Annotated in this window: 72 protein-coding genes and 2 pseudogenes; 13 read left to right on the top strand and 61 right to left on the bottom strand. The window is 36.9% G+C overall.

What is annotated here, in order from left to right; all coding sequences use genetic code 11:
* Positions 1-601 precede the first annotated feature (601 nt).
* Positions 602-1,078: pseudogene (fucI, locus tag ACIFOT_RS01035) on the bottom strand (L-fucose isomerase); the annotation flags it as partial.
* A 344-nt stretch (positions 1,079-1,422) separates the two neighbouring features.
* Here fucI and ACIFOT_RS01040 point away from each other — a divergent pair.
* The 3 genes from ACIFOT_RS01040 to ACIFOT_RS01050 all read left to right on the top strand — a co-directional run bounded on the left by ACIFOT_RS01040 (position 1,423) and on the right by ACIFOT_RS01050 (position 5,417).
* Positions 1,423-2,970, top strand: coding sequence for a spore germination protein (locus ACIFOT_RS01040; protein WP_430060824.1), 1,548 nt, complete (start codon positions 1,423-1,425; stop codon positions 2,968-2,970).
* Between the two features lie 61 nt (positions 2,971-3,031).
* Positions 3,032-4,243, top strand: a complete 1,212-nt coding sequence (locus ACIFOT_RS01045; protein ID WP_430060825.1) for a Ger(x)C family spore germination protein — start codon at positions 3,032-3,034, stop codon at positions 4,241-4,243.
* 73 nt (positions 4,244-4,316) lie between these two features.
* Positions 4,317-5,417 (top strand): GerAB/ArcD/ProY family transporter, encoded by a 1,101-nt coding sequence (locus ACIFOT_RS01050; RefSeq protein ID WP_430060827.1) that lies wholly within the window; start codon positions 4,317-4,319, stop codon positions 5,415-5,417.
* A 120-nt stretch (positions 5,418-5,537) separates the two neighbouring features.
* Here ACIFOT_RS01050 and ACIFOT_RS01055 read toward each other — a convergent pair whose 3' ends face one another.
* The 4 genes from ACIFOT_RS01055 to ACIFOT_RS01070 all read right to left on the bottom strand — a co-directional run bounded on the left by ACIFOT_RS01055 (position 5,538) and on the right by ACIFOT_RS01070 (position 13,802).
* Positions 5,538-9,827, bottom strand: coding sequence for a S8 family serine peptidase (locus ACIFOT_RS01055; RefSeq protein WP_430060828.1), 4,290 nt, complete (start codon positions 9,825-9,827; stop codon positions 5,538-5,540).
* 205 nt (positions 9,828-10,032) lie between these two features.
* Positions 10,033-11,277: a helix-turn-helix domain-containing protein gene (locus ACIFOT_RS01060; RefSeq protein WP_430060830.1), complete on the bottom strand. Its 1,245-nt coding sequence runs from the start codon at positions 11,275-11,277 to the stop codon at positions 10,033-10,035.
* Between the two features lie 169 nt (positions 11,278-11,446).
* On the bottom strand, positions 11,447-12,691 hold the full coding sequence (locus ACIFOT_RS01065) for a helix-turn-helix domain-containing protein (RefSeq protein ID WP_430060832.1): 1,245 nt from the start codon (positions 12,689-12,691) through the stop codon (positions 11,447-11,449).
* A 175-nt stretch (positions 12,692-12,866) separates the two neighbouring features.
* Positions 12,867-13,802 (bottom strand): LysR family transcriptional regulator, encoded by a 936-nt coding sequence (locus tag ACIFOT_RS01070; RefSeq protein WP_430060833.1) that lies wholly within the window; start codon positions 13,800-13,802, stop codon positions 12,867-12,869.
* A 143-nt stretch (positions 13,803-13,945) separates the two neighbouring features.
* Here ACIFOT_RS01070 and ACIFOT_RS01075 point away from each other — a divergent pair, with 143 nt between their 5' ends.
* A complete protein-coding gene (locus ACIFOT_RS01075; RefSeq protein WP_430060835.1) occupies positions 13,946-15,421 on the top strand; it encodes a DUF1254 domain-containing protein in 1,476 nt (491 codons plus the stop codon).
* Positions 15,422-15,836: 415 nt separating this feature from the next.
* On the opposite strand, the pseudogene ACIFOT_RS01080 reads toward ACIFOT_RS01075, so the two are convergent.
* From ACIFOT_RS01080 to ACIFOT_RS01115, 8 genes and pseudogenes are all read right to left on the bottom strand, one after another.
* Positions 15,837-15,962: pseudogene (locus ACIFOT_RS01080) on the bottom strand (3-hydroxyacyl-CoA dehydrogenase family protein); the annotation flags it as partial.
* On the bottom strand, positions 15,958-17,091 hold the full coding sequence (locus ACIFOT_RS01085) for an acyl-CoA dehydrogenase family protein (protein WP_430060837.1): 1,134 nt from the start codon (positions 17,089-17,091) through the stop codon (positions 15,958-15,960). The gene ACIFOT_RS01085 and the pseudogene ACIFOT_RS01080, both read right to left, overlap by 5 nt.
* A 415-nt stretch (positions 17,092-17,506) precedes the next feature.
* Positions 17,507-19,129 carry an ATP-binding protein gene (locus ACIFOT_RS01090; protein ID WP_430060839.1) on the bottom strand — a complete coding sequence of 541 codons (1,623 nt, stop codon included), beginning with the start codon at positions 19,127-19,129 and terminating at the stop codon, positions 17,507-17,509.
* Positions 19,130-19,232: 103 nt separating this feature from the next.
* Positions 19,233-20,198, bottom strand: a complete 966-nt coding sequence (locus tag ACIFOT_RS01095; protein ID WP_430060841.1) for an electron transfer flavoprotein subunit alpha/FixB family protein — start codon at positions 20,196-20,198, stop codon at positions 19,233-19,235.
* A gap of 22 nt (positions 20,199-20,220) precedes the next feature.
* Positions 20,221-20,985, bottom strand: a complete 765-nt coding sequence (locus ACIFOT_RS01100) for an electron transfer flavoprotein subunit beta/FixA family protein (protein ID WP_430060843.1) — start codon at positions 20,983-20,985, stop codon at positions 20,221-20,223.
* A 28-nt stretch (positions 20,986-21,013) separates the two neighbouring features.
* Positions 21,014-21,685: an enoyl-CoA hydratase/isomerase family protein gene (locus ACIFOT_RS01105; RefSeq protein ID WP_430060845.1), complete on the bottom strand. Its 672-nt coding sequence runs from the start codon at positions 21,683-21,685 to the stop codon at positions 21,014-21,016.
* Positions 21,686-21,990: 305 nt separating this feature from the next.
* Positions 21,991-22,737 carry an SDR family NAD(P)-dependent oxidoreductase gene (locus ACIFOT_RS01110; protein ID WP_430060846.1) on the bottom strand — a complete coding sequence of 249 codons (747 nt, stop codon included), beginning with the start codon at positions 22,735-22,737 and terminating at the stop codon, positions 21,991-21,993.
* A gap of 60 nt (positions 22,738-22,797) precedes the next feature.
* On the bottom strand, positions 22,798-23,550 hold the full coding sequence (locus ACIFOT_RS01115; RefSeq protein WP_430060847.1) for an SDR family NAD(P)-dependent oxidoreductase: 753 nt from the start codon (positions 23,548-23,550) through the stop codon (positions 22,798-22,800).
* 129 nt (positions 23,551-23,679) lie between these two features.
* On the opposite strand from ACIFOT_RS01115, the gene ACIFOT_RS01120 reads away from it, so the two are divergent.
* Entirely contained in the window at positions 23,680-24,585 is a 906-nt protein-coding gene (locus ACIFOT_RS01120) for a LysR family transcriptional regulator (protein WP_430060848.1), read from the top strand.
* A gap of 124 nt (positions 24,586-24,709) precedes the next feature.
* Here ACIFOT_RS01120 and ACIFOT_RS01125 read toward each other — a convergent pair whose 3' ends face one another.
* The 20 genes from ACIFOT_RS01125 to ACIFOT_RS01220 all read right to left on the bottom strand — a co-directional run bounded on the left by ACIFOT_RS01125 (position 24,710) and on the right by ACIFOT_RS01220 (position 44,320).
* The gene (locus ACIFOT_RS01125; protein ID WP_430060850.1) at positions 24,710-25,498 is read right to left on the bottom strand and encodes an alpha/beta fold hydrolase; all 789 of its coding nucleotides are present in this window, start codon (positions 25,496-25,498) and stop codon (positions 24,710-24,712) included.
* Positions 25,499-25,640: 142 nt separating this feature from the next.
* On the bottom strand, positions 25,641-26,402 hold the full coding sequence (locus tag ACIFOT_RS01130) for an SDR family NAD(P)-dependent oxidoreductase (RefSeq protein WP_430060852.1): 762 nt from the start codon (positions 26,400-26,402) through the stop codon (positions 25,641-25,643).
* A gap of 134 nt (positions 26,403-26,536) precedes the next feature.
* Complete coding sequence (locus ACIFOT_RS01135) at positions 26,537-28,069, bottom strand: class I adenylate-forming enzyme family protein (RefSeq protein ID WP_430060854.1); 1,533 nt, start codon at positions 28,067-28,069, stop codon at positions 26,537-26,539.
* A 44-nt stretch (positions 28,070-28,113) separates the two neighbouring features.
* Positions 28,114-29,709, bottom strand: a complete 1,596-nt coding sequence (locus ACIFOT_RS01140) for a long-chain-fatty-acid--CoA ligase (protein WP_430060856.1) — start codon at positions 29,707-29,709, stop codon at positions 28,114-28,116.
* Positions 29,710-29,818: 109 nt separating this feature from the next.
* Entirely contained in the window at positions 29,819-31,003 is a 1,185-nt protein-coding gene (locus ACIFOT_RS01145; RefSeq protein ID WP_430060858.1) for an acyl-CoA dehydrogenase family protein, read from the bottom strand.
* 130 nt (positions 31,004-31,133) lie between these two features.
* Positions 31,134-31,547, bottom strand: a complete 414-nt coding sequence (locus ACIFOT_RS01150) for a MaoC/PaaZ C-terminal domain-containing protein (protein ID WP_430060860.1) — start codon at positions 31,545-31,547, stop codon at positions 31,134-31,136.
* Between the two features lie 28 nt (positions 31,548-31,575).
* Complete coding sequence (locus tag ACIFOT_RS01155) at positions 31,576-32,004, bottom strand: FAS1-like dehydratase domain-containing protein (RefSeq protein ID WP_430060862.1); 429 nt, start codon at positions 32,002-32,004, stop codon at positions 31,576-31,578.
* Between the two features lie 257 nt (positions 32,005-32,261).
* Complete coding sequence (locus ACIFOT_RS01160; RefSeq protein ID WP_430060946.1) at positions 32,262-33,263, bottom strand: sigma-54 interaction domain-containing protein; 1,002 nt, start codon at positions 33,261-33,263, stop codon at positions 32,262-32,264.
* 85 nt (positions 33,264-33,348) lie between these two features.
* Positions 33,349-34,407: an alpha/beta fold hydrolase gene (locus ACIFOT_RS01165; RefSeq protein ID WP_430060864.1), complete on the bottom strand. Its 1,059-nt coding sequence runs from the start codon at positions 34,405-34,407 to the stop codon at positions 33,349-33,351.
* Between the two features lie 23 nt (positions 34,408-34,430).
* Positions 34,431-35,018 carry a polyhydroxyalkanoate biosynthesis repressor PhaR gene (locus ACIFOT_RS01170; protein WP_430060866.1) on the bottom strand — a complete coding sequence of 196 codons (588 nt, stop codon included), beginning with the start codon at positions 35,016-35,018 and terminating at the stop codon, positions 34,431-34,433.
* A gap of 19 nt (positions 35,019-35,037) precedes the next feature.
* Complete coding sequence (locus ACIFOT_RS01175) at positions 35,038-35,616, bottom strand: hypothetical protein (protein WP_430060868.1); 579 nt, start codon at positions 35,614-35,616, stop codon at positions 35,038-35,040.
* A gap of 43 nt (positions 35,617-35,659) precedes the next feature.
* Positions 35,660-36,037, bottom strand: coding sequence for a hypothetical protein (locus ACIFOT_RS01180; RefSeq protein WP_430060870.1), 378 nt, complete (start codon positions 36,035-36,037; stop codon positions 35,660-35,662).
* A 12-nt stretch (positions 36,038-36,049) separates the two neighbouring features.
* Positions 36,050-36,823, bottom strand: a complete 774-nt coding sequence (locus ACIFOT_RS01185; RefSeq protein ID WP_430060872.1) for an SDR family oxidoreductase — start codon at positions 36,821-36,823, stop codon at positions 36,050-36,052.
* Between the two features lie 62 nt (positions 36,824-36,885).
* Complete coding sequence (locus tag ACIFOT_RS01190) at positions 36,886-38,481, bottom strand: long-chain-fatty-acid--CoA ligase (protein WP_430060874.1); 1,596 nt, start codon at positions 38,479-38,481, stop codon at positions 36,886-36,888.
* A 122-nt stretch (positions 38,482-38,603) separates the two neighbouring features.
* Positions 38,604-39,380, bottom strand: coding sequence for an enoyl-CoA hydratase/isomerase family protein (locus ACIFOT_RS01195; RefSeq protein ID WP_430060876.1), 777 nt, complete (start codon positions 39,378-39,380; stop codon positions 38,604-38,606).
* Positions 39,381-39,407: 27 nt separating this feature from the next.
* Positions 39,408-40,586 (bottom strand): lipid-transfer protein, encoded by a 1,179-nt coding sequence (locus tag ACIFOT_RS01200; RefSeq protein ID WP_430060878.1) that lies wholly within the window; start codon positions 40,584-40,586, stop codon positions 39,408-39,410.
* Between the two features lie 105 nt (positions 40,587-40,691).
* On the bottom strand, positions 40,692-41,873 hold the full coding sequence (locus ACIFOT_RS01205; protein ID WP_430060880.1) for a CaiB/BaiF CoA transferase family protein: 1,182 nt from the start codon (positions 41,871-41,873) through the stop codon (positions 40,692-40,694).
* 33 nt (positions 41,874-41,906) lie between these two features.
* Positions 41,907-43,082, bottom strand: a complete 1,176-nt coding sequence (locus tag ACIFOT_RS01210; protein WP_430060881.1) for an acyl-CoA dehydrogenase family protein — start codon at positions 43,080-43,082, stop codon at positions 41,907-41,909.
* A gap of 37 nt (positions 43,083-43,119) precedes the next feature.
* The gene (locus tag ACIFOT_RS01215; RefSeq protein WP_430060883.1) at positions 43,120-43,524 is read right to left on the bottom strand and encodes a PaaI family thioesterase; all 405 of its coding nucleotides are present in this window, start codon (positions 43,522-43,524) and stop codon (positions 43,120-43,122) included.
* Positions 43,525-43,549: 25 nt separating this feature from the next.
* Complete coding sequence (locus tag ACIFOT_RS01220) at positions 43,550-44,320, bottom strand: 3-hydroxyacyl-CoA dehydrogenase (RefSeq protein WP_430060885.1); 771 nt, start codon at positions 44,318-44,320, stop codon at positions 43,550-43,552.
* A gap of 318 nt (positions 44,321-44,638) precedes the next feature.
* Here ACIFOT_RS01220 and ACIFOT_RS01225 point away from each other — a divergent pair, with 318 nt between their 5' ends.
* Together ACIFOT_RS01225 and ACIFOT_RS01230 are read left to right on the top strand one after the other, a co-directional pair.
* Positions 44,639-45,577 (top strand): LysR family transcriptional regulator, encoded by a 939-nt coding sequence (locus ACIFOT_RS01225; protein WP_430060887.1) that lies wholly within the window; start codon positions 44,639-44,641, stop codon positions 45,575-45,577.
* 206 nt (positions 45,578-45,783) lie between these two features.
* Entirely contained in the window at positions 45,784-47,220 is a 1,437-nt protein-coding gene (locus ACIFOT_RS01230) for a DUF1254 domain-containing protein (protein WP_430060888.1), read from the top strand.
* 352 nt (positions 47,221-47,572) lie between these two features.
* Here the strand turns inward: ACIFOT_RS01230 and ACIFOT_RS01235 are convergent, their stop codons facing one another.
* Positions 47,573-48,514 (bottom strand): SMI1/KNR4 family protein, encoded by a 942-nt coding sequence (locus ACIFOT_RS01235; protein WP_430060890.1) that lies wholly within the window; start codon positions 48,512-48,514, stop codon positions 47,573-47,575.
* Between the two features lie 404 nt (positions 48,515-48,918).
* Here ACIFOT_RS01235 and ACIFOT_RS01240 point away from each other — a divergent pair, with 404 nt between their 5' ends.
* On the top strand, positions 48,919-49,758 hold the full coding sequence (locus tag ACIFOT_RS01240; protein ID WP_430060891.1) for an IS110 family transposase: 840 nt from the start codon (positions 48,919-48,921) through the stop codon (positions 49,756-49,758).
* A gap of 1,386 nt (positions 49,759-51,144) precedes the next feature.
* On the opposite strand, the gene ACIFOT_RS01245 is transcribed toward ACIFOT_RS01240, so the two are convergent.
* From ACIFOT_RS01245 to ACIFOT_RS01310, 14 genes are all read right to left on the bottom strand, one after another.
* On the bottom strand, positions 51,145-51,474 hold the full coding sequence (locus ACIFOT_RS01245) for a hypothetical protein (protein WP_430060893.1): 330 nt from the start codon (positions 51,472-51,474) through the stop codon (positions 51,145-51,147).
* Between the two features lie 301 nt (positions 51,475-51,775).
* Entirely contained in the window at positions 51,776-52,060 is a 285-nt protein-coding gene (locus ACIFOT_RS01250) for a hypothetical protein (RefSeq protein ID WP_430060895.1), read from the bottom strand.
* Between the two features lie 245 nt (positions 52,061-52,305).
* The gene (locus tag ACIFOT_RS01255) at positions 52,306-53,496 is read right to left on the bottom strand and encodes an acyl-CoA dehydrogenase family protein (RefSeq protein WP_430060897.1); all 1,191 of its coding nucleotides are present in this window, start codon (positions 53,494-53,496) and stop codon (positions 52,306-52,308) included.
* A gap of 124 nt (positions 53,497-53,620) precedes the next feature.
* Positions 53,621-54,799, bottom strand: coding sequence for a lipid-transfer protein (locus ACIFOT_RS01260; RefSeq protein ID WP_430060899.1), 1,179 nt, complete (start codon positions 54,797-54,799; stop codon positions 53,621-53,623).
* A 123-nt stretch (positions 54,800-54,922) separates the two neighbouring features.
* A complete protein-coding gene (locus tag ACIFOT_RS01265; protein ID WP_430060901.1) occupies positions 54,923-56,947 on the bottom strand; it encodes an alkyl/aryl-sulfatase in 2,025 nt (674 codons plus the stop codon).
* A gap of 570 nt (positions 56,948-57,517) precedes the next feature.
* Positions 57,518-58,303 (bottom strand): alpha/beta fold hydrolase, encoded by a 786-nt coding sequence (locus ACIFOT_RS01270; RefSeq protein ID WP_430060902.1) that lies wholly within the window; start codon positions 58,301-58,303, stop codon positions 57,518-57,520.
* A gap of 443 nt (positions 58,304-58,746) precedes the next feature.
* Positions 58,747-59,790 carry a zinc-binding dehydrogenase gene (locus ACIFOT_RS01275; RefSeq protein WP_430060904.1) on the bottom strand — a complete coding sequence of 348 codons (1,044 nt, stop codon included), beginning with the start codon at positions 59,788-59,790 and terminating at the stop codon, positions 58,747-58,749.
* A 21-nt stretch (positions 59,791-59,811) separates the two neighbouring features.
* A complete protein-coding gene (locus ACIFOT_RS01280) occupies positions 59,812-61,209 on the bottom strand; it encodes an aldehyde dehydrogenase family protein (protein ID WP_430060905.1) in 1,398 nt (465 codons plus the stop codon).
* A 398-nt stretch (positions 61,210-61,607) separates the two neighbouring features.
* Positions 61,608-62,816 carry a CaiB/BaiF CoA transferase family protein gene (locus ACIFOT_RS01285; RefSeq protein ID WP_430060907.1) on the bottom strand — a complete coding sequence of 403 codons (1,209 nt, stop codon included), beginning with the start codon at positions 62,814-62,816 and terminating at the stop codon, positions 61,608-61,610.
* Between the two features lie 32 nt (positions 62,817-62,848).
* Entirely contained in the window at positions 62,849-63,619 is a 771-nt protein-coding gene (locus tag ACIFOT_RS01290; protein ID WP_430060908.1) for a 3-hydroxyacyl-CoA dehydrogenase, read from the bottom strand.
* Between the two features lie 137 nt (positions 63,620-63,756).
* Positions 63,757-64,533 (bottom strand): enoyl-CoA hydratase/isomerase family protein, encoded by a 777-nt coding sequence (locus tag ACIFOT_RS01295; protein WP_430060910.1) that lies wholly within the window; start codon positions 64,531-64,533, stop codon positions 63,757-63,759.
* A gap of 182 nt (positions 64,534-64,715) precedes the next feature.
* A complete protein-coding gene (locus ACIFOT_RS01300; RefSeq protein ID WP_430060911.1) occupies positions 64,716-66,251 on the bottom strand; it encodes a class I adenylate-forming enzyme family protein in 1,536 nt (511 codons plus the stop codon).
* A 219-nt stretch (positions 66,252-66,470) separates the two neighbouring features.
* Complete coding sequence (locus ACIFOT_RS01305; RefSeq protein WP_430060912.1) at positions 66,471-67,661, bottom strand: acyl-CoA dehydrogenase family protein; 1,191 nt, start codon at positions 67,659-67,661, stop codon at positions 66,471-66,473.
* 84 nt (positions 67,662-67,745) lie between these two features.
* Positions 67,746-68,924 carry a lipid-transfer protein gene (locus ACIFOT_RS01310; RefSeq protein WP_430060914.1) on the bottom strand — a complete coding sequence of 393 codons (1,179 nt, stop codon included), beginning with the start codon at positions 68,922-68,924 and terminating at the stop codon, positions 67,746-67,748.
* A gap of 347 nt (positions 68,925-69,271) precedes the next feature.
* Here ACIFOT_RS01310 and ACIFOT_RS01315 point away from each other — a divergent pair, with 347 nt between their 5' ends.
* Positions 69,272-69,907: a LysR family transcriptional regulator gene (locus tag ACIFOT_RS01315; RefSeq protein WP_430060915.1), complete on the top strand. Its 636-nt coding sequence runs from the start codon at positions 69,272-69,274 to the stop codon at positions 69,905-69,907.
* A 58-nt stretch (positions 69,908-69,965) separates the two neighbouring features.
* On the opposite strand, the gene ACIFOT_RS01320 is transcribed toward ACIFOT_RS01315, so the two are convergent.
* The 9 genes from ACIFOT_RS01320 to ACIFOT_RS01360 form a co-directional block, all read right to left on the bottom strand.
* The gene (locus ACIFOT_RS01320; RefSeq protein ID WP_430060916.1) at positions 69,966-70,358 is read right to left on the bottom strand and encodes a PaaI family thioesterase; all 393 of its coding nucleotides are present in this window, start codon (positions 70,356-70,358) and stop codon (positions 69,966-69,968) included.
* Between the two features lie 79 nt (positions 70,359-70,437).
* Positions 70,438-72,051, bottom strand: a complete 1,614-nt coding sequence (locus ACIFOT_RS01325) for a long-chain-fatty-acid--CoA ligase (protein WP_430060918.1) — start codon at positions 72,049-72,051, stop codon at positions 70,438-70,440.
* A gap of 104 nt (positions 72,052-72,155) precedes the next feature.
* Complete coding sequence (locus ACIFOT_RS01330) at positions 72,156-72,536, bottom strand: MaoC/PaaZ C-terminal domain-containing protein (protein ID WP_430060920.1); 381 nt, start codon at positions 72,534-72,536, stop codon at positions 72,156-72,158.
* 12 nt (positions 72,537-72,548) lie between these two features.
* Complete coding sequence (locus ACIFOT_RS01335) at positions 72,549-72,959, bottom strand: FAS1-like dehydratase domain-containing protein (RefSeq protein WP_430060922.1); 411 nt, start codon at positions 72,957-72,959, stop codon at positions 72,549-72,551.
* Between the two features lie 131 nt (positions 72,960-73,090).
* A complete protein-coding gene (locus ACIFOT_RS01340) occupies positions 73,091-74,263 on the bottom strand; it encodes an acyl-CoA dehydrogenase family protein (RefSeq protein WP_430060924.1) in 1,173 nt (390 codons plus the stop codon).
* A 53-nt stretch (positions 74,264-74,316) separates the two neighbouring features.
* Positions 74,317-75,285 carry an electron transfer flavoprotein subunit alpha/FixB family protein gene (locus ACIFOT_RS01345; protein ID WP_430060925.1) on the bottom strand — a complete coding sequence of 323 codons (969 nt, stop codon included), beginning with the start codon at positions 75,283-75,285 and terminating at the stop codon, positions 74,317-74,319.
* Positions 75,286-75,308: 23 nt separating this feature from the next.
* On the bottom strand, positions 75,309-76,073 hold the full coding sequence (locus tag ACIFOT_RS01350) for an electron transfer flavoprotein subunit beta/FixA family protein (protein ID WP_430060927.1): 765 nt from the start codon (positions 76,071-76,073) through the stop codon (positions 75,309-75,311).
* 60 nt (positions 76,074-76,133) lie between these two features.
* On the bottom strand, positions 76,134-76,919 hold the full coding sequence (locus ACIFOT_RS01355) for a citryl-CoA lyase (RefSeq protein ID WP_430060929.1): 786 nt from the start codon (positions 76,917-76,919) through the stop codon (positions 76,134-76,136).
* Positions 76,920-77,035: 116 nt separating this feature from the next.
* Positions 77,036-77,950 carry an SDR family NAD(P)-dependent oxidoreductase gene (locus ACIFOT_RS01360; protein WP_430060931.1) on the bottom strand — a complete coding sequence of 305 codons (915 nt, stop codon included), beginning with the start codon at positions 77,948-77,950 and terminating at the stop codon, positions 77,036-77,038.
* A 230-nt stretch (positions 77,951-78,180) separates the two neighbouring features.
* Between ACIFOT_RS01360 and ACIFOT_RS01365 the strand changes: the two genes are divergently transcribed.
* Positions 78,181-79,083, top strand: coding sequence for a LysR family transcriptional regulator (locus tag ACIFOT_RS01365; protein WP_430060932.1), 903 nt, complete (start codon positions 78,181-78,183; stop codon positions 79,081-79,083).
* Positions 79,084-79,230: 147 nt separating this feature from the next.
* On the opposite strand, the gene ACIFOT_RS01370 is transcribed toward ACIFOT_RS01365, so the two are convergent.
* Both ACIFOT_RS01370 and ACIFOT_RS01375 read right to left on the bottom strand, forming a co-directional pair.
* Positions 79,231-80,592 carry an IS1182 family transposase gene (locus tag ACIFOT_RS01370; protein WP_430060934.1) on the bottom strand — a complete coding sequence of 454 codons (1,362 nt, stop codon included), beginning with the start codon at positions 80,590-80,592 and terminating at the stop codon, positions 79,231-79,233.
* A 116-nt stretch (positions 80,593-80,708) separates the two neighbouring features.
* Positions 80,709-81,581: an SDR family oxidoreductase gene (locus tag ACIFOT_RS01375; protein ID WP_430060936.1), complete on the bottom strand. Its 873-nt coding sequence runs from the start codon at positions 81,579-81,581 to the stop codon at positions 80,709-80,711.
* A gap of 193 nt (positions 81,582-81,774) precedes the next feature.
* Between ACIFOT_RS01375 and ACIFOT_RS01380 the strand changes: the two genes are divergently transcribed.
* Positions 81,775-82,209 (top strand): Rrf2 family transcriptional regulator, encoded by a 435-nt coding sequence (locus ACIFOT_RS01380; RefSeq protein WP_430060948.1) that lies wholly within the window; start codon positions 81,775-81,777, stop codon positions 82,207-82,209.
* A 386-nt stretch (positions 82,210-82,595) separates the two neighbouring features.
* On the opposite strand, the gene ACIFOT_RS01385 is transcribed toward ACIFOT_RS01380, so the two are convergent.
* Positions 82,596-83,474: a LysR family transcriptional regulator gene (locus ACIFOT_RS01385; RefSeq protein ID WP_430060938.1), complete on the bottom strand. Its 879-nt coding sequence runs from the start codon at positions 83,472-83,474 to the stop codon at positions 82,596-82,598.
* Between the two features lie 152 nt (positions 83,475-83,626).
* On the opposite strand from ACIFOT_RS01385, the gene ACIFOT_RS01390 reads away from it, so the two are divergent.
* On the top strand, positions 83,627-84,412 hold the full coding sequence (locus ACIFOT_RS01390; RefSeq protein WP_430060940.1) for an enoyl-CoA hydratase/isomerase family protein: 786 nt from the start codon (positions 83,627-83,629) through the stop codon (positions 84,410-84,412).
* 117 nt (positions 84,413-84,529) lie between these two features.
* Entirely contained in the window at positions 84,530-85,513 is a 984-nt protein-coding gene (locus ACIFOT_RS01395; protein WP_430060942.1) for an NAD(P)H-dependent flavin oxidoreductase, read from the top strand.
* Positions 85,514-86,052: 539 nt separating this feature from the next.
* Here ACIFOT_RS01395 and ACIFOT_RS01400 read toward each other — a convergent pair.
* Positions 86,053-86,832 (bottom strand): enoyl-CoA hydratase/isomerase family protein, encoded by a 780-nt coding sequence (locus ACIFOT_RS01400; protein WP_430060944.1) that lies wholly within the window; start codon positions 86,830-86,832, stop codon positions 86,053-86,055.
* Positions 86,833-87,028 lie beyond the last annotated feature (196 nt).

Consider the following 87,028-nt stretch of genomic DNA (forward strand, 5'->3'; position numbering starts at 1 on the left):
ACATTATCTTCTCCAATAAGGACAGCTTTAATTCGGGTTGATCCTAGTTCAATACCAAGTACTGTTTCGCCACTTTTAATAGCATTCTTGATATAACTACTCATGTTAATCTCTCCCAATACAAATTATATAAATGATTAAAGATAATTAATGCAACTATTCCCAAGAAAAGCGCAGGAGCCTCACTCGACGAGACAAGCACTAGAGGGCCAGCAATAAGTGCCCCGCTTTTGGGACACATTTGACGGACCGAAGTGACCTCGAGCGGCTAGGCGCCGGAGCTAGACACTTATCCACAGGTTAATAATTTTAAGGTTTCCTAGAAAAAAACAACTTTGCTTGTTAAATGTAAAAGGCATTATCATTTTTTCTAATAAAACATTAATAGAATTCCTTAGATTCATCAGATTTTGTTATTGTTACCTTTCTTACCTATAGAGGCGGTGACAAATTCAACTAATAACAAAGTGCTTTGACAAATGAACCCGCTTTACTAAAAAACAAGAGGACGGTACTTATTTCACTCCTAATAAATGAAACACTACAATTGACCCCGCGTTTCAAAAAAAGAGGATAAGAACCGACTCTGCTTAGTCTTCACTTATCGATATAATGGACCGTAGTTTTTGCATGCACGGTAGTCTGCACCGATTGGATCGGATGCTCCAAACGCTGACCATGCACTTGGTCTAAATAATTTTTCTTCTGAAACATTATGCATTGAAACGGGAATTCTAAGCATTGAAGCCATTGTTATTAAATCGCTGCCAATATGTCCGTAGCTTAATGAACAGTGGTTTGACCCCCAATTATTCATAACAGAGTAGACATCTTTAAATGGTGCTTCACCCGTTAACTTTGGTACAAAACAAGTTGTTGGCCATGTTTGGTTTGTTCTCTCATCTAACACCCGATGAACATCTTCTTCTAACTCAACAGTATAGCCCTCTGCTATTTGCAAGACAGGTCCAAGACCATCTATTAAATTAATTCTTGCCATTGTTACAGGCATGTTGCCACGGGTTACATATTTTGAGGAGAATCCTCCGCCTCTAAAGAAGTCTACTGCAGGACACCATTTGTATTTAACCAGCCCTTGTATTGTTGATCAAAGAATATAAAGGCACCACTAATAGAATGGAGTTTTTTTTGTTTTTTTTCTGAATACATTTCTTTATTACTTTCATAGCTGGAATTAGGATCGAACCTACGGGTTGATAATATCTCGAAATATAATGGATAACAATTATTAATCTATTTCATTTTATTATGTATAATTTGGTCTCCTTACATTATCCTTTATCTTACATTTTATTTTTCAGTACTATGAGCTATAACATACGGACTTAATACATATTTACTCAGCTAAATACAAATACTTTTTATACAATCTAATTATGGAAAGATCTTTGAGGAATACCAATGAATAAAATTAAAGAGATGTACCAGACCCTTTTTACTCAAAACCATTCTAATAATTTAGCATCTCATCATTCTGAGAAACCAAAGTATCTCTATAGAAGTTTGAATCAAAATATAAAAACTATAAAAGATGATCTAGGAGAAAGTACTGATGTAATTGTTAGAAATATTAAAATTGGAAAAAACGAAGACATAGAATTAGCCATTCTTTTTATCGAGGGATTAGTTGACACAAAGTCTGTACACAACTTTGTTTTGGAATCTTTAATGTTAGAAAGCAAAGGGACGGACCTAGAATCGCAAATTTCCGCTAACGGTATTTTAGAAAGAATAAAAAATTCGATTCTAACCGTATCAGATATAAAGGAAATTATCGATTTTGATCTGTTATACGATAGAATTCTGTCTGCCCATATTATTATTTTGGTAAACGGATTTACACAAGGATTTGCTATTGGGCTTCAAGGATTTGAAAAAAGAAGTATTACAGAGCCAGAAACAGAAGGAACTGTACGGGGTCCAAAAGAGGGATTTACAGAATCTTTACGAACCAATACAGCCATGATTCGCCGCAAAATCAAGCATCCACAGCTTAGGGTGGAAAGCAAGAAAATCGGTGAATTAACAAAAACGGATATTGCGATCATGTACATTTCGGGAATTGTTAATGAGGATATATTAAAGGAATTAAGATTACGGTTAGATCAAATTAAGACAGATAGTATTTTGGAAAGTGGATATATTGAAGAATTTATTCAAGATGAATCCTATACACCCTTTCCAACCGTACATCATACAGAACGCCCAGATGTAGCAGCAGCAGCGCTGTTAGAAGGCAGAGTAGCTGTCATTGTAGACGGAACTCCATTTGTCTTAGTGGTTCCAGCCCTATTCAGTCAGTTCTATCAAACAGCTGAAGACTATTATCAACGTGCCGATTTCGCAACTTTTACACGCTTTCTTCGAATTCTTTGCCTGTTCATTGCTTTACTGGCTCCTTCTCTTTATATCGCTGTAACAACCTACCATCAAGAAATGCTTCCAACTGCCCTTCTCTATAGTTTGGCAGCACAGCGTGAAGGAGTTCCTTTTCCTGCTTTCATAGAAGCTTTATTGATGGAAACTACATTGGAAATATTACGGGAAGCAGGAATACGTCTTCCGAAATCAGTCGGTGCGGCCGTATCTATTGTGGGTGCATTAGTAATTGGACAAGCGGCAGTAGAAGCAGGTATTGTGTCGGCAGCCATGGTTATTGTCGTTTCCATGACTGCTATTTCTAGCTTTGCCTTTCCTTCATTCCATATGGCTCTTCCCATCCGAATGCTGCGTTTTGTCTTTATGCTGATTGCTGCTTCATTGGGGTTATTCGGAATTACTGCAGGCATAATTGCACTTGTTCTGCATCTGTGCCGTTTACGTTCATTTGGAGTGCCTTATATGAGTCCATTCGCTCCATTGCTGCTGTCTGACCAGAAAGATATGCTAGTAAGAATGCCTAAAAATAGGTTGGTTTCACGGCCAGAATCTCCCGTTAGCAAGAAATAGAGTACGCCAAAAAACGACAGATACAGCTCAACAAGAATAGAATATACAGGTGTGGATCATAATGAGACGAATAACAGCGGTATTGGTAACAATGTTTTTTCTCCTCAATTTGACAACAGGGTGTGGAAGTAAAAGAGAGCTCAATGAATTAGCCATTATCTCAGCTATTGGAATCGATGAACAAAATGGCGAATTTCTTGTATCTTTTCAGGTTGTCGATCCGGGAGAAGTGTCTGCTCAAAAAAGCGGGGCATCACCTGTAACCCTTTTTAAAGAAAAAGGTAAAACGGTAGCTGAAGCAATTAGAAGAGTTACTGTGAAGGCTCCACGGTTAGCCTATGCGGCACACTTGCAAATGTTGGTCATTAGTGAAAAGGTGGCGTCGAAAGGTATCAGTAGAGTATTGGATGTATTTTTCAGACCACCAGATTTTCGTTCCGATTTTTTAATTGTAGTGACCAAAGGGATTAAGGCACAACAATTGTTAAAGCTCACAACTCCTATCGATAAAATTCCTTCAGGCAATATGTTCAAGTCATTGACATCTTCAGAAAGAGTATGGGGGCCTTTAACAACGGTTAAAATACAACAGCTCATTTCTGAATTAGTTAGCGAGGGAAAGAATCCGATCTTAACAGGGATTACAGTTACAAATAAAACAAAAAAAGAAAAATTAGAAAAGGCCAATGAATTAGCAAATATTCAGCAAATCGACAGATCTTCCAGATTTAGATATGTTGGATTAGCAGTATTCAAAAAGGATAAGCTGATAGGCTGGCTCAATGAGGAAGAAAGCAGCGGGTATAATTATGTGATTGGGAAGGTATTTCAGACCGGAGAAGTAATTACGTGTCCTAACAAAAAAGGCAATATCCTGATCACCATAACAAAGACGAAATCAAAAATAAAAAGTTTTATAGAAAAAGGTAAACCTAAAATGCAAATCCAGATTCGTGCAAAAGCAAGAATATCAGAAATTGCATGTACCGGCATTGATCTTTCTAAACCTAAAATGATTTCTATGCTTGAAAAACAAACCAATCATAAAATCAAACACCATGTAGAAAGAGCTATACAAACCGTCCAAAGAAAATACAAATCAGATATCTTCGGATTTGGAGCAAATATTAACGGACACCATCCTAAGGCTTGGCATACTTTAAAAAAAGATTGGGATCAAACATTCGCGCAACTTCCAGTGAATGTCAATGTCCAGGTAACCATTCAACGATCTGGTAAATATGGAAAATCTTTTATAGACGATATTAAATAATCCTGGTGACTTTCAACAAACTAATAATATTCCCAATAGGAAATTTGTTCCTTTATTTAGGGGTTGAGGAAAAATGAAGAAACAAATCGTAAATACATTTCAGCTATTTACACTAATTTTTTTGTTTGAATTGGGTACAGCGGTTGTGGTTGGGGTTGGAATGACTGCAAAACAAGATGCGTGGTGGATTATTCTCTTGAGCACAGGAATAGGTATTATACTGTATTTAATGTATACAGCCATATTCCGTGGAAACAACAACATCCCGCTAACCAAGTACATACCGCAGATTTTGGGACCCCTTATTGGTTATCCTCTGTCCATTCTGTATATATTATTTTTTATTGATATAGCTGCTCGGGATGTTCGGGATCTAGTAGAGTTGATCATTATTTCCATTATGCCATTTAGCTTCAATCTAGTGATTGGGGCAGTTATTGTCCTTTTGGTTGCATACGCAGTTTATGGGGGAATTGAACCTTTGGCAAGAGCGGGAGAAATTTTCTTTTTTATTATTTTGATAATAGGGATCTTTGGAACTCTTTTTATCATCATAACCCCAGAAGCAATCAATATAGACCGTTTCCTCCCATTATTTCAGATTAAAAGGAAGGATTTATTAAACACTCTTCCCACAACTATTACTGTTCCATTCGGAGAAGGCACTGTGTTTATGATGCTATTTCATCATTTAAAAGAATCAAAATCTATCCGAAAAGCAGGTGTAATGGCCATCATTTTAGCTGGCCTATCACTTAGTTTAGCAACCATTTTAGAAATTGCTACCTTAGGGCCATACATTGCTTCAACAAGTGAATTTCCACTATTATCTCTAACGCAACAAATAAATGTGCTGAACTTTTTGCAGCGATTGGATGCGATTGCGATTTGCGTAATGATTATTTGTGTATTTTTCAAAATCACAATATTCTTTTATGCAGCTGTAACAGGTGTTACGGATATGTTCAAAATCAAGAAAACAGGATATGTGATTGGGATTATTAGTTTAATTGTTTTAGTGTATTCTCTTCTAATGGCGAAAAATACCGTTCAACATCTTTATATTGGGCTGAAAATATTTCCTTTATATATCCATACTCCAATGCTAATTATCATTCCACTCTTATTACTTATCGTTTCGAGGATAAGAAAGAAAAAACAAACTATGTCATAATACAAATGCGATGCAGCAATAGAGAAGTTCAAAAAAATCCCCTTCCAAAATGACTTTTTAGGTGACATTCTAGAAGGGGATAAAGCTATTTTTGATTTTCCTTATTACTATTTGTTAAATTTACATTCCTACTTCTTTCAGTAAATCTTCTAAAGTTTTTCCTTTGTATTTCTTTTCTCCTTTTGGAGCATTTTCCATCCACGGATTTTGCATTAGGTAGTTATCAATTACATACTGCATATCTTTCTCATCAACCACACCATCATAGTTGATATCCGCTTCACGCTTGTTTGTACCCCAATTTGTTTGGATGTATAGAGCATCTTTCACGTCAATTACACTATTTTTATCCACGTCACCACCAGGGATATAGCTATAATCTACTGGTTTTGATCCTGCGGTAACCTTATCGTCCTCTTTCAAACCAACAGTAAAATCCTTCTTGAATGTGAAATGTCCTGGTACATCAATCGATAATGTAAACGGCTTATCTGTAATAGGTAATCTAGTTGTAAAACCATTTGGAGCAGTAGCACTATATCCTAAAGGATCAGCTACTCCATATTCTTTCTCATCAGAATCTTTCACACTAATTTTTGTACCAGCTTTATTATAGTCAAGATTCTTCATAAAAGGACTACCTACATTGTCAAATCCTGAAGCTAATCCTTCCGGCTGAACAGAACCCCTCATTAGAGAATAAGTAGGAGTAATATAGAAATAAGGTTGAATGCCTTGAGTTGATACCTTACTTTCATCCACATTCGTATAAACAGCACTAAAGAATCTAGATGTACCATTTGGATCTTCAAACTGCATTGGACCCTTGTAGTATTGATTTTTTGCTTTAAACGTCAAGTCTACCAAAGAAGTATCTCCAGTAATTCCTGTAGTCGCAAGGTCACCAAGTGCTGTTGCTGTAATCGTCATTTTGTTGTAAGTATTGTTAAAAGGTGTAGATGTATATTGAACATCTAGGTTTTCATTATATGTTCCATGTGGCTTGACACTCACCACATCAAGGAACTTAGTTGGATATAAGAATGAGTATACAGCTTTCTTCACTTTAGTTGCTACATTTTTTGTTGAGAACGTTACTGTTGTTGAATCTCCCATGTTGATTCTTTGTTTATCGGCAATTGCAGTAGAATAAGCAGTTCCTTTTTTCACAAAGTAAACGTCTCTAAAACTCCCATAATTTTCTACAGTTGATTTATTTCGGTCATAGAACTCATACTGTGTAATTGGCAATGTTATAGGTCCGGCTGTAGCCAATGGTATTGTGGAATTGAAGTTCCCATTTTCGTCTACCGGAATGTTTTTTTCATTCGAATTATTTGGATTATAATAATACATTTTATTTTCGCCCTGTGATGCACTAATACCTGCTGCTTGCATTTCAGCTATATCTTTATCAAATGCAGCACCTATTACTGTAACAGTTTTGTCGGTAGGATTAGCTGTTTCAACGATTTGACCTGCTTCATAATTCATTGTAACTTTTGGCTCTTTTTCTCCATAAAAAACAGGAGCGTCACTAGAGAAGGTTTCACCTTTATCATTTGTACCAACCATTCTAATTTTCCATAATCCTGGGTCAACTTCCTTATAATCAAATGTAATTGGACTATCAGGGTTTCCTGTTAATGGATAGTATTGACCATTGTTCAAAACACCGCGGAAATAATACTCAATACCCTCATCTGCACCCATTCCATCCGCTGTACCAAGGTATCCGATTTCTTCGTTTGTCTTTGGATCTACAAGGAAGAAATCAAACGTACGCATGTGAGATTTCAGTTTGAAGTCCACGCCAATTGACCATTTTGTTGCATTGCTACCTGCTTCATATGGAAGAGTAAAAGCAGCTGGATCTCCTTTTACATAATCAATTCCTTCATCAACTGTATGAATGGCAAACGGAATTTTATATGTTTCTTCAGGGTTATTTTGGTTTGTATAGACAACATAACCTTCATAAGTTCCAAGTTTTGCAGTTTTAGGAACATTGATGGTGGCATTCATATTAGCACTGCTGTATCGCTCCACTTTTACAGTTGATTTAACATCTAATGTAACTCCATTAGCAGCAGCATCTTGGTCTGCTCTAGCGTCATTTGTGAATCGTCCATCCAATGTCTGGAATTGAACCTTTACATCAAATGTTTTATCTTCAGAGCTTTTATTAAATAAAGTGATTGAACGTTGATCTGTAAGATCCTTACCATTAATAGCCTGTTCACCAAAGCTTAAAGCTCCAGTTATGTTTTTTATTGTTTTAATACCTTTACTTGCGAGAGTAGTCGTATCACCGGAATCCTTAGCATTACTGCTTAATGTTTTCGTCTTGTCTTTCACTTGAATTTCCGTCTGTGCATGAACAGCTTTGTACGGATTAACAAGGCCTGCGCCTACTTCATATACACTATATTTATCATTTAGCGGTTCAGCAGTATTCATTAGTGTTGACTTAATATCTGCTGGCGTCATGTCTGGGTGAGCTTGTTTTAACAATGCTGCAACCCCTGAAACGTTCGGTGTAGCCATCGATGTACCAGATAAGCGCTCATACGCATTTTGATAATCAGTTAATGCATTCCCATTATCATCCTTATGCATATAAGAAGGTACAGTTGAGAATACAGAAACACCTGGTGCTGTTACTTCTGGTTTAATATCATACAACACACGTGATGGACCGCGGGAACTAAAGTCTGCTAATTTATTACCTTGTGTTGCAGTTTGACTCATATTACCGAATGTAAAGTCGATCGAAGCATCTAACTTTGCTGTTGTTAGCGGTAAATCATTAATAATAGCATAACCTTGTTTGCTGTTTATTAAAAAGGTTGGGATGTATCCAAATGTGTTTCCTAAAAATACATCCTGTAATGTATCTTGATCTGTATTTCTTAAAATAACAGCCTTTGCTCCATGCTTTTTAGCTGTATTGACGATATCTGCTATACCAAAGCTGCCACGTGTTGCAACAACAATTTTTCCATTCACATCTCTTGGTATTATATTGCCATTTGAATCACGTTTATAGTATGAAGTATCTGCACCAAATCCTACATTTACCAATTTAAATGTTTGACCTTGTAAATCTGCTACATTATCAGAATATCCTTGTGCAGCTAGTTTCATTTCAACTGGTGTATCACCTGTTGATGGATGAGCAGTTGCTGAAAATTTTGGAATCGTAACAGACGTATCACTTGCTCCAACTGTTATTGCCAAAGGAGCATTTCCTGGAGTGCCTAGTGTATACATCCGATTTCCAGAATTTCCTGCTGCCACAACTGCTGTTACCCCTGAAAGTACGGCATTATTAACTGCAATTGCCGTAGGGAATAACGGGTCATTGTAGTTTGCTCCAAGTGACATACTAATGATATCCATTCCGTCTGTAACTGCTTTGTCAATACCGGCCAATATTGCTGAAGTTGAACCAGATCCATATGCACCTAAAACACGATAAGAATAAATATCAGCATCAGGTGCAACACCTGTTACAGAATAGTCAGCATTGTTTTTACCTTGTCCGGCAATAATTCCAGCTACATGAGTTCCGTGCTCAGTATAATAGGCTTCACCACCATTCGTTTCAGGTTTACCAGATTTCTTCCAATCCTCAAATGATGTCTCCATCGGATCATTGTCATTATCTACGAAATCATAACCGCCCTTATAAGCACCTTTTAAATCTGGATGATTATAGTCGATACCTGTATCAATAACACCAACCTTTACCCCTTTTCCTGTAAAGCCTTCTTCATGAAGTTTTTCAATACCAGGGAACGTTACCATAGGATGAGTTGCACCTTGTTGTTCAGACACTTGTTCTTTAACAGTTGGATCATCAAGCTGAACTTGCAAATCACTCCATACCCTCTGAACGGCACTAGATTTAAGCAATGCTTTTACTTTGTTAGCAGGGAGTGTCATAGCAACTCCATTAAATGCTTTTTTGTAAGAACGCTTAATCTTGTATGGATCTTTCTTTTCTTTTAACTCTTTACTAAAAATCGTTTTTAAATCTTGTTGGAATGAGTCATGTGAAGCATCCACTTTTGCTTGTGCGTCTGTTACTGATAGAGTTGTTCCTTCTGTTTCTGCTACCATTACTGCAGTTTGCGCCGGCTTGTCCTTAAATTCGACAATAACAGAAGTTGGAGCGTCGCTTGTTTGATCTACTTCAGGAGATACCTGAAGTCCCTCTTGGTCACTGATTTTCAATTGCTTAATGGCTTGACGCTGTTCTGGCGTTAAATTTGCTAACACTTGTTCAATCCTTGAAGATTGTTGCGCATGAACATTGTGTGTAAATGAATATGGAGTAAATGTGTTACTTATAAGACCTGTTGTCAATGCCAATGTCGTAACATTTTTGATTAATTTCTTTTTCATCTGCCTGTTCCCTTCTTCCTCTCTTTTGATAGTTTCATTGTATTGAAAATTGATGGGATTTTATTTTTTAAAAATTCAATCAAGTCCAAATATTTTTTAAAAATAAATTAAAAATCTTTTAATTTTGTGAAATTTTCAGCAAATTTATTTTTTATAAAAAAAATAGAGCTACTTTGAGCTCATTTTCCATTTTTCATACATCCTGTTAATTTTCAGAAAGGAGTTGTTTATATACCACTTCCTGTTTATCCGTCACATGGCTTCTAAATGTCCAAAATAACAACATACACCGTTTTAACATCTCGATATTTCCGATTAAATTCGCAGAATACGCCACATCTAAAAGCTTATTCAATCCCTCTTGAAATTGGTTGCGCTTAAACAAGTACAAAGAGAGTGCATATCGAAATCGCAAATTAGCCTGTTGAATGATGGATCCTTCATTCAAAGAAATTTCTTCGATCACCGGTTCAAATCTTTTCAATAATGATTTAACATCATCTAATCTATTTAATTCTACATATGCTTCTAGCAATCTTGGCAGACCGATATGAATATCTGCTCTATTTTCCAACCAGGTCAGATATTCATCTGCATACTCTAAATACCCATAATCCAATAAGGCAACTAATCTATTTCCGACTGCAATATCAGCAAAAAACTCGTTTATCTGGGCGTAGCGGGCCGTTAGGTTTAATACTTCTTCCAATGATCCCCCAAGTCGTCTCAATACAAGACTCTTATACTGCAATGCTCTGCCGTAATATTCGCCCTCATATACCATAGCCTCCAGCCTCTCAGAATAATACAACACTTCCTGCCACTGCTCACGTCTAAAGTAATACGCCATAATCCACAAATAAGCATCCCTTTTTACATCATTGGGAAGGTACGCTAATTGCTCCAAAACATAGGATAAAGCTTGTTGACCGTCCTCAGTCATTTTTACAATAAAAAACCGCCGATAATAACTAATCGCTAATGGCTCAGAAACACGGTTAGGCATTGTTTCAATGATAATTTCATATAAAGAGTATGCTTCCTTTTCTTTTCCATCTTTGAATAGCAGCTCTGCTACAGCAAAGATATACATGAGGTTCTTACTTCTAATTGTTTTAGATTTTTCTTCTAAAATAGCATTAATAATCGAGTGAGTAAGTTGTTGGTAACCTTCCTTTGCACACTTATATAAGAACTGAATCGTTCTCCTTTTATCTAAATGATGATTCTCGTTATAGCATTCTTCCATATACTCTGCATAGAAAAATGCTTCGTCTAATCCAAGAGCTTTTGTGATGGCATCGAGATTGTGCAATGACAGAGGCTGCTTGTGCTTAAATATTCGACTTATATCACTTGGATGTACGCCGGAATGCTTTGCTAGTTGGGTTTTATTCCAATTTTTATCCATCAAACACTGCTCTATTCTAAAACATAACGCATAATTCATTTATTCACCTTCTTTACTCTAGTCTTCTACCACTTTATCTAAGTTGCCGATAGGTTCATTGTATGAATATTTGATGTAATTATTAAATTGATATATTCCAGCAAATTTATTATTTTAATAAAAAAGAGAGCTCTATTTCGCTCTCCTACCAAACAGTGATTTACGGATATTATCCTTCATTCAACAGTTGTTTATATTTTATTTCCTGTTCAACATTGACATGATTTCTATAGCTCCAAAAAAGCAAAAGACAACGTTTAAGCATTTCCATATTTCCGATACTTCTTGCTGAATTAGCTACTTCTAGTAATTCATCCAATCCCTCTTTTGTTTGATTGTTTTTGCACAGAAACAAAGACCGTGCAAATCGAAAGCGCAAATAAGCTTGTTGCTTGAAGGAGTCATCACTCACGGATATTTCATCCATCACTGGTTTGTATCTGTTCAATAATATTTCGGCATCGTCTAATCGATTTAATTCTATATATGCCTCCAGTACCCTTGATAAACCAATATATAGATCCTCCCTATTTTCTAACCATAATAAATAATCATCTGCATACTCCAAATGATTATGATCCAATAAGGCAACTAACCTGTTTCCGCCTGCGATATCAGCAAAAAATTCGTTTACCTGTGCGTATTGTTCAGTAAGGCATAATACTTCCTCCAATGAACCACCGAGTCGTCTGAGAGCTAAACTCTTATATTGCAAAGCTCTTCCATAATATTCACCCTCTGTAACTATTCGCTCCAGCCTCTCGGCATAATACAACACTTCTCTCCATTGCTCACGTCGATAATGAAATGCGGTTATCCATAAATAGGCTTCCATTTTCACTTCCATAGGCATATATGCCAACTGTTCCAAAACATAGGATAAAGCTTTCTGTCCATCCTCCGACATTCTTAGAATATAAAACCGTCTAAAATAACTGATGGCCAGAGGCTCGGAAAAACGGTTAGGCATGGTTTCAATGAAAATTTCATAAAGGGGTAAAGCTTCCTGTTCATTTCCAGCTTTCAAAAGCATCTCCGCTGCCGAAAAGATATACATTAAGTTCTTATTTCGAATTGTTTTTGATGTTTCTTCTAATATGGTGTTTAAGATGGAATGGGTATGCTCCGCGTAACCTTTCTTTGCACAGTTATATAAGAATTGTATGGTTCTCCTTTTATCTAAATGCTGATTTTCGTTAAAGCATTCTTCTATATAATCTCCGTAAAAGAAAGCTTCTTCTAATCCAAGTGCTATCGTGATAGCATCAAGATTTTGTAAGGAAAGAGGTTGTTTGTGATTGAAAATCCTACTAATATCACTAAGATGAATGCCAGAATGTTTTGCTATATCTGTTTTCGTCAACTTTTTCTCTTCCATGTATTGATCAATTCTAAAAAATAAAGCTTGATTCATCTTTTTTACCCTCTTTTAACTAGAATACACTTTAGTAATATAGCTTTCGTATTTCAGCATTAAATTCTGTTCCTTTTTTATCTGCCTTTAAACAAATTTTTTATAAAAAAGGAAGGGATTCATTTCAATATGAATCCCTTCTTTTATAATTTCACTTGACATCATTTGGTTCTAGTTAGTGGTTATTTGGGTTAATATGCAAGCGTGAATTTAAAATCGAAATCTGAAATGTAAGGTAATTTAAAAACTCCTTTGCAACATGTGAATACTTACGTTTTCGAGAACGTATCCACCAAAACGTTTGTACCAGTGGATAATGCATTACAAACGGCTTGACTGTAACAAGACCTTGTGAAATATAAGGGTCGTCTAGTATAGAAATTTCAGGAATGAATGTGATTGTCAACCCTTCGGCTACACTTCTCCTCGTCATATCCAAATTATTCACCGTTATCAAAATATCCAAGGGTCCATACATTTCCATAAATTCATGAAGAAACTGGTTTGCACCATAATACCATGACACAGGATGGTTCAGAAGATCCTGAGGTGAAAGTTCTTTTTTATTCGCAAGTGGAGAGTTTTTGTTAACCATAACCATTAATGAAGAACTTAAGAGTTTTTCATTAATAAGTTCTGCATGACTCAATAGGTACTCGGATGTGGTACGAGTAGAAGTGATTCCGATATCAGTACTCCCCTCAAGAGTAGCATTGATAACATCTTGCTGAAGTCCTTCTATTATTTTGATCTTCACGTTTGGATAATCTTTTTTAAAAGCAGCTATCGTTTTAAGAATGATAGGTGACATATTGGGTACTACTGTAATATGAAGTTCTTCATTTTTCAAGGAAGCATGCATCCGGGCAGATTCTTTGAATTCTAGCAGTTTAATGATCGCCTCTTCCGCTTTTTCGATGATTTTATAACCTTCATCCGTCGGTACAGTTGCTGTCTTGGTTCTAGTAAATATTTTAATGCCTAGTTCATTTTCTAATTGGTTAATGGACTGGCTGATTCCAGATGGAGAAACATGAAGGTTTTTCGAAGCAATAGAAATTGATTTCGTTTTGGCGACCTCAACAATATAGGTAAGTTGTTCTAGATACATCAATATTCTCCTTTTGTTTTAAGCTCAACTTAAAAGATGCTTAATAATATTAATTTTACAGTAGTGGTACTTAAAAGTAAAATTTAATTGTTAATCGGAAACATGTCATAGTTAATAACCAAAATAAAAGGGGGAATCATTTTATGATGAAAAAAAGAAGTAAAAAGAAAAAGGCTGTTATTGCTGCATTTACTGTGATGGCGACGGCTGCAGTTTTAACAAGTGGAGGAATACCAAGTATCAATCATAACAATAGTTTTGCAAATGTTTTACATGCATCAGCTGAGACGTCGATCTTGACAGAAGATAAGTATAAAGAAGATTTGGCTTATAGCATTGGAATTCAGGCCTATGCCTATGGTATTCCACTTGTAGATTGGAAAGCAACATATCAAAAACAAACCAATTCAATAAATGGACCAACAACATTTAATCAGATTTATCATTTGAGAACTCTCGCAGATGATAAGAATAAACGGATTGTCAGTCCAAACAATGATACACTATATTCACCTGCTCCAATGGATTTTAGTAAAGGAAAAGGTGCCTACTATTTAGAGGTTCCAGATATGGGTGGCAGGTATTTTGTTGTTCAATTTATCGACATTTATGATAATACGTTTAAAAACATAACGATGGAAGAAGCAAAACATGGCGGAAAATACATGGTTGTTGGCCCTAACTGGAAAGGAAAAAAACCAAATGGAGTTCATTTGATTAAGGCACCGACGAACAATATTGTTATTGGCACCAGAATTTTAGTTAAAAATAATGAAGATCTTCCAGCCATTCATGCCCTTCAAGATCAGATAAAAATTTATCCAGTTGATCCAAAAGACAATAATGAAGTTTATTACCATGACGATTCTCCTAAAATCACCAATGACGATTATCAAGATGCAACGAAATATTTTACTTGGATGACAAAACTGATGCAGCAAAACTTACCACCTAAAGCGGATTCTGCAATATTACTATCCATGGAAAACATTGGAATCGACTTAAAACATGGCTTTCATCCCGAAAAATTAGATCCAGCTATACTGAGAGGTTTACAACGTGCAGTAAATGATGCACATGATATTGTTGTGAACTATCAATTTGATCATGGAATTAATACCAATGGATGGAATTACAGCTTACAAGGAGGGCAATTTGGACAAGATTATTTAATTCGCGCAGGTTTGTCTAAAAATTTCCTAGGATTAAACTTGCCAACAGAAACCATATATCCTACCACGATGGTAGATAGTGATGGCAACAAATTAGATTCCACAAATAAATATGTTTTGCATTTTGATAAAAACAATATACCTTCTATTATTAACAATGAAATAACAAAAGGATTCTGGTCACTTTCTATGTACGACAAAGACAGGTTCTTTACTACTAATGCTATCAATCGATTTTCAATTGGTGATCGAACAGAAGGATTGAAATTTAATCCTGATGGATCACTGGACATTTATATCCAAAAGGATGCTCCTATCGGGCATGAATCGAACTGGCTGCCAACACCACAGGATGGACCTTTCTCACTTCTTTTGAGATTATATAAACCGACTGAACTTGTTCAAGAAGGCAAATATGTAATTCCAGGAGTTAAAAAAGTACAGTAATTAATTTTGTGTATATAAACAAAAAGATCACTTTTACACCAATACTCGCAACATCTATTCCTATATTCAGCCATTAATACAAGCTAAACAACCTTCCAAATTCTCATTTCTGGAAGGCTTGTTTAGTATTAGGCTTCTTAGGAAAAATACATAATCTATATTCTAAATGTCTAAATGCTTTTTTTATTATTTTGCTCCAATTTTCTGTGGGAGCAGTCCCTAAACGTGAACGATCAAAAATTTGAACACCCAATTCTTGCTCTATATTACTAATTAACTTGCTTATCGCTGATTAGGAAACATATAGATTAATAGCCGCATCATTTATCGAGCCTGTTTTAGTCACTTCGAGGGCATATTCTAGCTGCTCAATATTCATGGTAAACTTCCCTTATTGTTTAATTATGGTAGATTATTAGTTATAATCGTAAAATCCTTTACCTGATTTTTTGCCCAACATCCCTGCTTCAACCATCCTCTTAAGTAGCGGGCACGGACGATATTTTGAATCTTTGAACCCCTCATATAAATTTTGTTTAATCATTTAAGATATGGTTTCCGATAATAATCCGCTGTATTTGGTTCGTTCCTTCGTAAATTTGAGTAATTTTTGCATCGCGCATCATTCTCTCAACAGGAAAATCTTTTAAATATCCATAGCCCCCCAATAACTGTACTGCATCAGTTGTTACCTTCATAGCTGTATCCGATGCAAAGCATTTTGCCATCGAGGAATAAGGAGCAACTCCCTTTTCGTTTCGATCAATCATGCTGGCGGCTTTATACACTAGTAATCTGGAGGATTCAATTTGCATTCTCATATCCGCTAACATGGCTTGTATCATTTGAAAGTTTGCAATCGGCTTACCAAATTGTTTACGATCTTTGACATAATCCACAGCGTAATCATAAGCTCCTCTTGCAATTCCTACCGCTTGTGACCCCACTACTGGTCTCGTTTCATTAAACACATTCATTAAAATTTTAAATCCTTCACCTTCAGAACCAAGCATGTTATGTTTAGAAACCCTTACATCCTCCAAAAATACCTCTCTTGTTGTAGAGCCGCGAATGCCCATTTTATCTTCTTTCTTCCCAAATGTAAGACCGGGCGTCCCTTTTTCTACGAGAAACAATGAAATTCCTTTCGTTCTATCTTCAGAGGTTCGTGTCACAAACACATAAATCTCAGAATCTCCTGCATTGGTAATAAAGACTTTTTGACCATTCAAGATATAATCATCACCATACTTTTTCGCAGTAGTTGCCGCACTGGCTACATCTGATCCTGCACTTGGTTCCGTAATACCGAATGATCCTAATACATCCCCTTTGGCAAGTGGTGTTACATATCGTTTCTTTTGCTCCTCTGTTCCTGCAAGTAAAAATGGGGCTATCGCTAATGCTTGTGTGGACAAGGCAACAGATGTAGATGCACAGGCAGCTGCGATTTCCTCGATTACGGCTACATGGCTGATCATATCCCCTCCGGCACCGCCATATTCCTCCGGTACATGTACGCCAAACAAGCCGTTTTGTGCCATTAAGCGAATATTACTCCATGGCATTTCACCCAACTGATCCACTTCAGCAGCTTTTGGCTCAATCTGTTCTTTTGCTATTTTTCTAGCCACCTGCTGCATCATTTGCTGCTCTTCCAATAGATTCATAATATCCTCTCCTTTGATACGATTAATGAAACATTGTCCTCTCAAGCTAGATCAACTAGTCCGTGATTAAACAGCTTCTACCATTATTAAGACCCCTTTTCCCCTGCCGATACATTCATGTGACTCTTTTTGAAGACGAGCTTGCAATGACTTAGCTTTGGATAGGTCCAATGTTACAATGGCAATATGGTCTCCTTTTAATAATGATTATGCAAGTTGCGTGCCAAATAGAAATCTACAAATAATTTATGATTTTTCATTGCAGAAAAAAAAAACGGTGCAATTATGCACCATTTTCCACCTTTTTCAAACAAGATTTATTCCGGATTATATTTTTCATTTTTGCATAGAGCCACGGTCTACTAATTCGGGATTTTCCTTAGAGATGAATCCCTTTTTTGTTTATTTTCATAATTTAACTTGCTATGGGAAGGGTAATCTCTATTAGAGTTCCTTCGTTTACTTTACTATGATAGGTAATTTTGCCATTGTGCTGCTTTATTATTTTATGACAGACCATTAACCCTAGTCCTGTTCCTTTTTCTTTTAAGGTGTAAAAAGGCTCTCCTAAACGTGGAATCAATTCTTCAGGTATCCCGCATCCTCGATCTTGAAACGAAATAATACACTTACTATTAGAAGAATTTCTAAGGGATATATCTATCTCGCCACCCTCATCCATTGCTTCTATTGCGTTCTTTAGAATATTTAGAAATACTTGACGTAATTGGTTCTTTTCACAAGTAATATAAATAGAAGATTGTTCTACCACAAATTTAAATCGAATATCATTCATACGGAATTGTGGGGCAAATAATTCGAGCGTATTTTCAATTAATTCTTTTACATTTATACGGTGGAATTGGATTGCTTGGGGTTTCCCCAAAGATAGAAGTTCACTTGTAATGGATTCAATTCGTTCAAGCTCAGATAGGAGCAAATCACTATAATCTACAGAATAGTTTTCTAACTTATATAGTTGAACAAACCCCTTTATAGTCGTGAGAGGATTTCTGATTTCATGTGCTACGCCTGCAGCTAATTCACCAACAATCGATAATTTTTCCGATTGCAAAAGCATTTCTTCTGATTTTTTACGTTCCGATATATCTCGGCTAATTACGACTATGTGTTTGATTAAACCATTTTCTCTCCTGACAGGCATACAACGGGACTCCATTTCCATCCAATTCCCTTTTTTGTGTTTGATACGAAACTCAAATGATAGCGATTTTTCATTTTGAAACATCTCAATCACCGCAAATTGAATCATTCCATAATCGTCAGGATGAATGATTGCAGAAAAGGCTATCCCTTCGAGTTCAAAATCTTTATAGCCTAAAACAACCTGATGCGAAGGCGAGAAATACCGGATAGAAGACTCTTTATCAATCACCACTATTAGGTCTAATGTATTCTCGGCTATTAATCGGTATTTTGCTTCACTTTCCTCTACCCTTTTATACATGCATGCCAGCTTATTATTGATTCTATACATCTTGACATATGACTCAATTAGAAATGTAGCAATGACAACTGCTAACACGACAAATAGTAAATACTCAAGTTCGAACAAAGGATGATCAATTAACTTGTATAAAATGGAACAAAATAAAAGATAGAGATACACATAAGTAACGGATAGAAGCAAAGCTCTCTTAACTGAAGTAAGTCGTGAAAAATAAAAATGCAAAATTGAAAAACATATCATAACGACGGTCCAACCTAAAATGGCCCCTTGCCATTCGCTCATAAAATACAGTCTTCCCAGCAAAGCAAGTCCCCCTGTAATTAAACCCGCTACAGGACCAAGATACGCAAAAACCAGAATGACAGATGCAAAAAGTAAATCGAAGGAATACCCAAGTTGGTTTATCGATAATACAACAAGGACCCCAGTAAAAATTCCTGCATATAAACCAACCCAGAGGCGGACCTTTTTAACTGGTTTATAATTGAAAAAAGAATGGATAACTAAGGGAATAATAACAAATATTGAAAAAACTGAGAGATTAACGATGGATTTTAATATGATCAACCTAAATCCCGCCTATACAGTTACGATTATTATTCATTACGTAAATTATTTGAAGGCATTCCTCTTATGATGGGGAGGAATGCCTTACTGATGAATTCATTATTTAAGAGTTTACTAGTTTTTTGAACTCTTCTGTTAGTAGTGGAACTACCTCGAATAAATCACCCACAATGCCATAATCAGCAATCTGGAAGATTGGGGCTTCAGGGTCTTTGTTAATCGCTACGACAATCTTTGAGTTTGACATCCCAGCTAAATGCTGAATCGCACCCGAAATTCCACATGCAATATACAAATCAGGTGTGACAACCTTTCCCGTTTGTCCGATTTGTAAAGAGTAATCACAATACTCCGCATCACATGCACCGCGCGATGCACCAACTGCACCACCCAGAACCTCTGCAAGTTCCTGCAGCGGCTTAAAACCATCTGCCGATTTGACTCCACGTCCGCCTGAGATAACAATTTTTGCTTCTGAAAGATCCACTCCGCCCACAGCTTTTCGAACCACTTCTCTTACAACCGTACGAATGTCATTGATTTCAACATTAAACCGCACAATTTCAATGGTACTGAATGCTTCCTCAACAGGAATATTATTCGGTCGTACCGTCGCGAAAGGAATTCCAGAAACTGTTTTCTTTTTCTCAAACGCTTTTCCTGAATAGATTGGCCGGGTAAAAATAACGTCGTTATTTTCAACCTCAACATCCACGACATCGGAAACAAGGCCAAGCCCAAAACGGGCGGCAATGCGTGGTGCAAGATCTTTCCCGATTACCGTATGAGGAAATAGGATTGCTTCTGGATCGACATGTTCAATAACTTGGCGCATTGCTTGAGAGTACGCATCCGTTGTGTATACATCCAATTTTTCGTTGCCAATGATATATACTTTATTTGCACCATGTTTTCCTAAAATATTGGCATAATGAGTGGCATCGCTGCCAATCGCAACCGCTATAATTTCCCCACCTTCTGCGATGAGCTTTGCTGCAGTCAATGCTTCAAGGGAAACACCTCTTAAATTTCCAGCTTTAGCTTCTGTCAATACAAGTACTTTTCTCATATTCCTTCGTCCTCCTAGATTGTTAGATTACCCTTGCTTCACTGCGAAGAAATGATGCCAGTTCCGATACTTGATCTTTGATATCCCCGTTCAAGATACGGCCTGCTTCCTTTTTCTTAGGAAAAAACGTTGCAGTGACCGTTGTTTTTGTTTCTGCTTCATCTTCAAGATCTAAATCATCTAACTCTAAACGCTCGATTGGCTTTTTCTTCGCTTTCATAATCCCAGGCAGGGAAGGGTAACGCGGTTCATTCAATCCCTGTTGTGCAGTTATCAAAACTGGAAGGGAAACTTGGATTACCTCTTTATCCCCTTCAACATCACGTTCGATTATCGCTTCATTGCCATCAATGTCCAGCTTAGTAATCGTCGTTACTTGTGCAATGTCTAGTTCCTCAGCAAGACGTGGCCCAATTTGCCCAGAACCATAATCTACTGCTACATTTCCGCCTAGGATGATGTCAAATTCCCGCCCTTTTATAACCGCAGCTAGAATTTTAGCTGTAATATATTCATCAAGGTTCAAATCTTCACTGTCAACAATCACCGCATTATCTGCCCCCATAGCAAGCGCCGTACGCAGCGCATTTTCCGCGCGTTCCGGTCCGACTGTGATAACGGTTACATTTCCATCATGGACATCCCGCAATTTAATCGCCTCTTCAATCGCATATTCATCATAAGGATTGATGATGAAGTTTACCCCCTCTTCACTAATTGCATTGTTCTGTAACACAATTTTCTCTTCCGTATCGAAAGTTTGTTTCATCAAGACTAAAATGTTCATATTACGATCCCCTTTTCCCTTTTTCATTTCAATCGTACAGCTTTGCCATACTCTCTGGTTCTTCCAACAAAGTATTATGAAAAAAACGTTTCCCTGATTTCAAGGCTTTACCTAACTGGGAAAATATTAAATTTTCTATTTCCAATCCATCACTCATTATTATAGAACCTCGAATCGTACGGTCAACTAGTCCAATTTTTTTAGCATCGTTTCCTGCTATAATTTGGCCAATTTGTGATACTTCTTGTGATTTTGCCGTTCCAATCAAATTAATCAAAGCGGCTTTCGTAAAATTTGTCGGTTTCGTTCTATTCGTAAATCCGAACCTGGCAGACTTTGTTGCAATACGATAATCACAAGCAAGTGCTAGCTCGAAACCTGCTCCAGTTGCATATCCAGATACAATCGCAATTGTTGGATATGTTTGTGAAGTCAATTTTTCAATAACATCTGATAATAGTTTATTACTAGTTCTAACTTCATCCTTGTCTTCTGCTGTTCTTCCCACAGTACTTGTAGAAAATACGATCTCTAGAGAGCTCATAACTACCAATACTTTAATATTTTTTTCCTCGTCAATCTCGTTAAGACAGTGAAGGAAATCGCTGAGAAAGTATAGACTTACGTCGTTTGTAGGAGGATTACAAAATCGTATAATAGCAATATTCCCTTGTAATTCCCAATTTACTGTACGCTCCATTGTAATACTCCAAACTCTTTTCAAATTTCTCATAAGCTCATTAAAAATATTTTGATATTATTAATCTTAGCTTCTCATAATACTCTAGTAAATTAACCGTTTTTTAATGTATGTTTACTATTTTTTAATTTGCTCTTTAAAGAAAAAACACCATCCTTATCTAGATGGTGTCTCCACTGAAGTTGCAACTTCTAAAAGCCAGTTGCAATAGAATCCCTAAATTAATAGGAAATACTTTTTACAACTGGCTTATATTCTTATTCTGCTCTAATCTTTTGTTCATGTTGTTTCATAATAATCCCACGTTATTGTGCTGTATAACCACCATCTACAACAAGATTGGCGCCAACCATAAAGGATGAATCTTCACTTGCCAAGAACAATATGGTACTGGCAATTTCTTCTGCACGTCCTAACCGTCCGATTGGATGGGCTGATATCAACAATGACCGTTTTTCCTCATCAGCACTGCTTAAGATAGGAGTGTCAACAAAACCTGGGCATACCGCATTAACACGAATCCCTTCTTTCGCGTAAGTAACTCCCAGCGATCGGGTTAAGTTCGTTACACCAGCTTTAGCTGCAGTGTAAGGAAACAGATTTGTCTTGCCAACGTGTCCCATAATGGAAGAAACATTTACGATCGTACCGCCTGTACCTTGATTCTGCATTTGGGTAATGCCATATTTGTTGCTCAGGAAAACTCCTGTTAGGTTTATATCGAGCATTTGCTGCCAACGGTCAATGGTGACTTCATGAATAAGTGCAGCAGGATGGCCAATTCCAGCATTTGCTACCATAATATCGAGCTTGCCAAAATGTTTCACTGTTTCTTCGACCAAGTTTTTTATTTCCACTTCTTTTGAAACATCCGTTTTTACGAAGATTACTTCTCCACCTATTTTTGTCAATTCTTGAGCAGTATTCTCAGCTTGATTTGAAACATCTGCAATGACAACTTTAGCCCCATTTTCTATGAAAAGCTGTGCAGTTGCTTTTCCTATACCTGTTGCACCGCCTGTAATGACTGCGACTTTTCCAGAAAGTTTCATATTTTTTTACTCCTTTTTACCTGCTTACTCATTATGTTTGGATCTTTTAACCATTAAGTGTTAACGTGCTGAGGAACCACCATCGATAATCATTTCAGTACCTGTAATAAAACTTGATTCATCCGAGCCTAGGAAAACAACTAGATTGGCGATATCTTCTGGCGTACCCACCCTTTTTAATGGGATTGTATTAGCAATTTTCTGTGTAGAAACATTAAGACCTGAAGCTACTTCATTTCCCATAGACGTCTCAATGACACCAGGATGGATGGAATTTACCCGAACTTGGTCTTGTGCCACTTCCATAGCCAAGTCTTTAGTCAACATTCGGACTGCACCTTTACTTGCACCGTAAAGGGTATGATTTGCGCTCGCTTTTATTCCAGCTAAAGAGGAAGCATTAATAATCGATCCACAATTTTGCCCGCGCATCACTGGAACCACATGTTTCATCCCAAGGAATACCCCCGTAACATTGACACCCATAACCAGATTCCACTCTTCGATTGAATAGTCCACAACTGGTTTTGTGCTATAAATTCCGGCATTGTTGAACAAAATATCAATACGGTCGAAATGTTCCTTCGTTTGATTGACTACTTGAATCCAATCCTCTTCAAGTTGAACATTTTGTTTAATGAATACAACATTTACGCTTATTTCTTTCATTTCAATTAATGTCTTTTCCCCAGCTTCTGTATTTAAATCTGTAAATACGACATTTGCACCTTGTTCCAAAAGTTTCTTTACTGTAGCCTTACCGATTCCATTCGCTCCACCAGTAACAATCGCAGTTTTTCCAAGAAGTCTCACTCTCAACAGCTCCTTCATCAGTATGATTCCATTGCAACCGAATTCATTTTACCATTGACTTTCATATAAGTATAATTAATATAAATTAATGTAAGTTAAGCAATACTAATATAAAGAAAGTGGTGTAATATGAACATCGAACAACTGCAATATATTGTTGAAGTTGCAAGAACTAAATCTCTGTCTGCAGCTTCTGAAAATCTTCACGTTACCCAATCGGCGATCAGCCAGGCTATTTCCAATATGGAAACGGAATTGAATATTAAATTATTTAGTCGTTCCCGGCATGGGACTTTGCCTACGGCTGAAGGAAAGAAAATAATTAAAAAGGCGATGGAAATTGTCATTAAGCTTCAGGAAATCAAGGAAGAAGCACAAGACCAATGGGAAATACAGAATAGTGAATTACGAATAGTGACCATCCCAGTTGGAATGATCACTTTAGTGAAAACAGTATCTAGCTTAAAAAAAGACTCTGTGAAAACAAACTTTCAACTATCTGAAAAACGATCCAAGGATATTTTGAAGGAAATTAAAGAAAATAAAGCAGATCTTGGTTTAATTGCGATAAATAAAAATATTAAAATTGATGATGAATTAGTATTTGAACCCATTTGGAGGGGAAAGATTGTCGTAGGAGTTGGCAAGGATTCTCCTTTGGCACCCAAGAAAAATATTTTACCAACTGAATTAGTAAATTACCCAATTGTATTGTATAACGAAGACTATGTACACGAATTCATCGATCACTTCACGGAAAAGTTCGGTCCTATAAACAAGATGTTTACGAGTAATAATGCTACTGCAGTTCTAGGTGCTTTATTGGAGGGGTTAGCAATAACCGTAGGATATGATTTTTCATTTATAAATAACCCCTTCGTTTCAAATGGTACCCTGGTAATGCTGGAAATTAATCAGTTCGAGCAAGACCCATTATTGCTTGGCTGGGTACGATCTAAGGATAATAAGGTCTCTGGAATCTCCAAACAATTTATCAACCGGTTTAACCAAGCATTTCAAGTTGGTAATCTGTAACCTCCCTGGTATCAAGGAAAAAATAAACGATTTTCCATTTATGGAATTAATAAAAAGCTGCACAATCACTGTGCAGCTTCATTTAGTCAATCCACTCAGTATTCTGATAAATGGGATATTATTATCAACTAATCTTTGCTTCCATAGGGTGCTTTTTTAAAAAATTAATCAATGCTTGATTAAATTCTTTAGCCACTTCAACTTTAGCCAGATGACCCGCTCTTTTTAATATAACCAATTCGGAGTTTGGAATTTGCCGATGCATATAAATCGGGATCATTAATGGAATGATGGAATCATAGCGAGCGCATAACACCAGAGTAGGGACATTTATTTTTGCTAATAAAGAACGGTTATCCACTTCTACAATAGTATCAATTGCTTTAGCCGTTCCCTCAGGATTTGGTTTTAAACATTTTTCAATATTCTCGAAATTCTCCTGGCTCCAAGAATAAAAACAGCGTCTGGCATTGTAGGTTTGTCTTAGTTTAGGTGACAGGATGCGTGATCGCATTTTTGTAAATTCACCAATTAATTTGCCTAGTCCATTAAAAAAATAAGGCGTGGAACATGCAAATACAATGGATCTACATTTTTCTGGAGCCTGTCGATAAATTTCTTGTGCGACAATTCCTCCCATGGAATATCCACAAAAATGTGCGCTTTCAATATTAAGCGTGTCTAATAAGGTAATAACATCCCTTGCAAAATTTTCAATTGAAATTCCTTCCAATGTGGAATTTTCACCATGTCCTCTTTGATCGGGAATAATCAAATCATACTGTTTAGACAATTCAAATTGTTTGAACCATCCTTCTTTGCATTCGGATAATCCGTGAAGAAGTACTAATGGTTCACCACTACCCATACGTAAAAATGGCATTTTCTTACTTACAGCCTTTGCTTTTTTCATCTTTTTGCCTCCTTTTATGAATAGGTTGTGTTCTCCTACTTAGGATTTAAGTTATTACACTGAACTTCTATGTGTAAAATACATATAAAAGAAATAACGAATTGATCAAATGAAATTTAATAACCACTATCACAAAATATTTTTATATAGTAGGTTTACCTGCTACATATAATATTTGACCAGTTACATAGGAAGCTTCGTCTGAACATAAAAATGCAGCTGCGTTCGCAATATCTTCAGGTCTGCCAACCCGCTTAATTGCAAAATCTTTCATCGATATTTCAATTAATTGCTCTAATGTCATACCTATTCTTTCGGCAGTAGCTTTGGTCATTTCTGTTTCAATAAATCCGGGTGCAATCGCATTTACATTTATTCCGAATGGTCCAAGCTCTATTGACATTGTCCTTGTCATCCCCTGTAAACCAGCTTTTGCAGTAGAATAATTGACTTGACCTCTATTTCCGAGAGCAGAAGTAGAAGATACGTTAATAATTTTTCCATATGTTTGTGGAACCATATATTTTTGAGCTTCCCGTGAGCATAGAAATGCTCCTTTTAAATGAATATCAATAACCGTATCCCAATCATTTTCTGTCATTTTAAACAATAAATTATCACGAATGACACCCGCATTATTAACCAAAATATCCACTTTCCCAAAATGTTCAATCACATTTTGGAAAGCTGTTTCAACTTCTTTCGGATTGGAAACATCACATGTTAAAGCAACAGCGGAACCGCCATTTTGATTGATTTGATAGGCTAGATCTTGAGCTCCAGAAATATTTACATCAAATAGCGCAACCTTTGCTCCTTCACATACAAACTTGCTGGCAATGGCAGCCCCAATCCCACGCGCAGCTCCAGTCACAATAGCTACTTTATTATCTAAATGACCCATTCTATTACCACCTTTTTCATTTTCGAGTTTTGTAGTTTAATAATTTACATCGGCGTAAATAAACATTAACTTTTCTATGTTTATTTACGCCTTTCTTTTTCTGAAAAGAATTTTACTTAATAAAAGTGTAAAGTTTATTCTTTGAATGTAATGGTTTTAATTTCATCTCGTAACTTATACTTCAACACTTTGCCTGATGCATTTCTAGGTATTTCTTTGTATTCAAAAATCAGACGCGGCACTTTATATCCTGCTAATTCACTCCGAAGAAATGAAATCAGTTCTTCATGATCCAGCTTTGTACTGTTCTTTGGAACGACAACGGCAGCGACTTTTTCTCCCCAAACTTCATCTGGTACCCCAATGACAGCAGCCTCTAAAATAGATGGATGTTTATAGAGTGCATGTTCAACCTCCGTTGAATAGACATTCTCGCCGCCACTTATGATCATATCCTTTTTACGGTCAACCAGAGTGATATATCCATCTTCATCAATGGTTGCAAGATCTCCAGTATATAACCATCCGTTTCTTAGTGTCTTAAATGTCTCTTCAGGCTTTTTATAATACTCTTTCATAATTGATTCACAACGGAGAATTAATTCACCAATTTCTCCAGGCTTAATCTGTTCTCCAAAATCATTAACGACAAGTGCCTCATCATTTTGATGAGCCTTACCACTCGTTCCAAGCTTTTCTTTATGATCCGATGGCAAGAGAGCTATCCCGCCTGGCCCCCCTTCCGTTAAGCCACAAAGATTATAAAACTGATCTGTACCGAACATATCTATAGCCTTATCGATTAGAGCAACTGGCATTGGAGCCGCTCCATAGCAGCAGCGTGTTACTGAAGTTAAATCATTTTTCTCTCGCTCACTAACCTGTAAGAGAAAGTTGTACATGGTTGGAACACCAAAAAAAAGACTAATTTTGTATTTATCAATTGCTTTTAACACTTCCACAGGCTCAAATGTTTCATGTACAACTTGTGTACATCCCATAAATGTACTAGGAATCATAAACACATTTAATTGTCCCGAATGAAAGAGTGGCGCAAGATGCAAGAGGTTATCCCCAGATTGGAGTTTATACATAATTATCTGCCTAAATGCCACATGCAGGACACGATGATGGTCTAACAACACTCCTTTTGGAAGCCCTGTTGTTCCGGAAGTATATAAGATTTCTGCATCGTCCCATTCATCGACCTGAACAGATGGATTGGATTCGTTGTCTGTGATTATTTCATCCAATCTCTTTTGACCTGGTGCTGTCCGAATTCCAACGGAAATGGCAGCCGTAATTTTCTTATTTCCTTCCGTCGCTTTATAAATCGTCTCGTCATATTCTTCATCAAAAAATACCATCGATGAATCGGAATCATCTAATATATATCCGATTTCTTTAGATGTCAGGCGAAAATTAACCGGTACAGCGACTGCGCCTACTTTCAAGATGGCATAAAAGACGAAAATATACATATCGGAATTCTTCATCATTAACGCGACTTTATCGCCTTTTTTCACACCTTCATAAAGTAAGCCATTTGCTATACGATTCACTTCACAATTAAAACGATCATACGAATAACTTTTGTCTCTAAAGTAAATGGCTATTTTATCAGGAATACAACGTGCATGTCTTGCTAATGTCGACCCGATATCCATACAAACAGAATCCTCCTATTCACACCATTTATTCTTTTTAAAATTTACTTTTGTTCTATCTTCTGAAGATCTTCATCTTTTAATTGCCTGCGCAAAATTTTTCCGACTGGTGTTTTTGGAAGTGAGTCCCGGAATTCAATGATGCGTGGAATTTTATATTTAGTCAGACGCTCTCTGCACCAGGATTGGATTTCCTCTGCCGTAAGAGTGCTTCCTTTTTTTAGAACGATGGCCGCTTTTATGGTTTCGATCCGGTACGGGTCCGGAATTCCATAAACACAAGCCTCCAATACTGAGGGATGCTGATAAATGACTTCCTCCACTTCCACGGGGTAAACATTAAAACCACCGGTAATGATCATGTCTTTTTTTCTGCCGACAATATAGAAGTAGCCCTCATTGTCCATGTTTCCGATATCACCTGTAAATAGCCAACCATCACGAATAGTATTTTCTGTCTCCTCTTGGTTTTTCCAGTATCCTTTCATTACTTGAGGACCTTTAACGATAATCTCACCTGGTTCACCAATTGGCATTTCCACCGTACCCGTAGCTATATCAACAATTTTCATGTCTGTATTTGACAAAGGAATTCCTATACTTCCAGCTTTTCTTTTGCCATTTACCGGATTTCTGGTAACTCCAATTGTTGCTTCTGATAATCCATACCCTTCTATTATTGGTACTCCCGTTTTTTCTTCAAACTTTTTCAGCATTTCAACTGGTACAGGAGCTGCACCGCAAATACATAATTTAAAGCAGGTTAAGTCATTTTCATTTAAATCTGGATGATTAAGTAAAGCTATATACATGGTTGGTGAGCCCATAAAAAGAGTCGGACGATGTGTACGGATCATTTCTAAAATGTAATCTAACTCAAATTTTTCAACCGTAACAAAACGCGCTCCAATAAAAATCGATTGTACTAATGTAAACAGCCCTAGGCCATGATAGAGTGGGGCGATACCTAACTGGCAGTGATCACTATCCTTAAATACAGGTTTACTTGTTTCACTTGCTTGATAAAGGGCAGCTGCCATATTGGATTGTGTTATCATAACTCCTTTTGGAAAGCCAGTGGTTCCACCTGTGAACGTGATAATGGCAACATCATCAGATTGGATGTCTGCCTTTAATGGTATAGTAGTCTCATTGGCTAACCAATAATGTAAATTGTCTTCCTCTTTTACCTCAACATTTGCAGAAATAAATGTCACTTGATCCACTAATCCGATTTTCTCAAGCTTTTCCTTTTCCTCTCGGAAACTAATTAATCCGACTGCTTCCGAATTTCGGAGGATATGATCTAATTCAGCAGGCTGAAAATAAGGATTAACTTGAACAACCACTCCGCCTAACCGTTGAATGGCAAAAAAAGATAGAACATATTCCATACAATTGGGTAACATGATCGCAATTCGATCACCTTTTCGAAAGCCTCTTTTATTAAGCGCTGCTGCTATACGCTCACAAGCATTCTTCAAATTCAAATTGGAAAGTTTTCTTTCTCCATCAATGATAGCAATTTTAGAAGGATTCTTTAGTGCTGCCTGTTCCAGTATTTCTACTATCGTTAATGATGGTATTTCAATTTGATATGAAACCTCGTTTGGATAACTTGCAAGCCAAGGCTGATTCAAAGTACCACTCCTATTCGTAATAAAGTTCATCTAACTGATTATCTAAAGGAAGGAAATATCTACAAGGAATTTTGATGTGGGGTTCATTGATGATTAATAATAGTAACGATTACAATCCAAGATTTTTTGCGATGATGTTTTTCATTATTTCATTGGAACCAGCATATATCGGCATCACTGCGACGTCACGATATTGACGTGCAATGTCATACTCTTCCATATATCCGTAACCTCCATGAAGCTGCAGGCAGCGAACAGACATTTTTCTAGCCATATCTGTGACCCACCATTTTGCCATGGAAGCTTGATTGACGACTTCCTCTCCCCTCATATGCCGATTGGCGAGATCATCCAAAAAAGTCTGTGCTAACGACAATTCAGTTGCCATTTCTGCAATTTCAAATTGAGTATTTTGGAAAGAACTCACTGGCTTTCCGAATGCATGTCTTTCCTTAACATAGGCAATCGTCGACTTTAACATTTCTTCAGATATCGTTAAGGCTGCAAAAGCACACATGACTCTCTCCTGTTGCAATTTATCCATTAGGATGTAGAAACCATTGCCTTCTTCACCCAGTAGATTGAAAACAGGTACACGAGCATCCTCAAATATAAGTTCAGTGGTGTCAGAAGAATGGCTGCCTAATTTTTTCAATTTACGGCCACGTGAAAAACCTGGAGTATCCCCATCGACCATAATAATGCTAATTCCTTTACGTGCTGGAATTGCCTTTGGATCAGTTTTGACCACAACGAATATTAAATCCGCATTAATACCATTCGTGATAAACGTTTTTTGACCATTAATAATATAATGGTCCCCCTCACGTCTCGCTGTGGTGCTAATACTGGACAAATCAGAACCCGTTCCCGGCTCCGTCATGGCAACAGCTGTAAAAATATCTCCATTGACACACCCTGGTAAATATTTTTTCTTTTGTTCTTCTGTTCCGTATTTTTCAAGATAAGGAACAGTAATCGAGCTGTGAAGACTTGCACCGCCAGGACCAGCTCCGACGCGGTGAAGCTCATCTGAAAGGATTAGATTAAAGGCAAAATCAAGCCCCAGCCCTCCGTATTCAGGATCTACTTGTGGACAGAGAAAGCCTTTTTCACCCAGTTTCTTGAAGAAATCCCGAGGTGTGAAACTATTTTCTTCCCATTCCTTAAAATAAGGGATAGCCTCCTTTTCCATAAATTTGCGAAGAGAAGTACGAAACATTTCATGTTCAATAGAATAGTAAGGTTTTTCCTTTTTAAATAAGTCAAATGAGGCTGCTTTTGTAAGGGTCATTACCTATTTCCTCCTTCATAAATGAATAGAATATTAGAAAATATAGTTAAATGAATACTATTGTTTCAAAAAAGACTATTCAAAAGAAAATGTTTGAAAAAAACATAGACAGTTAAATATTTTTTCATATTCATTTTTTATGCCTTGAAGGAAGTGTTGCCTCAAAGGAACCTGCAACTTTTACCTCTCCTGTATTATTCATTGCAAGGACTTCACCAACGACTTTATTACCTTCTTTTTTCTCAATGATTTTCCCAGTTATTTGCACTTCTTCTCCTGGTAATGTCATTTTCCGGAAACGAACGGAAACTTTATTTACGTATTTCCTTGGTATCCACGTAGTTATTCCTTGTGACGCCATCCCCATTATCAGCATACCGTGAGCGATTATACCTGTTCCCGCCTGTTCTGCAGCCGCCTCTACCGTATGTAGTGGATTAAAATCCCCAGATGCTCCTGAGAATTTAACAAGCTGAACTCGCGTTATAGGGGATTTATTAATGGTTTCAAATGAATATCCTTCATGTACATCTTCAAAAAACAAAATTTGATTCCCCCTCTCGAATGGATTGTTAATGACGGTGAATGATTGTAGATCTTGATATAGCTACCAAATGACTATCTTGATTGGTAAAATGGTTTTCTTGTGTTATGAGGTCCATCCCACCTGTAGCACCACTCTTAGTTTCAACATGAGTAATTTTCCCTGTGACAGTTAGTTGGTCGCCAGCATAAATGCCACCCAGGTATTCATACTCTTGTTCACCATGTAAAATTTTCACCGGATTTAACTTTAATTTTTCAAATTTTTCTTCAAAACCAGTTTCGCTGCCAATTAATTCGATCACTTGCAAAAAGGTTAAAGGTACTGGAATTCCTTTATATCCGGCATTTTGTGCTGATTCAAGGCTGCGATAAATAGGATTTTCATCCCCAATAGCCTTTGCCAATTCAATAATCTTTCCTTTTTCAACTCCAAAACTAAATAGTTTAAATTCCATTCCAATTAATTCCTTGACGTTTGACAAAGCCTCACCTCTTTATTTGTAATCAACTAGAGTAAGAGATATTGAATTGTGTTTCTATTACCTCCTTCAAAATTCTATATGCAAGTTGAATGCCAATTTAATTAATCCGTAAATTTCCTTATTTAATAGTCTTTTCGATAGTATTTATTGATTTCCACATAGAAAATGGTGTTGAATTGCACCAAATTCGGTGCAAATTTTCACAAAAAAACGGGGCAGCAATTGCACCGTTAATAATCCTTACCTTCTTTCGGAATTTGAATTCCGAGTTTATTCATTTTTCGCAGCAATGTTGTATGATCAATTTCCAATTGCTTCGCAGCCTGTCGAATACTTTTGGATTTTGAAAGTGAGAACGTAATGATTTGTCTTTCAGCCTCTTCTACTTGCTTTTTAAGTGGAACAATCATTTCGATTGAAATTTGAGTAGAACTTTTATATATTTCTTTGGGGAGCATATCCGCTTCGATATAATCTCCGTCTGACATTATTACCATACGTTCAATGATATTTTCTAACTGACGAACATTTCCTGGCCAGGTATATTGTTTAAGAGTTTTACATGTTTCCTCTGTGAAACATATCAGCCTATTATATTTTTGATTAAACGCCTTAAGAAAATGACGTGCCAAAGGAAGAATATCCTCTTTTCGTTCTCGAAGAGGAGGGATTGTTAGGGGAACAACATTAATTCGATAAAATAAATCTTCTCGAAATTGACCTGCTGAAACCATTTCTTCCAGGTTTCTGTTAGTTGCAGCAATGAATCGGATGTCTAATTTTTTTGATGACGTTCCCCCAACCCGTCGTATTTCTTTTGTTTGAATAACTCGTAATAATTTGACTTGTAAATGAAGTGGTAACTCCCCAATTTCATCCAGTAAAATAGTACCTTTATCCGCAAGCTCTAAGAGCCCTGCTTTTTTAGTTTCTGCTCCTGTAAACGCTCCTTTCTCATATCCAAACAATTCTGCTTCCATAAGACTTTCTGGTATCGCACCACAGTTAATTTGGATAAAAGCATGTTGGGACCGTGTACTTAAATTATGTATATGATTGGCAATTACTTCTTTACCGGTCCCGGACTCCCCCGTAATAAGTACACAAGCCTCCGTAATGGCGATTTTCCTGACTACTTCTTGAATATTTTTCATTTTAGCACTCGAAGCTATCCAAACATCCAGCTTTTTCCACCACCTTTTACGCTTGCCGTTATTCCATATTTCGATAATCTACTAAATTTTTAATAAAAAAAGCTGACCCAAAAATTTATAGGGATCAACTTTTCCAATACTTCTTAATCTAAAGGGCTTAAAACTATGAGCGTTCACATAGCCATTTATCAGCTAAACTGGCTAGCTTGCCAGATAAAGCCAAACTGACGTGTCCAGCTTCAACAACTTGGAATGTTTTATCTTCACTTGAAACTAGGTCCATTATCGGCCGGCTTTGTTCTTCCAAAACTAGGGTGTCATTTTTTGAGGAAATCGCTAATAAGTTTGCTTTAATATTTCCTAAATCGGCTTTTTTACCACGAACTGTAAACTCACCTTTGACAACCTTATTTTCTTTTAAAATATCATTAAATATTTGTCGTAACGTTTCACCTGTAAATGGCACTTGATCTTTCAACCATTGATCCATACGACCCCATTTCTCTACAAAACGGTTATCATACGAACGGGTTAATAAGTTAACATAGGGACTCAAGTTAACTGGTGCATTTAAAGCTCGGAACGCAGCTTGAATGTATTGTGAAGGAACTAGACCGTAAACATCTAAAAAGCGATCCATATTAAATTCACCATTTTTCAGTCCTTCCATCCACTTGTCAGGAAGAATATTTACGCTCCAATCAATTGGAATGGTAGCAACTACAAGATTTTTAATCGGTTCTTCAGCTATAGCAGTATAAATAGCTGCTAAGACACCTCCAAGACAATAACCTATTAGAGAAATTTCCTTCGCAGCTGAATGTCTAAGAGCCCGCCTGACACCCTTTTTAATATAATCGTCTATATAATCTTCTAAATTCATCTCTTTATCTTCGTACCCTTGGATACCCCAGTCTAATAAATAGACATCATAGCCAGATTTCACTAGACCCTCTACGACACTGGAGCCAGATGCAAAATCTAAAATATATGGTCGATTAAGCAGCGAATAAATTAAAAGGATTGGAACAGCGTATTTTTTTTCAACTGCTGGAAAATACCATAATGTCGCTTTGTTTTTTTTCCAAACTGCCTGTTTTGGAGTAACATAAAGATTTGATTTAGGCTTATTTATGACGTCTAGAAATTCATTCCAACGTTTCATCTCTTGATCAAAATCAAAGCTTGGTATTGTTTTTTTGGTATTCATCTCAGTTGCCAAGACTGGTCCCCCTAATTGTCTATTTACTTAGATATGGTTTCTGCTGGTTCATGATTCTGTTCAGCTGTTGTTTCCATCGTTCTAACATTCATAAATTGTAATAGAGTGGTTAACTCGGTTAGCTCTTCTTTTAAACTCTGTAAGCCAGCTAATTCATTTTTCATTAATTGCAGCTCAGAATTCAGTTTTTTTGTTTCATATAATTCAGACTTTGTTTTCGTTAATTCAGTTTTTAGTTGTTTTGTTAGTTTCATAATGTCACTAGAAACTTGTGCGACACCTTCAATTTCTTTGTTTGTAGAGGATACATTGTCTTGTAAATTCCAAATTTGTTCCTCTAGGGAATCAAGTTTTTCTTCTGTTTGAATCGATAATTTTGCTATATTAGCCACGTCTTCCTTAGTAGGTAAATTCAACTGATTTCCAACCAACTCTTGACCTTTATTAATCACATCTTTATAAAAAGAAGATGTATCGGTACACGTTCTTGATAATCTTACAAATTCACGATTATTTGTCCATAGGTGAATCAAATCATTCATTTGATTTTCCCATTGGCCATAAACTTTATTAACCATATTAAATGGATCGATTGTTTTTCTATTTGTCATGATATCCCACCCCTAATTTTCACTTAATGTCTGAACGTTCCATAAATCTGCCAAAAGGTAAAAATACGTTTTTTACTTGGTTCGTAAAAATAGAAAGGAATGTATTTTGATTCATCTGGATAATGGAAGCTACTTCTTTTACGCTTTTCACGTAAAGTATTCTATTATTTCTTCTCAATTCAATATATTTTGCTAGAGCGGATACATATTGATCTACAATTTGAATATTTACTAGATTCTCTAAAGAGTTTAAGATGGACTCTGATGATTGATTCTTAATATGATCAAGCTGATCGTTGATATCTTCATATGATTTAATTGGAAATAAACTCTGCAAGCTTATGGTTGCTGTTAATAGTTCCTCTCTTGATGTTTTTTCCCAATTCTTAACTTCTTTAGAAAATTGATTGACAAGGTCCATTACATTCGCTTGATTTCGTTTTACATTTTCTGCAAAAAGGTTTGCCGCTTGTAGAAGAGTATTCTCACGAAAACTCTCCCTTACAGTCCAAGAATCTAAATTTTGAAACAATTGATTCCATAGCATTTCAATAGTTGAACTATTTTTATTTATTTCCTTTGTTGTTTTGTTTGCCATAACCAATTTCTCCTTTTTTTAAAAACTAGTATTTTACATAAGTTCAATTTTCTATATTTTCTTCATTCATAAATTTATTCAACTCATGAAGGTTTTCATTTAATACGGTCAGTAATTTTTTTTTTTTATTCCACTCTTGAACTATTCGAAAAATTTTTTCTTCTAAGTCATCTACTTTAGCTTCTATTAATATATGTTTTTTTGCGACGTGAGCGATCTCGTCTTTAATGGCATATCCATTCGAATCCAGCCAATCATTTACCATCATTCTTTGGAATTGGACACGATCTAAATGTAAATCTAATCCCTTATCCACTATAGCAACGACTCGATAGCTATTTGCCATGCGTTTCATTTTCCTATTTATCTTTTTTTCAAGCTTTATGTAGCTATCATATGAGTCGTTGTCCATAGCTGGCATAATTTTCACCCGTTAAACAACTTGGGCAACTAAACCTCCATCAACTAACAATACATGTCCAGTTACATAATCAGAGGCACTAGATGCTAAGAATAAAGCCGGCCCCTTCATATCAAATTCAGAACCATAACGGCCCATTGGAGTTCTATCAAGAATTTTGTCATTATCCTCCATTCCTTTTGTCATCTTAGTAGGGAAGAATCCTGGTGCAATCGCATTGACATGGACATTGGATGGAGCAAGTTTTACAGCTAAATCCTTTGTAAAGTTGATTAAAGCTCCTTTACTAGTCGAGTAACAAATAGTATCCATAATCTTTGGATCTTGACCTCCAAAACCTGTAACCGATGCAATATTTATAATTTTTCCTGAACCTTGTTCAACCATTACCTTTCCAACTGCCTGGCAAAATAGGAATATACTTTTTAAGTTGACATCCATAACAAAATCCCATTTATCTGGTTTCATTTCTAATGCAGGTGCAACCCACCCAGTTCCGCTATTATTAACCAAAATATCGATTGACCCAAACTCTTCAAGAGTTTTTTGGACTACAAAATTGATTTCATCCAGATTTTGAACATCGCACGCAAGAGCCATTGAACGTACTCCAAGATTTACTAATCGATCACTTACTTCTTGGCAGGCTTCTAATTTTCTAGAACAAACGACCACATTTGCTCCGGCTTCGGCAAGGGCTAAAGCCATTTGCTCGCCAAGTCCGCGGCCCCCGCCTGTAACGATAGCTGTTTTTCCTTTGATGTTAAATAATTCTTGAATGTTCATTTTCATATCTCCTTTAAGTTAATTGTTAGACTTAGCTGCTGTGATTTACCTAAAGATAAGAGTTATTTTAATTCAAGTTGCAAATTCTCTTCCTCTTTTAACTGCCTTCGCAGAATTTTTCCGACTGTTGTTTTTGGAAGAGATTCTCTAAATTCAATGATCCGTGGGATTTTATATTTTGTTAGACGTTCTCTGCACCAGGCTTGAATTTCTTCTGCAGTTAGCGTGGCTCCGTTTTTAAGGACGATGGCTGCTTTAATCGTTTCGATGCGATATGGATCTGGAATACCGTAAACACAGGCTTCCAATACGGCCGGATGCTGATAGATGACATCTTCTATTTCCACAGGATAGACATTAAAACCACCGGTAATGATCATCTCTTTCTTTCTGCCAACGATATAGAAATAGCCATCCTCGTCCATTTTTCCAAGGTCACCTGTAAATAGCCATCCATCACGAAGGGTATTTTCCGTTTCTTCTTGGTTCTTCCAGTATCCTTTCATTACTTGAGGACCTTTAACAATAATCTCTCCTGCTTCACCCACATGCATTTCCATCGTTCCTGTTGCGATATCGACTATTTTCATATCTGTATTTGGAAGTGGAATCCCAATACTTCCAACTTTTCTTATGCCACTTCCAGGGTTTCTACTTGCTCCAATGGTCGCTTCCGACAATCCATATCCTTCCAGTATCGGAACACCTGTTTTTTCCTCAAACTTATTCAACATTTCAACAGGTACAGGAGCAGCGCCACAAATACATAATTTAAAGCAAGTTAAGTCTTCTTCCAATAAATCCGGATGATTTAGTAAAGCGATATACATGGTAGGTGAACCCATAAATATTGTCGGTCTATAGATACGAATCAGTTCTAAAATGTGATCCAGCTCAAATTTTTTAACAGCTACATAACTTGCACCAATATAAACAGATTGTACTAAGGTGAATAGTCCAAGGCCATGATATAGCGGGGCAACCCCTAACTGGCAGTGAGGGCCTTCCTCAAATATTAGCTTAGTAGTTTCAAAATTTTGATATTGAGCTGCTGCCATATTGGCCTGTGTAATCATGACTCCCTTTGGGAATCCTGTCGTTCCACCCGTATACAAGATGATCGCAACATCTTCAGACTTAAGGTCTATATTTTGTAGTTTAGAGGTCTCATTGTCGATCCAATCATGTAAATTATCTTCCTCTTCGACCTCTTCATTTGCTGAGATAAATTTCACTTGATCAACCAATCCTTTTTTCTCTAACTTCTCCTTTTGTTCTCTGAAGGCAATCAAACCTACTGCTTCCGAATTTCGAAGGATATGATCCAATTCTCCAGGCTGATAAAAAGGATTAACTTGAACCACCACAGCACCAATTCGTTGAATGGCGAAAAATGAAAGAGCATACTCAAGACAATTAGGTAACATGATTGCGATTCGATCACCTTTTCGAATACCGCTATTATGGAGTGCTGATGCGATTCGTTCACAAGCATTCTTGAGCTGCAAATATGTTATTTTTCTCTCACCATCGATAATAGCAATTTTTGATGGATGCTTATGAGCTGCTTGATCTAGTATTTCTACTATCGTTAATGATGGAATCTCAATATGATATGAAACATCTTTTGGATAATTTGCAAGCCAAGGTTGATTCAAGTAAACTCTCTCCTATTCTTTGAAGTGATTTTTTTATTAAACGATTAACTTATTTTTTTCTTCGGAGTTAATGCGAGTCTCTTGTTGCTATTTTAATAAGTAATCAACTATTTTTTTCATGTTTATTTCCCTTGAAACTGTGGACGCCTTTTCTCTAAAAATGCTTGTACGCCTTCTTTAACATCTTCCTTTAGGAAAAGCTCTTGGAACAGTTCTGCTTCTCTTTCAAGCGCCAAATTAAATGGTAATTCAAGACCTTCGTCTACTGCTTTTTTTATATTCATTAAGGCTGAAGGAGAGTTTTTGCAGATTTTCTCCGCTAATTCAAGAGCTGCTTTCAAGCCTTCTCCAGTTGGTACCACTTTATTAACTAATCCAATTCTCATGGCTTCTACAGCCGAAACTGGTTCACCTGTAAACAATAATTCTTTTGCTTTTGCCTTACCGATCAGTCGAGGTAAACGCTGGGTTCCACCTGCACCTGGGAGTAAGCCAAGCTTTACTTCTGGCACGCCGATAAACGCATGCTCTTCCGCAATTCGCAGATCACAAGTTAATGCGAGTTCACAACCGCCGCCAAGGGCAAAACCGTTTATTGCAGCAATGGTTGTTTTGGTTGAAAAGTCAATACTGTCAAAAAACTCATGATTCTCCATAAACTCAGGAAATAAATGAGGATTACCTATTTTTTTCGGTAACTCTTTAATGTCGGCACCAGCCATAAATGCTTTTTGTCCGGCACCAGTTAAAATAATCGCCAATATTTCCTGATCTGAGTTAAGATCTGTGAACACTTCGCATAATTCGTCTTTAACTGCTGAACTTAGCGGATTCATTGGTTGATTATCAATGGTCACGATAGCAATCTTATTTTGCTTTTCAACTTTTACAAAAGCCATCTTATTTCACCTCAAAGTTTATTTTCCTTAGCTTTTCTTATACATCGTGACTACAACGGCCCCGCCAAGACCTAGGTTATGCTGGAGAGCAATTCTTGCGTCATCTACTTGACGCTTTTCAGCCTGACCACGCAATTGCCATACAAGTTCAGTACATTGTGCCAAACCTGTTGCACCTAGTGGATGACCTTTTGACATAAGTCCACCTGATGGATTGACAACATATTTTCCTCCATAGGTATTGTCACCATTATTAATCAAGCCTTCCGCTTCACCTTCTCCGCATAATCCTAAACCTTCATAGGTAATGACCTCATTAGGAGTGAAGCAATCATGCAGTTCGACAACATCCACATCTTCAGGACCAATTCCAGCTTTTTCATAGAGTTCTTTTGCAGCTCTGCTGGTCATTTCAGCTCCTACCAGATTCATCACGTCTTTGTATGATGCTTCTGTATCAGTCGCCAAAACCTGTGAAACAATCTCTACAGCATTCTGTATCCCATGTTTTCTAGCAAACTCTTCTGTACAAACAATGGCAGCTGCAGCTCCACAGGACGGTGGGCATGCCATTAATCTTGTTAAATAAGACGGATAAATAATGGGAGCTTTTAACACTTCTTCAACTGTCAAAGGTTTTTCAAAAATGGAATAGGGATTATTTAGTGCATGATTTCTGGTTTTAACGGCAACTTTGGCGAAAATATCCGGATTTGCACCGTATTTATTGATATATGCTGTAGCTGCTTCACCAAAGAATTTAATCGCCGATACTTTTCCGCTGCTTTGTGATAATTCATCTAAACGATCATCAAACGTCTTAAGTGGGGAAGTTCGGTCTGTCCATTTCTCTGATAACGCACCTGGTTGCATCTCTTCAAATCCAAAGGCAAGTGCACAGTCAATTGCACCCGATTCTACCGCTTGACGAGCAAGATAAAGGGCAGAAGAACCAGAAGAACAATTATTATTTACATTGATGACCGGAATGCCTGTCATGCCTACTTTGTAAAGGGCTGCTTGACCGCAAGTACTGTCCCCATATACATAACCAGCAAATGCCTGTTTAATTTCTTTAAAATCTATTCCCGCATCTTTTACAGCATTTTGAATTGCCTTAGAAGCCATTATTTCATATGGTTCGTTTGCTCCTGGCTTCATAAACTTGACCATGCCAACACCAATAATTTTTGCATTCTTTTTCATCTAATCTTCAATCTCCCTTCGATTTAAAATACCCTGTTCAAGCAGGAAACGTTTTCATTTGAATGTAAATTACGAATTTTCAATCAATTAAATAAAGGTCGAATTCTATTTAATTACACCTTTATTTTTCCATTCATCAATCCGCTGTATGGAATAGCCCATTTCAGCTAGAATTTCAGCTGTATGTTGACCGGATTTCGGTGCTAATTCCCGGATCGTTCCTGGCGTTTCTGACAATTTGATTGGTGGAGCAATAAGTTTTACTTCACCAGCTTCTGTGTCATGGTAGGTTTGTATCATTTCTCTTTGGATGAATTGCGGGTCACTCTCTAAATTTGCAAGTCTATTAACGGGCGAAACACATGCCTCGACTCCTAAAAAGATTTCGACCCATTCCTGTTGTGTTTTTGTTGAAATAACTGCTTGAATTTCGTCTTTTATTCTGTCTTGCTCTTGAATGGGAGCATACTGTTGTTTGATCAGATCATCTCTTTCAATAACCCTGCAAAATTCCTTCCAAAACTTTGCTTCGACCGCTCCCACTGAAAGATAACGTCCATCCTTTGTTTCATAGACTTCGTAAAAGGCATGTCTGCCGGACAAAGGTAACTCGCCTCGTTTTGGCTCAATATTTGAGGCTAAATAATCGGGCAAGGTCAACTGCAGCCAAGAAAGTGCTCCATCCATCATCGATATATCGACAAACTGACCGTTGCCTGAACGGTTTCTTTCAAACAGTGCCATTAAGATTCCAACAGTGGCTAATAGCGCCCCTCCACCAATATCGGCGATTGGTACTGGAGGAACGGTTGGTTTTCGATTACGCTCTCCAAAAAACTCTAGTAAACCTGCATAACTGATATAGTTCAAATCGTGGCCGGGTTGGGTTGAATATGGACCTGTTTGTCCATAGCCAGTTAAGGAACAATAGATTAGACCAGAATTCTTTTCTTTAAGCACCTTATAGCCTACACCAAGCCGGTCCATAACCCCTGGACGAAAAGATTCCACGATAACATCCGCTTTTTCAGCCATGTTTAAAAAGATTTCTTTACCTTGTTCGGTTTTTAAATCTAAACAAACGCTTTTTTTGTTACGGTTAAGAGAATGGAAAAACGTACTATCCTCCCCCCATTTCGGGGTACCCACTCTTGCATAATCACCAGGTCCAGTGTCTTCGACTTTAATTACTTCCGCGCCAAAATCAGCGAGAAGCATCGTACAATAAGGGCCAGGCAATAAGCGTGTTAAATCTAAAACACGCAGGTTTTCTAATGCTGATGGCATAATTGCTCCCCCATTTTTTTAATAGACTACATTTTATAATCCTAAATTCTTAGAAATAATGACCTTCATAATCTCATTAGATCCCGCATAGATTGAGCCGACCGCTGCATCTCGGTACCTTCTTGCTATCTCGTATTCTTCCATGTAGCCATAACCGCCATGTAATTGCAGACATTCTGAAGCAACTTTCTTCGCTAAATCTGTCAACCACCATTTTGCCATCGAAACTTCAGTTGTAATATCTGTACCATCCATATGTTTTTGAATCAGATTATCGATAAATGTACGGCCGATTTGTATCTCCGTAGCAAGTTCTGCTAATTTAAATTGGGTATTTTGAAACTTGCTTAACGGGCTGCCAAATACAGTACGTTCCTTTACATAATTCATGGTAATTTCAAGCATTCTTTCCGCGCTCGTAAGGGCTCCAATCGATACGACTAACCGTTCCTGCTGAAGCTTTTCCATTAAATAGTAAAAGCCTTTATTCTCTTCTCCAAGAAGATTTTCAACTGGCACTGCTACATCTTCAAAAATTAGTTCAGTAGTGTCTGAACCATGCTGGCCTAATTTTTTTAACTGCTTTCCTCTGGAAAAGCCCGGCATTCCATCTTCCACAACTAACAAGCTGATTCCTTTATGAGCCGGTACAGCATCTGGATTGGTTTTACAAACAACGATAAAGAGGTTCCCATTTAAGCCGTTGGTAATAAATGTTTTTGAACCATTAATAATATAATGGTCTCCTTTTCTAACTGCCGTTGTTTTTACCCCAGCCAGGTTAGAACCAGTCCCCGGCTCTGTCATCGCAATAGCAGTAATGATTTCACCGCTGACAGCACCAGGGAACCAACGTTTTTTCTGTTCTTCCGTTCCATACCTTTCAATGTAAGGCACGATAATATCACTATGAACACCGAATCCCCCAAAGCTTGATCCAACTTTAGTCATTTCTTCCAAGACCACTACTGAATAGCCAAAATCAGCATTGAAACCGCCATATTGTTCATCTACCCAAGGACAGAGAAATCCATTTTCGCCCATTTTCTTCCAAAACGAAGATGGAACTCGTTTATTCTCTTCCCATTGTTCGTAATAAGGAACCGCCTCTCTTTCTAAAAATTTACGTACAGAATTTCTAAAAATATGATGTTCCTCTTTTAAGTAAGATCGCTCAGAAGTATTCTTTAATGCAGTGATCGTTGACATAAGAACTCCTCCTTTTTAGTTGGTCCATATTCTTAATTTATCTAGGTCGAATCATTTTGAAAGTTCCTATTGCTTTTGCCAGTATATTTCCGGAAATGTCCCTTACTTCCCCTTCTCCCGTCAAGATACTATTACCGAGATTAAGTATTTTTGCGGTAGCTACTATTTTCTCTCCTTCCTTTATGGGAGCCAAATAGTTAATATTTAAATTTACTGTGACCAATGGATGTTCGCTTCGTGCACGCAAGGTCATGCCAATAACCGTATCTAGAATTACAGCATAGACTCCTCCGTGAAGAGTATTATTATAATTCAGCAAAACCGGAGTAATGGGTAGTTCTAAAACGATATTATCTTCCTCCATTTGTTTAATCTGAGTTCCGATATATTGTTCAAACCCACCTTTTTTTTGTAAGAGCCTTTTTAAATCAGCAATGGACACTATAATCTCCACCTTTAAAGCAAAATTACTTAGGCTGCATGCGAAGAGCACCATCTAGACGAATGACTTCTCCGTTTAACATTGGATTTTCAATAATAGCTTGAACGAGCTGAGCATATTCGCTTGGCTGACCTAATCGTTGCGGGAATGGTACCATGGCACCAAGAGCTGCCTTTACATTTTCAGGTGCTCCTCCAAGAAGCGGGGTCTCAAATAGACCTGGTGCAATTGTCAAAACACGGATTCCATATTCTGCTAAGTCCCTGGCGATCGGAAGCGTCATCCCAACAATTCCGCCTTTAGAAGCACTGTATGCTGCTTGACCCATTTGACCTTCAAAAGCTGCTACAGAGGCAGTGTTAATGATTACACCTCTTTCACCGGTATCGTTCGGTTGATTTGCTGTCATTTTTTCAGCTGTTAAACGAATAACATTGAAAGTCCCAATCAAATTTACGTCAATGACTTTTTTGAATGCTTTTAACTCGAATGGGCCTTTTTTGCTTACTGTTTTATGGGCATTCCCGATTCCAGCACAGTTAACATTTGCTGTGATTTTTCCAAACTTCTCAACCGCTAGAGTTAGGACTGCTTGTACCTCAGCTTCATCTACCACATTCGTTTTTACGAAAAGAACATTGTCTTCTCCGAGAGATTCAACAAGCTTATTACCTAATTCTTCGTTTAAGTCAATAATGACCGCTTTACCACCATTTGCGACAACATTTCGTACAGTTGCCTCTCCAAGACCTGAAGCTCCTCCTGTCACGACAACAACACTATTCATTAGATCCAATTTTCTTCTCCCCTTCTTTCATTTCTATGGAATCAGGTTTAACCGTTTCAAGATTCAGGATCAACTTATGGCTTATACGCCTTAGCCGTTTTCTTTCACTTTTGCTCGGTAAACCCGGTCGCTAACACAACTAGCAAATATATGATACAAGCAATATTCAAAATTTATTGAATATACCATTCATGATAACTTTGCTGTATACTGTAGTAAAATAACGGTTTTGAAAAGTAGTTTAAGTACCGGTTAATTTGTTTTTTGACACGGGAATTTGTAAGCGTTTACGAATATCCCAAACAATAGATACTTGAAGGTGAAACTATGAGAATCGAACAGCTTTTATATATCGTAGAGATTGCAAAAACTGGCTCCATTACAACTGCATCTGAACATCTTCATGTTTCTTCACCTGGGATTAGTCAAGCGATTAAAGGCTTAGAGGAAGAATTAGGTGTAAAGGTATTTGACCGCTCCAGAAACGGATTACAGCCTACAGAAGCAGGAAAGGAAATCATCACATTAGCACAAGAGATTTTAAATAAAATGGGGGAAATCAAAGAGGTTGCAGGTGTTTATTCTTCAACAATTGAAGGGAACTTATCTATTGCTGCCATTAACAATTTGTGCCGAAGTATTATCCCTCAAACTTTAGCCATTTTCAAAACTAAATTTCCGGGGATAAATATTGAAATAAAAGAGTTTTCAGCCAATGATCAAGTTCAGAAAAGCGTGTTAAATGGCGAAGCAGATTTAGGATTATTTATTATTCCTCCTTCATTTCGTAAAGAAAATAATCCGCTGATTGCCACTCATTTTTTAGATAGCCCAGTTATGGTGTGTTTCAACAAGGATTCAAAACTGGCCAATAAAAAAATGGTTACGGGCAAAGAACTAACTAATTATCCAATTGCTGCATATATTAGAGATTCTATTTCAAAAGAATATTACGATTCACTTTCAAAATATGGGAAGCTAAATATTCTTTTTCAATCTAATAGTCCTGAAACAAGAAAGTTTTTTATTTCACAGGGATTAGCAATTGGGCTGGATTGTGCCTTAGCAACGAAATTTGACCCGAGTATATTGGGTGGAGAAGTGATAGCATTGCCATTAGAAGAGGTGGACTCGAATGCATCGAAGTTATCCTATTATTGTATTCGTTTAAAAAACCAGCATCTATCATTTGCTGGTAAGGAATTTATAAAAGAACTTCACATCCAAGCTAAAATCATTGAAGATAATATGAATATTAAAATTTAAAATGAACACTATTAACTAGAGATATTTATGTACAAAGGAGCTTATAGACTATGCTCCTTTTTTATTATTTACACAATGAAAAGGCAACTTAAAATCAGTAAATTAACTCATACTTAAAGTACCATCCAAATTTCTTAATTCTCTACTTCCTGCAATATTGCTAATATTATGATTGTTCTTATTTATCAAACATTGGGGGAATGGTTATGAAAAAAAAATTTTTAGTACCAGCAATTGGCGTAATGACATCAATGGCAATCCTGACAAGTGGAGTTTTTGCTGATACGTCAACGCAGAACCAAAATAACAGCAGTTCAACACAAGTAAGTGCACCATCAGCTCTACCCCAACTTCAATTCCGTTCAAATTTAGCGTACAGTACTGGAGTGAGCGCATATATTTATGGTTATACTCTTGTAGAGATGGCAAGAACTATGCAAAAATTTGAGCAAACAAATGAACTAAACACATTTAAACATTACAGAAATTTAGCAGATGATAAGTTTAGGGATTATGTAAAGCCGAACAATGACACACTATATTCACAATCTTGGTTGGATTTATCAAAAGGGCCTCAAGTATTGAGTTTCCCTAAGATAAATAGGTACTTTACATTCCAATTTATGGATGCGTATTCTAACTCATTCAAATATATTGGTGGCTCAAACAAAAAAGACTATAATGGCGGCAAATATATCATTGTTGGACCAGACTGGGAAGGTAAGTTTCCAGAAGGGACTAATGTAATTAAATCACCTACAAATATGACTTGGGTTTTAGGAAGAACATTAGTAGATGGCGAGAAAGATTTGCCTGCAGTACATAAAATTCAAGATTCATACAAATTAGCACCTTTAAATAATAACCAAGCAAAGGGTTCAATCGATATTCCAACCATCCAAACAAGTGATTATGATGATCCAATTAAGTTTTATTCATTAATGGCTCAATTAATGAAATTAAATCCTGCACCTCAAAAGGATGAAGCATTATTAAGTCAGCTTGAATTAATTGATATAGATCCTGCGACAGGATCATTTACTGGAGGAGCAGACCCTGTTGTTTTAGATGGCTTAACGAGAGCAGTTAGAGATGGAAAAGACGCTATTCAAAAGTCACTTCTTGTCCTTCAAATGCCAAATAACGGCAATTGGAGAGTAAATTATGAACGTGTAGGTACTTATGGAGACTACTATTTAAACAGAGCCATGATTGCTATGTATGGTATCGGGGCGAATACGCCAAAGGAAGCAGTATATGCGATAACACGAAAAGATAGTGATGGAAATACGTTAAGTGGACAGAATAAATATGTTATTCACTTCGATAAAAATAATTTACCGCCTGTCAATGATTTCTGGTCAATCTGTATTTATGATTCTACGAATTTCTTTGTAGCAAATCCGATTAACCGTTTCTCAATTGGGGACCGAACAGAAGGACTAAAATATAATGATGATGGTTCATTAGATATTTATGTTCAAAGCACAGCACCAGCAGGGCATGAATCAAACTGGTTACCATCACCTTCTTCTACAACAAATCCTGTTTTTGGATTATTTTTAAGAATGTACACTCCTAAAGAATCTGTACAAAATAATTCGTATATAATTCCATCAGTAAAAATAGTAAAGGAACAATAGTTTAATTAAATTAGGAACTTTTCATAGAGAAATCACTATGCAGTTGACAAAAGACATTTCGAATAAGTTATTCGGATGACTTTTGTCTTTTTTATATTCTTTATTTATTTTGCTGATACCCCTTATCACTGTTGAATTTTTTTAATACCCCCTTTCATATTAAATAGAACTTCCTTATGTATCGGTTCTAGAAATTGCATCTTTATTGAGCCTGTATCATGTAATTATAAATATAGAATATTACGAAAACTGGTGTCCTCTTCGAACTCTTTGCTTTTTGCCATTTCATTTCCATCCTGTCAACAATATTGAAGAAGAACATGTGTATTTCACTTTCCATTTCTGAAAAGTATTACTCCTCTTCAGCTCCAAAGTCAATCATCACTCCAATAACCTCTTTAGAAATGTTATATTTTACTTTCACCTCGTACTCACCGTCACCATATCCAGACATTGAAACCGCACCACCTGGAACAACTCCCCCTTGTACATCTGAAGCAACAATATCACAACATGCAACATAATATTTTAATCCATCTTCATCTATCTCTATATCATAAACATTTTTCACTTCATATTGGATAGCTTCATCTCTACCGAATACTGCAAGATCAAAGATTCCAGCTTGTGCAGAATCAACTGCAATTGTTTTATCGCAATCATGCCATTTTCCACTTGGTTTCTTTTCTCCATGAAATACAATTAGACTTTCCACCACTTCTTCATCAGTGTAAGTGATGGATGCCTTCCAATTCCCATTTTTTACATTTGAAAGTATAATTTGCAGATCTTCTTCATCCACCTGATAACATGGATCAGTAACAATTAACTTTCCACTATCAACTGTAAAAGTACCAACTGTTAAAGGCTTATTAGTATTCACTTTCGGCACATACCAATCAATAAACTGGCTTAAAGTTGATGCCTTACAATCGCTTATTCCAGTTTTTTCATTCCAAAGAAAGATTAGTTCCTGCATAAATCTTTTTCTTATACGATAGCAAAGTTTATCACCATTGATATTTTCACCAATGCAAATCATATCACTCGGTACATTTTTCGGTCTGTTCTCACGATTTTGTTTTACAATATCAATTGTTAATGCTGATCGTTCTTTCGTTTGAATAGGGAACAAAGTCCAATCACCAAATTTAGCTCCATTCGTTTCTAAAAAGATTTCTTTGTACTCCTCTGGAAAAGTAGCACCAAGTGCTTTTTCTGCTTTTTTCAATTCAAGTAACGATACACCAGCCACTTTGGAACTCGGATTAATCATGTTTATTACTTTCTTCATTTCTTCCTCCATGAAACTTTCGGATAATTAACTATGAGTGTTTTCGATATTTTTTATTAAAAACCCTCTATATATTCAATAAATTTTTGTCATTTCTGCTTCGTTACTTCAATAAAAAAGCCACCAAAAATGGCAGCTGGATCTTCAACTCTTGCACCCGTTACTTTAAGTTATCATGAACGAAACTAGCTCCTTACTCGTAACACCGTAGGTTAATTTGGTTACACTGTTTACTGGAAAAAACAAACCAAATCAGAGCTACATTACGTTTCAAAAGAAAAAATTGTATACTCCAAATCATCGGATTCATTTGCTAGATATAACAATACCGTGAAGAATATTTTAACTCAACTGAGTCTAAAAAAAGCACTTTAATCTCGGTTGCAATTGAAAGTGTATGTGAGTTGGGAGATGAAACTGATCGTAGGGATTCGATTAAACTAGCAAAGTTATTTCGTGCAGGCGAATTAACCTCTGTTTATGTGCCAACAGAAGATGACGAAGCACTTCGGGATTTAGTTCGAGCCCGTGAAGATGCAAAAGAAGATGAATTAAGAGCCAAACATCAATTAACCAAATTCCTTTTACGCAATGATATTCACTCTCCTTTCAAGGGAAAGAAATGGACTAGTAGATATCGAGAATGGTTAAATACGTTAAAGTTTGAACGTTCTGCATCTAAAATTGTTTTTCAAGAGTATTTACATCATCTACAAGAAATTGAGCAAAGGGTAAAACGATTAGAGGAAGAAATTAAATTACAATCAACGGAAGGATATCATGCGCCAATGATTCAAGCACTCCAATCGTTAAGAGGAATAGCCACTATAACAGCTACTAGCCTTGTAGCTGAGATTGGATCATTTGAAAGATTTCCCTCTCCCAAAAAATTAATGTCTTACGTTGGGTTAATTCCAAGTGAAAGTTCAAGTGGTGAAACCAGGAGGCAAGGTAATATTACCAAAACGGGTAACCGTCATGTTCGGCGTCTGCTTGTGGAAGCAGCCTGGAGTTATCGGCATAAGCCTGCATTAAAGGGAGATTTAAAGAAACGTCAAGAAGGACAGTCGCCTAGTGTTCAAATGATCTCATGGAAAGCACAAAATCGACTGCATAAAAAATATTTTCGTTTATTATCACGCGGAAAAACTGCTGGAAAGGCATTAACTGCCGTTGCAAGAGAATTAGCGGGATTTATCTGGGCAGTAACTCAAGAAATTGAAAATAACTCCATGGCAAAGTAATAGTTTCGAATAAAATAAATATCAAATTTTGTTTAGAAGTCGGAGCTTAGGGCTCGGAGGCAAAGGTAAAAACCGGTAAGGAGAAACCACGAATTGTACTTGTGATATGCCTAGGTAGGCTAACTCACGTTTTAAGTTAGTGGAAGCTCCTTTATACGGAAAGATAAAATGTGAAAACCCACGAATATCAGAGTGCTAACCGCAGTTGAGATTTTTGCCTTCGTGCCGTGTGCTTAACTTTTTATATCAATATGAAAGGAGAAATTTATTCATTCTCAGCTTTAAAAAGTATCTCAATCTCCAAATTGCCTGTCAAGGAAAGCACTTGACAGCCAATTTGGAGATTGAGGAGCCGTCAGTAAGCTGAGAAGGAGATCCCCTAGCCTTGAAAAAGGCTGAATCCCAACTAATAAGCAAAGAAGCCGAAAAATGCTTCTCTTCTTAGAGTTGCCCAAAAACCGAAACCAAAATCAATATGGGTAGGGAGCATTGACAGTTTCGTTCATATCAGTACAATTATTCACAATCTTTCATAATAAATCCAATGCTCGATTAAGATTTTTCTAGAATCGTGCGCCTGCTATAAACAAAATAAGGTCATGTAGCCCCTTCAAAGTTTTTTTGTATATACCTTACAATTGGATCTCCTTCTAATATAGTAGCAGCTTCAATACTTACCATTTCAAATCCAGGACCCGGTGGGCTCCGAAAGTTTTCTAGTGTATTTGATATTAGATAGCATTCGTCTTGAAAAATATAAATAAAAATAGCCCCAATTAGGGCTTCGAGTTAGGAGGCAAAGGTTCTTGCCTGCTTATATTAGTCACCTGATAATTCAATAGGTGGTGATTTGTCTTTGTTTATCGGTATCTTTTTTACAACGAAAAAATAATTGCTACGAAAAAAGACCAAGCATTTTTGATGGGCTATTTTCAAATCAATTGTTTTCTTGTTTGATCCATTAGTGGTTTCTTGCCTCTCATGATTCCAATTGTTACTTCATTTATTCTTCACCATTCCATTTATTATGTTGCTTTAATAATTTCTTAAATATGTTGTATAAGTGTGCATGTCTACGACTATTGGCATTATATAGCTCCTTGTTATGCACAGTAGAGATAAAAGTTTTGCCATCAGATGATGCCAACTTTATTACCTTCTCATCTTCATCGTACCAAATGTCTACCTCCATCCTTACATACTTGCTTATATAAATGGCCCCCCTTCTCGAAATTACTCCTTGCTTCCAGCTTCATATACCTTATATTTTATTAAGTAGGTAACGCTGTCTTGCCTACAAACAAAGTATTATTGGAATAAAAAATAGCCGCCAATAATGGCAGCTAAATCTTCAACTAATTTTATATTGTTCTTATCGAGACATTTTTAATACTTGTCAATTATCTCAAAAGATTTAACCAGATATTCATTGTTTTTATTTATTTCTTCTAATATTGGTTTATCTAAGTAAATAAAATTATAATCGTTTTCTTGATTTAAATATTTAACATTTTCATTTATTATTGAAAAGAAAATCTGGCCATTTATAGATAAATAATATTTGGATAAAAAACTAAACATTTGCTCTTTTAATTCATCAGCGGTTTCATTTTTAATGAAAGAGTCCATAGCAAATGGCACATTAGTACTCGAATATTCGTTAACTAGATTAGCATAGGCAGTATATAGAGCTAACATTTTTTTATTAGCATCCATACCACTTCCTGTAACCTCCGTAAAATCATAAAATTTAACATCGTCTAACTTAATATCTTTAAAATGCCTGTAAGATAATTGTTAACTATTTCTAGATTAACTCTATCTTCTATATAGGTGTCCAACTCTTCATATTTCTTATTATTTTTTATTGTATTTTCTGTTTCAAATATCTTTTTTAGTAAACTATCTTTTTCTACTGTTTTTTCTTTTATTTTATTTTCAAATTCTTCAATTAATCTTTTACTTTTTTCTATCTGTTCTGCAATTTCATATTGATTATTTCTAATTTTAAGTCTTGTTAACGACTGTCATGGGTCAGCTTAGAATTACAATGAATTATACTGTATCCCAAGCAATAGTAAATAGATTTCATTAGACTTGATTTTCCAACTGTATTTAATCCGCTTACAAATCGTTCACCTAGCTTTCTGCTAAGCTCAGGTGAGTAGCCGCTCAGCCATGAATCACAAATTGGTTCGAAGTTTTTTTTCTTTTTCTCCTCTTGAATAAATGCCCGAACTTCCCTTCTTAGTTTGACAGCTTGTTCAGGGAGTTGAACAACAGGTAATTGTAAATTCTTCATATAAATCTCCCAATTACATATAAATTTAATTACAATTCTGATATTCAGTAATAAATTCAAAGAATAACTAGTTTATTAGTTTTACAAAAAGAGCTTGAAAATCATTTCAAGCTCTTTTAAAGTTTTTTAAAAATATTGAGTTAATAACTTCAAATATATCTCAAGCAACTGAAACTATTTAGCCTCCTATAAATCTGCTTCACAACTTTAAAAGTTAGTGAGCAATTTTTGTTGAAACTATTTATTTATAATCCGAGATTTTTTGCAATAATATTTTTCATAATTTCATTGGTTCCTGCGTAGATCGGCATGACAGCAACATCACGATATCGGCGTGCTATGTCGTACTCTTCCATATATCCGTAACCGCCATGCAGCTGTAAACAACGACTTGACATTCTTCGAGCCATATCTGTAACCCACCACTTTGCCATCGATGCCTGGGTTGTAATTTCTTCACCCTCCATATGTTGAATTGCCAGATCATTTAAGAAGGAGCGCGCCAAAGACAATTCCGTTGCCATTTCAGCAATTTCAAACTGTGTGTTTTGGAATGAACAAATTGGCTTTCCGAACGCTTGTCTTTCTTTTACATACGATATGGTAGACTTTAACATCTCTACAGCTAAAGCGTAGGCATTATTCGCAACTATAATTCTCTCTTGCTGTAACTTATTCATCAAAATGTAGAAACCTCCACCCTCTACGCCAAGCAGATTGGCAACAGGTACCCTTGCATCTTCAAAAATAAGTTCGCATGTATCCTGGGAATGTTGACCTAATTTTTTTAACTTTCGCCCTCGAGAAAATCCTGGTGTATCACCGTCAACCATAATGATGCTGACACCTTTACGTGCAGGTATCGCTTTAGGGTCTGTTTTTACGACGACGAAGAATAAGTCAGCATTAATTCCATTTGTAATAAAGGTTTTTTGTCCATTTATAAGGTAGTAATCTCCGTCTCTTACAGCGGTGGTACTAATATTTGCTAAGTCTGAACCTGTACCTGGTTCCGTCATGGCAACAGCTGAAAGAATCTCGCCGTTTACACATTTTGGCAAATATTTTTTCTTTTGTTCTTCTGTACCATAGCTTTCCAGATACGGTACGATTATTGAACTATGAGTGCCAGCGCCATTTGAGCCTCCACCAATACGATTTAATTCTTCTGCTAGGACTAAATTAAAGCCAAAATCAAGTCCTAATCCACCGTAAGCAGGTTCAACCTGCGGGCAAAGAAAGCCTTGTTCCCCCATTTTTCTAAAAAGTTCTCGAGGGGTATGTCCGTTCTCTTCCCATTCATGGAGAAAGGGTGATACTTCTTTCTCCATGAATTTACGTAAAGTTGTACGAAACATATCATGTTCTTGAGTACAATAAGGTCTCTTTGTCGAAAATAGATCAAAATTAGTAATAGCCTTTGTGGAAGTAGACATTGTTATTTCCTCCCCATATAGAACAGTAAAATAAATTAACACGTATTAAGTTATTCTATGATTTAAATAAATGTAAGAGCTCGATAGTAGTGATGTATGCTTTTAGATTATCAAATCTTTTAACCTAATTTTTCTTATACATCGTGACAACAGCAGCCCCGCCAAAACCAAGATTATGTTGGAGGGCAATTCTTGCATTTTTTACTTGTCGTTTTTCTGCGTGCCCGCGCAATTGCCATACAAGCTCAGTACATTGTGCCAAACCAGTGGCACCAAGCGGGTGACCTTTAGACATTAGCCCTCCGGATGGATTGACGACATATTTACCGCCATACGTATTGTCACCGTTATTAATGAAAGTTTCCGCTTCTCCTTCTCCACAGAGACCAAGTCCTTCATACGTAATAACTTCATTGGGAGTAAAACAATCATGCAGTTCGACAACATCCACATCTTCAGGCCCGATTCCTGCTTTTTCGTATACTTCTTTTGCTGCCCTGCGGGTCATATCAGCCCCTACTAGATTTATGACATCGTTGTAAGAATCTTCAGTATCCGTAAGTAAGACTTGTGAAACGATCTCCACTGCACCATTTATCCCATGTTTTCTTGCAAATTCCTCACTGCACATGATTGCAGCTGCAGCCCCGCAGGAAGGCGGACATGCCATTAATCTTGCTAAATATGGAGGATATATCACCTGTGAATTTAAAACCTCCTCAACTGTAAGAGGCTTATCGAATATAGAATATGGGTTATTGCGTGCATGATTTCGAGTTTTAACAGCAACTTTAGCAAAAATTTCGGGATTTGCATCATATTTTTGTACATATGCCGCCGCTGCTTCTCCAAAGAATTTGATTGCCCCATATGGTGCATTATTTTCAGTTAATTCATTTAAACGCTCATTAAATACTTTCATAGGGTGAGTTCTATCATCCCATTTACTTTTTAATGCTCCTGGTCTCATTTCTTCGAATCCAAAAGCAAGTACACAATCAACAGCCCCAGATTCCACGGCTTGCCGGGCTAAATAAAGTGCTGTTGAACCAGAAGAACAGTTATTGTTTACATTGATGATTGGGATTCCAAACATCCCCACTTTGTAAAGGGATGCCTGGCCACATGTACTATCCCCATAAACATAACCGGCAAATGCCTGTTTAATTTCCCTAATGTCTACTCCAGCATCTTTAATGGCAACTTGAATAGCCTTAGAAGCCATAACTTCATATGGTTCGTTTGTACCAGGCTTCGCAAACTTGACCATACCAACACCAATAATTTGAGCGTTACCTTTCATATTAAATACCTACTCCTTTTAAAAAATGTAGAGATTTGATCTTTCAAGGGAAGTTTCAACTCAAGATGATTCAGTTGCCATTTCTCAATTACATTCATTTGATCTGATATTCTTTTTATATTATTAAGGTGTTACAATGTTCGGCTCTGGGTCAAAAGTATCCATTAGTGATAATAATTCAACCAACTTATCTTTGCTTCCATCTATGTTTAGTTTTCCACTTCCAATCGCTTGGTCAACTGTCAATGCTCCTGCACCTAAACCAAATAAAGTACCCTTGTCCAATGTGATGGTAGCATCCGCATTTGCGCTTACTTGCCCTGTGTTATAGTGTAAAACAGAATTATCTAACGTTAATTCAAATTTCTCATTTGTATTCGTTACGTTTAGATTGATTACCATGTGCTTCTTATCCGCCTTAGGGCCATTTAACTTAATGGATAATAAATCCAAGAAATCTTTTACAGGCATAAAGGCTGTTACTCCAGAAGTATTAGCCTTGTGTTGGGCATAGTAATCTCTATCAATACCATTACGTAATTCAGACGCACCTGTTAAATACTCATTTCTCCAAATACCTGACTCAGCTTGATATCCTAGTTGTTCAAATGTATCTGCTAAAAGATCCTTCGCTTCCTTGTTCTCTGGATTTGCTAAAACGACATTTTTCAACACTTGCGCTACCCAGCGATATTGCCCTTTATCGAAGTCATCCTGTGCCTGTTTGATAACTTTCTTTTCTCCACCCATATACTCGACATATTTTTTAGCCGCCTCTTCTTGTGGCAGTGGATCTAAATCTGCAGGATTACTGTTGTAATACCCCAAATAGAAATTATAAATAGCTTTTACGTCATGTTTGATGGTCCCATAATAACCTCTATTCGCCCAAAACTTATCTAAGCTATCTGGCAGCTTAATCTTTTCGGCTATTTCATCCATTGTGTACCCTTGATTTGCAAGATGGATGGTCTGATCATGCAAATATTTATATAAATCACGTTGTTTTACAAGTAGCTCTTCCACCTTATCCTTACCCCAAGTAGGCCAGGAATGAGAACCGACTAACACATCAACCTCTTTATTTTGAATGAAATCATTGACTTTATCGATCGCATTTGACCAAGCTAAGGCATCGCGGGTTTTCGCCCCCCTTAACGTGTACACATTATGTAGAGTATGGTTGACATCCTCTGCAATCCATAATGTTTTGTTGGTAGATACGTAAGCATTCATCTCCGCGGGAGCCTCAGTGCCTTGAGCCATTAAAAACTCAAAATCTAACCCATCAATCGTTAATTTTTGGCCATCCTCCTTAATTGTGACAGTCGGTTTTAAGATGGTTGATGTACCTGTATACCCATTTGAAACTCCCAAACCACTTGAAACGATTCCTTTAGACCCAACTGGAAGTACCGAACCAAATTGATACTGTGCTCTTCTCGTCATGATATTCCCAAGCAATACATTTTCACTAATTGCCTCTTCCATAAAACCATCGGGTACGACAATTGGAATATTTGGATTCGCCGCATATTGCATTACTCCTGCCATGCCACCGAAGTGATCTAAATGACTATGACTAATAACAATACCAGTAACTGGAACTTTCTTGCCTTTATATTTATAATACAATTCTAATGCAGTTCTGGCCGTGTCTTTGTTTGTCATAGTATCACATACTACTATCCCATCTTTCCCTTCCATGATGGTCATATCTGCAATTTCTAATCCTCTAATTTGATAGACCCCTTCTCGGACTTTATAAAGCCCCGCCGTATTTTGAAGTTGAGAAATACGCCACAAACTAGGGTTTACGGTATCCGGTGCTTCCCCTCCATTGGTGATTAAATTGAACCTAGTAAAATCTAAAGGTACTTCTCCTTTGTCTGTTTTAATAGTTGGATCTAAGGGTAATAGCAACCCTCTTTGTACATCTACATAATCTTGTCTATCGGCAAAATTTAACTCATTATAAACATTAGCGTTTGCTTGCTTTGTAAATGATGTTGCCTCTTTAGGCAGAACTGACACAGGATTTTTTGCAGCGAATGTATTACCTGCTAAATCAGCACTTACACATAGAGCGACTGCTAATGGAACTACTTTGGAACTTTTCTTTAAAAAATCTTTGTAATTAATGGACATTTGACGACCCCCTGTTGTTTTAATCTATTATTTGTTGTGATAATGCCTCTACATCAACCAATACTAATAGATAAAATGAATATTTAAATTATTAGTAACGTCTGGCATCCTTCTGCAATGATCTTTTCCCTAATAATGCTTGTACAGCTTCCTTTAGGGAAAGTTTTTAGAATAATTCCACCTCCAACCAAGCGCCATATTTATCAAAATTGAAAAACTATCCATAAAGCCACAACCAAATCGGAAACGCTTTCATTGTATTCTGAAAGGGTAAATAAATTGATATGCAACATGTTTTTCAATATTAATAAAACTCAACATATTAAAAAATATATTGAATATATTTGTATGATAGCCTTTCTAATTTTTTGAGTAAAACAAGTATTTTGGATGTACCTAAAGTAAAAATTGATACTAATAGTTTTGTTTAATCTCGATTTTGATAAATTCCTCAAATTCTGCTTTTTAATCAAAAAACTAGAGCCCTTGAGAGCTCTAGTTCTATTTCAATAATTCTTAAATTCCACCTCCATCTAGTACAATTCCTAATTCGACGGGGAAAATATTTTTCTAACTTTCTGAAGCCATTGGATGCTTACTTAGAAAATGGAGCATACATTGATTGAATTCCTTTGCCGCTTCAATTTTAGCAATATGACCTGCTTTTTTTAAAATAACTAAATCAGAATTTTGGATGTGTTTATACATAAAAATTGCGATTTTAACTGGGATTAATGCATCATACTGAGCGCCGATCACAAGTGTAGGGACCGTTATTTCAGGTAATAAAGAGCGGTTATCAACTTCTACAATGGCATCAATTGATTTAAACACTCCTTCAACATTGGCTTTCAAACATTTATCTAAATCATCGAAATTCTCCTTTTTCCAAGAGTAAAAACTACTTCTGAATACGATGTTTTTTCGTTGGTTTGGAGATAGTATGAGCGATCGGATCTTGACAAATTTACCGATAATTCTACCTAATCGGTCAAAAAAATATGGGGTCGTACATGCAAAAACTAAGGAAAAGCATTTCTCAGGTGCTTGACGATAAATTTCTTGTGCAACGATTCCCCCCATAGAAAATCCACAAATGTGTGCTCTTTCTATCTTAAGTAAATCAAGTAACGAAATAACATCACTGGCAAAATTTTCAATAGATATTCCTTCCAGTGTTGGATTGATTCCATGCCCCCTTAAATCAGGGATGATCAGTTGATACTGATCAGCAAACTCAAATTGTTTGAACCACCCTTCTTTGCATTCGGATAGCCCATGAAGAAGGACTAATGGTTCCCCATTACCCATGCGTAAAAATGGCAATGCCATTTTACTAGCATTTTGTTCCTCCATGATTATTTCCTCCTTTTATGAAACTATTGAATTTATTTCCAATTCCCATCAAAAGTAAGCATGGCATGATAATGTGAAATTATTAATATTATTTAAAGAATTATTGAAATATACCCATATGTGTAAAATACACATATAGAACATTCTTTAATTATGTGTGTTTGAAGATAAGTCAGGTCCAGTAACTTAGATATTCATTGCCAAAAAATTGGAGGAATTACATCCTTTCCTCCAATGATGAACGGATTTAGAACTTGCAAGGGCTGGCACCTAATGAAGAAAAATGAGGTTAAAAGTTTTACCCTGTAAAGAATGTTTCATTTCTTTAAGGACGTTTCTTTTTAGGTCAACATTAAAATGGACTGATCTAAGGAAAGAGGTTTAGGAACAGTCCATTTGTATTATTATTATTTTATTTGATTACAAACTCTTACCTTATAAAGTTAAAATTGATTAATAACTGTAACACCAACTCCAGCATAGTTATTCATATCTTCAAGTGCAATGTTGATTTCGTCAAGGGAGATTTTTTTCGTTACGAGTTTACCAGGGGATAATCTTCCATTTTCAACCATTTGAAGCATGGCAGGATACTCAGGCAAAGGCATTCCAACAGATCCTATTATCTGTACTTCAGTAGCTAAAATAAAATTAATCGGGAGTTGAAGTAGGCCGCCATTCGGTGTAGAACTGAGTCCAATTTGAACGTGTCTTCCTCGCTTTTTAAGGCTTAACACAGAGTTCAAACATGTTTCTTGGATGCCAAGGGCATCGATTGAGAGATTAGCACCACCCTTTGTCACTTCTCGAACAATTTGGGGTGCTTTTTCTTTTTTACTATTAATAACAGCAACAGCCCCTACTTCTTTAGCAAATTCTAATTTTTCATCTGCGATATCCACCGCTATTACATTGGCTCCAGCAGCTGCTGCAATTTGAATTGCGGATAATCCTACACCGCCTGTTCCATAAACAGCGACCCATTCTCCGGGACGCACATTTCCCTGAGTTATTATTCCGTGATAAGCAGTCATAAAGCGGCAGCCCATCGCACTTGCATCTAGAAAATCAATATTATCGGGTAAACGCACGAGATTTCTGTCTGCCTCTGGAATGTGAATGTGTGAAGCAAATCCTCCATTAAAATGGAAACCTACCAAACTCAGATTATCGCAAATATTATGATGTCCTGCGACGCAATGTGGACAAATTCCGTCTGAATGATTAAATGGTACTAATACACGGTCGCCTTTTTTGAAATTTCGAATATTTTTTCCAACTTCCTCTACTATACCGCTCATCTCATGACCTAAAATGCGAGGGAAAGATTGAATAGCGCTCATATGTCCTGCCCACCCGTGCCAATCGCTTCGACATAAACCCGTTGCTTCTAATTTTATTATCACACCATCTGGAGTTAGAGTAGGATCATCAACCTCTTTGACTATTAAAGGCTGGTTAAACCCTTCCAAGACTGCTGCTCTCATAATCCTTCATCTCCCTAAATATTATTTAATTCTTTGCATGAGTATGTCGAGCTTACCTTTATATGGAGCACGAGCAAACTCTTCCAATTGATTGGTTCCTGCTGAGGCTTGATAGAGGACGCCACGTTCATGGGAAAATTCCTTAAATCCAAAAATACCAGTATACCTTCCAATACCGCTTTCATTGACACCACCAAATGGAAGGTTTGGTTCCGAAATATGGCGCATCACATCATTCACGGTTGCACCGCCGGAAGTGGTTGTCGAAAGAACGGTGTCAACTACTTTTGAATTATCACTAAAAATATAGAGAGCCAATGGTTTGGGTCTTGAATTTATTTGTTTAATCACTTCATTTAAATCTGTGTAGGTTAGGACTGGCATGATGGGTCCAAATATCTCTTCCTGCATAATCTTAGCTTCAAGTGGTACATCTGTCAGGACAGTAGGATAGAATGTTCGCCCATCTACAATCCCACCGCATCGAACGTTTGCTCCACGCATAACAGCATCGTCTAATAATTCTTTTAATCGATTAATGTTACGTTCATTCACAATCTTCGCTACGTCAACTTGATTAAGTATTCCGTTTTCGAAGTAGCTCCTTTGGATGTAATCTTCTACATAGCGAATAAATTCTTCCCGCTTGTTTTCCTTTATATAAATATGGTCTGGAGCCAGGCATATTTGTCCAGAATTTGCATACTTGCCAAAAGCAATTCTCGGTACAATTTTCTCCAAATCAACTTGTTCATCAATAATGACAGGACATTTCCCACCCAATTCCAGTGTGACGGATGCAAGGTGTTTTGCAGCTGCTTGCATCACTACTTTTCCTACTTGTGTACTACCCGTGAAAAGGATATGGTTAAATGGAAGATCAAGTAGGGCATTGGCAACCTCAACCCCGCCTTCAAAAATTGCAACTTCGGATTCGTCGAATAATTCGTTTACAATTTTCACAGAAATTTTACTTGTAGCAGGTGCCATTTCGGAAGGTTTTAAGATACAGACGTTGCCAGCTCCAATTGCGGGTATTAATGGATTAAAAAGCAACATGAAAGGGAAATTCCAGGCGGAAAAGATGAGGCATTGGCCCTTTGGCTCTGAGATGATTTTTGCTGTGGCCCCTCGATTTCTAGATGGGACTTCAACAGGCTCCATCCATTTATTTAGATTTTCAACAAATAGATCGATTTCATTAATAACACTCATGACTTCTGTGGTAACTGCTTCAAATGCAGGTTTTCCAAAATCTGCTTGAAGAGCTTCCACAATAGCTGGAGTTTCTTTAAGAATTAAAGCCCTTAATTTTTGTAATTTTTCGATACGTTCTGCCGCACTTGTCTGTTTAACGATATGAAGATGTTGCTTTTGCAATTGGAATACTCTTTGAATAGCATTTAGATACTCTCCCATATTGCCCTCCTTTTTAGCGAAAACGCTTTCATTTATTCGAAAAATCCTTGCATTATTTACTTAAAACTTTTTGGCTGGATCTTCTTAGAGGATTTAGTTAGTATCATGATGATGAATGGCAAATAAAAACTTTTACCTCCTTCCAATTACTCTGTAATTCTAAATATTCTGTATTAATAATATTTAGAATTATAATAAAAGGATTAATTGAATGTGTAAATCAATCCTTTTGGATGCTGCTCAACGAAAAATTGATATAATCAATGAATGGGATTTTAATATGGCTTTGATATTCACCTTTCTCTACACAATAAAATCCCCTACCTCACTAAAAAAATGAGAAAGGGGATCAATTTTTACTTAGATTATATTTTTTTTCATCTTGATTATTGAAATTCTCATTGTATTGGAGATTTCTTTAAGGCACCCGAAATGACACCTTCACATGTTAAAGCTTCGATTTCCTGATTGGAATAGCCCATTTGAGCTAAGATTTCAGCCGTATGCTTCCCGGACTTTGGAGCCAGCTTCCTTATCGACCCTGGCGTTTCTGACATTTTGATCGGAGGCGCGATCAATTTAACAGGACCAATTTCTGAGTCATGAAAGGTTTGAATCATTTCTCTTTCTATCAATTGAGGGTCTGTCTCTAAATCTTCAAATTTATTAACTGGTGTAACGCAAGCATCGACTTTTGAAAAAATCTCAACCCATTCCTTTTGTGCTTTTGTTGAAATAATTGCTTGAATTTCGGCTTTTATGCGATCCTGTTCATCCATCGGTACATGCTGTTGATGAATGAATTCTTCCCTTCCGATCACCTTGCAAAATTGTTCCCAAAACTTCGCTTCAACCGCACCAACTGAAAGATATCGTCCATCTTTTGTTTCATACACCTCGTAAAAGGCACTTCTGCCTGACAACCTAAGCTCTCCTCGATTTGGTTGTATGTTTGTTACGAAATAATCTGGCAGAGTAAGCTGCAGCCAGGAAAGAGCCCCATCCATCATCGATATGTCGACAAATTGCCCTTTTCCAGACCTTTCTCTTTGAAAAAGAGCCATTAATATTCCAACAGTGGCAAGAAGGGCTCCTCCACCAATATCAGCGATTGGTATAGGGGGTACGATTGGTTTTCTGTTCCGCTCACCGATAAACTCCAGTAATCCTGCATAACTGATATAATTTAAATCGTGACCTGGCTTATTGGCATAAGGCCCTGTTTGACCATAGCCTGTTAAAGCGCAATAGACAAGTGTAGGATTAATCTTTTTTAGCACATCATATCCAACCCCAAGCCGGTCCATGACACCTGGTCGGAAAGATTCCACAACTACATCTGCATTCTCGGCCATTTTTAAAAAGATTTCTTTCCCTTTGTCTGTTTTTAGATTTAAGCAGACACTTTTCTTATTACGGTTTACTGAATGAAATAACGCACTGTTTTCACCGATTTTAGGACTATTTGCTCGGACATAATCTCCGAGTCCCGTATCTTCTATTTTTATAACCTCAGCACCATAATCGGCAAGCAGCATGGTGCAGTAAGGTCCAGGTAACAAGCGTGTTAAGTCCAAAATACGAAGCGACGTTAATGCTGAAGACAATTTGATTCCTCCTTTATTATAGCCTTGGAATTTTATTTTGGCTGCATACGTAGAGCGCCATCCAATCGAATAACTTCTCCATTAATCATCGGATTTTCAATAATACTTTGGACAAGTTGTGCATATTCACTAGGGTGTCCTAATCGTTTAGGGAATGGTACCCCTGCACATAACGCCGCTTTTGCTTCTTCAGATTTTCTACCCAGTAATGGAGTCTCAAATAGGCCTGGTGCAATCGTTACGACACGAATTCCATAGTCTGCCAGATCCCTAGCAATTGGAAGTGTCATCCCGACAATTCCCCCTTTTGAAGCACTATAGGCAGCTTGACCGATTTGTCCTTCAAATGCTGCAGCAGAGGCAGTATTAACAACTACGCCTCTTTCGCCATCCTGATTTGGATCGTTTAGACTCATTCTTTCAGCCGCTAAACGAATGACATTGAATGTACCTATTAAATTCACCTTAATAATGTTTGTGAAAAGTGCTAAATCAAAAGGCCCTTTTCTGCCGAATGTTTTTTGGGCACCACCGATTCCTGCACAGTTCACGGCTGAGGTAATTTTTCCAAATCTCTCAATCGTAAGGTCAAGAGCCGACTTTACATCAGCTTCTTCTACTACATTTGTTTTTACGTAAAGAACATGATGATGTCCAAGTTCTTCTACTAAATTGGTTCCTCTTTCATCATTTAGGTCCAGAATAACGGCTTTTCCACCCTTCGCGACAACGTTTCGTACCGTTGCCTCACCTAAACCTGAAGCACCGCCTGAAACGACAACAACACTTTTACTAAAATCCATTTTTCATCTCTCCAATTTTTATTTTTATCAATTACTATTCTAATCAGTTTATTTTTTTTAAAGGAAAACTATAACTAAACTCTAGCTTTTTCTAATAGGGTAGCACTTGTAAATAGTTCTCCCATTAATCTTCTACATTATCTTCCTTGAAACTGTGGTTTTCTTTTCTCTAAAAAGGCTTGTACCCCTTCTTTTACATCTTCTTTAAGGAAAAGGTCTTGAAATAATTCTGCTTCTCTTTCAAGTGCATTCAATAATGGTAATTCTAGACCTTCATCTACTGCTTTTTTAATATTTTTCAAAGCAGATGGTGAGTTATTGCAGATTTTTCTAGCTAATTTTATTGCTTCTTCCAATCCACCGCCAGTTGGGACTACTTTATTGACCAGTCCAATCTTCAATGCTTCCTCTGCCGAAAGATGATCCCCCGTAAACAATAGCTCTTTCGCCTTCGCTTCTCCTATCAGTCGAGGTAAACGCTGGGTACCACCTGCGCCAGGAAGTAATCCAAGCTTAACTTCTGGAACGCCTATGTATGCATGCTCCTCAGCAATTCGTAAATCACAAGTAAGAGCCAGCTCACAGCCGCCACCAAGCGTATATCCGTTTAATACTGCAATCGTTGGCTTTGTAGAGAAGTCAATGCTATTAAACATCTCATGATTCTTCATAAATTGAGGAAATAAATTGGGATTCCCAATCCTTTGCGGCAACTCTTTTATATCAGCACCAGCCATAAATGCTTTTTGCCCTGCCCCAGTTAAAATAATGGCTAACACTTCATGGTCCGAGTTAAGGTCTACAAAAATCTCGCTAATTTCTTCTTTTACAGCTGCGCTCAATGCATTCATTGGCGGGTTATCAATGGTGACAATGGCGATCCAATCATGCTTCTCAACTTTTACTAAATTCATTTTTCAATCACCTCTTCTGGCTATTTAACTTTCATTCTGACATTTTGTTAAAATACAAATTATTTATTCAAAATATATTGAATATATTTTTCCTCATAGTAGCGCTAAAATATTTTAGTGTAAATCAACAAAATAGGAGGTCATTCAAGTATGAGTTGATATATAGTTATATCTGTTATTTATCACCTGGTACGTAATACATTTTTTAAAATTTTTCCAGATGCATTACGTGGCAACGCTTCCAAAAATTCAACGTTGCGCGGCTTTTTATATGACGCCAACCTACTTTGACAGAATTCGATAACTTGAGTTTGCGTCAGTTTTTTATTAGGTTTTAATACGATAAAAACTTTCACACTTTCTCCCCATTGTGGATCAGGTATACCCACCACTGCAGCTTCCATAATATCCGGATGTGTATAAAGCACCTCTTCTACCTCAGCAGGATAAATATTCTCTCCACCGCTGATTATCATGTCTTTTTTCCGATCTACTATATAGATAAATCCATTTTCGTCCATTCGTACTAAATCACCACTATGGAACCAGCCTCTTTTAAAGGCTTCTTCAGTGGCTTCAGGATTTTTGTAGTATTCCTTCATCATCGTGGGGCCCTGGTATATAATTTCACCTACTTCTCCTACTGGAACATCATTCATTTCTGGATCAACGATACGTACACGGACATTGATTGCGGGTTTACCGACTGAATCGGTTTTTCGTATTACATCTTCTGGGAGTAAATAGGTTACGTGAAGGGATTCTGTTTGACCAAATGATTCAACAAGCTCTGCATTAGTAAATACTTTCAATATTTTTTTCTTTAATTCCAGCGGAGTAATCGCACCGCCCATTCCACATTTTTTGAGGGAACTTGAATCATATTCATGAAGATTCGGAACTTGTAATAGAACAATCCACATTGCAGGAACTAAAAACATAAATGTGATTTTCTCGGCTTGAATCGTGCGGAGTATAGATTCTGGTCGAAAATCAGAGTGGATAATCCCAGTGCCTTCCTGAAGGCAAATGGTTACCAAGTGCGAGAGGGCAGCTATATGAAAAAGCGGTGGCACGATTAACATTCGTGTTTGTTTGTCTCTTTTCATATCAGCCAGCCTGTTCATTGCTTGCATATATACATTTTTATGAGTAAGCACAGCTCCTTTGGGACGGCCGGTTGTCCCAGATGTATAGACAATTACATGTGCGTCATGATCCTGCCGAATTTCATTGGCTTGATATAAGGCTGTAGATTCAAATATTTTTTCGTACTGAACCATATCAAAACCTGTAATGTCTTGATTGGGATTCACGACAACAATATTTTTTACTTTCTGAAGTTTTTCACGAATCGATTGAATGATCTCGATATATTCCTGATCGATGAATAGGATTTTCGTATCAGAATTGTTTAAAACATATTCAATTTCACTTGGAGCTAAACGGAAATTAATAGGAACGCCAACGCCTGAAGTAAAGCTGATTCCGAAATAAACTTCGACAAATTCTATGCTGTTTTTAAAAAGAAATCCAATCTTGTCATCTTTTTCTATTCCATGTTGTTGCAGCCACCCAGCTATGTGAGTAGCCCGGTTTAGTAACTGTTCGTAAGTTACCCTTTTATCTTGATCAACGAATGCTTCCTTTTTCGGATTGGAATGTGCAGCATACTTCAAGGCCTCGCTGATTAACAATTCTTGAGACAATAGAATCATATCAATCCCTCCTACGATTAGCGTTTAATCTATTGAAGTTTCGATACTGACCATTATTTATTAACGTGGCACTGTTAAACATAGCTGTTGATTTCCACTCTAGGCGCGGGCGGTACGATAAAATCCCCTGAGTCATCTTTTAAGAATGTCAGGGGATTTATTTTTCTTGAACCAATAATAATTGGATTAAAGCTTCCAATCACATTGCACAGTTATATTTTATAATCCAAGATTTTTGGCAATGATGTTTTTCATAATCTCATTCGTTCCTGCATAAATCGGCATAACGGCAACGTCACGATATCGGCGGGCAATTTCATATTCTTCCATATAGCCATATCCACCGTGAAGCTGTAGGCAGCGGGAAGACATTCTTCTAGCCATATCAGTGATCCACCATTTCGCCATTGAGGCTTGTGTTGAAATTTCCTCCCCATTCATATGTTTAATAGCGAGATCATCCAAGTAGGAACGGGCCAATGACAATTCCGTTGCCATTTCTGCAATTTCAAATTGAGTGTTTTGGAAAGAGCTAACCGGTTTTCCGAAAACATGTCTTTCTTGTACATATTTCATCGTCGTCTTTAACATCTCCTGTGCGATGACGTAACCCGAGTTCGCACACATGATCCGTTCTTGTTGTAATTTATCCATCAGGATATAGAAGCCCTCTCCTTCATTACCTAATAGATTGGAAACAGGGACACGAGCATCCTCAAAAATTAGCTCTGCAGTATCCTGAGAGTGGGTACCCAATTTTTTCAATTTACGGCCTCGCGAAAACCCTGGAGTATCACCTTCAACCATGATGATGCTCACTCCTTTACGCGCAGGAACGGCTTTAGAATCTGTTTTAACGACAACGAAAATCAAGTCTGCATTAATTCCATTGGTGATAAACGTTTTTTGTCCGTTAATTATATAGTTATCACCATCTCGTACAGCTGTCGTACTAACGCTTGCTAAATCCGAACCCGTCCCTGGTTCCGTCATGGCAACTGCCGTTAAGATATCGCCATTCACACATTTTGGCAAATATTTTTTCTTTTGCTCTTCCGTTCCATATTTTTCAAGATATGGTACAGTAATTGAACTGTGAAGGCTTGCCCCGCCAATACCACCGCCAATTCGAACTGCTTCTTCTGCAAGGACTAAATTGAAGCCAAAATCGAGTCCTAAACCACCATAGGCCGGATCGACCTGTGGACATAAAAAGCCTTGTTCACCCATTTTCTTATAGAGTTCTCGAGGAGTTAGGCCATTCTCTTCCCATTCATTAAAATATGGTTCAACCTCTTTTTCCATAAATTTTCTAAGAGATGTACGAAACATATCATGTTCTTCTGTACAATATGGTCTATCTGATTTAAATAAATTAAAATTTGTAGTAGATTTAGTTGTGACTGACATTGTACTTCCTCCTAATAGTAAAAAGTCTTTTACATAATAGTAATCATTAAATAAAGCAATCTATGAATTCATGAAAACTATTTGTTAATTTTTCTTATACATTGTAACAACACCTGCTCCACCAAGGCCTAGATTATGTTGGAGGGCAATTCTTGCATTTTTTACTTGTCGTTTTTCTGCGTGCCCGCGCAATTGCCAGACAAGCTCAGTACATTGTGCCAAACCAGTGGCACCAAGCGGGTGACCTTTAGACATTAGCCCTCCGGATGGATTGACGACATATTTACCGCCATACGTATTGTCACCGTTATTAATGAAAGTTTCCGCTTCTCCTTCTCTACAGAGACCAAGTCCTTCATACGTAATAACTTCATTGGGAGTAAAACAATCATGCAGTTCGACAACATCCACATCTTCAGGCCCGATTCCTGCTTTTTCGTAAACTTCTTTTGCAGCTCTACGAGTCATATCAGCCCCTGCAATATTTATCGCATTTTTATAGGATTCTTCTGTATCCGTTGCCATTACTTGTGAAATGATCTCTACAGCATTATGGATACCATGTTTTCGGGCAAATTCATCACTGCACACAATGGCAGCTGCTGCTCCACAAGATGGCGGACAAGCCATTAACCTTGTTATATAAGGAGGGTAGATCACCGGTGCATTTAAAACTTCTTCTACAGTCAAAGGTTTATTAAAAATAGAATAAGGATTATTAAGTGCATGGTTACGAGTTTTAACGGCAACTTTGGCAAAAATATCTGGATTTGCACCATATTTATTAATATACGCAGCCCCAGCTTCTCCAAAGAATTTGATAGCGCCTTGTGGAGCACTGTTTTGCGCCAGCTCATCTAAACGATCATTAAATGCTTTCAAAGGAGAAGTTCGATCATCCCATTTACTTTTTAATGCCCCTGGCCGCATCTCTTCAAATCCAAAAGCAAGAGCACAGTCAATTGCACCAGATTCTACTGCCTGACGGGCTAAATAAAGCGCGCTCGAACCAGACGCGCAGTTATTATTTACATTGATTACCGGAATTCCTGTCATCCCAACTTTATATAGGGATGCTTGGCCGCATGTACTGTCCCCATAAACATAACTTGCAAATGCCTGCTTAATCTCTCTAAAGTCGATACCTGCGTCTTTAATCGCACCTTGGATCGCTTTCGAAGCCATTACTTCATACGGTTCATTTGCACCAGGCTTCATAAATTTAACCATATTTACGCCAATAATTTTTACAGTGTTTTTCATAATCATTTCCCTCACTTCGATTAAAATAAACTACACAGTAGTAAAGCTAAGAGCACAAAGTAAGCGTTTTCGCATTTCATATTTAAATTTCTTATCCATGGTAAGCGTATCCTTAATTGAGCTAAAGCACCTCCTAATCTGATTCAAAACATATGTAGGAAATAATCTTCAATACGGATAGTACAAGTAATTTTCAATATATATTGAATATACTTTTAATTATAATAGCGCTATAATATATACGTACATCAACAATCTAGGATGTAGGTCAAGTTTGAGTTGATGTGTTTAAATGGACATATTAACCTCCTTTTAAACTTATCCACTAAAAGTTGGCAGGTGAGTCTATGCGCATTGAGCAACTAGTATACATAAAGGAAATCGCCAAAACTGGGTCCATTGCCATTACATCAGAACGTCTTCATATATCTTCACAAGGGATCAGCCAAGCGATCAAGAGTTTAGAAGATGAGCTTGGTGTGAACATCTTTATTCGTTTAAGAACTGGATTGCAACCTACCGAAGTAGGAAAGGAATTAATTATAAAAGCAGAGGAGTTTTTAACAAAGGTAGAGGAATTTAATGAAGTGGCTAAAATCCATTCTTCAGTGGGCGAAAAACATCTATCCATTTCAGCCGTTACGAGTTTATGTAGAAGTATTATTCCTCAAACAATTGCTTCATACAAATTGAAGTTTCCTGAAGTAAAACTTGAAATTATTGAATCTACAGTTGATCAAATTAGGAAGAATGTGTTAAATGGAGATTCGGATTTAGGCTTAATTGCTGTCCCTCCTCCAATTATGGAGAAAAATTCACATCTTGTTTCTACTCATTTTCTTGATAGTTCAACTTTGCCAGTAGAAGGAGTGGAAACACAACGATCCTGTTATTCGATTCGATTAAAAAATCAATATCTTTCAACAGCAGCCCAGGAGTTTTTGAAGGAACTTAAAGTACATGCAAAGTCTTTTAATGAATAAAACCCAAACGCCCATAGAATTTATTTAATTCTATGGGCGTTTGGGTTTTTGATATTTATTATTTGTTAATTATTTTATATGTTCCAACAGCTTTACTCACTAAAACTCCATGGCTGTCCCTGACTTCTGCTTCTCCTGTAACAATATTATATCCACTGTTAAGTATTTTTGCTGTAGCTGTTAATGTTTCATTTTCAGGAGCAGATGCTAGATAACTAATGTTTAAATTTACTGTAACCATAGGTTTTCCATAAAGAGTATGAATGGTCATGCCAATTACCACATCAAGAAGTCCCGCAATGGCACCACCATGAACTTTTTGATTGTAGTTTAATATGGAGCGACTAATAGGCAATTCCAATTCTACATTCCCTTCTTCCAAATGTGAGACCTGGATACCAATATGTTTGCTGTAGCCGAACTGTTGTAAAATATTCATCAATTCTTCCATTGATTTAAATCCTCACATCCTATGTCATATCGTATGCGAATTCCTTCTGATAATCTAATTCTCTTAATAGATTAATTGTCTAAAGTTCTTCTTCCTTTAATTGCCGCCGTAAGATTTTTCCTACTGTCGTTTTCGGAAGTGATTCTCTAAATTCGATTAAGCGAGGAACTTTATACCTAGTTAATCGTTCTCTGCACCACGTCTGAATTTCTTCTGAAGTAAGTACAGATCCTTTTTTAAGAACAATTGCCACTTTAATTGTTTCACCCCGATAAGGATCTGGAACACCATACACACAGGCTTCTTGAACTGTCGGATGTTGGTAGATCACTTCCTCCACTTCTACTGGGTAGACATTAAATCCCCCTGTTATAATCATTTCTTTCTTTCGACCAACAATGTAAAAATAGCCTTCACTATCCATATTTCCGATATCACCGGTATAAAGCCATCCATCACGAATCGTATTTTCAGTTTCCTCTTGATTCTTCCAATATCCTTTCATAATCTGTGGACCCTTAATAATAATCTCGCCAGGCTCGCCCACATGCATGTCAATTGTACCGGTTGCAATATCGACAATCTTAACATCCGTGTTTGGCATTGGAAGTCCGATACTCCCTACTTTCCTTTTCCCTGTTGGCTGGTTTCTAATAGCTCCACATGTAGCCTCCGACAATCCATATCCTTCAACAATTGGAACTTCTGAGAGCTGTTCAAAACTTTTAATGACCTCAATAGGTAATGGAGCTGAACCACATAAGCAATACTTAAAGCATATTAGGTCATCTTTTCTTAAGTCTGGATGATTCATTAAAGCGATATACATTGTAGGTGAACCAGTAAACATGGTGGGCCTATGTTTCCGGATCAGTTCTAAAAGATGATTCAATTCAAATTTTGCAATTGTAACAAATCTTGCTCCAATCATGACAGACTGAATTAGTCCGTACAGACCCATACCATGATATATTGGAGCAATACCTAATTGGCAATGCCCTTCTTGACATAAAATCGCTTTGTTCACTTCATATCCTTGATAAAGATTTGCAATCATATTCTCATTTGTGATCATAACTCCTTTTGGCCATCCGGTTGTTCCACCAGTATACGTAAGGACAGCTAGATCTTTTGGTTGAATATCTCTATACAATAATTCAGTCTTTTCATTTACTATCCAATGATGTAGATTATCCTCTTCCCTAATACCCTCATCTGCTGCAATGAAAAATACCTGATCAGCCAATCCGATTTTCTCAAGCTTATCTTTTTGTTCCCGAAAGGCAATCAGCCCTTTTACCTCAGAATTTCGAATAAGATGATCTAATTCTGCCGGTGTAAATTGTGGATTTACTTGAACTACTATACCACCTATGCGTTGAATGGAGAAAAAGGCAATGACATATTCAAGACAGTTAGGCATCATGATGGCAATTCGATCGCCGTTTCGGAATCTCCGTTTGTAAAGTGCTGTCGCCACACGTTCACAAGCAGACTTCAACCCCGTATAGGTAAGTTCTCTCTCTCCATCGATGACAGCTATGCTGTCAGGGTATTTTAAAGCTGTCCTTTCAAGCAATTCAAATATCGTTAATGATGGTATTTCTATTTGAGAAGAAACATTTTCTGCATAAGATTTTAACCATGGTTTTTTTAGGTAATCAGATTCTTTTTTCTGAACATATTCACTCATAAGGGCACCTCTATAAATAATCATCTTTTTCAATATTCTGTTAATTAATAATATAAGATCGCCAATCATTGGTTTTTCTAAAATGTCATGATTTACAAATGATACTATTTGCTAATTTCAAATACAGCGCTTACCTTTACTTCGTCGTTTTCGTTTACAGCAAATGCTTCACAAACCCACGTATTCGCAGTTTCATTTATTACAGAGCCTTTAACTGTTATTTTCTCTCCAGGTTTTGTCATGGAACGAAAACGTGCAGAGAAGGTATTTAATTGATCAGGAGAGAACCACGTTCCGATTGCCTGTCCAATAAAGCCCATAATCATCATTCCGTGTGCAATAACTCCGCCAAGGCCAGCTTTCTCCGCAAACGGAACTACCGTGTGAATAGGATTAAAATCTCCAGATGCACCTGCATAGCGAACAAGCTGAGTATGAGTAATCTCTTCTTTGTGTAACGGCATAAATTGATTTCCTACATTCATATATGGCCCCTCCTATTGTCTTTCTATAATCGTTGACCGGCTGATTAACACTAATTCATTGTTTTGGTTAAACAACTCTTTCTTTACTACAATAAATTTCATATTTGCCTTTATATAGACGTCGTCCACTTCCCCATAAACCGTAATGGTATCTCCAAGTTTAATTTTCCCTAAATACTGGTATTCATGTTCACCATGCAAAACCTTTGCGATATTTAATCCTAGTAAAATACCTAAGCCAGTACCACCTGTACCCCAAAAGTCAATAACAGTAGGGAAAGTTGGAGGAACACATTCCCCAGACATATATTCAGGTCTTTCGTCGCCGATGGCTACGGCAAATTCTTTGATTTTGCTTTGTTCAACTCTATACGTAAATGGTTCTAATTTCATTCCAACCTTCACTTCTAATGGTTTAACCATATGATTTTCCCTCCCAAATTCATCTTTTTTGACGTGTTTTTACCTAGTTTCTTCTATTTATATATACTGCTTTTTAAGACAACAGCCCGCGGACAGAATGCGAGCTGTTGTTCAACGAGTTTTTTAAGAAATCATTTACCTGCCGATGCTGCGGTTTTTGCATACTTTTTCATTAACTGGCCGGCGATAATATTTTTTTGAATTTCAGAAGTACCTTCATAGATCTTGGTAATTCGGGCGTCACGATAATAACGTTCGATTGGGTATTCTTTAATGTATCCAATTCCTCCATGAATTTGGACAGCTTTATCAGCTACACGGTTATATACTTCAGATCCAAGAAGCTTAACCATCGCAGCTTCTTTCAAAATATTTGTACCCCGGTCAATCATACCCGCAACACGATAGGTGAGTGATCGCAGTGTTTCAATATCAAGTGCCATTTCTGCCAGATAATGTTGGATAATTTGTTGTTTGATGATTGGTTTGTCAAATTGTACCCGTTCGTGAGCAAATTTAAGAGAAAGTTCAAGTAATTTTTCAGATGATCCAAGATTTCTTGCTGCTAATCCAGCACGACCATTCGCTAAAATCTTTAATGCATTAATATAGCCTTCTCCTTCTACGCCTAGCACGTTCTCTACAGGAATCTCACAATCTTCAAAAAATATTTCACAGGTATGTGCCCCACGTAAGCCCATTTTTTCTTCTGGTTTCCCAATCATCAGTCCCTTAGTCCCTTTTTCAACAATAAATGATGTAATCCCTTTAGGTCCTTGGGAAAGATCTGTAGCTGCCATTACTGTAAATACGCCGGCAATCGTAGCATTAGTTATATAGTGCTTAGAACCGTTGAGTATATATTTATCGCCTTTTCGAACCGCTGTTGTTTTCAATGCTGCAGCATTTGATCCTGCACAAGGCTCAGTTAGCGCAAAAGCTCCAATACATTCACCTGTTGCCATTTTGGGCAAGTATTTTTTCTTTTGTTCAACCGTTCCCATCTCTACAATGCCTACAGAACCAATTCCCGTATGTCCCCCAATCACCGTAGTGAATCCGTTATGGGTACGCCCCAGTTCTTCAAGAATGACACATTTATCAACCATTCCGATTCCGAGACCGCCATATTCAGCAGGAATGCTTAATCCAAATAACCCCATTTCTTTGCTCATTTTCATGATTTGATCAGGGATATTATCCTCCCGTTCGATTTGGTCTGCTACAGGATCAACCTCGTGATCCACAAAGTCTCTTACTGATTTTCTCATTGCTTCTAATTCAGGTGAAAAATCAACATTCATGTAAATCATCCTTTATATATAAATTAGGAAGATATTATTTTCTGTTTTTTTGTTTATGCATTAACAAGAACTTTATTAAATTCTTCCGTAAGCAGGGGCACGACCTCGAACAAATCTCCAATAATGCCATAATCGGCTACTTGAAAAATAGGCGCTTCCGGATCTTTGTTAATCGCTACAACAATTTTAGAGTTTGACATTCCTGCTAAATGCTGGATTGCACCTGAAATCCCGCAAGCAATATAGAGGTCTGGTGTAACAACTTTTCCAGTTTGACCAATTTGCAATGAGTAATCACAATATTCTGCATCACATGCACCGCGGGATGCACCTACTGCACCACCAAGCACATCGGCTAACTTCTGGAGTGGTTTAAAGCCATCTGCTGATTTTACACCACGACCACCAGATATAACGATTTTCGCTTCAGACAAATCTATTCCACCAGTCGTCTTACGGACGATTTCCTTCACAATCGTACGTAAATCTTTCAAATCCACTGTAAGTTCAATAACTTCAGCAATACCTTCTGTTTCTACCGCTGGAATATTATTTTGGCGTACAGTTGCGAATGGAATTCCTGATAACATCTTCTTTTTCTCAAATGCTTTTCCGGAATAGATTGGACGAGTGAATAATACATCTCCACTTTCTACATGAACATCCGTAACATCCGAAATAAGCCCAATTCCAAGACGTGCAGCAATTCGCGGTGCAAGATCTCTCCCGATAGCTGTGTGAGGCATCAAGATGGCTTCTGGTTGTACTTCCTTTATAACCTTACATAGTGCCTGAGAATAGGCATCCGTTGTATATACATCAAGCTCTTTGTTTGTTACAGCAAATATTTTGTCAGTTCCATATTGTCCTAGAATCTCATTATAGTTCGTTGCGTTGCTTCCAAAAGTAACTGCTACAATTTCTCCGCCTTCAGAAATTCTTTTTGCTGCAGAAAGCATCTCGAGGGTAACACCTCTTAAGTTTCCTTCTTTAGCCTCTGTCATTACTAGTATTTTCCTCATATATTTTCTTCCTCCAAAAATGGTTAGAGTACCTTCGCTTCACTGCAAAGAAGATTAGCTAATTCAGTTACTTGATTCTTTAATTCCCCATTCAAGATACGTCCTGCTTTTTTCTTTGGCGGGAAAAAAGTTTCCGTGACCGTTGTCTTTGCTTCTATATCATCTTCGATATCTAAATCGTCAAGTTCTATTCGTTCGATTGGTTTTTTCTTTGCTTTCATGATACCAGGCAGTGAAGGATAACGAGGTTCATTTAAACCTTGTTGTGCTGTTACTAGAACTGGAAGTGATACTTCAACCAGTTCTTTGTCCCCTTCCACATCTCGTTCAATTATGGCTTTATCGCCATTGATTTCTAAATATGTAATGGTTGTAGCCTGTGCAATTTTTAGTTCCTCAGCGAGACGAGGCCCCACTTGTCCTGAACCATAATCAACTGCTAAGTTACCACCGATAATAAGATCAAATTCACGATCTTTAATAACGGAAGCAAGAATTTGGGCAATGCTATACTCATCCAATACCTCGTCTTCACTATCGACAAAGATTGCTTTATCAGCACCCATAGCCAGTGCTGTTCGAAGAGCATTTTCTGCACGTTCAGGTCCGATCGTGATTACCGTTACTTCACCTTCATGTAATTCTCGTAATTTAATTGCTTCTTCAATTGCATATTCATCGTAAGGATTGATGATGAAATTAACACCATCTTCACTGATGCTACCGTTTTGAAGAACAATTTTTTCTTCTGTATCAAATGTCTGTTTCATTAATACTAAAATATTCATTTTCATTAAACCCCTTCTAGACAACTCTTTCAAAAACACTATAAGTCCTTGAAATTATGTTTATTTAATTACCATCTGATTTGTATATAATGTATTTTCTTCTACAAAATCATAAAGTTTTTGTGACATGCAGTCTTTTCGGCCTGCTTCGATTTCTTCAACAATATGTCCAATTAAACCAACAGCCCGTGCTGCCACTGCGAAAGACTTAACCACACTGAAGTGCAAATTCATATCCGAGAGAACAGCACCGATTGCACCTGCAGCATTTAAAGTAATTTGTTTCCCCTTTTGTTCACAAAATTGTTGATGAATTTCCTTCAACAATCCAATATGTCTTCCACTAAATCCTAACTCTTCAGCTAAAGCAAATAACTTGGTAGTACGCGGGTCAACAGGTTTGTGAATCGGATGGCCAAATCCCATGACCTGCACCTTTTTTGTTTTACAATCTTCTAATATGCTCGAAGCGACCGTTGCAACGTCCTGATCATAGCCGTATGTTTCCCATCCTTTTTGAAGCATCTGAGCTGTATTTTCCATAGCCCCTAAATAGACAGAACCTGCTCCCAAAAGACCCGCTGCAACAGCTGCTTGTACAGCTTCAGGTGCTCCTAGATAAGTAAGACGGGCAGAAATGGAACTAGGAGTATAACCATGTTCACAAATTGCAACCATACAGGCATTTAGCATTTTGGACTCTTCATGTGTTGGCCGGCGATGAAGCGCACCTAAAAATGCCATATCGACTAGCGTTATTTCTCCAATTAAATCTTCGGTCAAATCATATCCATGAACATAAATCGCATTTGGTTTAGACAATCCAATTTTCGTTTCAAACTTCATCTTGCTACACCCTTTACAGATATGAGATTTAGAATAATGCTTTTAAACTATTTATCTGATGTTTTTGGATTATACTAAAATGTAATCATTCCAATAATAAAATGATAAATAGTTCATTAAACAATTGGTTCGTAAGGGAATATATCTGCAGAAACATCTAAAGACGTAAAGCTAGTCTTAAATGATTGCATGGCTTGCGTGCCAATCGTTTCAACTGTCCATCCTTCATGATTGATCGCAGAGCGGACTGGACGTGGCTGAGAGAATAATAATATTTCTTTTCCGCGTACACAGAAAATCTGTCCTGTGATTTCAGATGCGTCATCACTTGCTAAATATGCAACTAACGGGGCTATATGTTCTGGACTCATTTGCTTCACTTTTTCAACACGTTTCTTTTGATCTTCAGTTTCGGTTGGTATTGCTCCGATCATTCGACTCCAAGCAAAAGGGGCAACTGCGTTTGCTGTCACGTTATAACGGTTCATATCTAATGCGGTGGATTTTGTTAGTCCGACAATACCGAGTTTTGCTGCAGCATAATTGGCTTGGCCTATATTTCCAATTAAACCTGAAGTTGAAGTAAAGTTTATGTAGCGACCACTTTTTTGTTCTTTAAAATATGGTGCAGCAGCACGGGTCATATTAAATGTCCCTTTTAAATGAACATTTATGACCGCATCCCACTCTTCTTCCGACATTTTAAATAGCATACGGTCTCTTAAGATTCCTGCATTGTTTACAACTATGTCAATCTTTCCAAAATTCTCAATCGCTGTCTGCACGATTTTTTCAGCACTTTGAGAATCAGCTACAGAATTATAGTTTGCAACCGCTTCACCACCAAATTCCTTAATTTCATTCACAACTTCATCTGCAATCTTAAGATCCTGTCCTTGTCCGGAAACGTTACTGCCTAAATCATTAACTATTACCTTTGCTCCTTCACGAGCCATAAGTAATGCCAAAGCCTTACCTATTCCACGGCCTGAGCCAGTAATAATCGCTACCTTTCCATTTAAGCTTCCCATTACTAGTTCCTCCCAATCTTTAGAAATTAACATGATTCAACGACACCCTAATCATTTACAACACCAAAAAAGGAAAACTATTAAAAAATATATTGAATATATTTTTTTTAATAATAGCTCTATTGTATAATTGAGTAAAACAAGAAATTTGGACGGCACGTAAGTAAATATTGATATAAAAAAGGAATTAAATTTATGCTGACCGCGAAAAATTCTTGGAAGGTGAATTTATGCGTATTGAGCAATTGTTATATATTACTGAAATCGCAAAAAATGAATCGATCGCCATTACCTCAGAACGATTCCAAGTATCTTCTCAAGGCATCAGTCAAGCCATCCAGAGTTTAGAAAATGAACTTGGTGTAAGGGTATTCACACGATCTAGAAGTGGATTGTATCTCACTGAAGCAGGAAAAGAACTCATTGAAAAAGCACACGAGGTTTTACAAAAGCTTTCGGAGTTTAAAGAAGTGGCTAGTAACTATAATTCACCTATCACGGGGAACTTAACTATTTCAGCGAGCTCAAGCCTATGCAGCGGCATCATCCCACATACCATTGCTTCATTCAAAACGAAATTTCCTAGCGTAACAATTGATATTATAGAATCACCAACAGTATCTCAAGTTCGGAAAAACGTTTTGGATGGATCAGCAGATCTTGGTTTTATATCTATTCCTTCCTCATTTCATGGAAAAAATAAACTGCTAACTATAACACATTTGCTGGATTCCCCATTAATGATTTTTTTTAGAAAAGATTCAGAACTTGCAAATAAAGACAGTGTATGTAAAGAAGATATTATGAAATATCAACTAGCTGCACATATAAATGATTCGTATGTTAATGATTTTTACAAGGAAATAGGAAGGCCCCATATCTTGTTAAATTCCAATAGTGCTGAAACGAGAAACTATTTTATTTTGCAGGGATTAGCATTGGGACTCGAAAGTGCCTTATCCATTAAATGCAATCCATTTTACAAACATAAAGATATTATGAGCCTGCCAATTGAAGGGATAGAAATAAAAGTATCCTTTTACTGCATTAGATTAAAGAATCAACATCTTTCGATTGCTGCTCAGGAATTTTTGAAGGAACTTAATGTTCAAATTAGTACTTTTGAGGAATAAATTTCCATTAGTAATAGTTAAAAAGAGGAAGGACTCGTCCTTCCTCTCAGATTGTAGACAAAAGGCATCCGAATGAGTCCATTCGGATGCCTTTTTGTTGAATTTTTGCTCGTAAGAGCAAATTTTAGACCTATCTTATGCTTATAATTACGCCATTTCTGGACTTTTCCATGTCCAGCTGGCCATCTTTTTCAAGTTCATGGCAGCAAAAGTAAGCATCGCTTGCATGGACAATTTTTTTAGGCCTCTTAAAGTCGTCCATCGCATACCATGCTTTTCTTTCGCATCAGCAAATACGCGTTCAATAGTTTCTTTGCGTTTTGCATAAATAATTTTAATCTCTGGTGTATGACGAAGGTGATCAGCTTCCTCTAGATACTCTTCCCATACATGCCGTTGAATCAATTTTTGATGATTTTGGCTCTGGGTGCATTGAGACAATAAAGGGCAATCCATACATTTAATCGGATTAGAGAAAAACTGACGATAACCTTCCTTAGTAGTCGTTCTATATTCTAGAACCTGTCCTTCCGGACATATGTAACAGTCAAAATGTTCATCATATACATAGTCGTTTTTTCTTAAATAACCTTCTTTTGTACGTGGGCGTGTATAAGGTAAAGCTGGTTGAATATCATTTTCTATTATGAATTGAGCAATAGCAGGTGTTTTATAGCCAGCGTCAGCAGCAACAGCATTAGGTTTACCACAGTTTTCAATGACTTTTTCCAGAAGAGGTTCAAACATCGTACTATCATGAACATTTCCTGGAGTTACAATCGTCCCTAGAATAAATCCATGTCTATCAGCAGCTGCATGAAATGAATAAGCAAATTGCTTTGTACGCTCATCTTTTACATAGTAACCACTTTCTGGATCCGTGGTACTTTCCTTAATTTCCTTGTTTTCCTCTTTTTCAAATTTCTCTGGTGGAAAAGGCTTTTTACCATGGTCCTCTCGATCACTGTTGATTTCTTCTTGAAGACGAGCTTGATAGGCCTTTGTTTCCTTACGAACCATTTTTTTTTCGAATTTACGTTTATTGGCACTTGCTTTAACATGTGTAGAATCAATAAATACATGTTCAGCACTAATTAACTTTTTATCGACTACTTCTTTTAAAATGCGATAGAAAATCAGTTCAAATAAATCCGTATCCTTGAAACATCTTTCATAGTTTTTACCATAGGTAGAAAAGTGGGGCACTTTATCATGAAAGCCAAAACCTAAGAACCAACGATAAGCAAGGTTCGTTTCAATTTCTTCAATAGTTTTGCGCAACGATCGAATACCGAAGGTATATTGAATGAAAGCAATCTTGATTAATACAACAGGATCGATACTTGGGCGACCACGCTCAGAAGAATACATATCTTGAACTAGTTGATATATAAATGAAAAATCTATAGCTGCCTCAATCTTGCGAACCAAGTGATTTTCAGGGACAAGTTGGTCTAAAGTAATCATTTCTAATTGATCACGATTAACCTGTGTATTTTTAGTTAGCATTTCATCATCACCTCTATACTCATTAATTTAATTATACAAAAAACTGCCGGCAAAATCCGTTATCATTAGGATTTTGTCGACAGTCTGAAACCGACTTAAAGTCGGTTTTTTTAATTTTATTTTGTTTGTGAAATTGTATTAACAAGTTGGGTCAGTGCTTCGTTGATCGGCGTAACTGAGCGACCAAGAATTTTCTCAAAATCATTGCTTTCAACATCTAGTGAACCGTTCCGAATGCTTTCTTGAATTCCTACTACAATCGGAATCACAAAATCAGGTAAACCTAAGCCTTTCATGATCTCTGCATATTTTTCGTCACTAACTTGTTGTACAGGTACTTCTTTACCCAATACATTACCAAGAGCAGATGCCAATTCTTCTTGAGTTAAAAGAGGACCAGAAAGTTCATACACTGTATTTTCATGACCGTTTCCTACAAGAACAGCAGCTGCTGCATCTGCGTAATCTTGTTTTAGTGCCCAGCCTACTTTACCTGCTCCAGCAGATGTTACCCATGGAGCTCCCGCCATAGCACCTTGAACGCTGCCAATTTCGTTCTCCAGATACCAATTGTTACGCAAGAATGAATATGGGATACCCGTCTTAATGATGGCTGCTTCTGTCGCAACATGGGTTGGGGCGAATAAATTCTTGCTTTCTGTTGCATTTACTATGCTTGTATAAGCAATAAATTTCACTTCTGCACGTTCAGCTGCTTGGACAGCATTTGCATGTTGACGAGTTCTTGTTTCATTGTCACCATCCGCAGAAATAATTAATAAGCGATCAATCCCTGCAAAAGCATGTTCTAATGTTTCTGGATGGTCAAAATCTCCTTGTCGAACTTCCACTCCACGAACACGAAGTCCTTCCGCTTTCTCTGGATTTCGAACACTTACTGCTAGCTCGCTTGCAGGTATAGTTTTCAATAACGATTCTACAATCTTGGAACCTAATTGCCCTGTTGCTCCAGTAACTAATGTTTTCATTTATATTCCTCCAGTTCATTGTAACAACTTTGATTACATGTATTCATTTTAGTTACATGTATTCGACTTGTCAACAGGTGAAATACCATTTATTATTTTATTCATAATTTGGTATAATAAACTTGTAATCAATATAATTACACGATAAAATAAAAATTTAAAAACGTATAGTTAATAGGGGTGGTGAATGAACATGTCCATCAGCAGCCGATTCGCTGTCGGAATTCATATATTAGCTCTAATTGAATTAAATAAAGAAGGAGTAACATCTTCTGAATTCTTAGCTTCAAGTGTTAACACGAACCCAGCGGTGATAAGAAAACTAATGGGAATGCTAAAAAAATCTGGTTTGATAGAGGTCCATCCAGGCATTGCAGGGGCTAAACTCGCAAAGGAATTATCTGACATTACACTGTTCGACGTTTATAAGGCAGTGAATGTTGTACAGGATAAAGAATTGTTTAGCATACATGAAAGTCCACATCCTGATTGTCTCGTAGGTAGGAACATCCAGAATACAATCGAACCATTATTCACAGCAGCACAATTGGCAATGGAGAAGGTTTTAAGAAATGTTACTTTAGAAGATGTTGTGAAGGATATTGCTACTAAAGAAAATATCTGTTAAAAAAGGTATTCCAAAGGAATGTCTTTTTTCTTTGTACTTAAACTAACCTGCTACCGTTAGTGCAAGAAAAAAGGGACCGCCGCAGCCATCCCAATTGTTACTCTTGCATCCGATAGTTTAAGTGAAAATATTCACAATCTTTTTTTGTCTTAACAAAATCTAATCCCTTAATGTGTTGGGGCATATCAAAAAGACGCTTTCTTGCTAAAGAAAAGCGCCCTTTAACTGAATATCAGGTGAACTTATAGTAACTAGTATAATTGAATAACGTAAAACCTTCTACTAGCTGGTTTAACTCGGGAAAACTATTTTATACTGGCACAATAGAAAGATAAAGTTTGGGTTATCTTATTCTGTTTTAATGCTCTAAACAACAAAACGATAAATTAAGTCTTCTCGAAAAATTCAATGACATACTGTTTAAAATGGTATGCTTCGATTGACAAATCCTTCTTCGTTGACCATGACAGTCCTATCATCTGGTGCCAATTGGGATCATTAATCCGAATTTTTTCTGGTATGAGATGAGAAACATACTGCCAATCTCTTTTCGAAATAAATGTAACACCTTTTCCTCGTCTAATCATTCCAATTATTGTTTCTGGATCATTCACTTCCATAATAATTTCCGGTGTGAATCCAGCTTCATTAAATAGTTTATCGACCAGGTCTCTAATGCTGAATCCAGTATTCATAAGTATAAATGATTCATTCTTTATCTCGCTAATATGAATACTTTTTCTCCCAGCCAAATAGTGGTCTGTAGGGACAATTAAGTAAATATCATCCGTAAAAAGAGGTTTCCATTCAATAGCAGGACTTCCAAAAGGAACTGGTGAAATGCATAAATCTATTTCTCCATCTTCTAGTTTCCTTTTCAAGATAGAAGGTGGCTCCATTATTTGTCGGAAATGTACATGGGGATATTGATTTAAAAATGGGCTTAATAACTTAGGTAAAATCTTTGGCAAAGTCATTGCAATGGAAATGCTTACTTTTTTCATTCCTGCAAGATCTTTTACTTTCTTAATTCCATTATCTAACTCCATAAATGCTCTGTTTACATGTTCAAGAAATGCTCTGCCACAGGCATTTAATTGGATATTACGTCCTTGTCGATCAAATAGCTGTACGCCAAGATCCTCTTCAAGACGAGCAATTGTTTTACTCAGAGAAGGCTGAGCGATTCGAAGTTCTTCAGCTGCTTTTGTTATATGTTCATACCGGGCTGCGGTTTGGAAATATTTTAGTTGGAGAAATTCCATCCTATATCACCTGCTTATAGATTCTAAGGAATGAGTTATATAGATATTTATGTATTATACATTAAAAAACTTTGTTTTTATAATAAAAGCATGAGTTGAAATTTTTTGAAATGAGGAAATGCATATGTTTAGAGTACTTGCGAGGAGGAACGATGATGAATTACAAAGAAATAATAGTGAACATTGATAAAAATATTTGTCTCATAAAATTAAATCGGCCAGAAGTACGAAATGCCCTTTCGATTGAGTTAATGGAAGAATTAGTAGATGTTTTTCAGAAGATTGAACACGATGATCAGATCAAAGCAGTTATTTTAACTGGTGAAGGTAGTGTGTTTTGTGCTGGTGGAAATATAAAGAATAAAAATACAAAAAGGAATCTAAATGATACTCGAAAGATTGTGAAAAATAGCCAAAAGCTCCTTAGAACGATGTTAAATCTGGAAAAACCAATTATTGCTGCTGTGAATGGCGCTGCAGTAGGAGCTGGTTTTAGTTTGGCCTTAGCTTGTGACTTAATCCTTGCTACAAGTTCCACTTTCTTTGCTCAGAGTTTTGCCTTAAGAGGGGCAATTCCTGACCTTGGTTCCATTCACTTTTTATCACAGCTGCTTGGGAAGTATCGCACTAAGGAATTGATGTTTTTAGGTGAACGGATTACGGCCGAGAAGGCTTGCCAATTTGGAATTGTAAGTGAAGTTGTCGACGATGATTCCTTGTTAGATTCTGCCTTTGAACTAGCTAAGAAGTTGGCAAAAGGTTCAAGTATATCCATTGGATTAATAAAGCAATTGGTCAATCAAAATGTCAATCACAATTTCGAAGAGTCTTTAGAATTAGAAGCTTTCGGACAAGCAGTTGCCTTTCAAACAGAAGATTTTAAAGAAGGGGTAACGGCCTTTTTTGAAAAGCGTACACCTCAGTTTAAAGGACGATAATTTTACATACTCATTTTCGTAAGTTTACATATGGAAATCTATTTGATGACTATTCAAGTGCCACAATTAATCACTAGTGTTTTTTCTTGAAACAAATATTGATATAGGAGTGAAAATATGAGTAAACGAATACCTCAACATATTGCTGAACAATTAGAGTTACCAGTCATTACTGCACCAATGTTTCTTGTTTCTGGTCCTGAAATGATCATCTCTGCCTGCAAAGCAGGTGTCATTAGTGCATTTCCTTCACTAAATGCGCGTACGGTTGATGATTTGGAAAAATGGATGCACCGTATAAACAATGGAATTGCTGAGCTAAAATCGAATGAGCCAAATCGACGAATTGCACCTTGGGCAATGGCGATTGTACTTGGCCATCTAAGTGGAGCGAATAGTGAGCGTGTGAAAGCTGAGCTTGAATTAATTAAGAAATGCAAGCCACCAATTGTCATTACTGCTCTCGGAGATCCGGCTGAGGTAGTGCAAGCTGTCCATTCTTACGGAGGACTTGTATTTTCTGATGTTACGACTCTTAAACATGCTAGAAAGGCATCAAAATCAGGTGTAGATGGATTAATTCTTGTATGTGCTGGAGCAGGTGGACACGCAGGTACTCTTAATAGCTTTGCTTTCGTAAAAGCGGTTCGAGAGTTTTGGGATGGAGTATTGATTTTGTCGGGAGGAATATCCAGCGGAAACGAAATTCTCGCAGCTCAGACTCTTGATGTTGATTTAGTTTATATGGGAACTCGATTTATTGCTTCTTCTGAAAGCATGGCAAGTGAAGAATTCAAAAATATGTTAGTCGAATCAACGATTGAAGATCTCGTTTATACACCATTCTTTACGGGAATCCCTGCTACATTTCTAAAACCTAGTATTCAAAGAGAAGGATTTGATCCTGATAATCTCGGCCCGAGAGAGGACTTTTTAAAATCAGGGAAAAAGGCATGGAAAAATGTTTGGTCCGCCGGTCAAGGTGTGGGGAGAACCAAGCAAATACAAACCGTTGCAGAAATTGTGGCAGAACTTAAGAAGGAATATAATCAATCTATTGATACTAATAAAAGACGGGGTATGATTCGCAGCGTCAACTAACTAAGTGTAATAATTCTAAACCGTTTAACATTAATAGTCGAAAATATACAGGTTGGTATATTTACATTGTAGATTTTCGGTAAAAAAAATTAAAATCTCAAACGAGAACTTTAATTAAAACCCCTATTTACGACAGCGTCAGGAAAACTGCGAATTTACAAGCTTAATATAAATTCAAAAAAAAGCCTAATTTCTTGTTTATAACACCGAGAAAATAGGCTTAATTTACTTCATAAAAGTGCCTGATTGTTGAAGATAGGGTACCACCACATGCCCATCAAGCTAAACATTAATGAATGTGTAGAATAGGGGTAAGTCCGAGATAAGTCCAAAAACGGCATGATAGATAGAAAAAATGTAAAAAGGGTTCAAAGTGTATTTGGCAATTAAAAAATGCTGTTTATAGCAGTATGTTTTTTAATGAAAAAAGCCGAAAATAAGCAAGAAATGAATAAAAACTTGCATATTTTGGGCTTATTGAGATTTTTGGATATTGAACTAAAGCACTCCTATAGTTTAAGTGCAAATCTTAACAATCTTTACATCAAACTAGTTTTTTTGCTCATTTTTTCTACGAGTTCTTTTACTCTCTGTTTGTGTTCGTCCGTTAGGAAACTCTGTATTTGAGTATTCATTTCTTGTTCTAATGCAGTTTCCATTGTTAGATTATTTATATTGTTCATTATAGACTTTATCATTCCTACGGACGATTTAGATGATTGAGCAAGTCGTTCTGCTAATTGTATCGAGTATGGTAATAACTCCTCTGGTTCAACTATCCAGTCTACTAATCCCCACTCATTTGCTGTTTTTGCATTAATTGTTTCATTGGTTAAAAGTAGACGTTTCGTTTTTTCTGTTCCAATCCGTCTAGTAGCTAAATAGGAAACGCCTCCATCAGCTACAAGTCCTATTCTAAGAAAAGGAGCAGAAAAAATAGCATTTGTACTAGCTACGATGAGATCTCCAGTTAAGGCCAAACCTAAGCCAGCTCCGATAGCTGACCCATTGATTGCCGAAATAACGGGTTTAGGTGTAGAGCAAAGTTCACAAATTAAACGAGTTAAGTCTTCCATTTTTTTTCGTAAAGAAACAACATCATTCACACGACTTGCTGCATTTATTACGTCGCCTCCTGAGCTAAAAGCTCTCCCTTCACCTGTTAAAATAATGGAATGAACAGATGAATCTTGAATAGCTGAAGTAACTGTTTTAATTAATTGCTCTAACATTTCATCATTAAAAGCATTCAATTTTTCAGGTCTATTCAAAATGATGATTCCAACCCCATTTTCGATTTTGTAAAATACTTTACTCATCTAATACCTCCTAAAACAAAAAAGTAATGTTATTGGTTAGGTTAATAGTATCATCGTTTCAAAATAATAAAAATTTAGATTTACTTAAAGATACTTAAATACAACTTAAAGCGTAGCGGAATGAATCTTGAATGATTAAAAAAGTTAAATAAAACCATATTTTATATAACTCTTTATTCAACTAACCTCCCTCAAT

It is taken from the genome of Neobacillus sp. NRS-1170 (genome assembly GCF_050468025.1).

Bases quoted from the DNA above. Each gene is read 5' to 3' on its own strand.
- ACIFOT_RS01275 (WP_430060904.1), bottom strand. From the start codon at position 59,790: ATGAGAGCAGCAGTCTTGGAAGGGTTTAACCAGCCTTTAATAGTCAAA.
- ACIFOT_RS01065 (WP_430060832.1), bottom strand. From the start codon at position 12,691: ATGAATCAAGCTTTATTTTTTAGAATTGATCAATACATGGAAGAGAAA.
- ACIFOT_RS01365 (WP_430060932.1), top strand. From the start codon at position 78,181: ATGCGTATTGAGCAATTGTTATATATTACTGAAATCGCAAAAAATGAA.
- ACIFOT_RS01095 (WP_430060841.1), bottom strand. From the start codon at position 20,198: ATGAGAAAAGTACTTGTATTGACAGAAGCTAAAGCTGGAAATTTAAGA.
- ACIFOT_RS01280 (WP_430060905.1), bottom strand. From the start codon at position 61,209: ATGGGAGAGTATCTAAATGCTATTCAAAGAGTATTCCAATTGCAAAAG.
- ACIFOT_RS01270 (WP_430060902.1), bottom strand. From the start codon at position 58,303: ATGGAGGAACAAAATGCTAGTAAAATGGCATTGCCATTTTTACGCATG.
- ACIFOT_RS01210 (WP_430060881.1), bottom strand. From the start codon at position 43,082: ATGTCAACGATCACTGCATTAAAGAATACTTCTGAGCGATCTTACTTA.
- ACIFOT_RS01395 (WP_430060942.1), top strand. From the start codon at position 84,530: ATGAGTAAACGAATACCTCAACATATTGCTGAACAATTAGAGTTACCA.
- ACIFOT_RS01100 (WP_430060843.1), bottom strand. From the start codon at position 20,985: ATGAACATTTTAGTCTTGATGAAACAAACTTTCGATACGGAAGAGAAA.
- ACIFOT_RS01110 (WP_430060846.1), bottom strand. From the start codon at position 22,737: ATGAAACTTTCTGGAAAAGTCGCAGTCATTACAGGCGGTGCAACAGGT.
- ACIFOT_RS01360 (WP_430060931.1), bottom strand. From the start codon at position 77,950: ATGGGAAGCTTAAATGGAAAGGTAGCGATTATTACTGGCTCAGGCCGT.
- ACIFOT_RS01045 (WP_430060825.1), top strand. From the start codon at position 3,032: ATGAGACGAATAACAGCGGTATTGGTAACAATGTTTTTTCTCCTCAAT.
- ACIFOT_RS01060 (WP_430060830.1), bottom strand. From the start codon at position 11,277: ATGAATTATGCGTTATGTTTTAGAATAGAGCAGTGTTTGATGGATAAA.
- ACIFOT_RS01135 (WP_430060854.1), bottom strand. From the start codon at position 28,069: ATGGATATCGGGTCGACATTAGCAAGACATGCACGTTGTATTCCTGAT.
- ACIFOT_RS01315 (WP_430060915.1), top strand. From the start codon at position 69,272: ATGCGCATTGAGCAACTAGTATACATAAAGGAAATCGCCAAAACTGGG.
- ACIFOT_RS01400 (WP_430060944.1), bottom strand. From the start codon at position 86,832: ATGAGTAAAGTATTTTACAAAATCGAAAATGGGGTTGGAATCATCATT.
- ACIFOT_RS01330 (WP_430060920.1), bottom strand. From the start codon at position 72,536: ATGAATGTAGGAAATCAATTTATGCCGTTACACAAAGAAGAGATTACT.
- ACIFOT_RS01085 (WP_430060837.1), bottom strand. From the start codon at position 17,091: ATGAATCTATTGGAAGAGCAGCAAATGATGCAGCAGGTGGCTAGAAAA.
- ACIFOT_RS01235 (WP_430060890.1), bottom strand. From the start codon at position 48,514: ATGAAGAAAGTAATAAACATGATTAATCCGAGTTCCAAAGTGGCTGGT.
- ACIFOT_RS01385 (WP_430060938.1), bottom strand. From the start codon at position 83,474: ATGGAATTTCTCCAACTAAAATATTTCCAAACCGCAGCCCGGTATGAA.
- ACIFOT_RS01185 (WP_430060872.1), bottom strand. From the start codon at position 36,823: ATGAACATTCAAGAATTATTTAACATCAAAGGAAAAACAGCTATCGTT.
- ACIFOT_RS01180 (WP_430060870.1), bottom strand. From the start codon at position 36,037: ATGCCAGCTATGGACAACGACTCATATGATAGCTACATAAAGCTTGAA.
- ACIFOT_RS01325 (WP_430060918.1), bottom strand. From the start codon at position 72,051: ATGAGTGAATATGTTCAGAAAAAAGAATCTGATTACCTAAAAAAACCA.
- ACIFOT_RS01340 (WP_430060924.1), bottom strand. From the start codon at position 74,263: ATGAATGTTGATTTTTCACCTGAATTAGAAGCAATGAGAAAATCAGTA.
- ACIFOT_RS01070 (WP_430060833.1), bottom strand. From the start codon at position 13,802: ATGTATCTAGAACAACTTACCTATATTGTTGAGGTCGCCAAAACGAAA.
- ACIFOT_RS01375 (WP_430060936.1), bottom strand. From the start codon at position 81,581: ATGAAAACATTAGTTACTGGAGCAACAGGGCAATTAGGTTCCAAGATT.
- ACIFOT_RS01170 (WP_430060866.1), bottom strand. From the start codon at position 35,018: ATGACAAATAGAAAAACAATCGATCCATTTAATATGGTTAATAAAGTT.
- ACIFOT_RS01370 (WP_430060934.1), bottom strand. From the start codon at position 80,592: ATGCTAACTAAAAATACACAGGTTAATCGTGATCAATTAGAAATGATT.
- ACIFOT_RS01055 (WP_430060828.1), bottom strand. From the start codon at position 9,827: ATGAAAAAGAAATTAATCAAAAATGTTACGACATTGGCATTGACAACA.
- ACIFOT_RS01200 (WP_430060878.1), bottom strand. From the start codon at position 40,586: ATGAAAAAGAATGCAAAAATTATTGGTGTTGGCATGGTCAAGTTTATG.
- ACIFOT_RS01230 (WP_430060888.1), top strand. From the start codon at position 45,784: ATGAAAAAAAAATTTTTAGTACCAGCAATTGGCGTAATGACATCAATG.
- ACIFOT_RS01250 (WP_430060895.1), bottom strand. From the start codon at position 52,060: ATGAAGAATTTACAATTACCTGTTGTTCAACTCCCTGAACAAGCTGTC.
- ACIFOT_RS01155 (WP_430060862.1), bottom strand. From the start codon at position 32,004: ATGGAATTTAAACTATTTAGTTTTGGAGTTGAAAAAGGAAAGATTATT.
- ACIFOT_RS01290 (WP_430060908.1), bottom strand. From the start codon at position 63,619: ATGGATTTTAGTAAAAGTGTTGTTGTCGTTTCAGGCGGTGCTTCAGGT.
- ACIFOT_RS01245 (WP_430060893.1), bottom strand. From the start codon at position 51,474: ATGGATGCTAATAAAAAAATGTTAGCTCTATATACTGCCTATGCTAAT.
- ACIFOT_RS01345 (WP_430060925.1), bottom strand. From the start codon at position 75,285: ATGAGGAAAATACTAGTAATGACAGAGGCTAAAGAAGGAAACTTAAGA.
- ACIFOT_RS01125 (WP_430060850.1), bottom strand. From the start codon at position 25,498: ATGAAAAAAGCAAAGGCTGTAAGTAAGAAAATGCCATTTTTACGTATG.
- ACIFOT_RS01265 (WP_430060901.1), bottom strand. From the start codon at position 56,947: ATGTCCATTAATTACAAAGATTTTTTAAAGAAAAGTTCCAAAGTAGTT.
- ACIFOT_RS01380 (WP_430060948.1), top strand. From the start codon at position 81,775: ATGTCCATCAGCAGCCGATTCGCTGTCGGAATTCATATATTAGCTCTA.
- ACIFOT_RS01310 (WP_430060914.1), bottom strand. From the start codon at position 68,924: ATGAAAAACACTGTAAAAATTATTGGCGTAAATATGGTTAAATTTATG.
- ACIFOT_RS01320 (WP_430060916.1), bottom strand. From the start codon at position 70,358: ATGGAAGAATTGATGAATATTTTACAACAGTTCGGCTACAGCAAACAT.
- ACIFOT_RS01260 (WP_430060899.1), bottom strand. From the start codon at position 54,799: ATGAAAGGTAACGCTCAAATTATTGGTGTTGGTATGGTCAAGTTTGCG.
- ACIFOT_RS01295 (WP_430060910.1), bottom strand. From the start codon at position 64,533: ATGAATTTAGTAAAAGTTGAGAAGCATGATTGGATCGCCATTGTCACC.
- ACIFOT_RS01205 (WP_430060880.1), bottom strand. From the start codon at position 41,873: ATGCCATCAGCATTAGAAAACCTGCGTGTTTTAGATTTAACACGCTTA.
- ACIFOT_RS01105 (WP_430060845.1), bottom strand. From the start codon at position 21,685: ATGGAGCGTACAGTAAATTGGGAATTACAAGGGAATATTGCTATTATA.
- ACIFOT_RS01120 (WP_430060848.1), top strand. From the start codon at position 23,680: ATGAACATCGAACAACTGCAATATATTGTTGAAGTTGCAAGAACTAAA.
- ACIFOT_RS01255 (WP_430060897.1), bottom strand. From the start codon at position 53,496: ATGTCTACTTCCACAAAGGCTATTACTAATTTTGATCTATTTTCGACA.
- ACIFOT_RS01335 (WP_430060922.1), bottom strand. From the start codon at position 72,959: ATGGTTAAACCATTAGAAGTGAAGGTTGGAATGAAATTAGAACCATTT.
- ACIFOT_RS01300 (WP_430060911.1), bottom strand. From the start codon at position 66,251: ATGATTCTATTGTCTCAAGAATTGTTAATCAGCGAGGCCTTGAAGTAT.
- ACIFOT_RS01350 (WP_430060927.1), bottom strand. From the start codon at position 76,073: ATGAATATTTTAGTATTAATGAAACAGACATTTGATACAGAAGAAAAA.
- ACIFOT_RS01145 (WP_430060858.1), bottom strand. From the start codon at position 31,003: ATGACCCTTACAAAAGCAGCCTCATTTGACTTATTTAAAAAGGAAAAA.
- ACIFOT_RS01305 (WP_430060912.1), bottom strand. From the start codon at position 67,661: ATGTCAGTCACAACTAAATCTACTACAAATTTTAATTTATTTAAATCA.
- ACIFOT_RS01130 (WP_430060852.1), bottom strand. From the start codon at position 26,402: ATGGGTCATTTAGATAATAAAGTAGCTATTGTGACTGGAGCTGCGCGT.
- ACIFOT_RS01355 (WP_430060929.1), bottom strand. From the start codon at position 76,919: ATGAAGTTTGAAACGAAAATTGGATTGTCTAAACCAAATGCGATTTAT.
- ACIFOT_RS01175 (WP_430060868.1), bottom strand. From the start codon at position 35,616: ATGGCAAACAAAACAACAAAGGAAATAAATAAAAATAGTTCAACTATT.
- ACIFOT_RS01225 (WP_430060887.1), top strand. From the start codon at position 44,639: ATGAGAATCGAACAGCTTTTATATATCGTAGAGATTGCAAAAACTGGC.
- ACIFOT_RS01050 (WP_430060827.1), top strand. From the start codon at position 4,317: ATGAAGAAACAAATCGTAAATACATTTCAGCTATTTACACTAATTTTT.
- ACIFOT_RS01075 (WP_430060835.1), top strand. From the start codon at position 13,946: ATGATGAAAAAAAGAAGTAAAAAGAAAAAGGCTGTTATTGCTGCATTT.
- ACIFOT_RS01040 (WP_430060824.1), top strand. From the start codon at position 1,423: ATGAATAAAATTAAAGAGATGTACCAGACCCTTTTTACTCAAAACCAT.
- ACIFOT_RS01390 (WP_430060940.1), top strand. From the start codon at position 83,627: ATGATGAATTACAAAGAAATAATAGTGAACATTGATAAAAATATTTGT.
- ACIFOT_RS01195 (WP_430060876.1), bottom strand. From the start codon at position 39,380: ATGGCTTTTGTAAAAGTTGAAAAGCAAAATAAGATTGCTATCGTGACC.